Genomic DNA, 114,339 nt, shown 5'->3' on the forward strand with positions numbered 1-114,339 from the left:
GGAGGCCGTGTCGCCGGGAACCGGCAGTCGGTCGTAGACCACGACCTTGTCCATCGGAAGGTTGCCGACGTTGTCGACCCGGATCCGCCACGTCTCGCTCGCCCCGGGCGGGATGATCGGGGTGCATGGGTACGCATAGAAACCGGCTGCGTTCGGGGAGCAGTCCTCCGGGGTGACGCTGCCCGGCTGGTCAGGATCGACCATGATGCCGAGCGGGTACTCGTCGTTCGTCGCCTTGACGAACTTCGACTCGGAAAGCACACCGGACGGGATCGGCGTCACGTCCGCATCCGCCTCGCACGCCCCCGTGTCCCGGTCGAGCCGTCCGTCGATGACGCTGCCGTCGTCCCCGGACTGGGCCTGGCAGACGTCCCAGGGACGGTCGCCGGTAACGCCCGCCGTGTTGTTGACCACCGTGTTCGCGGCCAGAGTCGTCCGGAAGATCACCTGGACGGTGATGGTGTACGTCTGCCCCACCTCGAGCACGGTGCCCTCGGGGAAGGTGAAGGTCAGGCCTGCGATGTTGCCGTCCTGATCCACCGTCACGTCGGTCGGGTCGGTAGGCATCTGCGGACCGTTCGGCTGCCCGACCGGCGGCGTGCCGGGCTCGGTGAGCGCGTAGGAGAAGGGTTCGTCGACGTCGGCGAGCCGCAGTTGCGGCCCGTCCGGGTCGGTGGGCATCGGATCGTCGATGATCACCGGGTCGTAGATCGGCCGGTTCCCGACGTTCGTCACGGTGATGTTCATCGGGAACGGAGCGCCCGGGGGCTTGGTCCCCCCGGTGATGTCGGTGTCGAAGTCCTTGACGATCTGCACGCCGTTCTCGGTGTGCTCGTAGATGAGCATCCCGGAAGCCTCTGCGTCGCTGGACACCGGGATCGGGGTCTCCGGGTCGTCCGGGTTGAAGACCAGGTCCGCGCCCGTGACCGTGGCGGTCACGTCGTTGGTGGCGATGCCCGGCGCGTCCTCACCAGGGGCTGCGGCGTTCTGCTCCAGGTCGCTCGGCACCGGGGTGGTCGGGTCGGAGCGCAGTGTGTCCCGCACCTGCACCTCGAGGTTCACCGCCTGCGTCGGGTTGGCGGGGTTCTCCCAGATTGCGCCGTCGGCGCGGGTGAACGTGAACCTCAGGCCGACGACGTCGGCCGCGTCCACGCCCGCGGGGAGCGCGAACGCGCCGGCCGGTTCGCCGTCGGTCCACGTGCCACCGGTAAAGGTGTCGCTCGCCTCGTCGTAGGTGCCGCCCGTGTAGGCGTCCACCTGGACCTGGTCGATCGGCGCGGTGAGGGCCGAACCGTCGAACCCGATCAGGTCGTACTGGTTCCAGAAGCTGCCGTCCACGTCGGTGAGCGTCATCTCGACCGCGCGCGAAGGCCCGGTCGGCTGGCCGGTGATCGTCAGGATCGACGTCGGGTTCTCCTCGGCGTCCGTGCCGGGCTCGACGATCGTGGCCGGGCTGAACGACTTCGTCTCCTCCATCGTGATCTCGGCGTCCCGCAGCTCCATCTCCGCGGTGTCCCACGCCTGCGGCGTCTGGGCGGTCGTGCCGCCCGGGTCGGAGACCTCGGCGCCGGCGCTGTTCGGCACCGGGTTGGGGTCGTGATCCACGGTGATCCGCTCGCCGGTGTACCGGTCGAACTCCAGGAGCTTGAGCTGCATCTCCAGGACGCCCTCGTTGTTGCCGGACTCGGTCGACGCGATCCGTCCGTCGAACGTGACCTCCACGCCGACGACGTCGGCGAGGTCTGCTGCGGTGAGTGCCTCGGCGCCGGCCTCGTCGTAGTCCGTGGTGGTGCCGTCCTCGGTGGTCAACGTGACCGTGGTGGTCTCGGTCCCGTCCGGGGGCGCGACCTCGATGATGTCCGTCAGCATGAACGCGTCGAAAGGATTGGTCCCCGCCTCCGTCTCGGGTTCGACGACGAGGTCGTCGTTGGCGTACGACGGCTCGGCGAGGCGCAGCTGGTCCACCCGGGCCACGGAGTTGTTCGAGCCGGTGATGGTGGCGACCGTCGTCGGGAAGTCCTCGTACGGGGTGCCCTCCGGCGGGACCGACAGCGGGCCGCCGGTCCAGTCCTTGGTGATCCCGACGTTGATGGGCTGGTCGAGGATCAGCACGTCGTCGGCGTCGGTGTCCGTGCGGTCCGTCCCCTGGAACGTCGCGGTCCCTCGGGCGGTGTCGGTGACGAGGCCCGGGTCGTCGGGGTTGTTGTAGATCTCGCCCTGCTGCTCGCCCAGCGCCGGTCCGCCGCTGCGGCGGTCGTCGCGGAGCTGGAACGTGAAGTCGACGTGGCGCCCGTCAGCCTGCGTCGACCGGGCCACACCGGATCCTGCGGCCGGCACCGTCGGGTCGGTGGGGAACGCCGCCCGTCCCGGCGACTCGGTGTACGTCAGGCGAGCCGACGTCGCGCTCTCCTGCTCGCCGGCCGTCAGCGTGTAGCCCGGGAAGGTCCCGTCGCACGCCTCCGGGCACGGGTCGCCCGAGGCCTCCACCCAGGCGCCGTTGATGAACAGCTCGACGCTCTCGACCTGGTCGTACTGGAGCAGCGGGTCGTCGGCGGCGATCGCGACCAGGTTGAAGGCGTCGTAGAACGAGCCGGCGATGGCAGGGTCGTCCGCCGCCACGGGGTCCGCGATGTCGCTGATCACCATCGGGTCCACACCCTCGAACCCGTTGGTCGACCAGGTGATCTGCGCGGTGATCTCGTCCTGCGTGCGGGCGCGCAGCGTGTACGGCTCCCCGCTCTGCCCCTCCGGGGCGAGGAAGGTCTTGTCGATGAAGTCGAGGTCACCCGGGCCCACCGGCACGGGGAACGGGTCCACGGTGTCGCAGCCCTCGGCCGGGTCGGTCGGGGCGACGGCGTCGCTCGACGCGCTCGACGCACCGCAGTTGGCGATCGGGTCCTCGCGGTCCTCCGGACCGTCGTACGTGGCGACGAAGTTCGGGGCGAAGCTCTCGCCGGGCGGGATGCCCTCGCCCGTCGTGTCGTCGTAGACGAACTGCACGCCCTGGGCGCCGTCCGGCAGGTCGCAGTTCACCGTCGCGGCACCCTCGACCGGGCTGCCGCAGTCGGGCGCCTCGACCCACTCGGACCCGTTCCAGTAGTTGATCGTCAGCTCGGTCCCGGCAGGCACGTCGGTGGACCGCACCGACGACGCGGTGAAGTTGCCCCAGAATTCCCCCGGGGCGCCGGTGTCCGTCGGGTCTTGGATGACGACCTGGTCCGCGTTCGTGGTGGACCCGTCCTCGCCGAAGGGCAGGAGCTGGGTCGGGAGACCGACGACGACCGTCTGGCCCGGAAGCGCCGGGATCGTGGACGGCGAGATGGACTTGGTCGTCTCCGTGGCGAGCCGGTCGGTGAGCGTCTCGAGGGTCGCGTCCGCGGTGCCCGAGTCGTTCGGGATGGTGGCCGTGATCTCGTTCGGGTGCAGGACGTTGTCCTCGGCCTGGTCCGGGTCGGTGTCCGCGGTGAACGGGATGGTCGCCTCGGCACCGGTGACGATGTTCCCGGTGTACTCGATCGAGAACCCGACGACGACGCAGCCGGCCGGCGGGTCCGGCAGCGTGTCCTCGGCCTCCGCGGGGATCGGGTCAGTCGTCGTCCCGTCGGCGCACGTGAAAGTGACGCTCGCGGCGTCGGCGTCGTTCGGCCACACCACGCCGGCCCCGGCACCGTCGGTGCCCCAGCCGGTGAAGGTCAGCGGGTCGTCGCCCTCGAACGGGCTGTCCGTGCCCGGCGAGGGCTCGGTGATCGTCATCGACGTCGTCGGGTCGCCGTCGTTGGTCGCGCCGAGGGTGACGGTCGTCGGGGACCCGGCGCTGACCACGGCCGGGTCGAACGACTTGGTCGGTGTGACGGCGTTGTTCGGCGGCGTGATGACGTACGTGTCGCTCGCGTCCGTCGGCGTGGACTCGTTGTCGCCGTGGACCACGTTCGACGCCGTCGTGTTCGTCAGCGTGAGGGGGTCGGTGAGCTCGGTGACGGCGTCGGTGTGCTCGACGTCGAACGGGATCGACGCGGTCGCACCGATCGCGATGTCGCCGTCGAACTCGACGGTGAAGCCCTCGACCTCACAGCCGGCGGGCGGGTCGGGCAGGGTGTCGGCCGTGGTGGTGGTCTCCGTCGGGGTGGACCCGTCGGCGCAGGTGAACGTCACGTCCGCCGACGTCGCGCCCTCGGGCCAGCTGACGGCTCCCCAGCCCGTGAAGCCGAGGTAGGTGAACGGGTTCGGATCGGTGCCCGCCGTCGGCTCGACGATGACCAGGGAGTCCACCGGGTCGTTGGAGGTGTTCGTGCCGCCGATGGTCACCGTCGCCGGGGTGCCGGGACTCGCGATCGCGCCCTCCGGGTCGATCGACTTGGTGGTCTCGGAGTCGAGCACCAGCGGGACCTCGGGGACGATGTCGTCGCTCGCCGACGCGGGGTCGGCGTTGTCCGACTCCACCGTCGCGGTGTTGGTGATCGGCACGCCGTCCTGGCTGTACGGGATGTCGTCGGAGACGGTCGCCGTGATGAGGATCTGGGACTGCTCCCCGTTGTTCACGCTGTCGGCCGTGTAGGTCACCGTGTCGGTGTCGGTGTCGGCGTCGATCTGCGGGTTGACCGTCCCTGCGCCAGGACTCTGGATCGACGCACTGACGAGTTCGACGTACTCCGGCAGCGGGTCGGTCATGGTGGTCGGCGTGCACGGGTCCTGGTTGGGGTCCGAGCACGAGACCGTGACCACCCAGGTGATCGTCTGCCCGGGTTGGTACGGGCCGGCACTGGTCTCCACCTTGCTGATGGCCCAGTCCGCCGCCGACGCGGTCATCGCGGGCACCGCCACCATGGGCAGCGCCAGCGCGAACACGCCCAGTACCGACCACCCCCGGCGGCCCCTCGTGCGTCGCCGTCCCGCCCTCGTCCGCGTCGTCGTGCTGCGACCGTCACCCATCAAGGCCTCCACCCTGGAGCGAGCCGCAGGCCCGCCATGTGCGCACTGTCACAGCGACACTCCCAAAGTTTCACGACATCCGCGCGACCAGGTCGGGCATTCCGGACGCGGCCCCCAAAGCGGTCCGCGCACCATGCTCCGTCGCCCGCCGGTACGGAACGGCTCGCCCCCTTGCCGGGCCGGCGCGCACACGGCAGTCTGGTGTGACGCACCTCACGACGACGTGAGGTGGCGCGCCGAGGAGGTGCCCGATGACGTCCACCGAGCTTGCCGATCTCCGCCGTGCGATCGAGCAGCTGCGCCACACCGTCGTGGAGCTGCACCACGCCTTCGGCGACGTGCCCGCGGTGCGCCGGCTGCGGAACGACCTGGAACGGCTCGAGATCGATGCCGGCGAGCTGCTCTCGGCCCCGCCGAGCCGGGCCGACTCCCTCGCCGAGCACGTCGTCGTCCCCGACACGCCCCTGGACGAGTCGATGTGGAGCGGTGCCGACGACGAAGGGGTCGGCGGCTACCACGGCGACCGGCCGTGACGGCGACCGCACGAGGGGTCGACGCGCCCGGGCGCGCCAGGATCGATGCGCGGACGCTGCGCACCGACCGGTGGTGGCTTCCCCCGGCGGCCACCACCGTCGGTCTGCTCGCCTTCGTCGTGTACGGCGGCGTGCGGGCGTTCCAGCAGCAGTACTTCTTCGCCGACGAGCGATACCTGACGCCGTTCTACTCGCCCTGCGTGTCGCTGGGTTGCGCCGCGGAGCCCGGGGCGGCGCACTTCGGGATGTTCCTGCCGGACCACCCGCTCATCCCCTACGCCGCGCTGAGCCTGCCGTTCCTGCTGCTGTTCCGCCTGACCTGCTACTACTACCGCAAGGCGTACTACCGGTCGTTCTGGCTCTCCCCCGCCGCGTGCGCGGTCCCCGAACCCCACGCGCAGTACACGGGCGAGACCCGCTTCCCGCTCATCATGCAGAACGCCCACCGGTACTTCTTCTACCTCGCGGCCGTGATCGCGCTCATCAACACCTACGACGCGCTCCTCGCGTTCCGGCACCCCACGGACGGGTTCGTCGTCGGCGTGGGCAACGTGGTGCTGCTCGTGAACGTGGCGCTCCTGTGGGGCTACACGCTCTCGTGCCACTCGTGCCGGCACGTCATGGGTGGCCGGCTGACGCACTTCTCGAAGCACCCCGTGCGGTACCGCCTCTGGACCTGGGTGTCCCGCCTCAACACGCGGCACATGTTCTTCGCCTGGATCACGCTCGGCACGCTGGTGGCCACCGACCTGTACGTGATGCTCGTGGCGCGCGGGGCGATCACCGACCTGCGGATCGTCGGGTAGGAAGCACCCGGAGAGGAGACGTTCGTTGACCGAGACCGAGCGCCACGACTACGACGTCCTCGTCATCGGTGCCGGCGGCGCCGGCCTGCGCGCCGCGATCGAGGCGCGCGAACGCGGGATGCGTACCGCCGTCGTCTGCAAGTCCCTCTTCGGCAAGGCGCACACCGTGATGGCGGAGGGCGGGTGCGCCGCCGCGATGGGCAACGTCAACGCGAACGACTCGTGGCAGGTCCACTACCGCGACACGATGCGCGGCGGGAAGTTCCTCAACAGCTGGCGGATGGCGGAGCTGCACGCCAAGGAGGCACCCGACCGCGTCTGGGAGCTCGAGACCTACGGCGCCCTGTTCGACCGCACGGCGGACGGACGGATCCACCAGCGCAACTTCGGCGGCCACACCTACCCCCGGCTCGCGCACGTCGGCGACAGGACCGGCCTCGAGCTCATCCGCAGCCTCCAGCAGCGCATCGTCGCGCTGCAGCAGGAGGACCGCGCCGCCACCGGCGACTACGAGGCGCGTCTGCGCGTCTTCGCCGAGTGCACGGTCACCGAGCTCCTGACCGACGACGACGGGGCGATCGCCGGGGCGTTCGGGTACTGGCGGGAGTCGGGCCGGTTCGTCGAGATCGCGGCGCCCGCCGTCGTCCTCGCCACCGGCGGGATCGGCAAGTCGTTCCAGGTGACGTCGAACTCGTGGGAGTACACCGGCGACGGGCACGCGCTCGCGCTGCGTGCCGGGGCACGCCTCGTCGACATGGAGTTCGTCCAGTTCCACCCGACGGGCATGGTCTGGCCGCCCAGCGTCAAGGGCATCCTCGTGACCGAGGGGGTGCGGGGCGACGGCGGCGTGCTGAAGAACTCCGACGGCGAGCGGTTCATGTTCCGGTACGTCCCCGACGTGTTCACCGGGCAGTACGCCGAGACCGAGGAGGAGGCCGACCGCTGGTACGACGACCAGGAGAACAACCGCCGCACCCCAGACCTCCTGCCCCGCGACGAGGTCGCCCGCGCGATCAACACGGAGGTCAAGGAGGGGCGCGGCTCCCCGCACGGCGGCGTCTACCTCGACATCGCCAGCCGGATGCCGGCCGAGGAGATCAAGCGCCGGCTGCCCTCGATGTACCACCAGTTCAAGGAGCTGGCCGACGTCGACATCACCGCCGAACCCATGGAGGTGGGGCCGACCTGCCACTACGTGATGGGCGGCATCGAGGTGGACCCGGACACCGGCCGGTCCAGCGTCCCCGGGCTGTTCGCGGCCGGCGAGTGCGCCAGCGGGATGCACGGATCCAACCGGCTCGGCGGCAACTCGTTGTCCGACCTGCTGGTCTTCGGGCGCCGCGCCGGCCTCGGCGCGGCCGAGCACGTCGGGGGCCTCGAGCGCCGTCCGGTCGTGCGCGAGGAGGCCGTCCGGCGAGCCGCAGCGACGGCGGTCGCGCCGTTCGAGCCCTCGTCCGGCGGCACGAGCGAGAACCCGTACACGCTGCAGACGGACCTGCAGCAGATGATGAACGACCTCGTCGGCATCATCCGCACGCACGCCGAGATGATGGAGGCGCTCGACCGGCTCGACGCGCTGCGCGATCGCGTGCGCGACGTCGTCGTCGAGGGGCACCGCCAGTACAACCCGGGTTGGCACCTCGCCCTTGACTTGCGCAACATGCTCCTGGTCGGCGAGGCCGTGGCGACGTCGGCGCTGCTGCGCACCGAGAGCCGTGGCGGCCACACCCGCGACGACTACCCCGACCTCGACGCCACGTGGCGCCGCCGCGTGCTGGTGACCCACCTCCGCGACGACGACGACGGCGGAGCGAGCGATCACGTGGTCCCCCGCGTCGTCGTCGAACCCGCCGAGCGCGCGCCGATGCGCGACGACCTGCTGGCGCTCTTCGAGCTCGCGGAGCTGGAGAAGTACTACACGCCGGACGAGCTGGCGGCGCACCCCGGGCGCGACAGGGGCGCGGCATGAGCGCGAGGAGCACAGCATGACGTACACGGGCCGGTTCCGCGTCTGGCGCGGCGACGCCGACGGCGGCGCGCTCCACGACCACGAGGTCGAGGTCAACGAGGGCGAGGTCGTCCTCGACATCCTGCACCGCCTGCAGGCGACGCAGACGCCGGACCTCGCCGTGCGCTGGAACTGCAAGGCGGGCAAGTGCGGGTCGTGCTCCGCGGAGATCGACGGGCGGCCTCGGCTGCTCTGCATGACGCGGATGTCCGTGTTCGCACCGGACCATGTCGTGACGGTGACTCCCCTGCGGACCTTCCCCGTGGTCCGCGACCTCGTGACGGACGTGTCGTTCAACTACGCCAAGGCACGCGAGGTCACGGCGTTCACCCCACCGGCCGGGCTGGCGCCCGGCGAGTACCGCATGCAGCAGGTCGACGTCGAGCGCTCCCAGGAGTTCCGCAAGTGCATCGAGTGCTTCCTGTGCCAGGACACGTGCCACGTGGTCCGTGACCACGAGGAGAACAAGGAATCGTTCGCCGGGCCCCGGTACCTGCTGCGCGTCGCCGAGCTGGAGATGCACCCGCTCGACGTCGCGGACCGGGTGGACGCCGCCCAGGACGAGCACGGACTCGGCCGGTGCAACATCACCAAGTGCTGCACCGAGGTGTGCCCCGAGGGCATCAAGATCACCGACAACGCCCTGATCCCGATGAAGGAGCGCGTCGCGGACCGCCGGTACGACCCCCTCGTGTGGCTGGGGCGGACGATCTCGCGCCGTCGCTGAGGATTGCCCGCCCCGACCAGTGACCTCTTCGGTGTGATGGCGCGCTGGCCGGCGAGAACGCGCACTGATCCGCCTGGACGCACTGGGTGACGTCGTCGCCCGGTCGACCCGTGGTCAGGAGTGCCGAGCGAGGAACCGGCGCATCAGGGGCGCCACCTCATCGAGCGCGCTCTCGAGCAGGAAGTGTCCGCCGTCGAGCAGGTGGATCTCCGGGTCGTGGGCGTGTTGGCGGAACGCTTCGGCGCCCGCGGGACCGAAGATCTCGTCGTTCTTGCCCCAGACGGCGAGCACCGGCACACGGGAGTCCCGCAGGTACTCGTGGAGGTCCGGGTAGAGCCGGACGTTGGTGACGTAGTCTCGGAAGAGCGCGAGCTGGGCCTGGTCGTTGCCGGGCCGTGCGACGAGTGCGGCGTCGTGCCGCCAGGTGTCCGGGCTCACGACGGCCGGATCGGGAACGCCGTGGGTGTACTGCCACCGGATCGCATCCTCGCCGAGCGCCGGGCGCAGCGCGGCCTCGGTCTCTGCGTGGGGATCGGCGGCGTACGCCCACACGCTCGCCCAGAACTCGTCGACGAAGCCCTCTTCGTAGGCGTTGCCGTTCTGGCTGACGATGGCCCAGACCCGGTCGGGATCCTCGAGCGCGAGGCGCCACCCGATCGGTGCCCCGTAGTCCTGGACGTAGATCGCGTACCGGTCGACGCCGAGCGCCTCGAGGAACTTCGAGGTGTGCGCGGCCAGAGCGTCGAAGGTGTACCGGAACTCGTCCGCCGCCGGAGCGTCGGAGAGACCGAACCCGATGTGGTCCGGCGCGATCACGTGGAAGTCGTCGGCCAGCTCAGGGATGAGGTGGCGGAACATGAACGAGCTGGTGGGGTAGCCGTGCAGCAGCACGACGGTGGGAGCGTCGGGGTCGCCTGCCTCACGGTAGAAGACGTTCAGACCCTCGACCTCCACGAAGCGGTGGTAGGTGTTCACCACGCCGCCCTCCTGTCTAAAATGGTTTCGGTGGTTAGGTCAGTAGATCACGGAGCACCTAACCTGTCAACGAATACATGGGAGTTAGACACGATGGCAACCGACGACCACGGCGGCGCACTGCTCGCGCTGCTGAACTCCACGCCCGTCGAGGGTGGCGCCCCGACGGACCTCCTGTCCGACCCGGCGCACGCAGCAGACCTCGCGCGCCGCTTCGGCGGAGAGGGAACGACGAGCGAGGTGCGCGAGCTGGTCCGCGCCCGGGACGGTCTGCAGGACGCCGCGCGCCACGGCACGGTCGGTGCCGAGCTGGACCAGATCCTTCGAGACGTCGAACAGGAGCCGTTGCCCCTCACCCTTCACGGCTTGCGCTGGCAGCTCGCCGGCCCTGCTGCGAAGCTGCCTGCGGCGCGCGCGATCATCGCCTGGGCCGAGGTCGCCGCCGAGCAGCCCGGCAGGCTCCGCCCGTGCGAGAACCCCGACTGCCGGAAGTTCCTCATCGACCGCTCCAAGGGCAACACCGCACGGTGGTGCTCCATGGCCACCTGCGGCAACCGCATGAAGGCGCGACGTCACTACTCACGACAGCAGAGCCCGTCCGAGACCGGGCGCGCGTGACCGGGACTCCCCGCCCGCCCACGCTTCCTCGCTCTGCGAGAGCCAGGGGTTGAAGGGGTCGTCGCCCGTCGCCGTCGCGCTCAGTCACTCATCGACGGCCACGTCGACGACCGCCTTCCCGTGCAACGAGCCGGTGTGCAGCCGCTCGATCACCTCCGCAACACGGGTCCATGGCCCACGCCACGCGATCGACGGGCGAAGACGCCCCTCGACGAGGCGCGCACTGAGCCATCCGAGGTCGGGCGCGAGGGGCGAGCCGTCGAGCTGATGGAACGTGACGATGCTGCGGTTGTGTCGAGACGGATCGGCGATGAGCGTGCCCACCGGGAACACCTCCGGCTGCGACGTGACATGGCCGAGCGCGACGAGCACGCCGTCGCGTCCGAGCCGGTCGAACGCCTGCACCAGCAGGTCGCCGCCGACGCAGTCGATCACGCCGTGCACCTCGCCGCGATGCTGCCCCGGGGAGGCCACCACGTACGAGGCGCCGAGGCTCCGCAGCTCAGCCCCGTACCGGTCGGGTGAGGTGGTGACGGCAACCACGGTGGCGCCGCCGAGATGCGCGAGCTGCACGGCGTACCGCCCGACTCCTCCCGTCGCTCCCGTCACCATGACCGTGCGCCCGAGGATCGGGCCAATCCGCCGCAGCGCACGCAGGGCGCTGTTGGCGGCGACGGGAAGGGTGCTCATCTCGCCGAGATCAGCAGCGTCAGGAACCACGCCCAGCATGGCGGTGTCCACCGCGCGATACTCAGCCCAGCCTCCTGCCTCACCCAGGCTGATGACCGGAGTTCCGACACCGGGGCCGGAACCGTCCGCGGCGGCCTGGGCGACGTATCCGGCCGCCTCCCAGCCCGGCACTGCCCCGTCGGGCAACGACTGCGCGGTAGCGATGTCTCCGTAGTTGATCGTGAACGCCGCAACACGCACGACTGCCTCCGACGCACGCGGTTGCGATGGTGGGGCCTCTGCGAGACGGATCCCCACGGGGTGTGCAGAGTCGACGACGATCGCGCGCATGCTGTCTCCTTAAGTGCCTCTGGGTGCCACATGATACTCAGGAGCAGTCCGGTAGAGTCTGTCGCGTGCCGAGGTACGAGGTAGCCGACGATGCCGCGGCAGGACTGCGGGAGCGCAAGAAGCGCGCCACCCGACGCGCTCTCGTCGTCGCGGCGCTGGAGTCGTTCACGCGGGAGGAGCCCGACCGCGTCACGGTCGACGACCTGTGCGCCCAGACGGACGTGTCCAAACGCACGTTCTTCCGGTACTTCTCGAGCAAGGAAGACGTCGCGATGACGCCCCTGAAAGACATGTGGCGTGCGTTCGCGCGACGACTGGCCGAGGAGCCCATGCCGGGGGACGCAGACACCCCGCTTCTGCTGTCGCTGAGCGATGTCCTCGCCGCGGCCATCAGGGAACAGGAGCGGGCCGACGGCGAGTGGACACGGTTCACGCGGGCATCGCTGCTGCTCGACCGGACCCATTCCTCCTTCGCCGCACACAACCTGCAGTTCTGCGACCACACCGTCGCCGAGGTGTTGGCGATCCTGAGTCCTGCGCCCGGCGCGACCGCCGACGAGGAGAGGCTGGTGCTGCTGCTGGACATGCTGGTGGTCGCGTCACGCAGTGCACAGCGTGCCTGGCTGCCCCGCACCGGGCCGACAGCTGACGCGGACGGCCTCATCGACCTGGTGCGTGAGCGGGTGTCCGTTCTTCCTGACAGCCTTCGTCTGAAGACGAGTTCGGTGAGACCAGGCAGCGCCCGACGGGCTCCGGTCCGGAGGGATGCGCCGCCGTGACTCGCGCGACCGGTCATCGCCTGAGCGACGCGACGACGGCTCACCACGGACCGTCCACAGGACCTCGTCGAGTCGAGCCGTTCGCGCCCGGGCCCACGAGCCGCATCCACTCTTCGCGGCTCCTAACGGGTCAGCACTCCCTGCACCGCATCGACCACGGTATGGAAGACCGGGTCGGGGGCTACCTCGGCCGTGTGACGAACAGCCCCCCTCCACGCCGTCAGCAGGTCCTCCCCCGCTGTGGTCCTCCCCATCAGCTCGTCAGCGAAGGCGCGGATCGCGCGCCCCGTCGCCGTGTCATCACGTCCCGCTGCCGCACCCGCCGCCCAGACAGCCCGCACGACAAGATTCTGGTCCGCCTCGGCGTCGACGTCGCACGTCTCGCTGAATGCCCTCAGCCCAACCTTCCACGACGTGCTCTCGCCCTCGACGGCGTACGGGTACCAAGCGCGGGCAGCGGCGCGCAGCGCTAACGCCGCGCCAGCCCCGATCTCGTCGGCGACGCGAGCCGCGTCGGCGGCAGCCCTTGCGCCGGCTCGCAGCGAGACGAGCGTCGCGTCGTCCGGTGCATCGGCGCGCTCTCCTGCCGCAGCGATTGCTTCGTACGCAGCGCGCACACAGCCCGCCTCGAGCAGCAGGGGCCCCGGCATGTCTGCAGCCCGCGCCATGTCCGCTCCGAGGGCATCGCGACCGAGGGCGTCCGGATCGATTCCGCTTGCGAGCTGGTGGGCGAGCGCCCGCGCGCTACCTGGTTCCGTACTCATGTAGCCTCCTGTGCTCGGTGCCGCGACGCGCCCACGGTGCTGAGTCACCACCGCCACCGTGTGGACTGGAGTGGGGCTCGACGGCGCCCGTCTGCGCGACCTCCAGGCAAGGCCCTGTGCTCACCACACAGTCAAGGTCCCGCCATCTGCAAGCGCTGGTCTCGGTGCCATAGCCGCACGGTCGCCTCGGAACCGACGAACCCCACTGCGCCAGCCATCCGGCCAGGCGGGCGGACACCGGCCCGCTCCGAGGCGGCCTCCCACGCAAAGAAGCCGTCGACCTTCCCGCCTGCGGTCTGCTCGACATCGGTGGCCGACGGATCCGCGGCGGCCGTCCCCAGCACGCCATGAAGCTGTACGGAACACCAAACGTCAGGACGGCCAAGTGACAACTCCGGAACGCCCCCGACCGCTGCTGACAGCATCAACTGCCTCACCGGACCGATCGCGAGCTCCGCACCAGCCGAACGCGACTACAGGAACGTCGTCGAACGAGCAGCGTTCGCGCATTTCAGGCCCTGATTCCACCCTAGGGCACCGAGGGATGCCGGCCCTCGCCCCTCGCGACCCGTCACCCTGGAAGCCCGTCGAGCCCGACGGTGGACTCCTCAACCGGCCGCCGGCCGAGGCGCAGACCAGCAACGCTCTGCCCTACAAAGCGAAAGGCCCCTGGCCAGCATTTGTGCTGGTCAGGGGCCTCTCTCGGTGGGCGATACTGGGTTCGAACCAGTGACCTCTTCGGTGTGAAGGACTGTCGCGCAGTTGGAGACCTGGGGAGATGCGCGAGATTCCACGGCTCGCCGTCGGCGGCCGTCGGTCGCTGTCGGGCCCCTGGGGAAGCCGTAGATGCCCGCTTAGGTGCCCGGGCGGCCCCGGCGGCACTACTGATCGAGCGTCACCCATCCGTGCAGCAGACTCGAGAAACCCGAGCCGACAACTCGTACGCGCGATCGCGACAGGGAGTACGTTGCGCGCCCGTCAGCGGTCAGCTTCTAGTGGGTGAAGACGTCGCCGGCACCCCTGAGGTCAAGCGCCACCCTGGTTGGGAGATACGCAAACGAGGACTCGATGAGGTTGAGGCTCCTTGTCGAGCGGGCCTCCGCCAGTAGGTCAGATAGGAGTCGGTCTAGGTGGCGCACATCGTCGGCAGCATACGCAACCTGTTCATTGGTGAGTTCTCCAGACCAGTCCGACGTCTGTTGTGACTTGTCGATCTTCACGCCCAGTCGATCTCTGAGGAGGGGAGCAAGGCTGTATGCGCGCGGCGGGAGGCCGGGGAGAGCGATCTTGGCTGCGACCTTCGTGCATGCGATGTTCGACGGTAGTGCGTCGTAGGATCCGGCGAGAAACCGCAGGTCGAACGCCGCATGGTGGAAGACCTTCGTGATCCGCGGGTCTGACACGAGTCGCACGAGGTTCGCCGGCTCGGTGTCTTGGACCTGGACGAGAGCGACCTCTCCGCCAATGGCAACCTGAATGGTGCGAACCTCGGCCGTGCGCCAGTCAAGTCCCGTTGTTTCGATGTCGATCGCGACACGGGTTGTGACCAGGGCCTGCTCGCACCAGTCTCCGTCGAGGTCGCCTGCCATCCGAGCAACCGTTGCCGTCATGTCTTCCACGTTCCCTCCTCGTCTCAGGGCGCCGGCCTGCTCTGTTCCTCGATCGACTCAAGTTCCTGGTCGAGGAACTCTAGGAGCGTGCCAGCCGCTACAACGAAGCCTGGCACGGACCTCCGACGTTGCCCTGCGTGGTTGTAGGGCGCCATCACTGCGTGGCGCTCGAACCGATAGAAGGTGTGCATCGGTTGGCCTCTCCGCAGGAAGACCTCGATCCGCGCGTCGATGGATCGGTAGTCGGCGACCGCCGCAGTGATAGAGCGCTGGACCTCATCCATCGGCATGTTGAACCGTGCAGCCAGCATCTGGGTGGTCTGCTCGTCGTCGGGATCCGGAAGGAAGACTCGCATCCTCCCGCCGCGACGCATGAACTCCTCGACTCTGCTGCGCTCCGCCGTGCGCCAGGTCCGCCCCCAGCTGACAAACATGTCTAGCCTGGATCCGGATGCGAAGAGTCCACTCCAGTCGGGTCCCTTGTAGAAGTCGGTCTCCACACTCAAGACTCCGGAGCGGACGAGGTCCTCACTGAGTTTCGCCTTGGCGAGAATCTCGTCCGCGAGCGCCCGCCGACCGAGGAGGTCCCAGCCAACAGTAATAACACCGGCAGCGAAGAGAGCGCCGCCACATTGCGACAGCAGGGCTCCCCACTGCAAGTTGACGCCGGCCAGCCCCGAAGCCCACATGAGGGCAAGGCCGATGACAGTGATGCCGCCGCCAAGGATCCAGATGGAGCGGTTCGTCACTTTCGACGTCAAGCCGCTTGCCGGGTTCGAGGTCACGTCGGCACGCTAGCGCACCGCAGCTCTTATCTCGGTGTACACACCAAGCGGTCGCCAGCATGTCGTGGTCACGGGGTGGGCCGTATCCCCGCGAAGACGAACGCGTCGTCGCCGTGATCGATCCGGAGCGCCAGATCGTCGGCATCGGCTGAGGCGACAGGCCGCGGGTCTACCCCGTCGACGATGACCTTGAGTGGTCCTTCGCGGTCTCCAAGAGCATCAGCGCATTCAGCGGCTTCGAGCTCGACTGGTTCGACCCTGACAACGGCGAACACGACATCACCACCGCCGCCGAGCCCAGCCGACGGGTGACTTGTCGATGCAGGACTGGTGGTTCGCCGCGCTCCAGCCGCGGCCCCGCCAGCACGCACTTGCGTGAGAAGCCCATCGCCGCAGCGATGTGTGCCTGCTTCCAGCCCTGCTGGCGACGCTGGACGATCAACATCCTGCCGCGAACGGTCAGGCGGGCATTAGCGTGGGACACGAGGACCTCCGGGTTGTGAAGACTTCAGACATCTCCACTAAGCCCGGGGTCCTCCCTCACGCCAACCGGAACTGGCACCAACCTCCTGGCCGGGTACACCTAGTCGGCGAGGTCGGCGACTCTAGTGTCTCCGGCGACGACGAGGAAGTCGACGACGCGCTGCCAACACGCGACGTCCTCGTCCGCCGTGATGTCTGGGCGACGTTCGTGAAGCCACTCAGGGAGCGTGTAGGTCCACGCACAGTCTGGACCGGCCGAGCCGACAGCTTCTTCGATCCAAGGGAGGCCATGCTCAACCTGGCCACCAACATCGAGGTCGCGAACCGCGATGACGAGGTGGTCCAGACTCATACGCTGCGGCGAGGCAGTTCGAAGCCAGCGTTCGACCTGTGTCCTCCATGCCAGCAGGTCGCGCCAGTTGTAGGGGTCACCAGCTATCTCCCTGGTGAGGTAGCTCCACCCTGCGGTCGGGTTGGGGACCAAGTGGGCTTGGGCATAGGCACCCCAGGTGTGCTCGGTGAAGAGCTGAGGACGCGCGGCCACGGCGTCGAGGACGAGGTCCATGATCTGCGGCCAGAGCCGCCGCGCGTGCCGACCGGCGTCCGGTCGCTCCTCGGCGGCTGCGGCGACTGACTGCAGCCCCTCAGCCACAAGCCTCGAGTTCGAGAGGTAGCCGCGAATGTAATCAAGGATGGTCTCATCGTCGCCAGCGAGTGCCTGCCATAGCGCGGCGCGGGCCGCCACGAGGGAGTCACTCTCGCTGTGAAGGCCACCATGCTCGCTGGCGAGCATGCCCCGCTGGTGCGCACTGAGGCACGCGCGCAACGCGAGGCGCGCATCCTCGCGGCAACAAGCGGGCGAGGTTGCAGCGGAGCCGGCGGCGCGAAGTGCAGGGTTGAGCCCTCGGACGTAGATGTCGTCGTCGGAGATCGCATCGAGAGTCTCCGGACTGAGTGGGTCGAGACGGGCGAACGCGCGGCGCTGCAACTCTTGGTCCCACGGGCCGATGACCACCTCGGAGAGGGATTCGGTGACGAGGTCGAACACGACGAGATGGTGGCATCGGCCGTGGAGGTGGTCGGTGTCGCACGGCGCTGCCCAGATCGCGTCGAGCGATTGCGCGAAGGCGAGCCGGGTCTCGTGATCGCCTCGGACAGCGACACCTCGGGAGACCGCGACTAACTCGTCGACGTCGCCCGGTCCGTCGACTGACAGGGCCGTCCGGAGTTCACGGGCGGCCGGCGTCAGCAGGAACGGGAGCGCGCGACCCGCCGAACGGCCGGCACCCTGGCTGAAGATGTTGTCCTCGCTCGCATCTGGCGCACGGTCGACCAGCGTGCTCGCGACTTGCAGGAGCGAGGTCGCGCTCCAGACGAGGTCATCGAGCGAGACCGCTGCCCGCGACGTCAGGTGATGTTCTAGGGCCGTTGCTGCGACCGCGAACGGGCCATCCGTCGAGAACCCGAAGGACTGCGGTGGGTCATCGATGAGGGCACGTGCCAGCACGAGGTCGGCGGCGAGCGTGTCTGGGTCGACGTCGGGAGCACGTCCGCCAGTGTTCCGGACGTGCGCGTGCCGTACGACGAGTCCAGCGGCGTCGTTCGTGCGACGCAACTGGGCGTTCGTGTCCGCAAGAAGGAGCTCGGCATCCGGGTCAGGGGCCTGCTCGATGACGACATGCTCGCCTTCCTTGCGGAACTCATACGCGTCGCGGTTGAGACCTGCCGCCCAGTTACGCACTGCGGCGAGATGCTCGCGCGCACTCGGTGACGGGCCATCGCCAAGCTCCCGGCTCGCGTTCTCCAACAGTCGGTCTCCAACACCCTTGAGGTGCCCGATGCGGTCACCCTCGGCTCCGAGCGCAAGGGACATGCCGACCTCGCGGAGCGACCAGCCGCGGCGTTCGGGATGCGCGAGCTCCGGGACACGGGCGGCAAGACCGCTCGCTTGATCGTTGATTGCCCGCGAGAACTCCAGTTCCCAGACGGCAGGCTCGACAAGGTAAGGATCGAGCGCATCCCCGACGTCCTCCAGGTGTCGAACCAGGACAGCCAGCGCGAGGGCAGGCATCGCAAGGCTGTTCGCGTCAGCCATCATGACCCCGGTGAGCTCAGCCGGCGGGAGCCCCGCCTTGATGTACTCCTCGGTCACGAACTCGAGAGCCTGCAGGGCGCTCATGCACGGGTAGGGGCCGACCCCGGTGCCGCGGTACCAGAGCCAGACATGCCCGTCACCCGCATACTTGCGCGACTCACCCGTGATCGACAGCGTCTCGCTTACCTCGGTCTCGTCGTCTGCTCCCATCTCGAACCGGCGGGCCGCGGAGCGGCGCACGCGGAACCGGGCCGCATGGTCGAGCATCCGGTTGAGAAACGCGACGCCGCCAACATAGTCGGCACGAAACATCGCCAGAAACGGACCGTGCAGGTAAGACGCAAGCGGGACGCCACCTTCCCGGCGGTGGTCCCGAATACCGTCGTCGAGCAACCCGCCGGACGAACCCCAACCGTCGTCGTCATCATCCTCCTGCTCGATGTAATACGCCTCGGCGAGGTCGAGTAGAAGCTTCGGATCGTGCGCAGCTAGCGACTGCCCAGCCATGACGGGCTCGACCGCATGCACAACCTTGTACGGGTCGTCTTCCGCAATGCGGCGGAGGATCGCTTCGCCGTCGCCGCCGAGATCCGGACCGAGAAGTGCCAGCTGCTCGATCTGGGAGTCTTCGATCCACAGGTACGGGCGGCGCCGAGCATCCGACCAGCGGCGGCGGCGGCGCCGTCGGCCGGGCAGGACTTGGAGACCTGCGAACCGCCCGTCCCGCTCCTCGTCGGCGGCGATCTGCTCTGGGTTCCGGGCGGCGCGCTCGGCTTGTCGGGCGGCCTCCTCTTCGTCAAGCACGCGCTCCCTGTCCGCACAGTGCCGCAGGATTTTGTCGCGGACTTGGATGCGGGTAGTTTGCCCTGCTTCGGTTCTGCGGAGCACGAGCGCGCGGAGCCAGTCGCGCGTCAGCGAGTCAGCGTCCTCAGCCACGCGTCGCGGGAGCGCGGGTTCGAGGAGGTTGGAGACGACCGGCTCGGCAGGGGTGGGATCGAGGATGCCTCCCCTCTGGTACCGGGAGCGCAGAACGCGGAGGAGCCTCGCGACTCCGAGCCCGTCACCGCTAGCGAGGAATGCCCACGCATCGTTCAGCACGTCTCTCGCGTCTGGGAGGGCGAGAGCGGCCTCCACCGGCACATCAGACCATCGCTGGCCCGCTCCGCTCGCAGCGAGCACGTCGAATGCTTGCTGCAGCGCCGCGAGTCGACCCGAGCGCGGGTACGTCGGGTCGTCCGGTGCCGCGAGCAGGATCTCGCACGCAATCCGTGCTGCAGGCAGCGTCCATCGCGGCGTTGAACGCGTAGTGAGCGCCGCGGCCGGGTCGCGTCCCGCCAGCAGCAGCCGTGCGACGGCATACGCGCGGACGAGGTCGTGCTGGAACGCGGGCACCCGCTGCCACGGGAGCGGGCTCGCCGGTAGAAGGATGCCGCTGCGTCGCAGGCCGTGCACGGCGGCAGGATCAAGGCGCGAGAGAAGCAGGTCAACATCACCGGAACTGACTTCATGGTCGGCCAGGGCAAGCATGACCTCTTCGCGTGCGCTTGGTTCTCCATCATCGCGACGGTTCTGATTGCGCACCAGGTGATGCCAGATTTGCTCGAGCGCCTGCGCCTCGTTCAGTGGCAGCCCCGTCTCGCCCGAGCGCGCAAGGAGGTCTACGACGATTGGCCGACGGAGCAGCTCGCGGGCGCGAGGGTCGTCGACGAGTCGTTGCAGTGCCGGGAACGACTGGGCCGCCTCGCGGAGTTCCTCGTCGTCGAGCCCGGGGATAGTCAGTTCGCGCGGCATCTCGCCGCAACGCTTCATCAGTTCGGTGACCGTCGCTGACCCCTCGGTTGTGGTGATCACGACAACCTTGATGTTTGCGGCCCGCGCAGTGCCGACGAGGTGCACGAAGACGTCGCGATGACTCTCCGCCGCGGCCTCCGCGCCGTCGATGACAAGCACGCGCTTGGGGGCAGTCAGCTCCGTCAGGAGCTTTTCGACTGGACTCTTCAGAAGGTCCAGCAGGTCGACATGACTCGTGGGAAGGTTCCGCAGGTTGAGCGCCAGCGCCTGACCGCTATCGCCGAGCTTCTCGGGCTCGATTGCGTCCATGATCAAGGCGCTCTTGCCCACGCCGGACTCGCCCGTTACGACGAGGCTGCCCGCTTCAGCAACTGCCGCCTCTACCTGCTCGCGAATGTCTGCGCGCGGAAGGCTCATTGATGCCGACTCACGCCCGCTGACGGACCGGGCGACGGTGGACCGGGTGTGCCTGTCGATGTCCATCAGAAGGGCCCAGCCATCGGGCGGCAAGTGCGTGCCGGGAGCGATCTGTCCGTGCAGGCGTTGGCGCAGGGTGTTTGCGTCCACGTCGCCTGCGTTGGTGGCGAACTCACCGGCGAGTTGCTCGAGTCGGTCGCGCAGCGCCAGCGCTCCATCGACGGACGCGCCGACGGCGAACGGCTTGAGGTCGTCGACGATGTCCGTCCAGGTCAGCTCGTGGCCAGTCTCGAGCTGGGTCTGCATCATCCAGAGCCGGCGAAGCAGGCTCCAGCAACGGTGCTTGGCAGACTCAGGCCCCTCCGGGAGGGCGTCCTTGACCATGTCGCGAAGGTGTTCAAGCCGAGACCGCGAGGCGAATCTTCCCGGAGTGCCCACGAGCGTGAAGAAATCCTCAGCCGTGGCCTGAGCCCGAGCCACCGCCGCCAGTTCCGCGACCTGCTGTGCGTGCGTCTGGGGTCCCGAGACCGCGACAGCGAGACGTCGTTCCACCAGCACGTCCCCGTCGCTCTCAGCGGCGATGTCCTCGGCGACGAGTGCCGCCACCAGCTTCTTTGTTGGCCCGTGGCTCCGAACGAAGCTCGGCGTACGCCGGACGGCGATGTCTAGCCGGAGCGAGGACACGCCGTCGGCGGACAATGCTGTGACGATCAGGTCATCGATCCGTGACGCGGACGACTGCTGAAATGCCACCTTCGTCGGCGGCCGAGCGCCCAGCTCGGCGACCGGGCCGCCGGTCAGGAGCCGAGCCAGGAAAACCGCACCCAAACGATGCTCGAGGCGCGTCCCGCCGCCGCCCGTCGCGTACGGGCTGGCGGCATTCGTGGATTCTTCCGTATCGGCAGTCACGTTGGCTCCTCCTGCGGCCATAGTCTAGGGACGCGCCAACTGGATAGGGCGGCATTGGCACATCGTCGCAGCGGCTAAGTCAAATGGCGCGGACTCTCCGAGAGTCAGTCCCGCCAGTCGGGCCGCCCTTAGCTCGTCTGCCGCGCACGGAAGTTCGAGTTCCCCTCGTAGACTGCAGTCGCAGGCCGTAGATGCCCAGCACCGTTCCGTCGAACCCCCAGGCAAGCGAAAGGCCCCCTGCCCAGCGTTTCCGCTGGTCAGGGGGCCTCTCGGTTGGTGGGCGATACTGGGTTCGAACCAGTGACCTCTTCGGTGTGAACGAAGCGCGCTACCACTGCGCCAATCGCCCGAGTGCGAGGTCGATAGTAGTCACAGATCGGGCGCTGGTCCAAACCGGGACGGTGCGGCGTGGCCCACAGGTCGGGCGGCGTCGCCCCAGGTGAGGGATCGGGCGCGCGGTCAGGGGTCGATGCGCTCGCGGCAGAGCTTCTCGAACAGCACGCGCGCCTCCGCCGAGACCTCCCCCACCGCGACCTCGGCCCCGTCGAGCCAGGTCACCGGCTGGACGTTGCGCCCGGAGGACGTCAGCACGAGCTGCACGTCACCGGAGTCGACCTGGTCGAGGACCGCGAAGGGCAGCTCCCCCGCACGGGCCTCGCGCACGGGGAGCCCGGTCTCGGCGCTCCACTCGAGCAGCAGCTGCCGGGTGATGCCGGCCAGCGCTCCCGAATCGAGCAGCGGGGTCACGAGCTCACCGTCCCGCTCGACGAACACGTTCGAGCCCGTGCCCTCGCACAGGTCCCCCACGGTGTTGGGCAGGATGGTCTCGTCCGCGCCCTGCGCCTTCGCGTGGGCGAGGGCCACGACGTTCTCGGCGTACGACGTCGTCTTGAGGCCGGCGATCGCCGAGCGCTCGTTGCGCGGCCACGGGGACCGCACCGAACGCGACTCCGGTGCCATGACGGATTCCTGGGCGGCGACGACCACGGTCTGCGCGCCCTCCACACGGTGGGAGCCGAGCGGTCCCACACCGGCCGTCACGGTGATGCGCAGCCGGCCGTCGAACGCCCCGCCCGACCGCACCGCCTCCTGCAGGACGGCCGCGACGCCGTCGCGCACCTTCTGCTCGTCGGGCGCCTCGAGCCCCAGCCCTGCGGCGGACCGCGCGAGCCGCGCCAGGTGCCGCGTGAGCGCGAACGCCCTCCCGTCGAGCACCGTGCACGTCTCGAAGACGCCGTCGCCCACCGTGATGCCGTGGTCGACCGCGCTCATCGCGGCCTCCCCCGCACCGACCAACCGGCCTTCGGCCCAGATCACCAGACTCATGGGGTCAGTCTGCCCGACGCCGGCGGTAGACCAGGTGCGTCACCTCCGGCGTGTGCCGTGCGCTCACTGCCTCGAGCGCATGCCGGCCCACGCCGTCGAACAGGCGCACACCCCCGGGGATGTCCAACACGACCGGCGCGACGTGCAGGCGCAGCTCGTCGATGACGCCGGCCTGCAGGCAGGCGTTGACGACGGTGGCTCCGCCGGCGACGGACACGTCCCGCTCGCCGGCCGCCGCCCGCGCCCGCTCGAGGGCCTCGTCGAGGCCGCCCGTCACGAAGTGGAACGTCGTGCCGCCGTTCATCTCGAGCGCCGGGCGCTCGTGGTGCGTGAGCACGAACACGGGTGCGTGGTACGGCGGCTCCTCGCCCCACCACCCGCGCCAGTCGTGGTCCCACGGCCCCTGGTCCGGCGAGAACATGCCGCGACCCATGACGAAGGCGCCGGCGCGCAGGATCCCGGCGATCTCCTCGGCGTGCTCGGGCGCATGGTCGAACATCCACGAGTGCAGGATCTCGCCGGTCCCCACGACGTCCCCGAAGGGCCGCTCGCGACTGGGGTGCGGGCCGGCGCTGAAGCCGTCGAGCGACACGGACAGGTTGCAGGTCACCAGGGTCATGTCTCGGCTGACCGTGCCGGCGTGCCGAACTCATCGGCCGTCCGTGCCGACGCGAGACCGACGAGCCGCTCCGCCTTGAGCTCGGTCTCGTGCCACTCGGCCAGCGGGTCGGAGCCCCACGTGATCCCGGCTCCCGTGCCGAACCGCAGCACGCCGTCGTCGTGCGGCCCACGCTCCCACCAGAACGTGCGGATGCCGACGGCGAGCTCGGCGCGGTCGCCGTCCACCCAGCCCACCGCGCCGCAGTAGGGGCCCCGCGGAGCCGTCTCCAGCTCCTCGATGATCCGCAGCGCGGAGAACTTGGGCGCCCCGGAGACGGACCCGGGAGGGAACGTCGCGCGCAACACCCGGCTCCACCGGTCCGGCGCCTCGGCGACCTCGGGTGCCAGAGCACCACGGACACGCGAGACGAGATGCACGAGGCCGGGATGCTCCTCGACGCCCAGCAGGTCGGTGACGGTCACGGTCCCCGGCGCGCACACCCGTTGCAGGTCGTTGCGCACCAGGTCGGTGATCATCACGTTCTCGGCCCGGTCCTTGTCCGTGAGCCCGTCCGCCGTCCGCGCGGTGCCCTTGATGGGCCCGGAGGCGAGCGCCCCGGCGTCGAGGGACAGGTACAGCTCGGGCGAGGCCGAGACCACCCACACCGGGTCGACGCCGGAGCTCGCCGGCACGTGGACGGCCGCACCGTACGGTGCAGGGTTCCCGGCGGCGAGGCGGGCCGCGAGGGCCGCCGCGTCGGGCTCGAGCGACGTGGCGCCGTCGGGCACCACGGGAAGGGGCGCCCCCAGCACCCGGCAGACGTTGACCTGGTAGACGGTCCCGTCGCGGACGTGGTCCCGGACGCGCTGCACGGCCTCCTGGTAGGCGTCCCGGTCGAGCGAGCTGCGCCAGCTCGACGGTTCCGGGCCTCGCCACGGAGCGTCCCGCAGCGCGCCGGCGGCGGGCGCGACGTCGTCGGACACGTGGGCGAACCGCCAGGCCCGGGCCCGCCCACCGCGCCCGAAGGCCTCGAAGTCGACCACGACGAACCACGGGCCGGGCTCCGCGAGGCGCTGCGGGTCCTGCTGGAGGTCGACGCACTCGACGACGTCGGTGGCGCGACGGCCGGCGAAGGAGGCCCAGGAGGTCGGTGCGTGCACGCTGCGAACGCTATGCCAGGCGCGCCCCGCCGGGCGATTGGACGGATTCGGGCTGGGTCAACTAGTGTTTCCCTCGCGCCGGAACGCCGGGGAGAGATCCCCACTGACCGGTCGTGCGGATGTAGCTCAGTTGGTAGAGCACCACCTTGCCAAGGTGGATGTCGCGGGTCCGAGTCCCGTCATCCGCTCGGAGGCCCACTCCCTGCCTCCTCGGCGACGAGGTAGCGGGAGAGCACGCTTTCTCATGGTGGGTTGGCCGAGAGGCGAGGCAGCGGCCTGCAAAGCCGTATACACGGGTTCGAATCCCGTACCCACCTCGGGCGATTGGCGCAGCGGTAGCGCGCTTCCCTGACACGGAAGAGGTCACTGGTTCGATCCCAGTATCGCCCACCACCCACGAAGGCCCGGACCGAACGGTCCGGGCCTTCGTGCATCCCCGGCCCGGCCGGCGTAGCGTCACGAGCATGTGCCGGAACATCACCACGCTGCGCGGCCTCGAGCCGCCGGCCACGCCCGAGGAGATCGAGGCGGCGGCCGCCCAGTTCGTCCGCAAGGTGACGGGCGTGGCGTCGGACGCTGCCCCCGCCTCGCGAGAGCCCTGCGAGGCCGCCGCAGCCGAGATCGCCGAGATCGTCACCCGCCTGCTCGGCGAGCTGCCCGCGCGCCGGCAACCACCGCCGACCGTCCCGCCCCTGCGCCGTCCCGAGGTCCAGGCACGCATCGCGGCGCGCAGCTCCGCCTGACGCTGCCGAGGCGCAGGTCACACCGCCGGCGATTGGACCAGCACCCGGAAGTTCCAGTAATGTTCCTCAGGCGCCGGAACACCGGGGAGCGATCCCTGGAGCACGTGTCCGGCCGTGCGGATGTAGCTCAGTTGGTAGAGCACCACCTTGCCAAGGTGGATGTCGCGGGTCCGAGTCCCGTCATCCGCTCCACGGGCGATTGGCGCAGCGGGAGCGCGCTTCCCTGACACGGAAGAGGTCACTGGTTCGATCCCAGTATCGCCCACCAGCACGTCTCACCCACGCTCCAGCGGCTCGATCGCTGTGGCATCGCCCAGCTTCGACGCGGGCACGACGGACAGCGAACCGTCACTCTCCAGCACCACTGCCGCGAGGACGTCGTAGCCCCCGAACCCTGCCCGGCGGACGGACTGCGCCAGCTCTGCCTGCGTCAGACGCGCCCTGCGCAGGGCGTCGAGATCGGGCACCCCGTCCCGGAGCACCACCAGCGCGCCGGACGTCACGACACCGGCGACCTTCGGGCGCCGGCTGACGATCCACGAGACCACCAGCTGCAGTCCCGCGAGGAGGGCCAGCGCCGTGACACCCTCGGCCCACGAGACGTCCGCGTTGAGCAGCACCGTCGCCAGCGTCGAACCGAGCGCGATGGTCACCACGAAGTCGAAGGCGTTGAGCTTGGACAGCGTCCGCTTGCCCGTGACGCGCAGCAGCACGACGAGGGCCGCATAGGCGCCGGCGCCGACCGCGAGGACGCGCCAGATGGCATCGAGGTCGTCGAACCACATGCCTCCTGCCTAGCAGGGATGGACTCTCGTCGCCTCCGGCCGGCCTCCGGTCTGCCAGAATGCGGACGAACCTCACGAAGGAGTCGTCCGTGACCCGCTCGCCCTCGGACCGCCCGGCCCGCACCCGCCGTCGCTGGGTGCGGCTGGCGGTCGTCGCCGTCGTCCTCCTCGTCGCCGGGGGCCTCACCCTCGACGACCTCGCCAGGAGCAGCGCCGACCCGTTCTCCTCGCTCCTCGCCGGAGTCACCACCCGGGAGGCGACACCCGGCACCGCGCTCGCCGCCGTCGCCGACCTCGAGGTCAAGGGGCGAGCACCGAAGACCGGCTACGACCGCGACGAGTTCGGCCCGGCGTGGGCCGACGTCGACCGCAACGGGTGCGACACCCGCAACGACATCCTCGCGCGCGACCTGGTCGCGGTGACGTACGAGGCCGGCACGCACGAGTGCATCGTGCTCACCGGCGAGCTCGCGGACCCCTACACGGGCGGCTCGATCGACTTCCGGCGGGGACGGACGACGTCGACGGCCGTCCAGATCGACCACGTCGTCGCCCTCTCGGACGCCTGGCAGAAGGGCGCCCAGACCCTGGACGCGGAGATACGGCGCGAGCTGGCGAACGACCCGCTGAACCTGCTCGCCGTCGACGGCCCCACCAACGGCGCGAAGGGCGACGGTGACACGGCGACGTGGCTGCCCCCGGACTCGTCGTACCGCTGCGAGTACGTCGCGCGCCAGGTGGCCGTCAAGGCGCGCTACGAGCTGTGGGTCACCGCGGCGGAGCAGGAAGCCATGCAACGCGTGCTGGCGAGCTGCCCGGACGAGCCGCTGCCCGCCGCCGGGTAGGCTCGTCGCCGTGGAATCCGACCGCAGCGCCGAGAGCCCGTCGGCCGTCTCCGCCGTCATGCACCGCGCCAAGGTCCGCGCTCGCGCCTCCCACGTGACGGTCGGTCAGGCGCGCCACCACGACGACGGCACGGTGGAGATCGACTGCTCGTGCGGCATGGTGCTGTGCAACGGCCCGCAGTGGTCGTTGGACGAGCACATCCGCCTGCACCGGGCCGAGGCGCGCTACCTGGCCGTCAGCGAGGTGGCCCCGGCGGGCATGCCGCGACTGATCGACGTCGGCACGGACCGCCGACCGCGCTGAGGTCTCCTCAGAGCTCGTCGGGGTCGTCCCATGAGTGGCCGCTCGAGGCGTCCTCGTGCAGGTGTCGCTCCGCCTGCGAGAGCGAGTGCGGCGCCTTGGTCGCGTCGCCCCCCAGCCGCGGGTCGCCGTGCGGTTCCGTGAGCGACCGGCGTCGGGGCGCGATCCGTGCCTGCGACGCGATCGACTCGTCAAGGAGGTGCCGGGCCCGGTCCGGGCGGCCCTCCCCCTGGTCTGTGCTCATGCCTCTGGTCTACCAGCGCGCGGATCGATTCGCTTGTGCTTGGCACACTATTTCCAGCGTCGGTGCAGGCCCGTCACCACATCGACACAACGGCACCGGCTGGTACCGCGGGGTGCCGCGGACAGGGCTATGGTGTCGGGCGTGACCGCAGGCGATCCGACCGACCAGGCAGCGTTCGCCCCCGGCACCCGCGCACCGCAGCCACGGATGAAGGAGCGCTGGCCGGGGCCACGGCCGTTCGTCTGGGCGCCCCGTGCGCACACCGTCGAGGTGGTCCTCCCCCGTGCCGACGGACCCGCGGAGCGCCGCCCGATGCGCCTCGTGGGCGCGCACGAGCCCGGCTACTGGCGTGCCGACGACCAGCTGGCGCTCGGGTCCGACTACGCCTTCTCGATCGACGGCGGGCCGGCGTTGCCGGACCCGTGCAGCACCCTCCTGCCGCACGGGCTGCACGGCCCGAGCCGCGTGCTGGACGAGGACTTCGCGTGGCACGACGACGGCTGGCGCGGCGTCGACCTGCGGCGCGGGGTGCTGCTGCACCTCGACGTCGCGACCGTCACGGCCGAGGGGACGCTCGACGCCGCGGCGGAGCTGTTGCCCGCTGTCGCGGCCCTCGGCGTCGACGGCGTCGAGCTGTCGCCGGTCGCCGCCTTCGACCCCGAGGACGGCCCCGAGGCAGGGGTCCGGCTCTTCGCCGTGCACGAGCCCTACGGTGGCGCCGGCGCGCTCCAGCGGTTCGTCGACGCCGCGCACGGCGCCGGGCTGGCCGTGGTTCTCGACCTGCCGCACCGCTGGTCGGTCGCGGACACGCTCGACCTGCACGCCTTCGGCCCCTACGCGGCCGGTGCCCGGATCGGGCCCCGCGACGGCTCGTCGTCCGACCGCGACACACCCCGCCTCAACCTGGACGGCTCCGGGAGCCGGGGCGCACGCGACTTCCTGGTCGCCGACGCCCGGCGCTGGCTCGAGGTCTACCACGTCGACGGCCTGCTCCTGGACGTCGAGGCCCTCGTCGACCGCTCCGCCGTGCCCTTCCTCACCGAGCTCGCCGACGCCGTGCAGGCCGTCGGCGCGCGGTCCGGCCGACCACGCACGCTGCTCATGGACGGCCCCGGGCGCAGCGACCGCCTGACGACGATCATCCGGCGGATCTTGTCGGGCGAGCACGGGCCGGCGCCCGTGGCAGCGCTGCGCGACCTCGCCGACGCGACCTTTCCTCCGGGTCCCACGTCCGCCCGGGCGCCGTCGACCTTCCGCCGCGCCCACCGCGCTGCCGCACGGTCCGCCTCCGTGCTGGTCGGCGACCTCACCCGGCTGCCGGCCGCCGCACGAGCCGTGCCCTGGTCGGGCGTGCACGGCGCGGACCCCGGCGCAGGCTCCGGGACGACGGCCGCCACCGACGTCGCCGACCAGGCCGCGCTGCTCGCGTTCGCGACCCTCGCCGGCACCGGCGTCGTCCTCGACACCGAGCACGTGCCCGTGCAACGCCAGGAGCCCGCCGACCAGCAGCTCATCGACTGGGCCCGCCGACTGCTGGCGCTGCGATCCTCCTCGCTGGCCGACGTCGCCGAGCAGGTCCGGCCGAGCACCGCGCCGGGCGTTCTCGTCGTGCGACGGGGCCGCAGCGCACTCGTCCTCGTCACGGCGCACGCGCCCGTGGAGATCGTTCTCGATGAGCACCTCGCGGACGGCGGGCAGCCCTGGCGGGTCGCCGCGTCGTGGGACCCCGCCGGGACCCACCTGCTCGCCGGCATCCTGCAGGTCCCCGGCCGCACCGCCGTCGTCCTGCGGGCCGGCCCGGAGCCTGGCGGCACCGACCGGCGCGGCTGACGCGCCGGACGGGGCCGGGCCGGCTCACGAGTCGGTCAGGCTGCGGCCCTCCTGCGCCAGCGCGCCGAGGCGCGACAGGGCGCGGAAGTACTTCTTGCGGTAACCGCCCTGCAGCATCTCCGGCGTGAACAACGTGCGCTGCGCGGCCCCGTCGACGCCCGCCAGCAGCACCGGCACGTCCCGGTCGTACAGGCGGTCGACGAGCACCACGAGCCGCAGGGCGACCTCCTGACGGGTGACCGGCCGCACGCCGGTCAGCGCCACGAGCTCCACCCCGTCCAGCAGCGCGCCGTACCGGCTGGGGTGCACGGTGGCCAGGTGCGCGAGCAGGTCCTCGAAGTCGTCCAGCACCGCACCCGGCTGCGCCCGGACGGCGGCCCGCACCGCCGCGTCGGGCAGCGGCTCGGCATCGGTGACCACCGCGCGGTGCCGGTAGTCCTCGCCGTCGACCCGGAGCACCTCGAAGCGACCGGCGAGCGCCTGGATCTCCCGCAGGAAGTCCTCGGCGGCGAACCGGCCCTCCCCCAGGGCGTCGGGGAGGGTGTTGGACGTCGCGGCCAGCGCCACACCGCGGTCGGCGAGCTCACGCAGCAGGCGTGACATCAGCACGGTGTCACCCGGGTCGTCCAGCTCGAACTCGTCGATGCAGACGAGCCGGCGCGTGGCGAGCGCGTCGACGGTGGGCAGGAACCCGAGGGCCCCGACCAGGTTGGTGTACTCCACGAACGTGCCGTAGGCCGCGCTGCCCTCGTCCGCCGCCTCGGTGACGGCGTGCGCCAGGGACGTCAGCAGGTGGGTCTTGCCGACCCCGAAACCACCGTCCATGTACACGGCCGGCGCCGGCCGTCGTCGGCCCAGCAGAGCCCGCAGGCCGCTGGGCGGCGGGGCGGCGATCTCGGCGGCGACCTCCTCCAGCCGCGCGAGCGTGGCGGCCTGGCTGGGGTGCTCGGGGTTCGCCCGGTACGTCGCGAAACGCGCGTCGTCGAAGTGCCGCGGCGGGACCAGGTCCGCCAGGAGACGCTCCGGGGACACGGTGGGGCGCACCGACACCAGGGAGCCGTGCTCCGCACCGGTCGCCGGGGACGGGGCACGGGAAGCGGCTCGGGAGGCCGAGGACGGGACTGGAGTCACGATCCTCCAGCGTAGGTGCGCGACGTAGGCTGGCCGCTGTGAGTTCTGACACGCCGCCCCTGCGCCTGCTCGTGCCGGACGTGGAGGAGCTGCCGCCCGATCCCCGCGAGGAGCGGCTGGCAGCGCTGTACGCGCTGCCGGCGCACACGCACGTGCGGGTCAACATGGTCGCCAGCGTGGACGGCGGCGCCTGGGGCGACGACGGACGCTCGGGCTCCGTGAACGACGCCGCGGACTGGCGGGTGTTCCGCGTCCTGCGCGCGCTGGCCGACGTCGTCCTCGTGGGAGCCGGCACCGCACGGACCGAGTCCTACACGGCGCTCGAACGCCCCCGCGGGCTGGAGCACCACTCCGCCCGTCCGCTCGAGCTCGCCCTGGTCACGCGCAGCGGCCGCGTCCCCGCCCGCACGCTGGACGGACCGCGCCTGCCCTGGGTCGTCACCGGCACGGCGGGCGCCGCGACGGCGTCCGCCGCGGTCGGGGAGGACCGCCTCGTCGTCGTGCCGGAGGTCGGTGGCGCGATCGACCTGGAGGCCGGTGTCGTCGCGCTCGCCGCGCGCGGGCTGGGCCGGGTGCTGTGCGAGGGCGGCCCGCACCTGCTCGGGTCGATGCTCGAGGCCGGCCTGGTCGACGAGCTGTGCGTCACCACCACCCCGCGGCTCGTCGGGGCCGGTCCCGGCCGCATCGTCGGCGGGCCGGCCGACGAGCCCCGACCGGCCCGGCTCGCCCGGCTCCTCGCCGCGCCGTCGGGCACGCTGCTGGCGAGCTGGGACCTGCGGCATCGTGCGGAGGCACCGGTGCCGACGGTGCCGTAGGTTGCTGCCATGCCTGACGCACCCTGGACCGTCGTGGTCCTCACCGAAGACGCGCTGACCTCGGCCGACGTCCAGCACATCACCTCCCTGCACCCCGACGAGGAGGTCGCCTACCGCGTGCTCGTCCCCGCGGACACGGAGCACAACGTCGTGGCGTCCGTCCTGGACCACCTCGGCATGCTCGAGCTGCGCGCGGCCTGGGACGACGTGGTCGGGCGGGAGCCCGACCCCCGGGAGGCCACGTCGACGGCGTCGGAGCAGGTCGTCGAGTCCGTGGAGCTGCTGCGCTCGACCGGTGCGACGGCGCAGGGCGAGGTCACCGAGGACGACCCGCTGCCGAGCCTGCGGGCTGCGGTCGACGCCGGAGCGCAGGAGGTCGTCGTCGTGACCTACCCGCACGCCGTCGAGGACACGTTCCACACCGACTGGGCCTCGAAGGCCCGCGAGACCCTGCAGGTGCCGGTGCTCCACCTCTACGCGGGCACCTCCGAGCTGGGCTGACCGCCGCCGGGTCAGCGCACCTGGTGGGGTCAGCGAACCTGGTGGCCGGCGCGGGTGATCGTCGCCCGCACGAGCTCGTCCATGGAGTCCAGGAACGGCGGCTCGTCGAGCAGGCCGTGATCGACCGCCGCGACCGACAGCTCGGTACAGCCCAGGACGACGACGCCGGCACCGCGCGCGACCAGCCCGGCCGCGACGGCACGCAGCTCGTCCGGGTCGGCGGGGCGTCCCGCCTTCACCTGGTCGTAGATCACGGTGCTGACCCGCGCCTGGTCGTCCGCGTCCGGGGTGACGACCTCGATGCCGTGGGCGGCGAACGCGTCGTCGTAGACCCCGGAGGCCACCGTCCCGGCCGTGGCGAGCAGGCCGACCTTCGTCAGGCCGGGCGCACGCCGCCGCGCGGCCGCCACCGTGACGTCCACGATGGAGACGAACGGCACGGTGATCGCGTCGAGCACCTGCTGGGTGAAGTAGTGCGCGGTGTTGCACGGCATCACCAGGAAGCTCACGCCGAACCGCTCGAGGCGGCGGGCGTCGCGTGCCAGGACCGGTCCGGGGTCGAGCGTCGAACGCCCGACGACGAAGTCCGTACGGTCCGGCACCGTGGCATGGTTCAGGACCACCATGTCCACGTGCTCCTGGTCGCGCTCCGCCGCGGTGAGCTGGACCATGCGCTGCAGGAAGTACGCCGTGGCGAGCGGACCGACGCCGCCGATCACTCCGACCGGCGGCGCCTGGTCCACGTCGTCCGGGAGGTGCCCCTCCGTCACGCCGTGCCCTTCCACGCCAGGCGTCGTGCCTCGGCCAGCGGGTAGTGGCGGGCGTACTTGCGCCACTGGTTGAGCTGGGCGATGCACAGGTAGGCGATGCGGCGCGGGTCGGTCTCGGCCCGGTACCACAGCGGGTTGCTCGACCGGCCACGCCACGCGAGCCGCCGCGCCTCGGCCCGCACCTCGGGGTCGAGCACGTACCGCCGCAGCAGCGGCCCCGGCAGCACCGTGTAGAGGCTGCGCGCCTCGAGCTCGCCCGTGGCCGAGAGCGGCACGTCCGCCCCGAGCACGGCGCGCGGGTCGGGGTCGAGCCCGCGCAGGTGCTCGTGGACCGAGAACTTCACCGCGTGCGCCCCGGCGGCGGCGATGTAGAAGTTCGACCTGCCCAGGCGGGGGTTGAGCTCGAAGAGGACGTACCGCCCGTCGCGCGGGTCGTACTTCAGGTCGAAGTTGGCGAACCCCGTCCAGCCGACGTGCTCCAGCAGCCGCGTGGCCTGCTCGACGACCTCGGGCTGGACCTGGGTGATGATCCCGGCCGGGTTGCCGAGCGCCCCGGGGGTGTGCTCCTCGAGCAGCACGTGCCCGAACGCCGAGAAGCGCACCTTGCCGTTGGCGTCGGAGTAGCAGGTGAGGATCCGCATCCCCGAGTCGTCACCGGGGATGTAGTCCTGGATGACGAACGAGCCCACGTAGCCGGCCGTGCGCACGCGAGCGAGGAGGTCGACCAGCTCGGCGCGGGACTCGACGAGGAAGACCTTCTTCTTCCCCGCGAACTCGACGTCGTGGTACGCGGCCGTGCTGGCCGCCTTGGCGATGACCGGGAAGGTCAGACCCGACGTGTCGGGCTCGCCGCCGTCGGGAGCGTCCCGCCCCTCGATCTTGTGCACGACCGTGGTGGGGTGGGCGATGCCGAGCTCGGCGCACAGCTCGCCGAAGCCCTCCTTGTCGGTGAGCCGCAGCAGCAGCTCCTCCCCGACGTACGGGACCGTGTAGCGGTCCTCCAGGCGGTCGCGGTTCTCCACCAGGGTGCGCACGAGCCAGTCCGCGGAGCCCATCACGACCAGGTCGGCGTCGCGGTGCTCGTCGGCGATCGAGCGCAGACGCGCGACGATCGCGTCCGGGTCGTCGATACGCGGCTCGGCGACGTGGTGCAGGATCCGCGAGTGCCGCACCAGGCCCGTGGACATGCCCGAGACCACGACCGGCTTGACGCCGTAGGCCTCGTGGAAGGTCCGCGCGAGCGAGTACGCCCCGATGTCGCCACCCAGGACGACGGGCTGCAGCCGACGGTTCATCGGTTCCTCCGCCCGCCGGCGGGACGCGCGGCGGCCGCCTGCTGTGCGGCAGCATAGTTGGCCTTCAGCGCGCTCATCGGGTAGTACCGCCGGTACTTGCGCACGTGGTTGACCAGCGCCGTGAGGATGTACAGCCGACGCCGCGGGGTGGCGTCGGCCGCGTACCGCAGCGGGTGCACGGAGCGCCCCGTCCGCATCAGGCCCACCACGCGTGCGCGCAACCCGTCGTCCAGCACGTAGCGGCGCAGCATCCGGTGGGGCACGACGGCGTAGAGCACCTCGTGCTGAGCGGTCACGCGCTCGCGCTGCTGACGGCGGATCACGTCGTCCACCAGCACCTCGGTGGGGTTCTGCCCGCCCGCGGTGACGTAGTAGTTGTTCCGACCGATGCGCGGGTTCTGCTCGAAGAACTTGAAGACGCCGTCACGGGGGTCGAGCTTGACGTCGAAGTTCGCGAACCCGCGCCACCCGGTGTGCTCGCAGATCCGCTGCGCGGCGTCGAGGATCTCGTCGATCGGCTCGACGATCATCGCCGACGGGTTCCCGCGCGCCGCCGGAGTCCGCTCCTCCAGCAGCACCTGGGCGGAGCAGCGCAGCGTGACCCGCCCCGACGTGTCGGAGTAGGTGGTGACGGACCGCATCTGCGTGTCGTCCCCCGGGATCATCTCCTGGACCAGGAAGCGCCCGCGGAAACCCGCTCCGCGCAGCGCCGTCCAGAGCTCCTCGAGCTCACCGGGCGAGGCGATCTCGTAGATCTTCTTCTTCCCCGCGAACCGCGCGTCGTGGTAGTCGGCGCTGGAGGCGGGCTTGGCGATCACCGGGTAGTCGAAGTCGACGGGCGCGGGCCGCCACCCGTCGTCGGCGGCCGTGGCGAAGTCCTGGATCACGGTGGCGGGCGTCGGGATCCCGAGCTCGGCGCACACGGCCGAGAACTCCGCCTTGTCGCAGATCCGGTCGATGAGGTCGACGTCGGCGTAGGGCAGGACGTACCCGGCGGTCTCGAGCACCGCACGGTGGTGCGCGAGGATCCGCACCACCCAGTCCATGTTGGACTGCAGCAGCAGCGGCTCGCGGTGGCCGGCGGCGCGCCGGTCGGTCGCCACGCGCTCGAGCGTCGACACGATCTCGTCCGGCGCGGTGCCGGACAGCACCGTGTCGATGAGCTGCGAGTGCGCGATGGGGCCCGGCTCGGCGAACGCGACCACCGTGGTGCGCAGCCCGAACTGCTCGTGGAAGGAACGGGTCAGGCCGTACACGCCGATGTCCGACCCGACGATCACGGGATGGAACCCGGGGCCTGCGGCGGCCCCGGATTCCGCGAGGGAGCTGGTCACGAGGGTGTCAGGCCTCCTGCTCGGTGCGGTCGGCCGACCACTGCGTGTGGAACGTGCCGTACCGGTCGGTACGCCGGTAGGTGTGCGCGCCGAAGAAGTCGCGCTGCGCCTGGATGAGGGCCGCCGGCAGGCGCTCGGCCCGCACGCCGTCGTAGTACGCCAGCGAGGAGCTGAACGCGGGCGTCGGCACGCCGTTCTGCGCGGCGCCGGCGACGACGCGACGCCAGGCGGCGAGGCCGTTGCCGACCGCGTCCGTGAAGTACTCGTCGGCGAGCAGCAGCGGGAGGTTCGCGTCGCGCTCGTAGGCCTCGGTGATCCGGTTCAGGAACCGGGCGCGGATGATGCAGCCGCCGCGCCAGATGCGGGCCATGGCGCCACGGTCGATGTCCCAGCCGTTCTCCGCCGACGCCGCCGCGATCTGGTCGAACCCCTGGGAGTAGGCGACGACCTTGGAGGCGTAGAGGGCCAGGCGCACGTCCTCCACGAAGCGGGCGCGGGACGCGTCGTCCGTGCCGACCTCCCAGGCCTGGGTGTGGGCGGGCAGCGCGGCACGGCCGGCCTCGCGCTGCGGCACCGAGCCGGACAGGGCGCGGGCGAACGTCGCCTCGGCGATGCCCGTGATGGGCACACCCAGGTCCAGACCGTTCTGCACGGTCCAGCGGCCGGTGCCCTTCTGCTCGGCCTGGTCGAGGACGATGTCGACGAACGCCGAGCCGGTCTCGGCGTCGACGTGCTGCAGCACGTCGGCCGTGATCTCGATGAGGAACGACTCCAGGTCGCCGGTGTTCCACTCGGCGAAGATCTGGCCGATCTCGGCCGCCGAGGCGCCGAGGCCCTGCTTGAGCAGGTCGTAGGCCTCGGCGATGAGCTGCATGTCGGCGTACTCGATGCCGTTGTGCACCATCTTGACGAAGTGGCCGGCGCCGTTCGGCCCCACGTAGGTGCAGCACGGCGTGCCGTCGACCTTCGCGGAGATCGCCTCGAGGATCGGCCCGAGCGACTCGTAGGACTCACGGGTGCCGCCGGGCATGATGGACGGGCCGAGCAGCGCACCCTCCTCGCCGCCCGAGACGCCGGTGCCGACGAAGTGCAGGCCGCGGGCGCTGAGCGCCTCCTCGCGGCGGATGGTGTCCGGGAAGTGCGCGTTGCCGGCGTCGACGACGATGTCGCCCTCCTCCAGCAGCGGCAGCAGCTCGTCGATGACGGCGTCGGTCGCGGCACCCGCCTTGACCATGATGACGACCTTGCGCGGCCGCTCGAGCGAGGCGACGAAGTCGGCCATGGTCTCCGACGGCACGAAGTCGCCCTCGTGGCCCGCCTCCTCGACCAGGGACCGGGTCTTGCCGTAGCTGCGGTTGTGCACGGCCACGGTGTAGCCGTGGCGGGCGAAGTTGCGCGCGAGGTTGCGACCCATCACCGCGAGTCCGGTGACGCCGATCTGGGCACGTGCTGTCATCGATTCCTGCTTCCTCGGGAAGATCGTGTCCGGGCGTCTCGTGGTGCACGCCCGGGAGGCCGCGACCAGCCTAGTCGTCCCTGTGACGCGACACGCCCACGTGCCGGGATCCGGACACCGCCGCTCGTCGTACGGTGGTCGGGTGAGCGGAACCCGGCATGACGTGCCCGAACGCTTCGCTGCCGCCCTCGAGTCGTTGCGCGGGCGGCGGCTGCGGCCGGAGGTCCGGCTGGTCGAGGTCCCGGGCCCCCAGCGGGTGGCTCCGTACGCCCTGGCGCTGGAGGGCGAGGTGATCGTCGACGACGAGGAGATCGCCACCGGCCGGTTCGTCGGCCTGCACGACCCGGACGGCCAGGAGGCCTGGCGCGGCGACTTCCGTGTGGTGACGCTCGTGCGCACCCGTCTCGAGGCCGAGCTCGCCACCGAGGAGATGCTCGGCGACGTGGCCTGGACGTGGGTCACCGAGAACCTCCAGGACGCCGGCGTGGGCGCCGTCGCGGCGGGCGGCACCGTGACCCGGGTGCTGTCGCAGAGCTACGGCGCGCTCGCCGCCACCCCCGCCGCCGTGGATCTCGAGATCCGTGCGTCGTGGACGCCCACGGACACCGACCTCGGCGCGCACCTCGAGGTCTGGGCCGACCTGATGTCCACGGCCGGTGGGCTCCCTCCCCTGCCGGACGGCGTGACGGCCCTGGACGTCCGGCGCCGTACCGTAGGCCCATGAGCGCTGCCCTCCCCGCCGATGCCGCCGACGACGTCGAGATCGCCCCGCTGACCGAGCCGGCCGACGGCGTCGGGCGGGTCGTGGACACCCCGGCGGCGCTCGAGCGGGTGGTCGCGGCCTTCGCGGCGGGTTCCGGGCCGGTCGCCGCGGACGCGGAGCGGGCTTCGGGCTACCGGTACGGTCAGGCGACGTACCTGGTCCAGGTCCGGCGAGCAGGTGCCGGCACCGCGCTGATCGACCCGGTCCCGCTGCCGGACCTGTCCGCGCTGAACGGCGCGGTCGGGGGCACGGAGTGGGTGCTGCACGCCGCCTCTCAGGACCTGCCCGGTCTCGCCGAGCACGGCCTGCGACCGGCGCGGATCTTCGACACCGAGCTCGCCGCGCGCCTGCTCGGGATGCCGCGGGTCGGCCTCGCCGCGGTGGTGGCGGACACCCTCGGCCTGGGCCTGGCCAAGGAGCACTCGGCCGTGGACTGGTCGACACGGCCGCTGCCGGAGGACTGGCTGCGCTACGCCGCGCTGGACGTCGAGGTGCTCGTCGAGGTCCGCGACGTGCTCGCGGCCCGGCTGGAGGAGGCGGGCAAGGCCGGCTGGGCGGCCGAGGAGTTCGAGCACGTCCGCACCATGCCGCCCCCGGCGCCGCGCGTGGACCCCTGGCGCCGCACGTCGGGAACCCACACGCTCACGGGCCGTCGGCGCCTCGCCGTCGTCCGCAGCCTCTGGGAGGCGCGCGAGGCCAACGCCCGGCAGCGCGACGTCTCCCCCGGGCGCGTGCTGCCCGACCGCGCGATCATCGCGGCGGCCAAGGCCCTGCCCCGCACCGTGCCGCAGCTCGTCGCGTTGCCGGAGTTCGCGACCAAGGGTGCCCGACGGCGGGCACCGGCCTGGCAGCAGGCGATCGACGCCGCGCTGGCCCTCGACGAGGCGGACCTGCCCTCGACGCGCGGTCCGCGCACCGATGCGCCGCCCCCGCCGCGCGCCTGGGGCGACCGAGACCCGGTCGCAGCGCGCCGTCTCAGCGCGGCACGCGAGATCGTGTCGCAGCTCTCGGAGGAGCTGTCGGTCCCGGCGGAGAACCTCCTGCAGCCGGACGCGCTGCGCCGTGTCTGCTGGACGCCGCCGGAGCCGGCCGGTCCGAACGAGATCGCGGACTTCCTGCAAGACCGCCAGGCCCGCGAGTGGCAGATCGAGCTGCTGGCCGAGCGCCTGGCGCAGGCCTTCGCCTCCGTCTGACCCGGCTGCGCGCGACTTTCCGGCTCCCCCGGCTCTCGACGGCTCTCCACGGCTCTCCATAACGCTGTCCAGCACTGATACTGCGTATCAGATGGTCTATGCTGTTCCCGGTACTCGCGGTAGCGTGTACCCGAGCCCCGGGGCGACCCCCCGAGGTCCCGAGCGACGATGCTCCCGGCACCGTCGGAACCGACCACCGCAACGGACGGAGCTGCCATGACCGTGGCCCCCCAGGCCCCCGGCACCACCCGCGACCCCGCGCGACGCGCCCTGCGCGACGTCGTCTTCGTCGAGGGCGTGCGCACCCCCTTCGGCAAGGCCAGGGCCGACGGCCTCCTCGCGGAGACCCGAGCCGACGACCTCGTCGTCAAGGCGCTGCGCGAGCTGCTGCGCCGCCACCCCGAGCTCCCCGTCGAGCGCATCGACGAGGTGGCGATCGCGGCGACGACCCAGCAGGGCGACCAGGGCCTCACCCTCGGCCGGACGGTCGGCCTCCTCGCCGGCCTGCCGCACTCCGTGCCCGGCTACGCCATCGACCGCATGTGTGCCGGTGCCATGACCGCGGTGACCGCCACGGCGTCGAGCATCGCCGTCGGGGCGTCCGACGTCGTCGTCGCCGGCGGGGTCGAGCACATGGGCCGCCACCCCATGGGCCTCGACGCCGACCCCAACCCGCGGTTCCTCTCCGAGAAGCTGGTCGACCCGGAGGCCCTCAACATGGGCGTCACGGCAGAGAACCTGCACGACAAGTTCCCGCACCTGACCAAGGAGCGCGCGGACGCGTACGCGGTCGGCACCCAGGCCAAGTACGCCAAGGCGGTGGCGAACGGCGACATCGGGCCGGAGATCGTCCCGATCGCCGCACGGTCGGCCGAGCGCGGCTGGGGCCTGGCCACCGCCGACGAGCTCCCCCGCCCCGAGACCACGATGGAGGGCATCGCGGACCTCAAGACGCCGTTCCGCCCCGGTGGACGCGTCACACCGGCCACCTCCTCGCCGCTCACCGACGGCGCCACCGTGTCGCTGCTCGCCGCCGGCGAGACCGCCGACGAGCTCGGGCTGCCGGCCGCCATGCGCCTCGTCTCCTACGCGTTCGCGGGCGTCCCGGCCGAGATCATGGGCTACGGCCCGGTGCCGGCCACCGACAAGGCGCTCGCCCAGGCCGGTCTCACCATCGACGACATCGGCCTGTTCGAGATCAACGAGGCCTTCGCCGTGCAGGTGCTGAGCTTCCTGGACCACTACGGGATCGCCGACGACGACGAGCGCGTCAACCGCTACGGCGGCGCCATCGCCGTGGGCCACCCGCTGGCCAGCTCAGGCGTCCGGCTGATGACCCAGCTCGCCCGGCAGTTCGCCCAGCACCCGGAGGTCCGCTACGGCATCACCACGATGTGCGTCGGGCTCGGACAGGGCGGCACCGTCGTCTGGGAGAACCCGCACCACGCCGACTACTCGGGCCACGTCCCGGCCACCACGGAGGTCTGACCACGATGACCGAGAACACCACCGAGACCACGAGCCCGGCACCGCAGGGACGCACCGAGCGGGTCACCCACTCCCTCGTCCGTGACGTCGCGCTGCCCGGCGGCGCCGGCACGCTCGCGCTCGTCACCCTCGACAACGGCCTCGACCACACCAAGCCCAACACCCTCGGGCCCGACGGCCTCGCCGAGCTCACCGCGGCGCTGACGGCGCTGCAGCAGCGCGCCGCCGCCGGCGAGATCGTGGCCGTGGGCGTCACCGGCAAGCCGTACTTCCTCGCGGCGGGCGCCGACCTGCTCGGCGTGGGAGCCGTCACGTCGCGCGAGCAGGCGCTCGAGCTCGGCCGCTCCGGGCACGCCGCCTACGAGCTGCTCCACACGATGGGCGTGCCCACGTTCGCGTTCGTCAACGGGCTCGCGCTCGGCGGCGGCCTCGAGGTGGCCCTGAACTGCGACTACCGCACCGTGGCCTCCGACGCCGCCGCGCTCGGCCTGCCCGAGACCGGCCTCGGTCTCGTCCCCGGCTGGGGCGGCGCCTACCTCGTGCCGCGGCTCGTCGGTATCGAGAAGGCCGTCGACGTGCTGCTCTCCCGCCCGGCGGCGAACAAGCCGTTCAAGCCGGCCGAGGCGCTGAAGATCGGCCTCGTGGACGAGCTGTTCGACGCCGCGGACTTCCTCGAGCGCTCGATCGACTGGGCCGCCCGCGTGCTCCGCGGCGAGGTGACGCCCCCGCGGCGCGAGCTCGACCCGCAGCCCGTGTGGGACGCCGTCGTGCAGGGCACCCGCGAGCGCCTCGATGCGCTCGTCGCCGGGTCCCGGCCCGCGCCGTACCGCGCGCTCGAGCTGCTCGCCGGGGCCCGGAACGCGTCGCGCGCCGAGGCCTTCGAGGCCGAGGACGAGGCGCTGGCCGACCTGATCATGACCGACGAGATGCGGGCGAGCGTCTACGCGTTCCAGCTCACGTCCGCCGGCAAGAAGCCGGTCGGCGCGCCCGACAAGAAGCTCGCCCGACCGGTCACCCGCGTCGGCATCGTGGGCGCCGGGCTGATGGCCGCCCAGATCGCGCTGCTCGTCTCGCAGCGGCTCGGCGTGCCCGTCGTCATGCGCGACCTCGACGAGGAGCGTGTCGCCAAGGGCCTCGGGTTCGTCCGCAGCACCGTCGACAAGCTGGTCTCCCGTGGCCGGATGACGCCCGAGGTCGCCGACCGGATCGCGGCGAGCGTGACCGGCACCACCGACATCACCGACTTCGCGTCCTGCGACGTCGTCGTCGAGGCCGTCACCGAGGTCATGGGCCTGAAGAAGAAGGTGTTCGCCGAGCTCGAGGACGTCGTGGGCGAGGACACCGTCCTGGCCACGAACACCTCCGCGCTGTCGATCACCGAGATGGCCTCCGACCTGCGCCACCCGGAGCGCGTGGTCGGCATCCACTTCTTCAACCCGGTGGCCCAGATGCCCCTGGTCGAGGTCGTGAACGCCGAGCGGACCTCCGACGAGGCCCTCGCCACCGCGTTCGCCATCACCAAGAAGCTCCGCAAGACGGCGGTGCTGGTCAAGGACCGCCCCGGGTTCGTGGTGAACCGTCTGCTCGTGCTCGTCATGGGCAAGGTCGTCGAGGCGGTGGAGAACGGCACGTCGGTCGAAGCCGCCGATGCCGCGCTCGCCCCGCTCGGCTTCCCGATGCCGACGTTCGAGCTCTTCGACCTGGTGGGTCCCGCCGTCGGGCTGCACGTGCTCACCTCGCTCCGCGAGGACCTCGGCGAGCGGTTCCCGCGCTCGGCGGGCCTGGAGAAGCTCGTCGCGGACGGCACGCGGGTGGTGCTCGACGCCCCGGCGCCGGGGCTGCACAAGCCCGTCGACCCGGCGATCCAGGCGGTGTTCGGCGAGGCCCTCGAGGCGGGTGCGCCGGGCCGCTCGGGCACGCCCGTGCTGGACGCCGCCGGGGTCCTCGACTCCGTGCTGACGGCCCTGACGGTCGAGATCGGTCACATGCTCGACGAGCAGGTCGTGGCCGACCCGTCCCAGATCGACCTGTGCATGATCCTCGGGGCCGGGTGGGGCTTCCACACCGGCGGCATCACGCCGTACCTCGACCGCACGGGCTACAGCGAGCGGGTCCTCGGGCGGCGGATCCTGCCCGACGGCGTCGCGAACGTCGCCTGACACCTGACGTCCACACCTCCTCGCCCGGGGAGCACGCACGGTGGCCGGTCCCCACGTCGGGGCCGGCCACCGCTGTCTGCGCCGCCCGACGCCGTTGCCGCGGCTCGGACCGTCCCGCCTCTCTCGCGACCGGTGGGACTACGCTGGCCGGCGTGAGCAGCCACGGAGGAACTCCTGTCACGACCGTCGCCGAGCTCGAGCAGCTGGTGGGATCACCCCTGCCCCGCGTGCGAGACAAGGTGGACGATCGACTGCGGGAGGACCACCGGCGATGGCTCGCGGAGAGCCCGCTGTGCTTCGTCGCCACCGCCGGCGCCGACGGCCGTGCCGACGTCTCCCCCAAGGGTGACCCCGCCGGCTTCGTGCACGTGCTGGACGACGTCACCATCGCCGTCCCGGACCGGCCCGGCAACAAGCGCGTCGACGGGTTCCGCAACGTGCTCGTCAACCCGGAGGTCGCCCTGATCTTCGTGGTGCCCGGTCGCGGCGACACGTTGCGCGTCAACGGCACCGCCCGTCTCCTGCGCGACGTGCCCTACGCGGAGCAGATGCAGGTCAAGGGGAACGTGCCGTCACTGGTCCTGGAGGTGAGCGTCCGCGAGGTGTTCATGCACTGCGCCAAGGCGTTCCTGCGCTCGCGCACGTGGGACCCGGAGTCGTGGGCCCCGGACGCCGTCCCGCGCCGGGCCGTGCTGGCGCACCGGCTCGAGGCGCCCGACGTGCCGCTGTCCACGCTCGACGAGCACTACGGTCCGGCCTACGCCGAGCGTCTGTACGGCTGACAGTCCGGCGTTCTCAACGGCGGTGCGCCGGCGAGGCCGCGAGCGCCACGACGTCGCGCGTGGTCCCGGCGACCACGTCCGGACGCGCACCGCCGGACCACGCCCGGCCGTGGGACACCCACCCGGTGCGGGTGCCGGCGGCGCGGCCGACCGCGACGTCGGCGTGGGCGGCGTCGCCGATCATCCAGACGTCGCGCCGGTCGACGTCAGCCACCCCCAGCCGCTCGAGGGCGATCTCGACGAGCCGCGGGTCGGGCTTGGCCACGCCCTCCTCCTCCGAGACGACGATCGCGTCGACGTGCCGCTCGACGTCGCAGCGGGCGATCTTGCCGCGCTGCTGGGCGGAGTTGCCGTTGGTGACCACGCCGACGGCGTGCCCGGCGCCGCGCAGCACGTCGAGCGTGTCGAGGACGCCGGCGTACGCCTGGACATGATCGCGGATCCCGGCACGGAACAGCTCGATGGTCCCCGGCACGTCGTCGGGCAGACCGAGCCGGTCGATGACGACCCGGGCGAGGTCCGCCTTGCGGGAGAAACCGCCGTCGTCGGCAGCGATGATCGCGGCGAGGTCCGCGTCGGTGCCCCCGTGGCCGGCCACGGCCTCGCCGGCCCAGACGGCGAAGGCGGCGTCGCGGTTCACGAGCGTGTTGTCGAGGTCGAACAGCCAGATCACGCCCGTACGTTACCGGCCGAGGGCCTGACACGGTCCGGTGGCCCGGAGTATGGTCGAGGTGGGCGGCGCGTCCCGCCCCACCTCCGGACCGGCGCTCGCGCCGTCGGGACCACCGTGCGCGGCACGGTGGTGGAGGCAAAGGGGACCTCGAGTGCTCGACGCGTCGGCCAGGACATCCGTGTTCCGGTGCGACACCGCGAGCGCGAGCCGCAGGTGACGCACCCCGAGCACAGGAGTCCTCATGACCTCCCACGAGTCGTTCAAGCGCCAGGTCCGCGAGCGCATGGCCCGCACCGGAGAGCGCTACGCCGCCGCGCGCCGCTCCCTGCTGCCCCACACCCCGCCGTCGGGCGCCGCGCCCGGCTGGGTGAGCCGGCCGGAGACGTCCGACGCGACGATCAAGGAGAACACCGGCCACGGCTGGGACGAGTGGGTCTCGATCGTCGACGACGGTCCGGGCCGCTCCGCCGGGCACACCGAGATCGCGGCCTGGGTGGCCGCGCACCACGACGTCTCCGGCTGGTGGGCGCAGACCGTCACCGTCGGGTACGAGCGGATCACCGGTATCCGGTTGCCCGGCCAGATGCCCGACGGCACGTTCAGCGTCAGCCGGTCCAAGGTGCTGGGCCTGGACCATGACACGGCGCACGCCCTGCTGCTGGACGACGCGGACCGCGCCGCCCTCGTGCCGGGGCTGACCCTGTCGCCCCGCTCCCGGCCGGGCGTCAAGCGTCCCCGCTTCGCCGTCGCCGAGACCGGCGCGCTCGACCCGGCCGAGCACGGCGTGCTCATGGTGTCCACGGACCCGGTGGGCGGGCGCACCCGGATGACCCTCACCCACGAACGGCTGGCGTCTCCCGCGGCGGCGGAGCACTGGCGCGGGTTCTGGGGCGAGTGGCTCACCGCGCTGGCGGGCTCCGAGGTCACCGCCCGCTGAGGTCGGTACGCGCCCGGCCCTCCGGCCGCTCGTGGCCCGGGCCGGGCGGCGTGCCGTCCTCCTCGCCGAGCGCGCGGAGCACCGACGGTACGAGCGCCTTCGCGGTGCGCCGGTAGCCGAGCGCGCTCGGGTGGAAGCGATCGAGGCTGAACGCCTCGTCGGGGTGGTCGACGAAGAACGGCCCCACGACCTCCGCGAGCGAGACGGGATACGCACCCGCCGCCCGCGCCGCCACGGCCTGCGCGGCGGCGAGCTGTCGCGAGGCGCGTGCGCCGAGGGCACGCAGCGGCTGGGGCACCGGGCGCAGCGCACCCAGGTCGGGGCACGTGCCCACGACGACGACGCAGCCGAGGGCGTGCAACCTGTCGACCGCCTCGACGAGGTGGCTCACCGACACCGGCACCGGCACCCGGTGGGTGACGTCGTTGCCACCCACCACGACGACGGCGACGTCCGGCCGGTAGGCGGGGTCCAGGGCGTCGAGCTGGGCGGCCAGGGCGGACGACTCGGACCCGACGACGGCGCCGACCCGCAGCCGCACCGGGCGGTGCAGGCGCTTCGCCAGGCCACGGGCGATCCGCGCCCCGAGGGTGTCCTTCCGACGTTCGGCGCCGAGGCCGGCGGCGACCGAGTCCCCGAGGACCAGCAGGTCGAGCGGCGGGCCACCGTACTTCTTGCGCCAGACGCGGTCGGCGTCCAGCGCCTCCTCGCCGAGCGCCTTGCCGATGCGGCGCCGGGCCAGCGCCGCCTGCCTGCGGAGCAGCTCGGCGGCCGCGACGACCGCCACGGCCGCGCCGAGGGACGCGGCCAGGGCCGTGGCGAGCACCGGGACCATGATCGGAGGACGAGCCATACCTTCGTTCAAGCAGACCGGCCTGAACTGGTGGTGGCCGCGCGGTGACGTGTCGGCGTCGGTCCCGCGTCGCGGCGCGTCGGCGGGCGACGACGTCGCAGCCGCACCATGATGCCTCCATGACGGAGCCGCGCACGATGGGTGTCGAGGAAGAGTTCCTGCTGGTGGGACCGGACGGGTCGCCGGTGGCGAAGGCGCAGGAGGCGCTCGCCGCCTCCGGGAACGACAACCGCGAGGGCGGGACCGGCGCGCTGGAGCCGGAGTTCATGGAGGAGCAGCTCGAGACGGCCACGCACCCGCACGCGTCCTTGACGGCCCTGGCGGCGGAGATCCGTGCCGGCCGCGCGCGGGCGCAGGACGCGGCCGACCGAGTCGACGCCCGGGCCGTCGCGCTGGCCACCTCTCCCATCGCGTTCACCGGGACCACGGTGTCGAAGCTGCGGTACCAGCAGGCACGTCGGGTGTTCGGCATGACGGCGCGCGAACAGCTCACGAGCGGGTGCCACGTGCACGTCGCGGTCGCGGACGACGCCGAGGGTGTCGCCGTGATCGACCGGATCGGGCCGTGGTTGCCCACGGTGATGGCGCTGAGCACCAACTCCCCGTTCTGGCAGGGCGAGGACACCGACTACGCGAGCTTCCGCTCCCAGGTCTGGACCCGGTGGCCGACGGCGGGGCCCACCCGCCGTTTCGGCACACCGCAGGCCTACCACGCCGCGATCGAGGCACTCGTCGCCACGGACACCGTCCTGGACCAGAACATGGTCTTCTTCGACGCCCGTCTCTCACCGCGCTACCCGACGGTCGAGGTGCGCGTGATGGACGTCTGCCTCGACCCGGACACGGCGACCCTGATCGCGGCGCTCGTGCGAGGCCTGGTCGAGACGGCGGCGCGCGAGGCCGCCGACGGGCACGAGGCGCCGGACCACGGCGTCGAGCTGCTGCGGACCGCGGCCTGGCGCGCCGGCCGGTCGGGCCTGGCGGGCGACCTCGTCTCCCCGCTGACCTGGCGACCGGCGGCGGCGCACGACGTCGTCGGTCAGCTCGTGGCCCACGTGCGTGACGCACTGGTCGACACCGACGACCTGCGGGTGGTCACGGACCTGCTCGGCAGGCTGTGGTCCACGGGCGGCGGCGCCGCCCAGCAACGAGCGTGGTTCGCCCAGACCGGCGACCTGCACGGCATCGTCGAGCGGGCGCTGAAGGTCACCCACTCGTAGGCATCTCGAGTCCTCGCCACCCGCGTCGGACGCGCCGCGCTCCACGTGCGGCTGCCCACCGGTCGCAGGGCGTCCCCGCTCGATGCTCGGAGCCCGCCTCGGGAAGAGCGGCCACGGGGATCACGTCGCGGTCCAGGTTGCTCGTCTCGTCAGTCGCCACTCGAACTTCCTACACGACCCGCGGGCGGGAGCAGGTCCAGCTCGACAAAGCGGTCCTTGGGGCCCTGCAGGCGCACGTGCACCCGCACCGGGCCTCGGTGGTCGACGGGAGGCCGCCCCCCAGGGAAGCGCACCGGCAGACCGAACGCCTCGACCTTCTTCAGACGTCGCGGCGTCCAGCCGACGGGGCGCATCATCCACTCGTCGGCGCCCAGGACCGGCACAACGGTCACGTCGAAGAACTCGACATGACCCGTCACGGTCCGCGCCCTCATCGGGAAGGTCCGGTCGCGGAGAGCCCGCGTGATCCTGGCGTCCTCGAGAGCCGAGCCCCGCAGCGACGCTTCGGCGTCTGAACGGTCGCAGTAGACGTCGACGTCGAGGTACGGATGACGCACCCCGGCAGGGTTGCTCTGCCCCTTCCGCAACATCTTGCTGAGCACTGTGAGGTCGAGGTCGGCGTCGACCTCCCAGAGCACCTGCGCCGACACACCCTTGGCCCAGCCGACGCCTCGGCACACCACGAACCAGCGCCGGGGCTCGTCGACCGTGCCCCAGACCTCGGTTCCCTCGTCCGCCGTGCCGCGCACGACGGGGAGCACGCCAGACCCGGGAAGGACCATGTACTGGTGCTCCTGCAACGCAACGTCCGCAACCGTGCCGGTCGTGTGCGGTCTACGGCGACCCCACGGGCTCACGCCAGCCTCCTGCAGCGAGTCATCGAGGATCCCCCCTCGTCCTGCGGCGGGCAGAACTGCCCTCCTCCGGGCGGCGGACGCACGGACGAACGACCAGCCCCGACGCCGGCTCGTCCGGTCGTCCGGCCCGCTCAGTCCTGCGCGAGCGCCGCCAGCGCGTCGCGCACCACGTCCTCGGCGCGCAGCCGCTGCGCCGTGACGATCTGGTCCCGGCTGGCGTGGTCGAGGAACTCGACGGGCAGCCCGCGGTGCACGAACGGGGTGCGCACGCCCTGCTCGGCGGCGCGCTGGGCGAGCATCGCGCCGACACCGCCGTCGACCACGCCATCCTCGACGGTGACGACCAGGTCGTGCTCGCCGGCCATCTTGACCAGGCGCTCGGGGACCGGCAGGACCCAGGTCGGCGCGACGACGTCCACCTCGAGCCCGTGCGCGGCGAGCGACTCCCCCGCGGCGAGCGCCGAACCCACCATCGACCCCACCCCGACGACGAGCACCTTGCGCCCGGCCGGCGCCTCGCCGCCCGGGGTGTGGCGCGCGACGACGTCGACGCCCTCGAGCTCCTCGAGCGCCTCGATCGGCTCGCCGAGCGCACCCTTGGGGTACCGCACGACGGTCGGGGCGTCGTCGACGTCGACGGCGGTGCGCAGCGCCGTGCGCAGCGTCGCCTCGTCGCGAGGTGCGGCGAGGCGCAGCCCGGGCACGATCCGGAGCATCGCCATGTCCCACATGCCGTTGTGGCTCGCGCCGTCGTCACCGGTGATCCCGGCTCGGTCGAGGACGAACGTCACGCCCGCCTTGTGCAGCGCGGCGTCCATGAGCACCTGGTCGAAGGCGCGGTTGAGGAAGGTGGCGTAGACCGCGACGACGGGGTGCAGCCCGCCGAACGCCATGCCCGCGGCGGAGGTGACGGCGTGCTGCTCGGCGATACCGACGTCGAACGTCCGCTCGGGGAACTCCTCGGCGAAGGGGGCGAGGCCGACGGGGTGCAGCATCGCGGCCGTCAGGCACACGACGTCGGACCGGCGCCGGCCGATCGCGACGATCTCGTCGGCGAAGACCTGGGTCCATCCGAACCGGGACGGGGCGACCGGCAGGCCGGTCTCGGGGTGGATCTTGCCGACGGCGTGGAAGCGATCGGCGACGTCCTCCTCGGCCGGGGTGTAGCCACGACCCTTCTCGGTCATGACGTGCACGATCACCGGCCCGCCGAACGCCTTGGCCCGGCGCAGCGCGGCCTCCGTGGCCGCGGTGTCGTGCCCGTCGACGGGACCGATGTACTTCAGGCCCAGGTCCTCGAACATGCCCTGCGGCGCGACGACGTCCTTGAGGCCCTTCTTCAGGCCGTGCAGCCAGTCGTAGGCGAACCGGCCGGGCGCACCCGTGCGGTGCAGGGTGCGCTTGCCCCAGCCGAGGAACGCTTCGTACCCCCGGGTGACGCGCAACGTGTCCAGGTGGTTGGCGACGCCGCCGATGGTCGGCGAGTAGGAGCGGCCGTTGTCGTTGACGACGATGACGAGGCGGCGGTCGGCGTCCGCGGCGATGTTGTTGATCGCCTCCCACGCCATGCCACCCGTGAGCGCGCCGTCCCCGATGACGGCGACGACGTGGCGGTCGTCGCGCCGCGCCACCGTGTTGGCCTTCGCGATGCCGTCGGCCCACGACAGCGCGGTCGAGGCGTGCGAGTTCTCCACGACGTCGTGCTCGGACTCGGCGCGGCTCGGGTAGCCGGACAGCCCGTCGCGCTTGCGCAGCCCGGTGAAGTCCTGGCGGCCCGTGAGCAGCTTGTGCACGTAGGACTGGTGGCCGGTGTCGAAGACGAACGTGTCGCGCGGCGAGGCGAAGGCCCGGTGCATCGCGATCGTCAGCTCCACCACACCGAGGTTCGGGCCGAGGTGCCCGCCCGTGCGCGAGACGTTCTCGACCAGGAAGTCGCGGATCTCGACCGCGAGCCGCCGGGTCTGCGCCGGAGTCAGGCGGCGCACGTCCTCGGGTGACGTGATCGTGCTCAGCAGCCCCATGCGTTCCTCCCACTGGTCATCCGGACACTCTATCGCCGCGACGGTGAGGTTCTTGTGTGCGGTGCGGGCGGTAGATTCGCAGGGTGCGCTTCCTCGACGGCCAACGGCCCACCACCGACCTGACCTACGGCGACGTCTTCATGGTCCCGTCGCGCTCCGACGTGACGAGCCGGTTCGACGTCGACCTGTCCACCGACGACGGCACGGGGACCACCATCCCGATCGTGGTCGCCAACATGACGGCCGTGTCCGGGCGCCGCATGTCCGAGACCGTCGCCCGGCGCGGCGGGGTCGCGATCCTGCCGCAGGACGTGCCCGTCGAGGTGGTGGCGGACGTCGTGGCGGACACCAAGTCCAAGGACCCGGTGATCGAGACGCCGGTCACCGTGTCCCCCACCGAGACCGTGGCGGCGGTCCTGAGCCTGCTCGGCAAGCGGTCGCACGGTGCCGCCGTGGTGGTCGACGACGGCCGCCCGGTGGGCGTCGTCACCGAGGCCGACTGCCTCGCCGTCGACCGGTTCGCCCAGGTGGGCGCGGTCGCGTCCGACGGCCTGGTGACGCTCGACGCCGCCCAGGTGGAGGCCGAAGGACTCGAGGCGACGTTCGAGCGCCTGCACGCCGCGAAGGTGCGTCTCGCGCCGGTCGTGCGGGACGGCGTCCTGGTGGGCGTGCTGACCCGCAAGGGGGCGGTCCGCTCCACGGTCTACTCCCCCGCGCTCGACGCGCAAGGACGCCTGCGGGTCGGTGCCGCCGTCGGCATCAACGGCGACGTCGCGGCCAAGACGCGTGAGGTGCTCGCCGCAGGCGTCGACGTGCTCGTCGTGGACACGGCGCACGGCCACCAGGACAAGATGCTGGCCGCGCTGCGCGAGGTCGCCGCGGTGCGGTCGGACTTCCCGCACGTCCCGGTGGTGGCCGGCAACGTCGTCACGGCCGACGGCGTGCGCGACCTCGTCGAGGCCGGCGCCGACATCCTCAAGGTCGGTGTGGGCCCCGGCGCGATGTGCACCACGCGCATGCAGACCGCCGTCGGGCGCCCGCAGTTCTCCGCGGTCCTGGAGTGCGCCACCGAAGCGAGCGAGCTCGGCAAGCACGTGTGGGCCGACGGCGGGGTGCGGCACCCGCGTGACGTCGCCCTGGCGCTGGCCGCCGGCGCGTCGCAGGTGATGATCGGTTCCTGGTTCGCCGGGACGTACGAGTCGCCCGGCGACCTCCACGAGGACGGCTCCGGGCGGCAGTACAAGGAATCGTTCGGGATGGCCTCGGCGCGCGCCGTCGCCGCCCGCACCGCGGGTGCGGGCACGGCGTTCGGGCGGGCCCGCAAGGCCCTGTACGAGGAGGGCATCTCGACCGGCAAGATGTATCTCGACCCGGCCCGCCCCGGCGTGGAGGACCTGCTCGACGAGATCACGTCGGGGCTGCGCTCGAGCTGCACGTACGCCGGCGCCCGCACGCTGGCCGAGTTCGCCGAGCGTGCCGTGGTGGGCGTGCAGTCGGCCGCCGGCTACGCCGAGGGCATGCCCCTGGCCACCTCCTGGTGACCTCGTGAGCGCACCCGCAGCGCGCGACCAGCTCGCGGCGCTGGCCGACGCCGGCACCTTCGCGGGCCCCTGGCGCCATGCCCGCGGGGAGATCGACCTGTCGGCCGCCCGGCCCGCTGCGGTGCTGGTGCTGTTCGGCGTGCTCGACGCCCTCGCGGCGGAGCACGACGCGCAGGCTCTCGCCGTGCACCGGGACCTCGACGTGCTCCTGCTGGCACGCGCGGCCACGCTGCGCTCCCACGCCGGGCAGGTCGCGTTCCCGGGCGGCCGGGTCGAGCCCGACGAGGGCGTCGTCGAGGCGGCCCTGCGCGAGGCCACCGAGGAGACCGGGGTGGACACCGCCGGCGTCGAGGTGCTCGGCACCCTGGAGTCCCTCCCGATGCCCGTCAGCAACCACGTGGTCACCCCGGTGCTCGCGTGGTGGGCGCGCCAGTCCGCCGTCGGCGTCGTCGACCCGGCCGAATCGGCGCACGTCTTCCGCGCCCCGGTGGCCGACCTGCTGGACGCCTCGAACCGGGTGACCACCGTGCTGCGCCGCGGAGGACGGGAGTGGCGCGGACCGGGATTCCTGGTGGACGACGGCGACGCGGAGCACCTCGTCTGGGGGTTCACCGCCGGCATCCTGGACGCCCTGTTCGACCACCTCGGCTGGACCGAGGACTGGGACCGTGCCCGCGAGCTGGACCTCGACGCGTGAGCGACCAGCGATGAAGGCAGACCTGGACGTCACCGTCGACCTGGTGCGCGGCCTGCTCGCCGAGCAGCACCCCGACCTCGCGGACCGGACGCTGCGCGTCGTGGCCAACGGCTGGGACAACGTCATGCTGCGGCTCGGGGACGACCTGGCCGTCCGCGTGCCCTGCCGCGAGGTCGCCGCGCACCTCGTGGAGCACGAGCAGCAGTGGCTGCCGGTGCTGGCTCCGCGGCTGCCGGTCGTGGTGCCCGTCGCCGTCCGGGTCGGCCGCCCGAGCCCCGCCCTGGACTACCCCTGGTCGTGGTCCGTGGTGCCGTGGACCGCCGGCGTGCGCGCAGCGGACGTCCCGGTCGGACGGCGTCGCCGGATCGCCCGACCGCTCGCCGCCTTCCACCGCGCGCTCCATGTCCCCGCGCCGTCGGACGCGCCGGTCAACCCCTTCCGCAACGCTCCGCTGCCCACCCGCGGAACGGCCCTGCGTGGCCGCGTCGAGCGCGGCGTGGTGCCCGACGGCGAGAAGGTCCTCGCGCTGTGGGCCCGCCTGGTCGACGCACCGCCCTGGGGCGACCCGCCGGTGTGGATCCACGGCGACCCGCACCCGGGCAACCTCGTGCTGACCGACGCCGGCACGGGCGGCGAGCGGGACGCGCTGGCCGCCGTCGTCGACTTCGGCGACATGACCTCCGGCGACCCCGCCACGGACCTGGCCGCCGGATGGCTCGTGCTCGACGCCGAGGGCCGCGCGGCCTACCGCGACGCGCTGGCGGACCGCTACCCGCAGGACGACCCCGTGTGGCTCCGTGCCCGCGGCTGGGCGCTGAACATGTCGACGTCGATGCTCGAGTCCGGTCCGGAGAACGCGTGGGTGCGCCGCATGGGCGAGGAGTCGCTGGCCCGGGTGCTCGACGACACCTGACCGGCCAGACTGGTCCCATGACCGGACCAGAGGTACCGCAGGACGTCCGCGAGCTCGTCGACGCCGTCGAGCACCCGGTCCGGCGCCGAGACGCCGAGACGCTGCTGGGCCTCATGTCCCGGGCGACCGGGGAGGCTCCGTACCGGGAGGGCAGCATCGTCGGGTTCGGGCGCTACCGCTACGAGTACGCCTCGGGCCGGTCCGGCGACGCCGCGGCCGCGGGTTTCGCCCCGCGCAAGGCACGCACGGTGATCTACCTCATGGACGGCATCGAGGCGCACAGCGAGGAGCTCGGGCGCCTGGGTCCGCACCAGCACGGCGTGGGGTGCCTCTACCTCAAGGACCTCGAGCAGGTCGACCTGGCGGTGCTGGAGCGCATCGTGGCGACCTGCTACCGCACCCTGACGGCCGGCACGTACGGCCTGCGCGCCCGGGAGGGCGGAGCCTGACGCGTCGCCGCTTGCCATCCCTAGATCTGCGAGGGTTTAATACCTAGCAGATCGAGGGATGGAGCCCCATGCACATCGACAAGGACCTCGTCGCGGCCTCCGCGACACCGCTCGTGCTCGGCATCCTCGCCGAGGGCGAGTCCTACGGGTACGCGATCGCCAAGCGCGTCGCCGACCTCTCCGGCGGCCACATGGAGTGGACGGACGGGATGCTCTACCCCCTGCTGCACCGCCTGGAGCGCAACGGTCTGATCGAGGCGAGCTGGGGCCGCTCCCCCGCGGGACGCCGGCGCAAGCACTACGCCATCACCCTGGCAGGCCGCGAGGCGCTGGCCGAACGACGAGCACAGTGGGAGGTCGTCAGCGCCGCGCTGACCCAGGCGTGGGAGGCGGTGGCCCGCCCGGTGCCGAGCGGCCCCGCCGCGGCCGGAGGGCTCGCCTGATGGACACCGCCACCAGCCTCGAGACCCAGATCGCCCGCTGGCGCGACTACGTCCACCGGCACCGCGCCATCGCCCCGGCCGACGTGGACGAGATGGAGGACCACCTGCGCGAGCGGGTCGCCGACCTCACGGCCACCGGCCTCGACGACGACGAGGCGTTCCTGGTCGCCGTCAAGCGCCTGGGCCGCCTGGACTCCGTCTCCCGCGAGTTCGCCCGCGAGCACTCCGAGCGGCTGTGGAAGCAGCTCGTGCTCGTGCCCGACGGCCCCGACGGCGACGGCTCGCCGGCCGCACGCCGCGAGCTCGCCGTCGTGCTGGCGCTGGCCGTCGGCGCCGGGGTGGCCGTCAAGCTCGGCGCGACCTTCTGGGACGAGACGGTCCTGCTGCGCAACGTCGGTCTCCTCGTGGCACCGTTCCTGGCCGGCTACCTCGCCTGGAAGCGGCGCCTCACCGGACGCACGCTCGGCGCGCTGGGCGCGGCGTTCGTCGCGCTCGGCGTCGTGCTGAACGCCTACCCGTTCGACCCGGCCGGCTCGACGGCCGCTCTGGCGGCTGTCCACGCACCGGTCGTGCTCTGGGCGCTGGTCGGGTTGGCGTACACGGGCGGCCGGTGGCGGTCCGCCGACCGCCGCATGGACTTCGTCCGCTTCACCGGCGAGCTCGCCGTCTACCTGGTGCTCATCGCGCTGGGCAGCGCGGTGCTCGTCGGCCTGACCTTCGGCCTCCTGGGCCTGGTCGGCGTGGACCTCGAACCCGTGCTGGAGCGATGGCTGATGCCGTTCGGCGTGCCCGGCGCGCTGCTGGTCGCGGCCTGGCTGGTCGAGGCCAAGCAGGAGGTCGTCGAGAACATCGCGCCCGTGCTGACCCGCGTGTTCACCCCGCTCACCACCGTGATGCTGGTGGTGTCGTTCGGGGTCCTCGTCTCGGCCGGCGGACTGACCACCGTCGACCGCGAGCTGCTCATCCTGCTCGACGCGGTGCTCGTCCTCGTGCTCGCGCTGCTCCTGTACTCCATCTCGGCGCGCGACCCGCTGGCGCGACCCGGCCTGTTCGACGGGCTGCAGCTCGCCATGGTGGTGGCAGCCCTCGCCGTGGACGCCGTGGCCCTGACCGCCATGCTCACCCGGATCGCGGAGTTCGGCGCGAGCCCGAACAAGGTCGCCGCCCTGGGCCTCAACCTGCTCCTGGCGGTGCACCTCGTGCGCTCGGGCTGGCTCACCCTGGGGTTCTGCCGTCGACGGCGCGGGTTCGCCGCGCTGGAACGCTGGCAGACGAGCTACCTGCCGGTCTACGCGGTCTGGGCCGCCGTCGTCGTGGTGCTGTTCCCGCCCGTCTTCGGCTTCAGCTGAGCACGGCGGGGTCAGCCCCGCGCGCGACGAGGGCCGCGCGGATCGCCCGGTGCGCCCGGAGGTACACGCCGTCGTCGCCCAGGAGCAGCGACCGGTCGTTCGCCGCACCGAGCAGGGCGTCGATCTCGAAGGCCACCTGCTCGGGGTCGGCGTCCGGGACGAGCTGGCCGGCGTCCACGGCGCGCTCGACCTGATGGCTCAGGTAGCCGTCCCACTGCGCCTGCACGGCCACCACGGCGTCGCGCACGGGACCGGCCTCCCGCCCGTCGAGCTCCACCTCGGCGGCGCGGAAGAAGCAGCCACCGGTGAAGACCCGCGACCGCGAGTAGGCCGTCCAGGCTCCCACGAGCGCCCACAGCCGGGCGACACCCGCCTCGGCCGCTCGCGCGGGAGTGATCACCTCCTCGACGAACGTCGTGCGGGCATGGTCGACGACTGCGAGCTGCAGCCCTTCCTTGGAGCCGAACAGCCCGGCGATACCGCTCTTGTTGACCGGCGCGGCGGTCGCCAAGGAGCCGAAGGTCAGGCCGCCCAGGCCTTCGACGGAGGCGACCTGCACGGCATGGTCGAGAACGGCACGCCGGGAGCGGTCGCCCCGCGCCCGGCGCCCGTCGGTCGGCGGGGCCTCAACGTTCGACGTCATGGAACTGATGGTACGACCGTTCGTTCAGTGTTACTGTGCGAACGGTCGTACTTTTACTTGCCGCGCCACCTGGAGGCACCCGTGCCGATCGTCCCGCCCCCCGTCCGCACCGGCTTCCGGCTGCTCGGCACGGTGGCCCCACCGCTCGCCACCGCGCTCGGTGTGCGCGCCATGCGCCGCGTCGGGCCACCGGCGCGCGTCCGCCCGGTGGACGCCGAGGTCCACGACGCCGCCCGGCGCGGAAGCCTGGACATCGACGGCGAACGTGTCGCCACCTACGCCTGGGGAGACGCGGCCGCTCCCCCGGTCCTGCTGGTCCACGGATGGCAGCTGCGCGCCTCCCGGCTCGCCCGACTGGTCGAGGCCTTCCTCGCGGCCGGGCTCCGACCCGTGGCGTTCGACGGCGTCGCGCACGGCGACTCCACGGGACGCCGCACCCAGGCGGTCCAGCACGCCCGGGTGCTGCGCGCCGTCCAGGAGCAGGCCGGGCCCGCCCTCGCCGTCGTCGGCCACTCGCTCGGCGCGATGGCCGCCGGACTGGCGCTGCGCGACGGCCTGGCCGCCGACCGGCTCGTCGCCATCGCCGCGCCGACCGGGTTCGAGTCCGTCATCGGCTCGTTCGTGCGCCAGTCCGGGATCCCACCACGCCTCCACGACCGGCTCGCCGAGCGGGCGGCGCGCGTGATGTTCCCCGACGTCGGCGCACCGCGCACCGAGCTCGACCTGACCCGCCACCCGGTCCCGCCCGGCGTCCCCACCCTGTTCGTGCAGAGCACCACCGACTCGATGAACGACCCGGACAACGCCCGACGACTCCACGCAGCACACCCCGGCAGCGAGATGCTCGTCGCGCCAGGGCTGGGCCACAACCGCGTCCTGGACGACCCGGAGGTCCTCCGCGCCGTCGTCGACCACGTCACCGCGACCCGTCCGACGGGCGCCGCGCCCGTGGCGTCACCTGCCTGGACACGCTCCCGCACACCCTAAAGATGTGATCGCCTACGCATCTTTTGGTTGACACCTGGCAGAAGTGCTCTTAGTGTCGCAGGCGTGCTGTGGCGCGCGTCACCGCCGCCCGCACCGCACCGCCAACGCCGGCGGTACGTCGCACGCGCGAAAGGGAAGACGACGATGTCGAAGAACCCCCCTGCCCGACGCAGGCTCCGCACGGCCGCCGCCACGGCCACCGGGCTTGCGCTCGCCCTCTCAGCAGCGGGCAGCGCTGCCGCGGCCCCGCCGGAGGACGCGGGACGCACGGTGCCGGCCAGCAAGATCTCCATCCAGATGTTCAGCCTGATCCCGTGGGTCGCCGAGGACGGGCTCGACTCGGTGCTCGGCGAGCTGGCCGACATGGGCTACCGGAACATCGAGCCGTTCGGCGGCAACTTCTCCGGGTACACCGCCGAGGAGTTCCGCGCGCTGGTCAAGAAGCACGGCCTGAAGGTCTCGGCGGCGCACAACAGCACCAACGAGGCCACGTGGGACCAGACCCTGGCCTACTCCAAGGCCATCGGCCAGCACTACGTCGGCTCGGGCGGCTTCGCCTCCCCGGGCATCGGCAGCTACGAGGACACCCTCGCCACCGCCGCGACGCTGAACCGGCTCGGCGAGGCCGCGTCGAAGCAGGGGCTGCACAAGATCTTCGGCCACAACCACCAGCAGGAGTTCACCACCGTCTACACCGACCCCGCCACGGGCGAGGAGAAGTCGGCGTGGGAGATCATCGCCGACAACACGGACCCGCGGTACGTCACCTTCGAGGTCGACGTCCTGTGGGCGTACGACGCCGGCGTCGACGTCGTCGAGCTCCTCGAGGAGTACGGCGACCGCATCGAGCTCCTGCACGTCAAGGACGGGTTCCTCAACGGCGACGCCCGAGCCACCTTCGCGGACGTCGGTGAGGGCGAGATCGACTGGGAGCCGATCCTCGAGGCAGCCCACGGCCACGTGAAGTACTACACGGTCGAGTACGACCTCGCGCCGGACGGGCGGGAGTTCGCCCAGGACAGCTTCGAGTACCTCGACAACCTCACCTACTGACCTCTCGACGGGCCGCGGCGTCGCCGCGGCCCGTCGGCGTCGTCGAACGGACACGCGATGTGCGGCGACCGATGACTTCCGGCCCGCCGCGACGTCTCCCCTCCACGGAAGCCCGACGAGGAGGAGACCATGACCACCACCGATCAGAGCGAGCCCGTGCAGGCCGGGTACGCCGTGCCGCCCGTCGTCGACCACGGCACCTGGCAGGCCGCCCGCGCCGAGCTGCTCGACCGCGAGAAGGCCCACACCCGCGAGGGCGACGCGATCGCCGCCGCCCGCCGTCGGCTCCCCATGACGGAGGTGGACGCCACGGCACCTCTGACGGGACCGGACGGACCCACCACGCTCGTGGAGCTGTTCGGAGACCGCGAGGAGCTCGTCGTCTACAAGCACATGTGGCACGCGGGGCAGGGCATCGCGGGGCAGTGCGCGGGGTGCACGCTGACCTACTGGGCGACGCAGGAGCCCGCCTACCTGACCGCCCGCGGCGTGTCGTTCGCGGTCTTCGCCCAGGCTCCCTACGACGAGCTCGAGCCGTTCGTCGAGTTCATGGGCTACCCCCGCCACTGGTACTCGGTGGCCGACGTCGACGACGAGATCGTCGCCGGCGACGAGTTCGGCCAGTGGACGTCCTGGCTCCGCCAGGGCGACCGCGTCTTCCTCACCGGCACGCTCACCGGCCGGGGAGCGGAGACGACCATGCCCACGCTCGCGCTGCTCGACCTGACCGTGCGAGGACGGAGGGAGACGTGGCAGGACTCCCCCGCCGGCTGGCCGGAGGGCGGGCAGCCCGGCTGGTTCTGGATGTCGGACGAGCACTACCGCGGCACCAGCTGGACCGGCGGCAGGCCCACCGTCCAGTGGACCCGCCCCGGCGCCCTCCCGGGAACCGGCACCCACGCGCACGCGCACTGATATCGACCACGGCGCCCCGGCGCTCCCTCGAGGGAGCGCCGGGGCGCCGTGGTCGGTGCGGTGCGCCGTCGGCTCAGCCGTTGACGAGGTCGCGCAGGACGTACTGCAGGATCCCGCCGTTGCGGTAGTAGTCCGCCTCGCCCGGGGTGTCGATGCGCACGACGGCGTCGAACTCGACGGTCGAGCCGTCGCTCTTCGTCGCGGTCACGGCGACGGTCTCCGGCGTCGTGCCCTCGTTGAGCGCCGTGACGCCCGCGATGTCGAACGTCTCGGTGCCGTCCAGGCCGAGCGACTGCACGGACTCCCCGGCGGGGAACTGCAGGGGCAGGACTCCCATGCCGATGAGGTTCGACCGGTGGATCCGCTCGAAGGACTCGGTGATGACCGCCTTGACGCCGAGCAGCGCGGTGCCCTTGGCCGCCCAGTCCCGCGAGGAACCGGAGCCGTACTCCTTGCCGCCCAGCACCACCAGCGGGGTGCCCTGCGCGGCGTAGTCCTGGGCCGCGTCGTAGATGGTGTCCTGCTCACCCTTGACGAAGTTGTAGGTGAAGCCGCCCTCCACGCCGTCGAGGAGCTGGTTCTTCAGCCGGATGTTCGCGAACGTGCCGCGGATCATCACCTCGTGGTTGCCACGGCGCGAGCCGTAGGAGTTGAAGTCACGGCGTCCCACCCCGTGCTCGGCGAGGTACTTGCCCGCCGGGCTGTCGGCCTTGATCGCGCCGGCCGGCGAGATGTGGTCGGTGGTGACGGAGTCGCCCAGCTTGGCGAGGACGCGGGCACCGGCGATGTCCTCGACCGGCTCCGGCGTGGCACCCATGCCCTCGAAGTACGGGGGCTTGCGCACGTACGTCGACTCGGTGTCCCACGAGAACGTGTCGCCCTCGGGGGTGTCCAGCGCACGCCAGCGGTCGTCGCCGGCGAACACGTCGGCGTAGTCCTTCGTGAACATGTCACGGGAGATCGACGAGGCGATGGTCTCCTCGACCTCCGCCGCCGTCGGCCAGATGTCGCGCAGGAAGATCGGCTTGCCGTCCTCGTCGCGGCCCAGCGGGTCGGCGTCGAAGTCGAACTCCATGGTGCCGGCCAGGGCGTAGGCGATGACCAGGGGCGGCGAGGCCAGGTAGTTCATCTTGACGTCCGGGTTGATCCGGCCCTCGAAGTTGCGGTTGCCGGACAGCACGGAGACGACGGCGAGGTCGTGCTCCTGGACCGCCTCGGAGATCTTCTCGTCGAGCGGGCCGGAGTTGCCGATGCAGGTGGCGCAGCCGTACCCGACCAGGTGGAAGCCGAGCTTCTCCAGGTACGGCCACATGCCGGCCTTCTCGTAGTAGTTGGTCACGACCTGCGAGCCCGGGGCCATCGACGTCTTGACCCACGGCTTGGCCTCGAGGCCGGCCTCGACGGCCTTCTTGGCCAGCAGCGCCGCGGCGAGCATGACCGAGGGGTTCGACGTGTTGGTGCAGCTCGTGATCGAGGCGATGGCGACCGCCCCGTGGAACAGGTCGAACTGCTTGCCCTCGGAGTCGGTGACGGGGACCGTGCGACGCACCTGGTCGTGGGTCGACGGGGAGTCGGAGGCCGGGAAGGACTCCTTCTCGGCCTCGTCCACCGAGTCGATGACGTCCGCCGCGTAGTTCGGCAGGTCACGGGCGAACGCGGACTTCGCGTTCGACAGCTCGATGCGGTCCTGCGGGCGCTTCGGGCCGGCGATCGAGGGGACCACCGTGGACAGGTCCAGCTCCATGTACTCGGAGAACGTGGGCTCGACGTAGTCGGACGACGTCGGGTCGAGCCACAGGCCCTGCTCCTTGGCGTACGCCTCGACGAGCGCGAGCTGCTCCTCGGACCGGCCGGTGAGGCGCAGGTAGTCGACGGTGACCTCGTCGATCGGGAAGATCGCGGCGGTCGAGCCGAACTCGGGCGACATGTTGCCGATGGTGGCGCGGTTCGCGAGCGGCACCTGACCGACGCCGGAGCCGTAGAACTCGACGAACTTGCCGACCACACCGTGCTGGCGCAGCATCTGCGTGATCGTCAGCACGACGTCGGTGGCGGTGACGCCGGCCGGGATCTCGCCGGTCAGCTTGAAGCCGACCACGCGCGGGATGAGCATCGACACGGGCTGGCCCAGCATCGCGGCCTCGGCCTCGATGCCGCCGACGCCCCAGCCGAGCACGCCCAGACCGTTCACCATCGTGGTGTGCGAGTCGGTGCCGACGCAGGTGTCGGGGTAGGCGCGGAGCACCGGCGCCCCCCCGTTCACGGAGACCTCGCGCGTCATGACCGTGCGCGCCAGGTACTCGATGTTGACCTGGTGGACGATGCCCGTGCCGGGCGGGACGACCTTGAAGTCGTCGAACGCCGTCTGGCCCCAGCGCAGGAACTGGTAGCGCTCGTGGTTGCGCTCGTACTCGAACTCGACGTTGCGCTCGAACGCGTCGGCGCGGCCCGCGACGTCGATCTGCACCGAGTGGTCGATGACCATCTCGGCGGGCGCCAGCGGGTTGATGCGGGTGGGGTCTCCGCCGAGCTCCGCGACGGCCTCGCGCATGGTGGCGAGGTCGACGACGCAGGGCACGCCGGTGAAGTCCTGCATGATCACGCGCGCCGGCGTGAACTGGATCTCCGTGCTCGGCTGCGCGTCCGGGTCCCATCCGGCGAGCGCGCGCACGTGATCGGCGGTGATGTTGGCGCCGTCCTCGGTCCGCAGGAGATTCTCGGCGAGGATCTTCAGCGCGTACGGGAGGCGCTCGAGCCCCTCGACGGCCGACAGCCGGAAGATCTCGTACGAGCTCCCTGCGACGTCCAGGGTTCCCTTCGATCCGAATGTGTCCACGCTGCTCACTGCGGCTCCTTCTAGGGGCTGTCCGGCGCGGGCACCGAGCTGGCACGTGACAGCGGTTCCGACGCCGAGGTTTCCGGGGGCTCCACCCAGCGTACGCAGAGGTCGCCGGGCTGGACCCAGCATAACCCATATATCTTGACGTCAAGATACTTAGGGAGGCCTCACCCCCGACCGTCGCCGGGAACACCGGCGCCACCACGGACGTTGAACCTCGGCCCCCACCTGGAAGGACGCCCCGTGCCCGCTCCCCTCCCCGCACTGACCACCCAGGCCGACCGCCTCGCCGCCCTCGGTCTCCTGCCCGACGACGGCCCTCTCGACGCCGCGGCGCTGCGGTCGGCAGCAGCCCACCTCGCCACCCACGCCCCCGACGGCTCGCTGCTCGTGGTCCACCCGCGCCACCTGCGCCCCTCGACCCTCGCCCCGCACCTGACCCGGAGCGTCCGGACCCGCTCCGGCACGGTCGACCGCGAGGGGTTCGTGGTGGTCGACATGGCGGACGCCGACGAGTTCGCCCCCACCGGGCTGGAGGAGCCCCTGGCCGACGTGTACGCCGTCGTCGGCCCCGACCGCGGCGACGACCTGGCGAACTGGTCACCGGCCGAGGCCGCGCCGGAGCTCGAGCGGCGCGGGCGCAGCCCGCTCACGCTCGCCGAAGGCCTGCACTGGGTGCTGCAGGCGCCCGACGCGCTGGAGCGCAACCGCTGCTTCATGACCATCGGGTCCAGGCTGCGGAAGGCCGACGGGACGTTCGACACCCGGACCCCGGCGGTGTGGATCTCCAACGGCACCGGACGCGACGGGTCGCAGCGCCGGGGCGCCGCGAAGGTGGGCTGGTGCTGGTGGGGGAACCGCCACACGTGGCTCGGCTTCGCCTCGGCGGTGTCGCGGGTGGCCTGAGGCCACCGGTCAGCCCCGGCCGGCCAGCTCCAGCTCCACCTCGAGCGCGCCGGGGTCGACACCCGCCGGAAGTGCCACGACGTGCGTGGTGTACACCAGGTCCGCGGTGCAGGGCCCCTCGTCGTCCGTCTCGAGGCGGACCGTCACCCGGTCGCCCTCAGCCGTGACCGAGGTGGGCGTCCACGGGCACGACGAACTGCCGGCCGCGTAGACGGCGAGCCGGCCGTCCTCGCCCAGGACCCAGCCGGGCGCGGAGTCCCCCGCGGGCTCCGCACCGGCCGGTCCGCCCTGATAGCTGTGCAGCACGAGGTCCTCCGTCCGGGGGTCGTCGTGCTGGCGCACGAGCAGCGCCGTCAGCACCGCCGCGCCCACCACGATCGCGACGACAGCCAGCCGCAGCGGCAGCCAGCGGCGCACCGGACCTCGTTCCTGCATGGTTCGACGGTACCCAGGTCCGCTCAGCGGTCCAGGACGGCGACCGCCTCCACGTGGTGCGTGTGCGGGAAGAGGTCGAACGCCCGCAGGCCGGTCAGCGTGTACCCGCGCTCGCCCAGGAGGCCGATGTCGCGGGCGAGCGCGGCCGGGTCGCAGGCCACGTAGACGATCCGGCGCGGCTCACGGTCGGCCATGGCGTCCACGACGGCGCGGCCGGCGCCGGCGCGCGGCGGGTCCAGCACCACGACGTCGGCCGCCGGCACGGGGGCGGCGTCGGCGCCGGCACGACCCGTGAGCACCCGGTCCACGGCGCCGAGGCGCAGGTCCACCCGATCGAGCCCGTGGACGTTGCGCCGGGCGTCCTTGACCGCCTGCTCGTCACCCTCGACGGCCACCACGTGCCCGCCGTCGCCGACGGCGGCGGCGAGCGGCAGCGTGAACAGCCCGGCGCCGGAGTACAGGTCGAGCACCGTGGCGCCGGAGACGTCGCCGACGGCGTCCAGGACGGCTCCGCCCAGCACGGCGGGAGCCTCCCGGTGCACCTGCCAGAACCCGTCGGCGGCCACCCGGTACCGGTGCTCGGCTCCGCTCACCTCCACCGTCTCGGTGACGGCACGGCGAGCGTTGGGGCGGAAGTCGGGCCGCCCGCGACGCCACGGCGTGCCGTCCACGAGCAGGAGGGCGTCGGTGCCACCCGCCGGGGCGACGAGCTCGAGGCGCTGCCCCGGCCGCCACCGCCGGGTGAACACCCCCTCGGACGTCGCCAGCGCCAGCACCTCCGGCGTCGCGAGCGGCATGACGTCCAGCGGGACGACGTCGTGCGACCGGAACCGGCGCATACCGGCCCGCCCGGCGGCGTCCGTCACGAGCTCGACGCGCGTGCGGTAGCCGAGCCCCCCGCGCTCGTCGTCTCCGGGAGCCGCCTCGACCGTCACGTCGGTCTCGAGCCCGGCGAGCCGCTGGAGCTGCTCGGCGACGACCGCCTCCTTCCAGCGTCGCTGCGCGGGCAGTGCGACGTGGGACAGCTCGGCGCCACCCACACCGCCCGGGCCGGCCGCCGGCCAGGCCGGCTCGACGCGGTCGGACGAGGGTTCGCGGACCTCGACGGCGTCGGCACGCCAGAACTTCTTGCCGCCCTCGGTCACACGGGCGCGGACCGTCTCACCGGGCAGGGCGTGACGCACGAAGACGACACGACCTTCGTGGCGGGCGACGCAGTGGCCGCCGTGGGCGACGGGACCGATCTCGAGCTCGAGCTCGAGGCCGACCTCCGGGTCGGCGGGGCGGGAGCGGGTGGCAGAGCGGCGGGGACGGGTCACGGCCCCATTGTCCCCCGCTCAGAGCGGACGACGACCCTCGACTTCGTCACCCTCGAGCCCGGTGTACCCCGCCGAGGACGACAGCTGCCACGGCACGGAGGCGACGACCACGCCCGGGGTGAACAGCAGGCGCCCCTTGAGCCGCAGCGCGGACTGGTTGTGCAGCAGGTGCTCCCACCAGTGCCCGACGACGTACTCGGGGATGTAGACGACCACCAGGTCGCGCGGGGACTCGCTGCGCAACGAGCGGACGTAGTGCAGCACCGGGCGGGTGATCTCGCGGTACGGGGAGTCGAGCACCCGCAGCGGGACCGGCAGGTCGAGCGCCTCCCACTGACGGCGCAGATCGGTGATCTCGTCCTGGTCGACGCCCACCGTGACGGCCTCGAGCATCGACGGCCGCGAGGCGCGGGCGTACGCCAGGGCGCGCATGGTCGGCTTGTGCACCCGGGAGACGAGGACGACGGCGTGGACCCGGCTCGGCAGCGCACGCGCACCGGAGATGTCGTCGAGCGCGAGCTCCGACCGGACTCGCATGTAGTGCCGGTGGATGCCCCGCATGATGAGGAACAGCACGCCCATGGCCACGACGGTGATCCACGCCCCGTGCGTGAACTTCGTGACCAGGACGATGACGAGCACGGCCGACGTCAGGACGAACCCGGTACCGTTCAGCACCCGCGACCACTTCATGCGGCCCCGGACCTTCGGGTTCGGCTCCTTGCGCAGCTCGCGCGTCCAGTGCCGCAGCATGCCCAGCTGGGCCAGGGTGAACGACACGAAGACGCCGACGATGTAGAGCTGGATGAGGGCCGTCACCTCGGCGTCGAACGCCACGACCAGCACGCCCGCGGCCACGGCGAGCGTGACGATGCCGTTCGAGAAGGCCATGCGGTCGCCGCGGGTGTGGAGCTGGCGCGGCAGGTAGCCGTCCTTGGCCAGCAACGAGCCGAGCACGGGAAACCCGTGGAAGGCCGTGTTGGCGGCCAGCAGCAGCACGAGCGCGGTGACGCCGATGACGACGGCCGCCACGGCCGAGAACCCGCCGAACACCGTCTCGGCGAGCTGAGCCAGGACGGGGTGCTGCTCGTACTCGTCGCCGACGGGAGCGCCGTCGCGCGTGAGCTGGGTGGCCGGGTCCTCCACGAACTTGACCCCCGTCGCCTGGGCGAGGAAGAGGATCGTCATGAGCATGACGGCGGAGATGGCGCCGAGCAGCGCGAGCGTCGTCGCGGCGTTGCGCCGCTTGGGCCGCTGGAAGGCCGGGACGTCGCTGGTGATCGACTCGACCCCGGTGAGCGCGACGGCACCCGAGGCGAACGCCCGCGCCACCAGGAAGGCACCGGCCACGCCCAGCAGGCCCTGCTCGAACCCGGCGGCGGGCACCAGCTCGAGGTCGGCGCTGGCCGCCTGCGGCATCTCGCCGGAGAAGAACGCCACGGCCCCGACGACCGCGAGGATGCCGAGCGCCGCCATGAAGCAGTAGATCACCACGACGAACACCCAGGCCGACTCGCGCACGCCGCGCAGGTTCACCACGGTCAGCGCCGCCACGAGCACCACCGCCACGAGCGGCTCGTAGCCGCGGGCCGCCGGCAGGAGCACCACGAGGTACTGCGACGCCGCGGACAGCGACACCGCGACCGTGAGGACGTAGTCCAGCATGAGCGCCGAGGCCACGCCGATCCCCGCCGTCGGCCCGAGGTTGGTGGTCGCGACCTCGTAGTCACCGCCACCGGAGGGATACGCGCGCACGATCTGGCGGTAGGAGGCGACCACCACGAGGAGCACGACCACGACGACGGCACCCACCCACGGCGCGAACGCCGTGGCCGCGATGCCGGCGACCGCGAGCATCAGCAGGATCTCGTCCGGGGCGTACGCCATGGACGACAGGGCGTCCGAGGCGAAGACCGGCAGGGCGACCCGTTTGGGCAGCAAGGAGCGCTTCGAGCTCTCGCTGCGCAGGGGTCGCCCTACGAGCAGCCGCTTGGCGGCATCTGCGATGTCCGACACGGTGACTCATGCTATGCCTGTCGGCGCGTCCCGGCGCAGGTCGGCGCACAGGCGCTCGGAGGTATAGCGTTCCGTGGTGTGCACTTCGTGATCATGGGATGCGGCCGCGTGGGCTCCTCGCTCGCGCAGGCGATCGAGTCGCGCGGCCACTCGGTGGCCGTCATCGACCAGAACCCCGAGGCCTTCCGACGCCTCGGCTCCGACTTCTCCGGGCACAAGGTGACGGGCGTCGGGTTCGACCGCGAGACCCTGTCCCAGGCGGGGATCGAGGACACCTACGGGTTCGCCGCCGTCTCCGACGGCGACAACTCGAACGTGCTGGCTGCACGGGTCGCTCGCGAGACCTACGGCGTCGAGCACGTCGTCGCCCGGATCTACGACCCGCACCGGGCCGAGATCTACCAGCGGCTCGGGATCCCCACGGTAGCCACGGTGCGGTGGACCGCCGACCAGGTGATGCGCCGCATGCTCCCGCTCGGCGCCACCGACGAGTACCGCGACCCGTCCGGCACCGTCCGCCTGGTGCAGGTGGACTACCACCCCGGTTGGCTCGGGCTGTCCGTGCGCCGCATCGAGGCGACCACCGGCGCGCGGGTCGCCTTCCTCACCCGGTACGCCGAGGGCCAGATCGTGGCGGCCGACACGCTGCTGCAGGAGAACGACGTGCTGCACGTGCTGATGCGCGCCGACGACGCGCCCCGCGTCGAACGGCTGCTCACCCACACCCCGGGGCCCGAGGAGGAGCAGGACTGATGCGGGTCGTCATCGCCGGAGCAGGTTCCGTGGGCCGGTCCATCGCCTCCGAGCTCCTCGCCAACGACCACGAGGTCGTGCTCATCGACAAGAACCCGTCGGCCATGCGGGTGTCCCAGGTCCCCGACGCGGACTGGCTGCTCGCCGACGCGTGCGAGACGTCGTCCCTGGACGGCGCCGACGTGTCGTCCGCCGACGTCGTCGTGGGGGCGACGGGCGACGACAAGGTCAACCTCGTCTTCTCGCTGCTGAGCAAGACCGAGTTCGCGGTGCCCCGCACCGTCGCGCGCGTCAACAACCCCCGCAACGAGTGGATGTTCGACGAGTCCTGGGGCGTCGACGTGGCGGTGTCCACGCCGCGCATCATGACCGCCATGGTCGAGGAGGCCGTGTCGGTGGGCGACCTGGTGCGGATCTTCACGTTCCACCAGTCAGGTGCCGACATCTTCGAGGTCACGCTGCCCCCGGAGTCACCCCTGGTCGGCCTTCGTGTCAGCGACGTCACCTGGCCCGCCGACACGGTCCTGGCCTGCATCGTCCGCGGCACCCAGCCGTTCAGCCCCACGGCCGACGACGCGCTCGAGCCCGGGGACGAGCTCATGTTCGTCACGGGGCAGGAGGCTGAGCCGGCCGTGCTGCAGCAGCTCGTCGTCGACGGCCCCGAGCTCGGCTGACCAGCCCGGCTCAGTCGACGGTCTGGCCGGCCTTCGCGTGGGCACCCCGCACGACGACCCAGGTCAACCAGAGCACGAGCCCCCACAGAGGAACGCCCAGGACCAGGTGCATCGTGCCGAGCCAGCCGACGTCGCCGGTCAGGTACAGCGGCACCTTGACCGCCAGGCGGATCGCGAAGAGCCCCACCCAGAACCAGCTCGCGATCGTGTAGCGACGCACCAGGTCCGGGTCCGAGCGCCAGTCCGCCAGCGCGGCGAACGGGCTCCGCTCGGGCTGGTCGTCCGCCGACGCCGAGTCCTCCGCGGAGGACTCGGCCCGGCGCGCCGGGTCGGAGAAGCCCGCCCGGATCGCCTCGACGAACAGGCCCACCAACGGCCACCGCACCACGATCGACACGACGAAGGCCAGCAGGTAGGCGGCGTTGGTCCACAGTCCCCAGACGTAGAAGTCCTGGGCCTCGCCGGAACGCCAGGCCCAGAACACGCCGACGGCGATCCCGAGGATGCCGCCGAGCGCCTGGGTCACCGGCGTGCGCTGCACGAGCCTCGCGACGACGGCCACCAGCGCGGCCGCGGCCGACGCCACCAGCGACGGGGTCAGGTCCTCGGTGATGACGAAGACCACCACGAACACGAGACCCGGGAGCACCGCCTCGACGACGCCGCGCACCCCGCCGACCGCCTCGCCGAACGAGAAGGTGTCAGCCGTCAGGGAGCGCATCCCGCGGGCCGGTGGCGTCTGCTGCGGGCTGTGGTCGTCCACGTGCTCCTCGTCCGTCGAGCTCATTCGCCGGCCCGCGCACGCAGCTCGTACCGGGGGTTGTACATCGTCCGGCGGCCCTCGCGGACCGTCACCATGCCGTCGACCCGCAGCCGCCGCCCGGGCTGGATGCCGGCGATCTCGCGCCGCCCCAGCCACACGAGGTGCAGGGTGCCCGAGCCGTCGTACAGCTCGGCCTCCACGGTGGGCACCTTCTCCCGCGGACGCAGCACCACCGAGCGCAGGACGCCGGCCGCGGAGGAGCGCTCGCGGGGCGTCAGGTCGTCGAGCGGCCGGCACCCCGTGACGAGCGCGGCGGCGGTGCGCTCCTCGTCGGCCGCGACGTCGTCGGCCGAGGCGAAGGCGGACCGGACCTTGCTGCGCAGGGACATGTGGGGGCCCTCAGCGGATCTCGGTGATCTCCGGCCCGCGCGTCAGCGGGTCGAAGGAGGGGGTCTCAGGGGTCGCGTCCGCCGGGGCGTCCGCGCCCTCGGCACCGGCGGCGTCCTTGCGAGCCTGCTGGGGCAGGGTCAGCGTCAGCAGGTCGCGGGGCGGGCGCGGGCTGGCGTCGCGGACGACGACGATGTTCGCGAACACGGACTCCAGCGGCTTGGCGGCCTCCGGGTCGACGGCGGCGCGGCCGGAGAGGACGCCCCGCAGGAACCACCGCGGACCGTCGTGGCCGATGAACCGCGCGGGCCGGACGGCCTGCTTGCCCTCGGGCGTCTTGGCGGGGATGCGCGCCATGAGCTCACGGCCGAACGTGCCGGGGACGTCGTCGACCGTGCCGCCCTGCTTCGTGAGGGAAGCGCCGATCTCCTCGCGCACCTCGTCCCAGATGCCACCCGTCTTGGGTGCGGCGAACGCCTGGACCTGGAGCACCGAGCCCTGCAGGGTGGCCGCTACTCCGGTGACCTTCTGGGACTTCTTGTCGACCTCCATGCGCAGCTGCAGACCGGGCAGGACGGGCAGCCACACGGCGCCGAGATCGACGCGCGGCCCCATGGCGGTGACCTGCGACGAGTCGTAGGGGCCCCGCCCGGACGGACCCGTGGGCTCGTCGCCCGCGGGCGCTCGGTCCGGGGCAGGGGTCGCCTCGTCCGCGGCCGCGGACTCCGTCGCCTTCGTCGACGCCTTGCGCCGGAACAGACCCACCAGGGATCTCCTTGTCTCGTCGATTCCGACGGCGCACCGCCGTCCTGTACTCCAGGTTAGACCGCCGGTGGCACCGGTCGGGAACGCGCTGGTCAGGCCGTCGACACCCCGCCGCTCGAGCCGAAACCGCCGGAGCCGCGGTGCGAGCCGGGCAGGTGGTCGGCCACCAGGAACCGGGCGTGCTCCACCCGCTGGATCACGAGCTGGGCGATCCTGTCGCCCCGGCTCAGGCGGAACGTCCGGTGCGGATCGGTGTTGGCCAGCACGACCTTGATCTCGCCCCGGTAGCCGGCGTCCACCGTGCCGGGCGCGTTGACCACCGTGATGCCGTGCTTGGCAGCCAGTCCCGACCGAGGATGGACGAAAGCGGCGAAGCCCTCGGGCAGCGCGATCGCCAGCCCGGTCGGCACGACCTCACGCTGCAGCGGGCCGAGCTCGACGTCCTTGATCGTGACCAGGTCCGCGCCCGCGTCGCCCGGGTGGGCGTACGCCGGTACGGGGACGGCGTCGTCCAGGAGGGTGACGAGCACGTCGAGCGTGCTCGGGTCGGTCACCGTGGGGCTCGCGTTCTCAGGCACCCGGGCAGCCTAGCCGACACCTGGGGCCTGCGATGATGGGGCCATGGACGACACGACCGCCCGAGCCTCCGACACCTCGGGACCGGCCCAGGAACCCGCGTTCCACGAGCGGCTGCTGCCCGGTCCGGGAGCGTGGGTCGCGGCCCTCGGGCTCGGCGTCATCGTGGCCGTCGTGGTCCTGCCGCTCGCCCCGCTCGTGGCGCCGGGCGCCGGCGTCGTCGTCGCGGCAGGGGTCGTCGCGACGCTCGTCGCCACCGCCCCGGTGGTCGAGGTCTCCGGCGGCGAACTCAGGGCCGGCAGCGCGCACGTGCCCGTGGCCCTCCTCGGTACCGTCACCCCCGTCTTCAGCGCCGAGGAGATGCGGGTGCAGCTGGGGCCCGAGCTCGACGCCCGCGCCTACGTGTGCCTGCGGAGCTGGGCGCGCACCGGACTGCGCGTCGAGCTCGACGACCCCCGGGACCCGACGCCCTACTGGCTCGTCTCCAGCCGCCGTCCGGACGACCTCGCGGCCGCGCTGACCGAGGCGAGGGGCACCGACTGAGCCCGAGGACGACGAAGGCCGTCATGTCGAGGACATGACGGCCTGGGTGTCGGGGACCCCGCCCGCGGTCTGGTGACCGTCAGGCGGCGCACTCCGTGCAGATCATCTGGCCCTTCTTCTCGTAGGCCAGCTGGCTGCGGTGGTGCACGAGGAAGCAGCTCGAGCACGTGAACTCGTCGGCCTGACGGGGCAGGACGCGCACCGCGAGCTCTTCACCGGACAGATCGGCGCCCGGAAGTTCGAACCCTTCCGCAGCCTCCGTCTCGTCCTCGTCGACGACACCCGACGACTTGTCGGAACGACGGGCCTGGAGCTCCTGGATGGAGTCCTGCTCGTTGTCCTCTTCGTTCTTGCGGGGTGCGTCGTAGTCGGTTGCCATCTGTGTTGTCACACTCCGTGGTTCGGTGGCGGTACGCGCTGATAATGCGTGGCGGACGGGTTTTGTTCCCGCTCGGCCCCCGGATTCTGCACCATCCTCAGCGGCCACGCGACATGTCGGGCTGTCGCGCCGGTCACATCGGGCCTGACCAGCGCAAACATTAGGCGTTCCGGCAGAGGAACACCACCCGATCTCGCCACCTCGCTCCCTGTCGGCCGAGGCAACGAACGGCGGGTGCCTACCGTGCCTTCGCGGACTCGCTCCGCGCTCCGCCCTCGGCCTGGTCGGCGCCGGCGGACTCGAGCAGCGCCACCAGCTCGGCGTGCCGCGGTGGCGCGCCGGCGACGGTCATCAGCTGCGTCGCCGGCGCGCCGCGCAGCCCGGTCAGGGCGGCGCCCGCCTCCGTGGCGACCAGTCCGCCGGCGGCGACGTCCCACGGGTTGAGTCCTCGTTCGTAGTACAGGTCGATCGCCCCCTCGGCCAGGAGGCACAGGTCGATGGCCGCCGAGCCCAGCCTGCGGATGTCGCGCACCCGCGGCAGGACGTGCGTCAGGACCCGGGCCTGGACCGCCCTCCGCTCGGCGGCGTACCCGAACCCGGTGCCGACCAACGACGTCGCCAGGGAGTCGGCCTCGCGCACGTGGAGCTCCCGCCCGTCCCGGTCGGCGCCCTGGCCGTGCCCGGCCGTCCACGTCACCCCGTCCACCACCGAGTGCACGGCACCGGCCAGGACGGTCCACCGCTCGGGGTCCGGCTCACCGGCCACCACGGCCACCGACACCGCGTACGAGGCCACGCCGTAGAGATAGTTGACGGTGCCGTCGATCGGGTCGATGACCCAGGTGAGTCCGCTGGTGCCGGGGACGTCGTCGCCCTCCTCCCCGAGGATGCCGTCGTCCGGGCGGCGGACGGCGAGGCGGCGCCGGAGCAGGTCCTCGGAGGCGCGGTCCATGTCCGTGACCGGGTCGACGTCGCTCGACTTGGTCGCGGCGACCTCGACGAGGGCGGGGCGGCCACCGCGCACCATCGCCCCGGCCTCGAGCGAGAGCGATCGGGCGAGGGAGCGCAGCTCGGCGATCTCGGCGGCGGACGGAAGGCCAGGAAGTGCGGTCACGCGTCCATCTTGCCCGACTCCCTGCCCCAGCGGCCGGTCCATCCACCACCGACGTGCGGCACCACCCAGCCGAGCGCCAGGGAGAGCAGCCGGAAGCCGAGGACGAGCACCACGACGCACAGCGCGGACCACCACGTCCACCAACCGGTCTCCCACAGGACGACGACGGTCGCGGCACCCAGGATCGCGGGCACCGCGTAGAGCTGGCGATCGGCGAAGATCAGGGGCACCTCCCCGACGAGCATGTCGCGCAGCACGCCACCGCCGACACCGGTGAGCACCCCCACCACGAGCGACGCGAGCAGCCCGGCGTCCAGGTCGAGCGCCTTCGAGGTGCCCTGCACGACGAAGAGCGACAGGGCCGCCGCGTCGAGGACGATCACCGAGCGCCGCAGCCGCGTGAGGCCGGGGTGCAGCACGAACGTGGCGAGGCCCGCGGCCAGAGCGGCGACGACCAGCTTCCAGCTCGAGATGCCGACCGGTGGGGTGTCGCCGATCAGCACGTCGCGCAGGATCCCGCCGCCGAGCCCGCAGACCCACGCCAGCACCAGGACGCCGAACAGGTCGAACCGTTTGCGGACCGCCGCGAGGCCGCCGGAGACGGCCGAGACGAACACCGCCACGACCTCCAGGACGTTGACTCCGGCCACCAGGTTCTCCACGCCCGTCATCCTCCCAGCGTCCCGGCCACGGGCAACCGAGATTCGGCGGCACACCGACGCGCCTGCGCGGGACGGGCACTCCCGGGTGGCACTCTCGAACGAGCAGGCCCGCCAAGCCGGGCGGGCGTGAGGAGGAACCATGGCCGAGCTCGAGCTCGTGACGCTGCACGAGGACGCCGAGCGCCTGGTCCTGCGCGGCCCGGACGGCGTCGAGCACACCTTGACGATCACCGAGACGCTGCGGGCCGCCGTGCGGCGCGACCGGCCGCGCACGGAGGCGCTCCAGGCCGAGTCCGCGGCGACGCTGCGCCCGCGGGAGGTGCAGGCACGACTGCGCGCCGGCGCGACCGCGGAGGAGCTCGCGGCCGCCTCCGGGCTGCCGCTGGAGCACGTCCGGCGCTACGAGTGGCCCGTCATCACGGAGCGGGACCACGTGATCACCCAGGTGCGCAACCACCACGTCGACCCCGAGGGCAAGATCGACCTCGGTGACCTCGCGGACGCCCGGCTCGCGGCGCGTGGCGTGCCGGTGGAGGACGCGGTGTGGACCGCCCGGCGCGAGGGCAACGCCCCGTGGCGGGTCGAGGTGCGCTTCACGGCGGGCGAGCGCGAGCGCACCGCCCGCTGGTCCTTCGACCCGAAGGGTCGCGTGGTCGTCGCCCTCGACGACGAGGCGCGCTGGCTCGGTCAGCCGGACGACCCGGTCTCCCCGGAGGTGCTGAGCGTGCCGGGCGTCGTCGACCGACGGCGTCCCGCTCCCCCGTCGGACGCCGCTGCGGACGCCACCGCGCTGCTGCTCGACGACCTCGCGGGTCGCCGGGGCCAGCGCCCGCCGCAAAGGCCGCGACGCCCCGAGCCCGGCCCGCAGGACCAGGAGCTCCCCCTGGACCTGGGCGCGACGGACCGTCCGGACGACGGCGCGAGCATCGTCGACCTCGGCGCCCGCCGGGACGCTCAGCGCGCGTCCCAGACCGACGACCCCGAGCCGGCCACCGGCGAGGGGCGCGAGGCCGGGACCCGCGCACCGGATGCGCACGACGCCGAGGAGGCGGACGCACCGTCGACCCGGCCGACCGGCCCCGCCGCCTCGCCCGAGCCGGAACCGGTGGCCGCGAGCCCCTCCGAGCGCCCGCCGTCGGGCACGGACGAGACGCCGCCCGTACCGCCTGGTGCGCCCGGGCCGTCTGGACCGGGGTCGGAACACGCCCCCGTGCCGCAGCCGGCAGCCCCTCAGCCGGCGGCACCCTCGGCCGTGGTCGGCGAGGTGGCGGCACCGGCCAAGGCCAAGCCCGGGCGTCGGCCCGTGCGCAAGGGTCGCGCGCAGGTGCCGAGCTGGGACGAGATCGTGTTCGGGGGCGCGCGCCCGTCGTCCTGACGCGACGCGTCAGCGGACGTCGAGGAGCGCGCCCTCGGACGGAGCGAGCCGGCGCGCGGTGCCGGCCGTCATCCGCCGCATGTGGTGACGGCGGCACAGCACCTCGTACGCGACCTCGCCGCCGGCGTCGACGTCACCCACCACGACCTGGTCGCCCTCGACGACCATGACGCCGTCCACGGTGCGCGCGTTGTGCGTGGCACGGGCCCCGCACCAGCACAGCGACTGCACCTGCAGCACCTCCACCCGGTCGGCGAGCTCGACCAGGCGCGCGGACCCGGGGAACAGCCGCGTACGGAAGTCGGCGGTGATGCCGAACGCGAAGACGTCCATCTCGACCTCGTCGACCAGGCGGGCGAGCTGCTCGACCTGCTCCGGGGAGTAGAACTGCGCCTCGTCGCACACCAGGTAGTCGACCACGTGGCCGTGCTGGCGCTCCGTGGCGATCACCTGCCAGAAGTCGGTGTCCTCGGTGACCTCACGGGCGTCCACCTCGAGCCCCAGGCGGGAGGACAGACGGGCGACCCCGGCGCGGTCGTTGCGCGTGAAGATGAACCCGCGACGACCACGGGCGCGGTGGTTGTGGTCCGTCTGCAGGGCCAGCGTCGACTTGCCGCTGTCCATGGTCCCGGAGAAGAAGACGAGCTCGGCCATGTCCAGATCCTGTCCGTGGGCGTGGGCGTGGGTCAGTAGGAGACGAGCAGCGGGACGGTCATCTCGGCGGGCGTCAGCGAGCCGTGGACGCCGGGCATCCGGCGCGCGCCCTCGGGGTGCAGCCGGGAGTCGACGATCGTGGCGTTCCCGCGGGCGGCGACGACGACGTCCCCGAGGGCGGGCAGCACGTGGTCGGCGACCGGGCCGAACCAGCCCGCGTCGATCGCCGTGTCCCGCAGCACCACGAGAGCGTCGTCGCCCAGCACGCCGGCCCATCGCTCGGCCACGGCGGCCGGCTCGGCGCCGGGCGTGACGTAGACGTGGGTCGCCCGCGGCTCGCCGCCGAGGAGTGCGACGTCCCGGTCGAGGGCGGGCTCCGCCGCGACGTCGTGCTGGCGCGCCATGTCGGTCGCGACCTGTCCGTGGTCGGCCGTGACCAGCACGAGCGTGCCCGCGGGGACGCTCGCCACGAGGCGGCGGAGCTCGGCGTCGGTGGATTCCAGCGCGTCCCCCCACTGCCACGAGTCGGGGCCGTGCTTGTGGCCGACGGAGTCGACCTCGGCCTGGTACAGGTACACCAGACCGTCGTCGCGCAGCGCGCGGAGAGTGGCGTCGACGCGGTCGGAGAACTTCTCGGCGACGACGTAGCGCGGTCCGCGCAGCGCGGCCCGCGTCATCCCGGACGCCTGGAACTTGGCCGGGCCGGGCGCCACGACGCTCACGCCGGCGCCCAGCGCCTCGAAGACGGTGGGCTCACGCTGGAGGTCGGCCGGGTCGGTGCCCAGGGGCGCGGAGGTCTTGGTGCCCGGCCGGTAGGGGTCGGACTGCTCCGTCCACGACACCATCGTCGCCAGTCCCCCGGTGGCCGGGTTGCGCTGGGTGTAGCCGACCAGGCCGGTGCGGCCGGGCGACGTCCCGGTGCCGAGCGTCGCGAGGGCGGCCGCCGTCGTCGAGGGAAAGCTCGTCAGCAGCGCACGCGCGTCGGGCAGGAGCCGGCGCAGGAACGGCGCATGGCCGCCGCGCTCGGCGAGGTTGTGCATGCCGAGGCCGTCGACGACCACGACGACGACGCGGCGCGCTCCGGGCAGGCCGAACGCGGCGGCGCAGTCGGTCGACCGCAGGCCGGTGCTGGTGGTCAGGTCGACGCCGAGCGCGCCTGCCGCGGCGGGCAGCACGGCGGCCAGGGAGTCGCTGCCGTACGACGGCGCGACGAGCTCGTCGGGCAGCGTGACCGGCGTCATCGGGCGGCGCGTCCGCCCACCCCGGTGGCGGCCGAGAGCTCGCGGGCGAACGCCGCGGCACGCCGGACGGCGTCCCGGCCCTCGGCGGCGTCGGAGACGCGCACGACGATGTCGTCGGGCGTGATCTGCCCGGTGTACCCGTGGTCGGCGTCGCAGCTGGGGTCCGGGCACTGCGCCGGTTCGAGGTCGAGGCGGGAGACGGCACCCCAGCCGACGGCGAGCGTCAGCTCGGCGGCGCTGTCGCCGGGGCGGTGGTCCGCGGGCTCGGCGACCACGTGGGTCAGCGCGACGGACCGCACCTCACCGAGCGGCACCGCCTCGGTGGTGGCGGCGGCGGACGACGGGTTGGCGGCGTCGCCCTCGTGGTCGTCCACGTGCGCGGCGACCAGGCGCGTCGGCGTCAGCACGAGCACGGTCAGGTGGCGGCGCACCTGGCTGTCGAAGGTCGTCTCGGCCTGGACGAGGTGCGCGAGGACCGGCTCGTCGGCGATCGCGACGTCGATGACGTCGTTGACCAGGTCCGGGTAGTACCCGGCCCGGAACACGTGGGCGGTCAGGTCGTCACGAAGGTTCTTGCGAGTGGTCGCGGAAGGCACCCGCCCATCTTCCCACTTCCGAGCACCCGGCGGCACCGGCCTGTGGACGGCGCCGCCTCGGGCCCGCCGCGTACCGCTCAGCCCGGTAGGGCGCGCCGCAGGGCGTCGGCCCGGCGGCCGGCGGGCCGCAGCCGCACGGTCGCGTGGAGCACGGACGCGCCCTGCTCGGCCACCACCACCGGGTACAGCTCCAGGGCGGCGAGCTCGGGCAGGTCGTCCGCCATGACGGAGACGCGGGCGAGCACGTCCTCGAGCGCGTCGACGTCGGCCGGCGGCGCTCCCCCGTAGCCGTAGAGCCGGGGCGCGGCGCGCACCGTGCTGACCAGTGCCGAGACGTCCACATCCGTCAGCGGCGGGATCCCGTGCGCGACGTCGTCGAGCAGGTCGACGGCGTCGCCCGCCAGGCCGAAGGACACCATCGGCCCGAACAGCGGGTCCTCGGCCGAGCGGACCACGCAGGCGACGCCGGGCGGGGCCATGGACTGCACCTCGAGCTCCGGGGCCTCGTCGCCCAGGACCGCCTGCGCGACGGCCTGCAGGCGAGCGACGTCCGCACGCAGGTCGTCGGCGTCGCCGATGTCGAGACGCACTCCCCCGAGGTCGTTGCGGTGCCGCAGCGCCGGTGCGGCGCTCTTGAGCGCGACCGGCCAGCCGAGCTCGTCCGCCGCGGCGACCGCCTCGTCGGCCGTGCGGACGGGCACCGAGCGCCACAGGCGGATCCCGTAGCAGCCCAGCAGCTCGGCCGCCTCGGTCGCGTCCAGGTCACGGGCGTCGGACTCCGCGGCCCAGCGCTCGACGAGCCGACGTGCCCGGCGGGCGTCCACGCCGTCGGGCACCACGTAGTGCCCGCGCTCCTCGACGCGCGCGGCCGTGTGCTCGACGACCTTGCCGAGCGCGACGACGGCGTCCTCCGGGGTGGAGAAGGCCGGGATGCGCACGGTGCGGCCGTCGGGTGCCTCCGCGGTGAGCTCGTCCGGCATGCCGTGCAGCCCCAGCATGGAGGCCACCGTGGTGCGACCCGTGCGCGCGGCCGCCTCGGCCACGGCCCGGGCGATCGCGCCGGTGCGGGGCTGGACCACGGGCACGTCCACGACGACGACGGCGTCGCACGCGCCCGGCGCGTAGAGCGCGTCGACCGTCTGGGCGATCTGCTCCTCGCGGGCGTGCGGCCGCAGGAAGTCGCTGGAGGCGGCGACGGTGAGCCCCGCCGACGCCGCGGCCTCCGCGACGAGGGCCGCGAGCGCCGCCGACGACGCGAGGATCCCCACGCGGCTCCCGGCGGGCAGCGGCTGGTGGGCCAGCACCTGGGCGATGTCCATGAGCTGGTGGGTGTTGGCGGCCTGGATGACGCCGGACTGGCGCAGCAGCTCGTCGAGCAGCCGGCGCGGTGCGTGCGTCGCGCGCACGGCGTGCCCGGGCGGGACCACCTGGCCGGACCGGCCCGCCGTCGCGACCACGACCGGCTTGACGGCGGACAGTCGCCGCGCGATCCGCGAGAACTTGCGCGGGTTGCCGATGGACTCCAGGTACAGGCACACGACCTCGGTGGCGTCGTCGTCCTGCCAGTACTGCATGAGGTCGTTGCCGGAGACGTCGGCTCGGTGCCCCGCCGAGACCAGGGAGGACACGCCGAGGCCGCGCCGCTCGAGGGTGGCGGTCAAGGTGACGGCGGCCGCCGCGGACTGGCAGAACAACCCGACGACGCCGGGGCGGGGCGGGTGCAGCGCGAGGCTGGCGCGCAGGGCGGCACCGGGCGTGGTGGTGAGCACCCCGTAGGAGACGGGGCCGACGACGCGCATGCCGGCGGCGTGGGCGACGCGCAGCAGCTCACGGCGGCGTTCCATGCCGTCGGTTCCCACCTCGGCGTAGCCGCCGGACAGGACGACGACGCCGCGCGCGCCGGTCGCTGCGAGCCGCCGCACCGTCTCGACGGCCTCGTCGGGGCCGACGGCCAGCAGCGCGAGGTCGACCTGCCCGACGGCGTCCCACCCGGTCGCGTGCACGACGCCCTCGGGCACGTCGCCGGGCGGGTCGAGGACGACGAGCTCGGAGTCACCGGGGTCGTTCTGGTGCGCGTCCAGGATCCGGCGGGCGAGCAGCGCCTCCGGGGTGCCGTCGTCGTGCCCCTGCTCCCCGCGGCCCGGCCCGACGAGCAGCAGGCGCCGAGCGGAGAGCAGCCCGGCCATGGAGCGCGCCTCGGCGCGGTGCTCCCGGTCGGCCATGACGGCGCGCGAGCGTTCGGTGGGGTCCAGGTCGATGCCCACCGTGACGATGCCGTCGTCGAGGTGCTGGCTGATCTCGTAGCCGGCGTCGCGGAAGACGCCCAGCATGGAGGCGTTCTGCGGCAGGACCTCCGCGGTGAAGCGCCGCACGCCGCGCTCGCGTGCGGCGGCGGCGACGTGCTCCAGCAGCACCGAGGCCAGGCCCTTGCCCTGCACGGAGTCGGCGATGTTGAACGCGACCTCCGCCTCGCCGTCGGTGATGACGTCGAACCGGGCGACACCGAGGACGTCCTCGCGCTCGACGCCGTCCTCGTCCGTGCCGGGCCGGACCGCCACCAGGGCGACCCGGTCCTGGTGGTCGAGAGTGACCAGGCGAGCCAGCTCGCGGTCCGTCAGCCGCTTGATCGGCGCGAAGAAGCGGAAGTACGCGGACCGCTCCGACTGCCCCTCCTGGAAGCGCTGGATCGCGTCGGCGTCGTCGGCGCGGATGGGTCGCACGTGCATCGTGGTCCCGTCGCGGAGCACGACGTCGGCCTCCCACTCGACCGGGTAGGGGGCTGGGCGCTGATCGTCCATCCGAGCAGGCTATCCGGTGGGTGAGCGGGGCACCGGACAAACCCGCACGTCACGGCTGTGCCGGGAAACTCACAGGTGGACGGCAGCCACGGTCCAGGCGGGTGCAGCACGGTGGGCTCAGCGGCGCGGCACCGGGCCGGGCCGGGAGGGAGAAGCACCATGCGCAGGTGGATCGTGCGGGCGGTGGCCGTGGCGGGAGCGTTCGGGCTGGTGTCGTTCGGGGCCGGGGCGGCGGCAGCCGCGGTGACGCTGCCCGAGTACGGGCGAGCCGTCGTGGCCGACGAGGATCGGGAGGTCACGCTGGCCGACCTGGTGCGGCTCGACGCGTTCGACGCGCCGGCCGTGGGTGGTTCCGGGGGGCTCGCAGACGGCGAGGTCCCCGGCGAGATCATCGACCTGGCGGCGGCTGCTCGCGTCATCGGCGTCTCTCGGGCGCAGCTCGACGTCGCGCTGGCGCGCGAGGGAGCGACGCTCGCCGGCGTGGCCGCGCGGCACGGGGTGGCGTCCGAGAACCTGGTGGACGCTCTCGTCGCGGACGCGGCCCGGCGGCTGGACCAGGCCGTGCTGGCCGGCGGGGTCACCGTGGTCGAAGTGGCGGAGCGGCGGAGCGCCCTGGCGGACGTCGTGCGCGACGCCGTCGAGGCGGACCGGTCAGTGGGTCCGGTGTAGCCGTGGCCGTGGAACGTGGCGAAGGGCGTCAGTCGCCCGGAGCCTGTTCCGAAGTGTCGCCGCCGGCCCCCCGTCTGCCTGCAGCTTGCGACGGCCCGACGTGCGTCGCGACGCAGGGCGCGCACCATCGAGCCCACCAATTCTCCGAACAGTATTGTTGTACCTTTGCACGGCGGGAGCGACACGGGTGGTGCTCCCTGCCGCAGCCTTGAACCAATACGTCCAACTCCTCCCATCGCTAAGCCAGCGACAGCCGACGCTGCGGAAGTTGCTGAACTCTTGCCGCCTCTCGCAGCGAGGCGGGCCCCACTCGCCAAAGCTCCGGTCGTAAGCGAAATAGCGCCGCATACAACATAGGCCCATCCGCACACTGGCCCAGATTACGCGCGTCGGCGAGTGATCTTCAAACCTGCCACGGCCTCCAGGGGTAAGAAAACCGCGAACATCGCAAGGGCATATATCCCCCCGAAATTCGTTGCGATGACTACGGTCATTGCCGAAGCCACCAAGAAAGCTGCGATCAGCCCGTAGGGATGGAACATCGCCAACCACGCGTGCGACACAAACCCGCCCCACTTCTCAAACACTATCCGGGAAGCGCCGATTCCGCCTGGAATGCTAGCGATCGCTAATCCGGCGACCCCTAGGGCGAAGTCCGTGAATGAGTACACGAGTGCAAAGGCAAGGCATATCAACAAACTACCGAACCAGCGGATCGCCCTGGATCTCGCGTCCAACTTATCGATTTGCTCTTGATTCGAGAACTGCTGATGTCGCATCATTCCTTATTCGTCGGACGAACACCGGGTCGCCGCCGGCCGAGTCCCATTGGTAGGCGGGTAACACCTGTAGTACGGGAACTTCGGTGTCCCCGCCCTCGGGCACGATCCTGACGCCGGACTCGTCGGTCTTGGGCTCGACGAGCTCCAAGCCTTGCCCCGCCGAGATCTCAAAACTCAGGCCGGAACTTTCGGTCGCCGCCAGCACTGCTTCAGCAGCCTCCGCCGAGTCCAGCACAAGCACCGGGGTCAGACCGGTCGCATCGGGAGCGACCCGCACCACCAGCTGGGCGCCCGCGATTCTTGCGCCACCCTCGTCCAGTACCGGATAGGTCGCGCGGTTCTCCTCTACCGACGGATCGCCCAACCCGACCGATACAGAGAGCCCGACCTCACCGTCGTCGGTCGTCAACGATGCGAGCACACCACCGGGTTCCATCGAACCGGCCAGCTCCATCTCCACCACCGGCGACGCCACCCGGAAGGCGCCACCACTTTCCACCTCGAGGCGCGGGTCCACCGGACTCCACTCTCCGTCGATATTCGTCCGCTCCGCAACGACCGTCGTCTCCCGCACCAGCCTTCCCTGCGGCGTGGCGTACACCGTGTCCCAGGGCGACAGCTCGTCGAGTATCAGCACATCGCGGCCGCAACTGGCTGCCATCCAGAAGGCGTCCGCGGCCGTGGCCGCCTCGTTTGCACACTCCGGCGGCTCCGGGGACTCGTCCCACTCCTCAGCGTCCGCATCGACGCCGGGTGCGTCCCTGTTGTCCTCTGCGACGTCAGGCACGACCTCAAGTGCTTGATCAGCGGCATCCGTGAGCGATTCTCCGACCGTCGCAGCGGACTCGGCCCACGGCTTGTCCGTCGCCTCGGCCGTAGGCTCGACCGCACCTGCGTCCGTCCCGACGAACATGAGCGCGACAACAAGCGCCACGCTCGATTGCCAACGTCGACGTGAAAACTGAACCGACCTGCCGTGAACCTGCCATGACGTGCTGCACTGCACACTCCGGTCATCATCGATAAATCGGACAACGTATTAGTAGGCGAAGGTAACGAGACGACAACACCACGTCAAGCCTGCGTTCAGGATCTGTGTCGCTTCCGACCAGGGCTGCTACACCTCCAGGTTTGGCATCACGCATCCGGCCCGCCTGCACCGCCCGCCCGCGCACTGGCGCTACGCTTCCCTCGAACGTCCGTACGGGGCCGGTGTGCCGCCGTCGGGCGTACCAGGAGCCGAGCAGCACGAGCAGTCACCAGGGAGCCGCACCGCATGGCGCGCAAGAAGGCCGCACCCGTCGCCGACGAACCGTTCGACGAGAAGATCGTCGACATCGACGTCGCCGCAGAGATGGAGACGTCGTTCCTCGAGTACGCGTACTCCGTGATCTACTCGCGTGCGCTCCCGGACGCTCGCGACGGCCTCAAGCCAGTGCAGCGCCGCATCCTCTACATGATGTCGGACATGGGGCTGCGCCCCGACCGCCCCTACGTCAAGTCCTCGCGCGTGGTCGGCGAGGTCATGGGCAAGCTCCACCCGCACGGCGACGCCGCGATCTACGACGCGCTCGTGCGCCTGGCGCAGAGCTTCTCGCTGCGGCTGCCGCTCGTGGACGGCCACGGCAACTTCGGGTCGCTCGACGACGGCCCCGCCGCCCCCCGGTACACCGAGGCCCGGCTCGCCGCGCCGTCGATGGCGATGACCGCCGGGCTGGACGAGGACGTCGTCGACTTCATCCCGAACTACGACAACAAGCTCACCCAGCCCGAGGTGCTCCCCTCGGCCGTGCCGAACCTCCTGGTCAACGGGGCGTCCGGGATCGCGGTGGGCATGGCCACCAACATGCCGCCGCACAACCTCGTCGAGGTCGTCGCGGCCGGCCAGCACCTCCTGGCGAACCCCGAGGCCACGCTCGAGGACGTCATGCGGTACATCCCCGGGCCGGACCTGCCCACGGGCGGCAAGATCGTCGGGCTCGAGGGCGTCCGGGACGCCTACCGCACCGGCCGCGGCTCGTTCCGCACCCGCTCGACGGCGCGCATCGAGAACGTCACGCCGCGCCGCAAGGGCATCGTCGTCACCGAGCTGCCGTACACGGTGGGCCCCGAGAAGGTGATCGAGAAGATCGCCGACGGCGTCAAGAACAAGAAGATCCAGGGCGTCACCAACGTCCAGGACCTCACGGACCGCTCCCACGGCATGCGGCTCGTCATCGAGGTCAAGACCGGGTTCGATCCCGAGGCCGTGCTCGAGCAGCTCTACCGGACGACGCCGCTGGAGGATTCGTTCGGGATCAACAACGTCTCGCTCGTCGACGGTCAGCCCCGCACCCTCGGCCTGCTCGACCTGCTGCGCGTGTGGGTCGAGCACCGCATCGACGTGGTGCGCCGCCGCTCCACGTTCCGCCTTGGCAAGCGCAAGGACCGCCTGCACCTGGTGGAGGGACTGCTGGTCGCGATCCTCGACATCGACGAGGTCATCCAGGTCATCCGGACCTCCGACGACGCCGCCACCGCCCGCGAACGCCTGCAGTCCGTGTTCGACCTGTCCGAGCCGCAGGCCTCGTACATCCTCGACCTGCAGCTGCGCCGCCTGACCAAGTTCTCGCGGATCGAGCTGGAGTCCGAGAAGTCCGAGCTCGAGAAGGAGATCGCCGCGCTCGAGGAGATCCTCGGCGACGAGGCCAAGCTGCGTCGCGTCGTCTCGGACGAGATGGGCGACGTCGCCTCCACCTACGGCACCCCCCGCCGGACCGTGCTGCTCGACTCCGCCGGGGGGACGGCGGCGTCGGCCGCTGCCACGCCGGCCGCGCGTGGGCGCAAGGCGCCCGCGATCGACCTGGAGATCAAGGACTCCCCCACACGCGTGCTGCTGTCCGCGACCGGCCTGCTGGCCCGGACCTCGGGCGAGGGCGCGGAGGCCCCGGTCGAGCGTGCCGGACGGCGCCACGCGCACGACGCGCTGCTCGGTGACGTCGAGGCGTCGACCCGCGCCGAGATCGGGCTGGTGACCAGCGCTGGCCGGCTGCACAAGATCTCGGTGCTGGAGCTGCCCGCACTGCCTGCCACCGACGGTCCTCCGTCGTTGTCCGGTGGGGTCCCCGTGCGCGAGATGGTCACGCTGGACCCGGGCGAGGAGGCGCTGGCCGTCGTGTCGCTGACCGACGACGCCCCGACGCTCGCCCTGGGCACCCGTCAGGGCGTCGTCAAGCGGGTCGCCGGCGGCGATGCGCCGCGCAACGGCGACGTCTGGGACGTCATCTCCCTCAAGGACGGCGACGCCGTGATCGGCGCCGCGCCCGCGGCGGACGACGACGAGCTCGTGTTCGTCGCCTCCGACGCGAGCCTGCTGCACTTCGACGCCTCGGCCGTCCGGCCGCAGGGGCGTTCCGCCGCGGGCATGGCCGGCATCCGGCTCGCCGCCGGCCAGCGCGTCGTGTTCTTCGGGGTCGCCCGGGCCGCCACCCGCGACCTGCACACAGTCGTGACCGTCGCCGGCGCCGCCGACGCCCTGCCGGGCACCGGAGCCGCCTCGGCCAAGGTCACCCCGTACGAGCTCTACCCCGGCAAGGGCCGTGCGACGGGCGGGGTGCGGGCGCACCGCTTCCTCAAGGGCGAGGACTCCCTCGTCATGGCCTGGGTCGGCGAGGGACCGGCGCGGGCCGTCGGCTCGGGCGGTCAGCCCGCCGAGCTGCCCGAGGAGACCGTGCGCCGTGACGGATCCGGCACGCCGTTGTCAGGTCCGGTTGCCGCGATCGGCTGACCTTCGATCAGCGATGGTCGGCCTGCACCGGTCCATGTCCACCCTCCAGGTTCGCGACGTCCCGGACGACGTCCCGAAGGTCCTCAAGGAGCGTGCCGCGGCGACGGTGGTCAGCGCGAGACGGCCGCGGCGATGGCCTCCCCCAGCTCGACCGGACGCGTGAACATCGGCCAGTGGCCGGTGGGCAGGTCGACGATCTCGTAGTCGTGCATCGCCGCCAGCTCGGCGGTGTAGGGCGACCCTGCACCCATGAAGTGCCGGTACATCGAGCTGGGGCTGTCGAAGCCTTCGAACGCCTCGCTGGCGATGACGGTCGTCGGCACCTCGTAGCGCCGCTCGTCGCTCAGGACGACGGGATCGGACGCCACCCGGGCCGGCGTCGGGATCGCGACGGCCCGGAACTGCTCCCGCAGGTCATCGTCGAGTCCCACCAGGTCCGGTTCGTCGAACACCGACCAGTCGGGCAGCGGGATCTCGCCGTCCACCACGGGCAGCTCGTCGTTGGTGACGCTCCCGTGCCCCATCGGCACGGCGTCCACGTAGACGTTGCGGGCGATGCGTCCGGGGCGGCGGTCAGCGACCGCGTGGACAACTGCTGCCCCGCCGGAGTGGCCCACCAGCACCACCGCGGCGTCGGCGGGCAACGCGTCGACCGCCGCGACGACGGCCCCGACGTGGTCCTCCAGGGTGATGCCGGACCGGTCCTCGTCGACCGAGCCCATACCGGGCAGCGTGACCGGGTGGACGGTGTGCCCCGCGGCCACGATCGGCGGGGTGACGGCGTCCCAGGCGGACGCGTTCAGCCAGAATCCGGGTACCAGGATGATGTCCATGCCCCTGAGCGTAGGTGTGGCCTCCGACACAGGCACCGCTATCGTGAGCGCATGCGCGTCGGCACGCTGGATCAGCTCCTCGCCCTGCTCGACGGAGTCGTCGCCGATCACGAACGCGGCGACCGCACCTCCCGCTCGGCGGAGCCGTTCTGGCAACGGATGCTGACCACACCCGGCCATCCGCTGGCCACGACCCTGCCGGACGAGCCGCTCGTCGACTGGCACGGACGTGGCCTGCTCGGGGACCTCCGCGGCGCCCGCGTCCTCGACGTCGGCTGCGGCAACGGACGCAACGCCGCGTGGCTCGCCGCCCAGGGCGCGCACGTCGTCGGCATCGACATCGCGACCGGCCTCCTGGACGCCTCGCGGCCCGGCATGCCGGACGGCGTCACGCTGGCGTCCGTCGACGTGCTCCGCGAAGAGCTGCCCGCCGGGCCCTTCGATCTCGTCTACGACTCCGGGTGCTTCCACCACCTCGCGCCGCACCGTCGGCTGACCTACCTGCAGCGGGTGCTGCCGCTCCTCGCCGAGGGCGGCCGCTACGGCATCGTCACCTTCGCCCAGGAGCGCCAGCCGAGCATCGGCGACACGGAGATCCTCACCACCGGCGACACGGCGGGCGGCACCTCGTTCACCCTGGAGGATCTCGCGTCGATCTTCGGTGACGACCTGCATCTGCTGGAGTCGCGAGCCGTGCGGGAGGACCGCGCCGACGCCTTCGGCGCCGGATTCCTCAACGCGGCACTCTTCCGACGCGAGCACTGACGGGAGCCTGCCTCGTGCCACATCGTGAGCGTGACGCGACCTGTTGGCATGCGGATGCTTGGATCGCTCCGTGTCCGACGACGAGTTCTCCGCCGACCCGGCCCGCCTCGACCGCGCCCGTGTGCACGAGCTGCTGAGCGAGCACGCCTACTGGGCGACCGGCCGCACCCGGGAGGCGCAGGACGCCGCGATCGCGGCGTCGCGCAACTACGGGATCTACACGCCGGCGGGCGAGCAGATCGCCTACGCCCGCGCAGTGACCGACGGCGTGACCTTCGCCTGGCTCGCGGACGTGATCGTCGACCCCGCCCACCGCGGTCGCGGGCTCGGCACGCGGATCGTCGACGGCGCCCTGGCGGACCTCGACACGCTCGGCCTCAAGCGCGTCCTGCTCAAGGCATCCCCCGAGGCCCGTGCCGTCTACCTCCGCGCGGGGTTCACCGAGCTCGACGAGCCGGACACGTGGCTCCAGCGGCGGTCGCAGCCGCGCTGAACGCGGAGGCCGCCGTGAGGCGCGCACGCAAGCCCTACACCACGGCCCGTGCGCTCGTCTGCCGCGCCACGACACCGGCGACGAGCAGCACCTGGCCCAGCACATAGGTCGCCATGATCCAGAAGCCGGAGAGCGACGGCACGGCGTCCGAGAACTCGCCCAGCGCGATCATCGCGTCGGAGAAAAGGAACAGCAGCCCGCCGAGCCAGGCCAGGCGGTGCACGCCGGTGGCCAGGACGGCCATCGTGGTCAGGCAGAGCGCGTAGACGACGACGGCGACCGCCAGCACGCCGGGGGCGCCCGGCAGGCACAGGGTCAGCAGGGTGACGGCCAGGAACACGTACACGGCGGCCGCCGCAGGATGCAGCGCCAGCACGGACTCACGCCACGACGGCCAGAAGGCGGCCACGTAGACGACCTGGGCGCAGAGGAACGCGCCGACCATCGCCAGGTACGCCGCGTCGCCGGTGAACCCGTCCGGCAGGGTGTCACCCACCCAGGAGAAGCCGAGTGCCACGAGGGTCAGGCGGACCATGCGCGTCCGGGGTGTCGCCGTCGTGCACCAGAGCGTGGCCGCGAGCGCCGGCATGAGGAACCACTGCGTGGTCTCGGCCACCACGCCGGCGTCGAGGAGCTGTGCCACCAGGTGGGCAGCGGTGAGCGTGGCGAGGAGACCGGCCGCGACGCGCGCGGAGCGCGTGGCCAGCAGCGGGCGGTCGGCCCGGTCGGCAGTGGTCATCAGCCGGATCGTAGCGGCTACAGCTCGATGGAGAGCATGCGCGATCCGTGCGTGAACTCGTACCCGAGGCCGGCGTACATCCCGTGGGCGCCGGACGGGTTGGCGGTGTCGACGTCCAGGCACGCGAACTCCATGCCGTCCGTGGCCATGGCGCGCATCCCGGCCGCGAGCGCCGCCACGGCGGCCTTGCGTCCTCGGTAGGCACGCCGGGTGCCGAGCAGCGCGGTGTACCCGAAGGAGTAGCCGCGCACGGCGAAGTCCTCGTCGAACCGGTCCGCCATCTGGTAGCCGACGACGAGCGGCTCACCGGCTCGCAGCGATGCCGCGGTCTCGGCGTCGGTGTCGGCGTCCGCGAGCAGGGCGTCGACGTCGGGTGCGTCGTCGAGCACGAGGAAGGACCAGGCCGGCACGAACGCCGAGCGCGACGAGGTCCACTGCTCCGCCGTCTGCGGTTCGCTGCCCCAGTGGTCCCGGAACGCGTCGTTGTGGGCCAGCCGTGCGGCGTCGTCGAGCTCCGGGGCGAACGGCACGAGCCGCAGCGATCCGTCGAGCGTGACCTCGGGCAGCGGCGCGGCGACGAGGTCGCGCAGGTCGCGGCGCAGGTCGGAGTAGAAGCGGCGCGGCGTGAAGCCGGCGCGTTCGTAGAGCCGCGTCTTCGACGCCGGGCCGTCGTCCTCGGCCATCACGGCCAGGCGCGCCGGCAGGTCCTTGCCCGACGCCGCGAGCACCTGCCGGCCCCGGGCGACCTGCCAGGCGAAGAGCTCGCGCCCGACGCCCTGGCCACGCACCTGCGGATGCACCCCGCCGAAGAGGAAGGCACGCACGGTGCGGGTGTCGCCGGGCATCGACTCGACCGTCCCGTAGGCCCGGAGCCGGCCCTCGCCGTCGACGCCGACGAGGGAGTCGGTGTCGAACCGCCGCCAGGGCGCTTCGAACAGCTCGGTGATCTCCTCGATCGACTCCCGGTAGGGCTCGTCGTCCGTCTCCGCGATGGTGTTGCGCAGCGCCAGCAGGGCCGGGGCGTCGTCCGGCACGGCCGGCCGCCAGGTGAGCGAACCAGCAGTGATGGACGGCAGCGACGCCGGTGCGGCGGCGCGTTCCGCGATCGGTGCGGGGCCAGTGCTCGAGTCGACGGTCGTCATGGCCCGAGCGTAGGTCTCACCAGGCGTCCGCCGCACCGTGATTTCTGCCGTCCCGGCTACGCTGAGCCGGTGACCTCGACGCTCGACCTCTCCGCCGCCGACACCCGCTCCGACGCCCTGCGGGAGGCGCTGCGCACCCGCGTGGTGGTGGCCGACGGCGCCATGGGCACCATGATCCAGGCGGCCGACCCGTCCATGGAGGACTACCAGCAGCACGAGGGCTGCAACGAGATCCTCAACGTGACGCGCCCGGACATCATCAACGCGGTGCACGACGCCTACCTGGAGGTGGGCGTCGACGCGATCGAGACGAACACGTTCGGTGCGAACTGGTCGAACCTGTCGGACTACGGCATCGACGACCGGATCCGCGAGCTCGCCCGTGCCGGGGCCGCCCTGGCCCGCGAGCGCGCCGACGCCTTCGCCACGCCGGACCACCCGCGCTGGGTGCTGGGGTCCATGGGGCCGGGCACCAAGCTGCCGTCGCTGGGTCACACCACGTACGACCACCTGCGCACCACGTTCGCCGAGCAGGCCGCCGGGCTCCTCGAGGGCGGTGCGGACGCCCTGCTGGTCGAGACCAGCCAGGACCTGCTGCAGACCAAGGCCGCGGTGACAGCGTGCCACGACGCGATGCGTCCGGTCGCCGAGGGCGGCGTCGGGCGCAGTGTGCCCGTGATCGCCTCAGTGACGGTGGAGACCACCGGCACGATGCTCATGGGCTCCGAGATCGGGGCGGCGCTGACCGCGCTGCAGGCCATCGGCGTCGACGCGATCGGCCTGAACTGCGCCACCGGTCCCGAGCAGATGAGCGAGCACCTGCGCCACCTCGCCCGGCACGCCGACGTGCCCGTGACGTGCATGCCGAATGCCGGGCTGCCGGAGCTCGGTCCCGACGGCGCCGTCTACCCACTCTCGCCCGAGGAACTGGCGGCAGCACACACGCAGTTCGTCGACGAGTTCTCCCTCGGCCTGGTCGGGGGCTGCTGCGGCACGACGCCGGAGCACCTGCGCCAGGTGGTCGAGGCGGTGCGCGGTCGCGCCCTGCGACCGCGCGAGGTGGAGCGCGAGAACGGCGTCGCCTCCCTGTACTCGCACACCGACCTGTCCCAGGACGCCTCGTACCTGGCGATCGGCGAGCGGACCAACGCGAACGGTTCCAAGGCGTTCCGCGAGGCGATGCTGGAGTCCCGGTGGGACGACGTCGTCGACATCGCCCGCGCCCAGACCCGCGACGGCGCGCACCTGCTGGACGTCTGCGTCGACTACGTGGGGCGCGACGGCGTCGCGGACGTGCGCGAGGTCGTCTCCCGGTTGGCCTCGGCCTCCACCCTGCCGCTGGTGATCGACTCCACCGAGCCGGAGGTGATCCGCGCCGGGCTGGAGCTCGTGGGCGGGCGCGCCGTGGTGAACTCGGTGAACTTCGAGGACGGCGACGGGCCGGGGTCACGGTTCCAGCGCGTCATGCCGGCCGTCATGGAGCACGGGGCCGCCGTCATCGCCCTGACCATCGACGAGGAGGGTCAGGCGCGCACCGCGGACAAGAAGGTCGCCATCGCGTCCCGGCTCATCGACACGCTCGTGGACGACTGGGGCATGCGGGTGGACGACATCATCGTCGACACCCTCACCTTCCCCATCGCGACCGGCCAGGAGGAGACCCGCCGCGACGCCATCGAGACGATCGAGGCGATCCGCGAGCTCACCCGCCGCTACCCCACCGTGCACACCACGCTGGGCGTGTCGAACGTGTCGTTCGGCCTCAACCCGGCCGCCCGCACGGTGCTCAACTCGGTGTTCCTGCACGAGGCCGTGCAGGCCGGGCTGGACTCCGCCATCGTGCACGCCGCGAAGATCCTGCCGCGCACCGCGATCCCGGACGAGCAGTGGGAGGCCGCCGAGAACCTCGTGTGGGACCGGCGGGTCTACGACGACGAGGGCAACCTCACGCACGACCCGCTGTCCCACCTGCTGGAGACGTTCTCCGGGGTGGACTCGGCGGCGCTGCGCGACCAGCGGGCCGCCGAGCTCGAGGCGCTGCCGGTGGGTGAGCGCCTCGAGCGCCGGATCATCGACGGCGCCCGCAAGGGCCTGGAGGGTGACCTCGAGACGGCCCTGGCCGACGGCATGAAGGCCCTCGACATCGTCAACACCCACCTGCTGGGCGGGATGAAGGTGGTCGGCGAGCTGTTCGGCTCCGGGCAGATGCAGCTGCCGTTCGTGCTGCAGTCCGCCGAGGTGATGAAGGCCGCCGTGGCGCTGCTCGAGCCGCACATGGAGAAGGTCGAGGGCGCCGACGAGCAGACCAAGGGCACGATCGTGCTGGCCACCGTCCGCGGCGACGTGCACGACATCGGCAAGAACCTCGTGGACATCATCCTCACCAACAACGGGTTCACGGTGGTCAACATCGGCATCAAGCAGCCGATCTCCGCGATGATCGAGGCCGCCGAGGAGCACGACGCCGACGTCATCGGCATGTCCGGGCTGCTCGTGAAGTCCACCGTGGTGATGAAGGAGAACCTCGCCGAGCTCGAGTCGCGCGGGCTCGCGAAGAAGTGGCCGATCCTCCTCGGCGGTGCGGCCCTGACCCGCACGTTCGTCGAGGACGACCTCGCCTCGCAGTTCCCCGGCGTCGTGCGCTACGCCCGCGACGCGTTCGAGGGGCTGCGCCTCATGGAGCCGCTCGTCGCCGTCGCGCGCGGGGCCTCGCCCGACGACGTCGGGCTGCCCGCGCTGCGCAAGCGCCGGCACAACGTCGTCAAGGTCACCGAGACGGCACCCGAGGACCTGCCGGCGCGCTCCGACGTCGCCGACGACAACCCCGTCCCCGCTCCCCCGTTCTGGGGCACCCGCGTGGTCAAGGGCATCCAGCTCGCCGACTACGCCGCGTACCTCGACGAGCGTGCGACGTTCATGGGCCAGTGGGGGCTGAAGCCAGGACGAGGGGACAGTGCTGGTCCAGGTGGCGCCTCGTACGAGGAGCTCGTCGAGACCGAGGGGCGTCCGCGCCTGGCCGAGTGGCTCTCGACCATCCGCCGCGACCAGGTCATGGACCCCACCGTGGTGTACGGGTACTTCCCCGTGTGGTCCGAGGGCGACGACATCGTGGTGGCGCACCACGGGCCCGGCATGACCGTGCCGTCCGGGGAGATCGGGGCGCCCGACGGCGGCTCTGGCGGTCCGGTGGGGACCGAGCGGCTGCGCTTCACCTTCCCCCGCCAGAAGCGCGACCGGCACCTGTGCCTGGCCGACTTCATCCGGCCGAAGTCGTGGGTCGAGGAGACGGGGCAGTTCGACGTGCTGCCGATCCAGCTCGCGACCGTCGGTGAGCCGGTGTCCGCGTACACGGCGAAGCTGTTCGAGGCGAACAAGTACCGCGAGTACATGGAGCTGCACGGGCTGTCCGTCCAGCTCACCGAGGCGCTGGCCGAGTTCTGGCACGCCCGCGTGCGCTCCGAGCTCGGCTTCGCCGACGAGGACCCGGAGAGCGTCGAGGGCATGTTCAAGCTGGAGTACCGGGGGTCCAGGATGTCGCTCGGGTACCCGGCGTGCCCCGACATGGAGGACCGGCGCAAGGTCGTCGAACTTCTGCGGCCCGAGCGGGTGGGGGTCACGCTGAGCGACGAGCTTCAGCTGCACCCGGAGCAGTCGACGGACGCGTTCGTGCTGCATCATCCCGAAGCCAAATACTTCAGCGTGTGATCACGGCAGCCTTCGTCAGGTGGCTCATAGCGGACCACACACGTGGCTCCTCCCGTCCACGAGTAGCGATCTCCCCGTTGGCGCAGACACTTCACAACTTCGAACACCACACCATGAGGCCGCCAGTACCCATCGCGGGGTACGTCAACGTCTGAGGTATCGGGCACAATGGGTGAAATCGCTAGCCGATCATGGACGTAGCGGCAGTAGCACTCGACACCCACGTCACATCACGCTAGACAAGGATGAACGACGACTACCGGACAACGAAGGGTGGCTCATGCCGCACCTGCCAGACGAAGCCTGGACCGCCCTGTTGGAGGGAATCGTACGACGGAAGTACCAGCTTCTACTCGGCGCAGGCTTCTCGCGGGCAGTGGACGACAGGCTCAACCGACCCCTACCGACGGGCAGCGGCCTACGAGACGAGATCGTCAATGAGTTCGCGATTGAGCTTGAGACCAATGAATCAATCGACCTATCTCGAGCGTTCGAGGCAGCAGGTCGGAGAACAAGCCTCAATGGCCAGACTCGCAACGAATGGATCACCTACAGATTCACACAAACGCGACCCCCCGAATGGTTCGCGATTCTTGAGACTCTGCCGCTTCAGACCATCTGGACCCTAAACATCGACGATTCCTTGGAGCAGAGTTCCTCGCGCTTCTCGCCCAAGACGTTCGCGGACAAACACGAAACGCTCGGGCAGGAAAGGATCCCGGTCATTCACCTGCACGGCTATGCTAGGCGCCCCGAATCTGGCTTGATATTCACCGTGGACGACTACCGCAACCATGTCACGCACGCTCGGTCCTATGCGCTTCAATTTCAGGAGGCACTCTCTGATGGCCCCGTGATAGTCATTGGCGCCGCACTCCATCATGAGTTTGACCTTGCGAAATCCCTTCGGTCACGAGCACAAAACCCCGAGTCAAAATGGCCGTCTGTGGTCATCACCCCCGAACCCTCGAAATTCGAAAGAGAAGAGTTCGCCGAGTGGGGTCTTCAAGTCGTCGATGCTACCGCCGAGAAGTTTCTTGAGAGTGTCCGCCAGTCGATGCCTGAGGCGCAAATCAGACTGGCGCCCATACTTGCTTCAGAAGAGGCGATAACCCCCGCTACAATGCGGTTCCATCAACAGTGGGACCGCATCACGCCCGACCGGGGATCGAAATTCAAGTATCGCGACTTTCTCAGTGGCGCCGAACCCGTGCCAGCAGACATTCGTGACCGCAAGACAATTAGCAGAAACCTCGAACGTGAAGTCACACGATCTATTGTCGAAATAGGTGGTCCCACTCTCATCCACGGTGGGCCCTTCAGCGGTAAAAGCACGGCAGCTTACAGCATTGCGGTGAATCTTCATCGTTCGGGATGGAACGTCTACGAGCTTAACGCCGACGAGAAGTTTAACGTCGATGCCGTTCTTCACCAGGCTGTTGTGGAACCTCATACACTTCTAGTTGTCGACGACGCGGCGCAGTTCGCCGCTCCACTCCACGACCTGATCGAGCGCGCGAAGTCCAACGGTACGGCCCTTCGTCTGCTCTGCGTCGAACGCACAGGGCCGGCCTCGCGCCTGCTGCGCTGGGAGGTGTTCAGCGAGTACGCAATGCCACGTGGCCTCTCGTCGGACGAGTTGACGCGATTTGTTGCACATTTGGTACAGAATGATCGCATAGGCGAAAAGTGGCGCCATCTCTCCACTAGGGTCCTCGTCCGCGAACTCCAGAAGCGGAATCTCCATGATTTTGCGGGGATTATATGCGAGCTTGTGATTGGTGAGCAGTTTGAGGAGCGCGTGCGCCGCGATTATCGCTCACTTGATAGCAGTTTGGCCCAAGGCGCCTACGTTCTAGGGTGCCTTTTGGCGCGGGTTACGAAAGGCGCGCCAGTCGGTCTGGTGGCTGAAGCATTTGGCACCACCGGGCGCAACGTCGAGCAGTTGATCTTGAATCTGAGTTCGCTTGACTCGGTGTGCACGCTTGCCAGCAATAGAATTCGCCCTCGTCATCGCCATCATGCAGAGCTCCTGCTAAAGTCAGTTGTTTCTCCCGAGGAGGTTTACGACCCCTTGTTGGGCCTGGCGCATGCGGTGGCACCGAGCCTCGACGTTGACGCAATAAGGCATGAAACGGTCGCCTATCGCATATCGGCGGAACTGCTGGACGAGGACAAACTGTCTGAATTAATTGGCGGTCGGCGCCTTGAAGAGTTCTATGCGCGCATTGAAAGCGCCTACGCATGGAACTCTCGATACTGGGAGCAGCGAGCGCTTGCCGCTAGCAAGAATCACCATTTTGACGCAGCACTTAACTACAGCAACAAGGCGATCGGTGCACACGAGGATGCGTTCTCCCTGAACACGGCAGCCACAGTTCGATTCAGAGCTCTGTGGGCGAGCAATCCCACGCCCGAATCCGCGCGCAAAGGACACGGTGACGCGGTACGGCTTCTGCGGAGAGCGCGCGAAATGTCGAGGCCGGATTCCGAGCATCCGTTCGTCACCTACTTCAACGCGACTTTGCGCTTGACGAATCTTCTGCTGCAAGCTGGAAGCGCGATCGACCAGAGTTTGCGTCACGAGTGGAATGAATGGTTCGATCTCGCAGAACGTTCACTTGCATTCGGAGATCGAAACGGACGCCGAACCTTGGACGACTTCAAGCGGCGTTGGTTGCGAACTGCAACCCATTCTTTCAGCACTTTCCTCAACTAATTGGCGGAACGCCCCGATGTCGCCCTTTTAGCCAGTCTTGGTTCCTGCAATGCGCCAGCTATGAGCCACCCTCTTCGCGTCACCAGACTTTATGGCAAGGGCAGCTTTCTTGGCGCAGATCGGCAGCAGGAATGAGCGCCCCTGGCTAAGACCACGCCGCAATGGAGGCACTCGTCGTCAGCCCCCTGACGATTCCCCGGCCGAGCTGACCGAGCTTTTCTCATTCCCCTGCGGCCTCGCGAGGCAGGGCGTGAACACTGCCGACTCCCTAGGAGCGGTCTTGGCACGTCGGCCGCTCGGCTGTGCTGAGTCGCGTCCAGCGCGAGCGGATCATCGCGTCGACGAGTCACGGCCTCGGTGACCTCGCTGACGACGTCGGTGTGGGCCGCGCGACCGTCGTGCGCGCCGCGCAGACCCTCGGCTACGAGGGCTACCCGCAGCTGCGCGTTGCCGCGGCCCGCGAGCTCGCACTGCGCACGACGGCGGACGCCCCGGCCGACGGGACCATGCTCGGTGTGCTGCGCGAGTCCGTCGCGCGGTTCGCCGCCCGCCTCGGTCACACGGTCTCGGGCCTCACGGAGGAGGTGCTGCAGGAGTTCGTCGCCGCGCTCGACGACGCCGGGCGCGTGCTCGTCGTCGCGAACGGGCTGTCCTCGCCGCTCGGACTCGACCTCGTGCTGCGCCTGACGTCGGCGGGCCGGCCCGCCGAGCTGCTCCAGGACGCGCTCGCGCAACGGATCGCCGCCCGCCAGCTCGGCCCCGACGCCGTCTGCCTCGTCGTCTCCGGTTCCGGCACCAACGACGCGACGCTCGCCGTCATGCGCGCGGCCCACGACGGCGGCACCCCGGTCCTGGCGATCACCTCGTTCGCACAGTCCCCCGTCGCCCAGCTCGCCGACACGGTGCTCGTCGTCCCGCCGGTCAACGACTCGTTCCGCGACGAGCTCGTGCGCACGTCCCGCGCCGCGCTGATGCTGGTGACCGAGGCGCTCGTCGAGGCGCTCGTCGCCCGGCGTGGCGACCGTGGCCGCGAGACGCCCGGGCCGTCGCGCTGGACGAGCTCGGCTCGACGATCCAGGAGTAGTCGGCGGGGTCCGCGAGGTGGCTGCAGGACATGGGTGGATCGAGCGTCGGCGCCCTGCTACTCGGCGGGATCGACGACGGTCAGCCCCAGGCCCACGGCGACCTCCTTCATGCGGAGGTCGTGCGTCACCACGGTGATGCCGTCGGAGGCGAGCAACGTGGCCGTCCCCAGATGGATGGCGTCCAGCGAGCGAAGGTGCTGCCCGGTGCTGATCGTCGAGGCGGCTCGCACGACGTCGTCGTCGATGTCGATCAGCCACAGCGTCGACAGCACCGGCACGCTCAGCGCCAGGGAGAGCCGTTCGCGTTGGAGGACGCGCGACATCTCTACCTGCAGGAGCTTGGACGAGTAGATCTCCTCGCCCGCGTTCCGTGCGGCCGTCCACCAGGCGCGCACGGCCGCGCTGCCCGGGTCGTCCAGGATCATGCGGAGCGCGATCGACGAGTCGATGTACGCCGCCACGTCAGTGGTCGCCCTTCGACTCGTCGATGAGCTGGTCCAGCGAGAGACCGGATCGGGCCGCGACAAGTTCGGGAAGTGGCGTATCAGGGGCCGACGGCGGCGTGATCCGACCTTCGGCCTTCTTGCGCTCGAGCCACGTCGCCTGGTCCGTGGCGGGCACGAGGCGTGCCACCACACGTCCGTGCATCGAGATCTCCAGCTGCTCACCCTCCTGCACCTCGCGGAGCACCCGGGAGGTCTGCTGGTTGAGCTCCGTGATGCTGATCGCTCGCATGAGTCCAGCGTCGCACAGAGTAGAAGATCCTTCTACTAGTCGTTCCACGCTACCGATCGCACGGTTCCTGCACTACCGATCTCCCATCAGCCTGACGCCGTGACCTGGACCGGATTCACCGATGCAACCCCCACGGCGCATCAGCGCCCTCCTACCCTCGTTGCACCCCGGCGAGCGCCGCGACGCCCGGGCGGCCGTGCTGCCGTGCTGCACGAACTCGGCTCGACGATCCAGGAGTAGCGCCACATACATGGATGTATGATACGTCCATGACTGCTCGCCCTCGGGCTCCCTTCTACGGCCGCTCCGACGTCGTCGGCGCCTTGACGAAGCATCTCGATGCTGTGCGAAACCACGGGCAAGGGCGCATCGTCGCGGTCCGCGGCCGGCGTCAGGTGGGGAAGTCCACGGCGATCGAGACCTTCGTGCGCGGTACCGACGTGCCCTACGTCTTCGCGGCAGGGACGCTCGGCGCACCGACGCGCACGCAGGTCGCCGAAGCGACCGAGGCGCTCACGTCGTCGACCCGGCCGCTCTCCGGCGTCGAGATGGTCCAGGGCCTCTCCCTGAACACGTGGCGCGACTGGTTCCGCGCCGTCGAGGTCGCAGCGCGTCAGGGACCCGTCGTCGTCGTGCTCGACGAGTTCCCCTGGGCCGTCGCCGCCGATCCGGCCCTCGAAGGCACTCTCCAGAACCTTTGGGACCAGACGCTCGAGGCGCTGCCGGTCCTGCTCGTCCTCGTCGGCTCCGACGTCGCGATGATGGACCGGCTCGCCGAGTACGGCCGAGCGCTGTTCGGGCGCCTGCGGCCTCTCGTCGTCGACCCCCTCAACCCGGCCGAGATCGCCCAGGCGCTCCCCCACGCCACCCCGGCCGAGGTCTTCGACGCCACGCTGGTCACGGGCGGCTATCCGCGCCTCGTGACCGACCTCGCACGATCCGGAGGCAACGTGTCGCGCTACGTCGCCGACTCCTTCGCCGACCTCTACAGCCCGCTCGTCTCGACCGCCCGGTTCACGTTGGACGCAGAGTTTCCGGACTCCCCCGCTGCTGCGCGGGTCCTGGCGGCGATCGGCGCCGACGAGACCACCACGCCGCGGTTCAACGACCTGATACCCGCCGGCCTCCAGGACTCCGAGGTCACGCGCTACCAGACCAGCACCACCCGGGCCCTCCGTGTCCTGGCCGACGAGAAGCGTCTGGTCGTCAAGGAGACGCCGGCCTGGTCATCCTCGACCGGGCGCCTGCGTCGCTACCGCGTCACCGACCCCTACCTGCGGTTCTGGTTCCGCTACGTCGAACGCAGCCTCGAGCTCATCTCCCGCGGACGGGCCGACCACGCCTTCGCGCGGTTCGAGCGCGACTGGTCCTCCTGGCGTGGCCGCAGCGTCGAACCCCTCGTCCGCGAGTCGGTCGCGCGTCTCGCCCCGGACGACGCCACGCTGGAGAGCATCGAGGACGTCCGGGCCTGGTGGACCCGCGACGGGCAGACGGAGGTCGACCTCGTCGGCGTGGCCCGCGAGCGCACCGTACTGCTCGGGACCATCAAGTGGCGCCCCGGCGGTGAGATCTCCCGACGCGAGATCACGCACCTGCGCGGCGTGATCGGCACGGTGCCGCGCAGCGGCGACGCCCTGATCGCCGCCATCAGCCCCGAAGGGCTGCCGGTCGACGGCGCCGACCTCACCTTCAGCGCGGCAGACCTGCTCAGTGCGTGGCGTGCCTGACGACGACAATCCGCGTGACCCGCCACCCGATCCGGCGGCACCATGGAGCCATGCCCTCACCGACCCGCTCCGGACTCGCCGTCAGTTCGTCGTTGACGATCCCGCGGGCCGAGCTGACCGAGCGGTTCTCGCGGTCGTCCGGCCCGGGCGGGCAGGGTGTCAACACGACCGACTCGCGGGTGGAGCTGTCCTGGGACGTCGGGCGCTCGGCGGTGCTGAGCGACGTCCAGCGCGAGCGGATCCTCGCCCGGACGGGTCACCGACTGGTCGACGGCGTCCTGACGGTGACAGCGTCCGAGCACCGCGAGCAACGGCGCAACCGGGAGGCCGCGGCGCACCGCCTGGCGGCACTGGTCGCCGACGCCGTCGCCCCGCCCGGCCCCCGGCGTCGCGCCACCCGGCGCACCCGCGGGTCCCAGGAACGACGCCTGACCGCCAAGAAGCAGCGCTCCACGACGAAGCGCCTCCGCTCGTCCCGGCCGCCGCGCGACGACTGACCACATCGTCGGTTACAGGTCAACGACGCGACGTAGCCCGGCATCGACGGCCCGGATCAGGTTGTCGGGCAGCACCGCACCCGTCGGATCGACGACGCTCCGGTCGACCGTCGTCGGCTGCGAGACGTTCACCACCGAGTCCTTCGGCAGCCCCGCGGCGACTGCTGGCACGAACACGTTGCCGGGATGGCGCGCCAACGCCGTGTTCGATGTCATCGGGAGCACGACGACCGTCGCGATCAGCGACGCGTTGTACTGGTCGGACTGAACGACGACGGCAGGTCTCCTCTTGGCCGGAGCACTTCCCTGCGGCTCACCGAAGTCGATCCAGCACACTTCGCCGCGCCGGATCACCAATCGTCCGTGCCCTCGACCAGTCGGACGTTGGCCGCCTGCCGCCACGCAGCGGCTTCATCACCAGGCTGCCCGACATCGTCGATCGCGGCATCGATCTGCCTCGTCAGATCGGCTTCGCTCAACTCGTCCGCGTAGCGCTCCGCGGCACGTCGGTAGAACTCCGACCGTGTCATGCCGTGTCGACGCGCAACATCGTCGAAGCGTCCCGCTGCGTGGTCCGGGAGACTGATCGCCGTCTTCATGACACCAGGGTATAACTTCTTCTACTCCGCAGCGATACTCCCAGAGCCATCAGCGAGCGCCGTCGTCGTCCTCAGGCGTGGGGTGCCCGGATTCCGGGACCGCGCACACGCCCGTCGCCGGATCGCACGCCGCGGCGTCGTCGGCCGCGACGAACGTCAGCGGCTGCACGTCCGGCTCAGACATCGACGTGCTCCCACGCCTGGGCGATCGCCTGGCCGTAGGCCTCCGTGGGCACGGCCCCGGGGATGCCGATGCGGCGCCCGAGCACGGTGAACGGCACGCCGCGAGCGCCCAGGGCGAGCGCCTCCTCGTGCTCGGCACGCACGGCGTCGGTGTAGCGGTCGGTGGCGAGGACGTCGCGGATCTCGGCCTCGGCGATCCCGAGGCCGGTGCCGAGCCGGACCAGGGCCTCCGGCTCGAACGCCCCGTCCGCCCCGCCGAAGAGCGCGGCCTGCATCGCCGTCATGTACTGCCAGCCGACACCGTGCTCGTTGCCGAGGTGCACCAGCCGCAGCAGGTCCAGGGTGTTCTGGACGGGATGGTTCGGTGCGTAGGGCAGGCCCTCGGCGCGAGCGAGATCGGCGACCTGCGCCTCCATCTGCTCGGCCTGCTCGACGGGCAGGCCCTTCTTGGCGGACAGGTAGTCGACGACGGGCGTCGGCTCCGCCGGGAAGTCGGGGTCGAGCTGGAAGGTGCGGATCCGCACGTCGATGCGCTCGGCGTGCGGCGAGTCCTTGATCGCGGCCTCGAGGCGCGCGTCGCCGATGTAGCACCAGGGGCACAGGACGTCGGACCAGACCTCGATCTGGAGACGGGTGTCAGGAGAAGTCACGGTCCGTACAACTCGCGTGCCGGCGGATCATTCCGGGCGATGAGTTCCGCGGCCCGTCCCGGTCTGCCCACCACGACCGACCGCACACTCGTCAGCACATCTGGAGGAACCATGGGCCTCGTCCACGTCGAGCTCTTCACCACCCTGGACCTCGTCGGGCAGGCGCCCGGAGGGCCGGACGAGGACCCGGAGGGCGGCTTCCCGTTCGGCGGCTGGCAGGCGCCCCTGCTCGACGGCGTCATGGGCCGGCAGGTCACGACGGCTTACGAGGGCACGGACGCGCTGCTGCTCGGCCGCAAGACCTACGACATCTTCGCGGCCTACTGGCCGCATCAGGAGGGCGGCCAGGACGACGACATCGCCACGCTCTTCAACCGCATCCCCAAGTACGTCGCCTCGCGCGGCGAACCGGACCTGTCGTGGGCGGGATCGACGCAGCTCGGCCCCGACCTCGCGGCCGCCGTGCGCGAGGTCCGCAGCCGGCACGAGCACGTCGCCGTGGTGGGCAGCCTCGACCTGGTGCAGTCGCTCCTGCACGAGAAGCTCGTCGACCGGCTCGATCTGTGGGTCTACCCGATCGTGCTCGGCGTGGGCAAGAAGGTGTTCGACGGCGGCGCGGTGCCGACGAACTTCACCCTCCTCGCACCACCCGAGGCCGGGCCGAAGGGTGCCGTGCACCTGCGCTACGGGCTCGCCGAGGGCGTGCCCGGCACGGGCGACATGGCCGCACCGGACCGCAACGGCTGACCGGCCCCACGGACCGGTGGCCGGGAGCCGTCAGGCGCGGCCCGCCACCGTCCCGAGCGAGTGCACCCGCTCGAGGCGCTCGACCAGTGCGACGACGGCCGCCGCGACCGGCAGCAGCACCAGGTTGCCCAGCAGCATCGGGCGCAGGAACGGCAGCCCGGCCACGTAGCTGGCCACCAGCCCGTCGAGCCCGGCGGGGTAGAAGGTGCCACGACCCTGCAGCCAGACACCGAAGTTGGTCCACAGGTAGAAGCCGATCGAGCTCCCGGCACCGAACGCCACGGCCGCGAGGAACCGGCGTCCGCCCGTGGCGCGACGCGTCCACCAGGCGGCGACGCCGATGGCGGCCCACGCCGACCAGGTGAAGACCAGGATCGCCGAGTTGCTGAGGACGACGTCGCTGACGGCCACGACGACCAGCGGCGCCAGCATCGCGAGGCGATGACGCAGCAGCCCTGCGGCGGCGAACGCCGCGAAGGTCGACAGCTCGAGGTTCGGCGGGGCGCCGAGGTCGTCCTTGACGAGCCGCCACACGATCGCCGCGACGACGAGCAGCGTGGCGACGGCGGGACGCCACCAGCGCTCGGCGAGGTCGCGCCGGCTCAGGTCGGGCATCGCCTCGGGTGCGGGGCTCACTCGATCTCCTCGAGCTTCCACTGGAGCTGCTGACCGTCCTCGGTCTCGAGCGAACCGGCACCGACCTGTGCCATCTCGCCGTCGACGTACAGGGCCCAGAACTCGGTGTCCGACTCCGCGGCGTGACCACGGATCGCGGTGACGTAGGCCATCTCGCCCTCGCCGCTCACCACGGCCTCGGGGTCCGCCGCGACGAGGAGCTCGAGCGCGGTCTTGCCGTCCTCACCCGCGTACGAGAGCTCGGTGACCTCTTCCGCGGCGGCGTCGTCGGCAGGCTCGGCCTCGCTCGAGGCGGCTGCGCTCGCCTCCGGCGTCGCCTCGTCGTCTCCGGAGCACCCGGCGACCAGGCCGACGGAGAGCACTCCGGCGGCGGTCGCGGCGAGCAGGCGGGACGACGTCTTGCGCATCAGGGTCTTCACGCGCAAAGCCTATCCGCCACGACCGGCCCGGCGCGGCACCGGCCGCGATCCGGACACCGGCCGGGCCGGACTCCTCAGGCGTCGATCTGGGAGCGATCGAGTGCGTGCGCGCCGGCGACGATGAACTCCTTGCGAGGCGCGACGTCGGATCCCATGAGCAGCTCGAAGACGCGCTCGGCGGCCTCGGCGTGCTCGACGGTCACCCGGCGCAGCGTCCGGTGGCGCGGGTCCATCGTGGTCTCGGCGAGCTGGTCGGCGTCCATCTCGCCCAGACCCTTGTACCGCTGGATGTCGTCCTTGTAGCGGCGGCCGGCCTTGTCGAGCTTGCGCAGGGTCGCGTTGAGCTCGGCCTCGGAGTACGTGTACAGGTACTCGTTCTTGCGGCGGCCCGAGCCGAGCACCTCGATCCGGTGCAGCGGCGGGACGGCGGCGAACACGCGTCCCTCGGCGAGCAGCGGCCGCATGTAGCGGTAGAAGAGGGTGAGGAGCAGCGTGCGGATGTGGGCGCCGTCGACGTCCGCGTCCGTCATGAGCACGATCTTGCCGTAGCGCGCCGCCTCCAGGTCGAAGGACCGCCCGGAGCCCGCGCCGATCACCTGGATGATCGCGGCGCACTCGACGTTGCGCAGCATGTCGGAGATCGACGCCTTCTGGACGTTGAGGATCTTGCCGCGGATGGGCAGCAGCGCCTGGAAGTCGCTGGACCGTGCCAGCTTGGCCGTGCCCAGCGCGCTGTCGCCCTCGACGATGAAGAGCTCGGAACGCTCGACGTCGTCGCTGCGGCAGTCGGCCAGCTTGGCGGGCAGCGACGAGGACTCCAGCGCGTTCTTGCGCCGGGAGATCTCCTTCTGCTTGCGGGCCGTGACCCGCGCCCGCATCTCCGCGACGACCTTCTCCATCAGCAACGACGCCTGGGCCTTCTCGTCGCGCTTCGTGGAGGTCATGAGCGCCTTGAGCTCGTTCTCGACGACCCGGGAGACGATCTGGCGCACCGGTGCCGTGCCGAGGACCTCCTTGGTCTGGCCCTCGAACTGCGGTTCGGCGAGCCGCACCGTCACCACCGCCGTCAGGCCGGCCAGCACGTCGTCCTTCTCGATCCGCTCCGAGGAACCGTCCCTCGTCGAGACCTTGAGCCGGCGCGCGTTCGCCTCGACCTGCTTGCGGACCGTCTTGAGCAGCCCCTGCTCGAAGCCGGTGCGGTGCGAGCCGCCCTTCGGCGTGGCGATGATGTTGACGAAGGTGCGCAGCTCCGTCTCGTAGCCCGCACCCCACCGCAGCGCGACGTCGACCTCGCAGTCGCGCTTGACCTCCTGCGGCGACATGTGGCCCCGGTCGTCCAGCACGGGGACCGTCTCGGTGAACGACCCCGAGCCCTTCAGCTGCCACGTCGACGTGACCGGGGTGTCCGGCGCGAGGAACTCGACGAAGTCCACGGCACCGCCGGAGTGCTGGAAGACCTCCTCGTGCGGGCCGTCCTCACCCGGCGTACCAGGCAGGCCGCGCTCGTCACGGACCAGGATCTCCAGGCCCGGCACGAGGAACGTGGTCTGCCGCGCCCGCGTCACGAGCTCGTCATAGGCGAAGACCGCGGACTTGGGGAAGATCTGCCGGTCCGCCCAGTAGCGCACCCGGGTGCCGGTGGCCTTGCGCGGCGCCTTGCCGACCACGGGCAGCTCGCTGTGGTCGACGAACGGCTCGAACGGGGCGTCCGGCGTCGGGCCCGTGGTCGGGTCGTCGAACAGCCCGGGCTCGCCCCGGTGGAAGGTCATCCGGTAGGTCTTGCCGGACCGGTCCACCTCGACGTCGAGCCGGGAGGAGAGGGCGTTGACGACCGAGGCGCCGACCCCGTGGAGACCGCCCGACGCCGTGTACGAGCCGCCGCCGAACTTGCCGCCCGCGTGCAGCTTGGTGAAGACCACCTCGACGCCCGACAGTCCCGTCTTGCTCTCCCGGTCCACCGGGATGCCGCGGCCGTCGTCCTCCACCGTCACCGAGGTGTCGGCGTGCAGCACGATGCGGATCTTCGTGGCATGACCCCCGAGCGCCTCGTCCACGGAGTTGTCGATGATCTCCCACAGGCAGTGCATCAGGCCGCGGGAGTCGGTCGACCCGATGTACATACCGGGGCGCTTGCGGACCGCCTCGAGGCCCTCGAGGACGGAGAGGTGTCGTGCGGTGTACCCGGACTCGGAGGTGGCTGTCACGCGCACGAGAGTAGTCCAGGATGCCGACACGCCCGCGCAGGCTCTCCGCTGTCGTCCCCCGCGTGTGACCCACGCCGTGATCGCCGGGAGCGAACCAGGGCCCCCGCACGGGAACAACGCGGGTCCCAGATGGTTTGATGGTGTCGTGAGCACAACGACCGAAGAGACGACCGAGCCGCTGACCGCCGCCGACCGCTGCGACCGCTGCGGCGCCCAGGCCTACGTGCGTGTCGTGCTGCCCGTCGGAGAGCTCCTCTTCTGCGGACACCACGCGCGCGCGCACGCCGACGCCTACCAGTCCGTCGCCGAGCACATCCAGGACGAGACCGACCGCCTGCACGCCGAGCACGGCTCCGGCGCCCGAAGCGCCGGCTGACGCCCACCGGCACCGCCGACGAGCCCCGCACCACCACCGTGGTGCGGGGCTCGCGTGCGTGCGGGGCTCGTACGGGCGGGACTCGTACGGGCGGGACTCGTACGGGCGGGACTCATGCGGGCGCGGGACCGGATGTCACGAACCGTGCCGGCGCGCCTCCCTCCATCCATGACCGTCGAACCCGCCTTGCCCGTCGCGTCCCCGACCCGCACCGTGGTCGGGCCGGCACCTGCCGGTGCCGTCTCCCGGCTCGCGACCGCGCTCGCCATGACGCTCGACGGCGAGGTCCGCACGCCCGGCCGGGCCGGATACGCCGAGACGCTCCCCGGGTTCGACCTCGCCGTGGCCCAACGGCCCGCCCTCGTGGTGCAGGCCGCGACGGCTGACGACGTCGCCCGCACCGTGCGAGGTGCAGCCGCCCACCAGCTGGGCGTCGGGGTGCGGGCCACGGGGCACGGAGCGCCCGCCACCGGCCCACGGGACGTCCTGCTCGACACGTCGCGCCTGGACCGCCTCGAGATCGACCCGCAGGCCCGGACCGCCACCGTGGGCGCCGGCGTCACCTGGCAGGCGGTGCTCGACGCCGGTGCCCCCCACGGCCTCGGGGGCCTCTGCGGCTCGTCCCCGCACGTCGGCGTCGTCGGCTACACGCTGGGAGGCGGGCTCGGCCCGCTGGCGCGGACCTTCGGCTTCGCCGCCGACCACGTCCGGTCGCTCGACGTCGTGACGCCCGCGGGCGAGGCCCTCACCGTGACACCGACGCGCCACCCCGAGCTCTTCTGGGCGCTGCGCGGCGGGGGCGGCGCGTTCGGCGTCGTCACCGCGATGACCTTCAGCCTGTTCCCGCTGCGCACGGTCCGGGCCGGCGCCCTCTGGTTCGACGTGACGGACGCCGCGGCGGTGCTGCACCGCTGGCGCGAGCTGACGACCGACCTGCCGGACGAGGTCTCGACGTCCGTGGCCCGGCTCAACCTGCCACCGTTGCCCGATCTGCCCGCACCGCTCCGGGGACGGGCGGTCCTCACCGTGCGCTACGCCCGCCACGGCGCGGGGCCCGACACGCTCGTCGACGAGCTGCGCACCGTCGCCGCTCCCCTGCTCGACACCGTGGGCGACCTTCCCTACGCACGGCTCGGCGAGATCCACGCGGACCCGCAGGACCCGCTGCCCGTCGTCGAGCGGGGCCGGACGCTCACCACGCTCCCGGCCGCAGCGGTCGATGCCCTGCTGGACGCGGTGCCGGCGGGCTCCCCCGTGCTCATGGCCGAGGTCCGCCTCCTCGGCGGCGCCGTCGCCAGACCTCCGGCGGTCCCGAACGCCGTCGGCGGGCGCGACGCGGCCTACTCGCTCTTCGTCGTCGCGCTCGGTGGCCCCGACCGGCCGGCCGAAGCAGAGCGCGGCGTCCGCCAGGTCGACGCCGCGCTGGCCCCGTGGTCCACGGGCGGCAGCCTGCTCAACTTCGCCGGCAAGCGGGAGCCGGCCTCCTCCGCCCGGGTGCGCACGGCGTACGGCGCGCAGACGTACGACCGGCTCCTGCGGCTGCGGCGGCGGAGCGATCCCCGCGGGGTGCTCGACCCGTCGGCCCGCTGGTCGGCGGCCGGTCGCCGGTCCGCGGGCTGAGGTCTCCGGGAACGGCAGAGCCCCGGTGCCGGACATCCGGCACCGGGGCTCTCGCGACCAGCGTTCGCTGCGGACCTGTCAGTCGAGGTAGTCGCGCAGGACCTGCGAGCGCGACGGGTGACGCAGCTTCGACATCGTCTTGGACTCGATCTGCCGGATGCGCTCGCGCGTCACGCCGTAGACCTTGCCGATCTCGTCGAGCGTCTTCGGCTGGCCGTCCTGCAGGCCGAACCGCATGGACACGACCCCGGCCTCGCGCTCCGAGAGCGTGTCGAGGACCTGGTGCAGCTGCTCCTGCAGGAGCGTGAACGACACCGCGTCGGACGGCACCACGGCCTCGGAGTCCTCGATGAGGTCGCCGAACTCGCTGTCGCCGTCCTCACCCAGCGGGGTGTGCAGCGAGATGGGCTCACGGCCGTACTTCTGGACCTCGACGACCTTCTCGGGGGTCATGTCGAGCTCCTTGGCGAGCTCCTCCGGGAGCGGCTCGCGCCCGAGGTCCTGGAGCATCTGACGCTGCACGCGGGCCAGCTTGTTGATGACCTCGACCATGTGCACCGGGATACGGATGGTGCGGGCCTGGTCGGCCATCGCGCGGGTGATCGCCTGACGGATCCACCAGGTGGCGTACGTGGAGAACTTGTAGCCCTTGGTGTAGTCGAACTTCTCGACCGCGCGGATCAGGCCGAGGTTGCCCTCCTGGATGAGGTCCAGGAACAGCATGCCGCGCCCCGTGTAGCGCTTGGCCAGCGACACGACGAGACGCAGGTTGGCCTCGAGCAGGTGGTTCTTGGCACGGCGGCCGTCGTGGGCGATCCACTTCAGGTCGCGCCACATGCGGCGCTCGTCGGCGTCGGCCTTCGCGCGGTCGAAGTCCGCGAAGTCGTTGTTCAGGCGCTCCTCGGCGAACAGGCCGGCCTCGATCCGCTTGGCGAGATCGACCTCCTGCTCGGCGTTCAGCAGGGCGACCTTGCCGATCTGCTTGAGGTAGTCCTTCACCGGGTCGGCCGTGGCGCCCGCGGTGACGACCTGCTGCGCCGGCTGGTCGTCGTCGTCGGTGTCCGAGACGACGAACCCTCCGCGCTCGTCCTCCTTCTTGCGGCCGTTGCGGGGCAGCGCCGTGATCCGCTCGGGTGCCTGCTCCGGCTCGTCGTCGTCCTCGACCGGGACGCCGTCGGGCTCGGGCGCGGGCTTGTGCGCCTTGGCCGCGGCCTTGCGGCTGGTCTTCGGCGCCGGAGCCTTCTTGGCGGCGGTCTTCCTCGCGGGGCTCTTCGCCGCGGCGGACTCGTCGTCCGTGCCCTCCGGCTCGGGGGCCGACGCCGCAGCCGACTCGGCGGACCCCGCGGAGGCGGACCGCGTCGCGGTGGTCTTCCTGCTCTTCGACGCGGGGGCCTTGGCCCGGGCCTCGGTCTTCGTCGCGGAGCTGCTGGTGGAGGCAGCGGCCACCTTGGTGGCGGCGGGCACGCCGATCTCGACGCCGGCGGTCGCGAAGGCACGCAGCACCGCCTTCAGGCGCTTGGGGTCACCCACAGCGGCGGTCTCGCAGGCGGTGCGGAAGCTCTCCGCATCGACGCGACCGTTCGCGGTCCCGTGAGCGAGCAGCTCCTGGAGGGCAGAGTTTTCAAACTCTCGGGGCAGCGGGAGGTTCTGCGCAGTGGACGCCACAAACCGACCTTTCGGCATTCGAGGGGACGGTGGACCGCTGTGTCAGCCGGGGACGAGGGCCTCGCGGCTCGAGCGGATACCTATATTGTACCGGCGACACCTGGTCCTCCGCGGAGAATGCGGTGCTCACGCCGTGTCCCGGGTCACCGTTTCGTGCCCGGACGAGGGAAGATGTCAGGTGAACACCGGATGACCGACCGCCTATTCCCTCGTCCGACGAGGGAGCGCGCGGCCCGTCAGGGCTTCACGGCGAGGACGGGGCAGGGTGCCTCGAGGAGGATCCGCTGGGCACCGGACCCGAGGATGAGCTTGCCCACGGGACTGCGCCGTCGCAGGCCGATGACGATGAGATCGCCGTCCTCCTCGGCCGCGGTGCGCACCAGGTCCTCGGCGAGGTCGCCGGTGCCGGCCACGATCCGGTGCTCGATGCCGGCGTTCGACAGCCGCGTACCGAGCGCCTCGAGCTCCTCGGCCGCCCCGGCCGCCCCGGAGGTCACGACCAGGAGACCCACCTCACGTTGCCGCGCCTCCGAGACCGCGGTGACGAGCGCTTCCTTGCCCTCGGGCGTTCCCAGATGTCCCACGACGATCGCCATGGTGGCACGCTACCGGACACGGTGGGCCACACACCTCCCGCGCGGATTCACCCGCCGGACGCGGCACGGACCCAACCGGGCGGGAGGGCCGCCGCGACGACGCAGTGCAAGAGCTGTGCCAGGCGGTACGAGGGGTCGGCCTCGAGCGCCTCGGTGACCCGGTAGGAGGCCCGCGGACCGTCGCCCGCCCACCAGGCGAGAAACGCCAGGAGCGTCAGGGCCGGGGCACGCAGTCGTCGGGGCACCTGGGCGTCGACCTGTTCCAGCACCGCCCGCGCCCGAGCGACGAGGTCCGGGTCGGGCGCCACCGCGTCCGACAGGTCGACGACCCGGCCGAGGACCTTGCCCGTCGCGTCGTCGATCTGGACGGGGTCGGTGGCCCGGGTGGTCTCGCGCGCCGCCTCCTCTCCCCCGGGGACCAGCGTGAGCAGGGCGACGTCACGCACGACCCGGTCCGCGAGCGCCGCGCCCACCCGCCCGACGAGCGCGGCCGGCAACGGCGCCGGCACCTCGTCCGCGGCGGCGTCGGCACCCACCTCGACCCGCCGCAGGGCCTCCCGCCAGGCGTCCAGCGCGTCGTCGCGCCAGCGCCTCGTGGCCGCGCCCTCCTGCGCTCGCCCGCGGGCGGTCTCGCTGCGTCGGGCGGCACGGCCGGCGAGGTTGCGCGTCTCCTCCGCGGCGCGTGGGATCCGGTACGCCGCGTCGGCGGACTCCGCCACGACATGTCCCGCCAGGACGTAGGCCGCCCCGATCTCACCGCTCTCGAGGGCGGCGAGCGGATGGCCGGGCTCCGGGCAGCACGTGGGGTCCTCGCACCCCAGGCCCCGGTACCCGTCGGGGGTCACGAGCCAGCCGTCGGTCTCGACGACCGGGTCGAGGGCTCGGCGGACGTCCTCCACGACGTCGGCCGCGGCGGCGGCCCCCCCGGCCGTGTAGAGCACGAGGGCGCAGTACGTCGGCCGTGTCCCGGCGACGGCACGCGCGAGGGCCGCGAGGCCGTCGGCCGCCCCGGCGCCACGCAGCTCGTCGATCCCGACCCGGGCGACGAGCCCGGGCCGGCCGCGCTCAGCCGTGCACGCGATCACGATGCTCTCCGCGGGCCGGAACCCGAGCCGGTACGGGACGGCCGCCAGCACGTCGTGGGGCGAGCGCAGCGGGATGGTCGAGGGTTCGGGGAGGTCGAGGCTCGTCGTCATGCCGTCGATGAGAACGCAGCCCGGGCTCACGGAGAGGCCCCGGGGGCGGCGCCGGGGACCGGACGGGCTGGGGGTGGGCACCCGCTACCGTGATCCCGTGCCCACGACCCGCCACCACCGCGTCCCGCGCCGCACGGCCTGTGCCGTGCTGGCGCTCTGCGTGATCACGGTGAGCGGCTGCGACTCCGGTTCCGCCGGGAAGGCCGCACCGACCGGTGCCACCGCGGCGACGACCGGCACGGGACCGGAGGGCGCTCCCACAGCGCTGCCGTCCTTCGACCCGGGGACCGCCGTCGGCGGGTACGCTCCCGGCTTCCCGACCGACCTGCTCGGTGCTCCCGAGGGCTCCACGGTGCTCGCCAGCTCCGCGACGCCCACGGAGGGCGACCTCGTGGACGTCTCGCTCAACCTCTCCACCGAGCTCAGCACGCAGGAGGTCGTCGACCGCTACGCCGAGCGGCTGGGCGAGGCCGGCTTCGACGAGTCCGAGGACGTCGACGTCTCCGCCCTCACCGTGCAGACCGCCTACACGCGGACCAAGGGCAAGAAGAAGCCGCGCGTCGAGACCGTCCTCATCGGCGTCCTCGACGAGTCGGACCGGCGCCTGGTCTCGCTGTCGGGCAGCGTCCGCGCGCAGGACGCCTGACCCGTCACCCGCCGCCGCACGCATAGGCTGGGCGCCATGCCTGCCGCTTCCGCACTGGTCGACCTCGAGAACCTCCGCCACGACGTCGACGACGCCCTGGACCGCCACCTGACGAGGCTGCGCGACGAGGTCGCCGCCACCGGACCCGGCACGACGGCGCTGACCGACCAGGTCTCCACGCTCCTGGCCGGCGGCAAGCGGCTCCGAGCAGCCTTCTGCTACTGGTCGTTCCGAGCGCACGGCGGAGCGTCCAGCGGCGCCGCGCGGGACGCCGTCGTCCGCATCGGTGCCGCCCTCGAGCTCTTCCAGGCCGCGGCGCTGCTCCACGACGACGTCATGGACGCCTCCGACACCCGACGCGGCCGCCCGACGGCGCACCGGGTGTTCGAGGCCCGCCACCGCGAGCGGCAGTGGTCAGGCGACGCGGACCGCTTCGGGACCGCCGCCGCGATCCTGCTCGGCGACCTCTGCCTGGTGGCCTGCCACCGCGAGGCCGGAGCCGCGCTCGACGCGCTGCCCACCGACGTCGGCCGGGCGGCACGCGACATGCTCGACGCGATGACCAGCGAGGTCGTGGTGGGCCAGTACCTGGACGTGCTCGTGCAGGCCGAGGCCTGGGGGCTGGACCCGACGGCCGACGAGGACCGCGCCCGGCTCGTGCTGCGGGCCAAGTCCGCCCGCTACTCGGTCGAGCGCCCGCTCACGCTCGGCGCGGTCCTCGCCGGCGCGTCGCCCGACCGGGTCGCGGCGATCAGCGCCGCGGGGCTGCCGCTCGGGGAGGCGTTCCAGCTGCGCGACGACCTGCTCGGCGTGTTCGGCGACCCGGAGGTCACGGGCAAGCCGGCCGGCGACGACCTGCGCGAGGGCAAGCGCACGGTGCTCGTCGCCCGCACGCTGGCTGCCGGCGACGACGACGCCCGCCTCCTGGTGACCAAGCACCTGGGTGACGCGCGGCTCACGGACGACGACGTCGCGGCGCTGCGGGCCGCGATCACCGGCTCGGGGGCCGTGGTCGGCGTCGAGGCGCTCATCGACGAGCTGGCGGCCCAGGGGCTGTCGGCGCTCGCCACGGCGGACCTCGACGCGCACGGCCGGGAGGTGCTCACCGGACTGGCGCACGCCGCCGTCGACCGCGCCGCCTGAGCGCCGCCGTCAGGCCAGCGCCTGCGCCAGGCGCCTGACCTGGGCGCGGCGCCCGGAGCGGAGCGCCTCGACAGGTGAGGCGCCGAGGGTGTCCTCCGCGGTGAAGAGCCAGCGCAGCGCCTCGGCGTCGGAGAACCCGGCGTCGGAGAGCAGGATGACGGTGCCGCGCAACGTCTCGAGCACCTCCGGCTCGCCGTCGGCACCGGTGACGACGAAGGCCGCCGGCACCTGGAACGTCGTGCGCTCACCGCGCTTGACCCCGATGACGTGCCGGGAGGCCACCAGCCCGCGGGCGCGGCTCGGCTCGACGCCGAGCGCCTCCGCCAGATCGGGCAGCGTCAGCCAGTCGCCGACGAGGTCGTCCAGGGGCAGGTCCTGCGGTGCATCGCTCACGGCGTCAGCGTAGCCCGGCCGCGCCTGCGCGCCGAGCGGCGTCGGCCCAAATACACTCTCTGGCGTGGCCAGCACGACGACCGATCCCCTCCTCGGCCGCCTGGTCGACGGGCGGTACGAGATCGTCGCGCGCGTCGCCCGCGGTGGCATGGCCACCGTCTACCGGGCACGGGACCGCCGTCTCGGGCGCGAGGTCGCGCTCAAGGTCATGCACGCCCACCTCGCCGAGGGGGTCGACGGCGCCAGTTTCGTCTCGCGGTTCCGCCGGGAGGCGCGGGCGTCCGCGCGCCTGTCCCACCCCGGCGTCGTCGCCGTGTTCGACCAGGGCGTCGACGGCGACACCAGCTACCTGACCATGGAGTACGTGCCGGGCACGAACCTGCGCGGCGAGCTGCAGGCGGGTCCGCTCACGGTCGGCCGTGCCCTGGACGTCGCGGAGCAGGTGCTCGCCGCCCTGTCGTCGGCCCACCGCGTCGGGCTGGTGCACCGGGACGTCAAGCCGGAGAACGTCCTCATCGGCGACGACGGCGCGGTCAAGGTCGCCGACTTCGGCCTCGCCCGTGCCGTGACCGAGGTCACCTCGACGGCCACCGGCACCATCCTGGGCACGGTCGCCTACCTGGCGCCCGAGGTGATCACGTCCGGCGGGTGCACGCCCTCGACGGACGTCTACGCCGTCGGTGTGCTGCTGCACGAGATGCTGACCGGCGCACTCCCCTACCCCGGCGAGCCGCCGATCCAGGTGGCCTTCCACCACGTCCACGAGGACTTCCCGCCGCCGTCCGACCGGGTCGACTGGCTCCCGGCCGAGATCGACGAGCTGGTGGCGGCCTTCACCGCGCGGGACGCGGGCCGGCGTCCGACCCATGCCGGTGCGGCGCTCGCCGCCGTGCTCGGGCTGCGTGCCGTGCTCGACGACGACGTCCTCCAGCGGTCCGCGGACCGGCCGTCCGTGCCCCTCGGACCCGACGGTCCGGACGGGCCGGACGGGTCGGGACCTGTCCGGCCCGAGCTCGACGACATCCCCGACGGCTCCCCGTCGGACGGCGTCGACGAGATCCCGACCGGGTTCTTCGCGGAGGTCTCCGCGCCGGGCCACGACACCGAGCACGTCGTCACGTCTCCCACCACGGCCCTGACGGGCGGGACCTCGCCGGACGACGGCGGTACCGCCCGGCCGCGCCGCCGTCGTCGGGCCCTGCTCGCCGGGGTGCTCGCGCTCGTCCTCCTGCTGGGCGGCGGCTCCTTCGGGACGTGGTGGTGGTTTGCCGACGGCCCCGGCGCCTGGACGACCGTGCCGGCCGACGTGGCGGGCCTCCCCGAGGAGGACGCCCTGGCCCTGCTGGCCGCCGACGGCCTCGACGCGAGCACCACCGAGGCCCACGACGACGCCGTGCCCGCCGGGGACGTCGTGTCCACCGAACCCGCCCCCGGCGAGCGCGTGCGCAAGGACGGCACGGTCGCGCTGACCGTGTCGCTCGGCGTGCTCATGCTGGCGGTGCCCGACGACCTCGTGGGCGCCCCGCAGGCCGAGGCCACCTCCGCGCTGCGCGAGGCCGGGTTCGACGTCGGCCCGGCCCGCCCGGAGCACGACGACGCCGCGCCCGAGGGTGAGGTGCTCGGCGTCTCGGTCCCCGAGGGCTCCGAGCAGCCGCACGACACCACCGTGCGCCTGACCGTCTCGGACGGCCCGGCGCCCGTGCGCGTGCCGCAGGTGGTGGGCCGCAGCAAGGACGGCGCGGAGTCGGACCTCGACGCCGCCGGGCTCGAGGTCGAGTACGCCGACCCCGAGCCGTCGACCGACGTCGAGGAGGGCCGGGTCCTGAGCCAGGACCCGGAGCAGGGCACGACGGCGCGGCGCACCGACACGGTGACGCTGACGCTGTCCTCGGGGCCTCCGGACGCCGAGGTGCCCGACGTCGTGGGCATGTCGAGCGACGAGGCCACCGCCGCGCTGGAGGAGGCGGGGTTCGAGGTGGACGTCAACCGCTACCTGGGCGGGCTGCTCGACACCGTCAGGTTCCAGGACGTCGACGGCACCGCCCCGGTGGGAACCACCGTGACGCTCACCGTCTGGTGAGCATCTCCGCGACCTGGAAGGCCGTCTCCAGCGACTGCTGGTGGTTGAGCCGGGGGTCGACGAGCGTCTCGTAGCGCTCGGCCAGCCCGGCGTCGGAGATCTCCTCGCTCCCGCCGAGCACCTCGGTGACGTCGTCGCCGGTGAGCTCCATGTGCAGGCCCCCCGGCACGGTCCCGAGGCTGCGGTGCACCTCGAAGAACCCGGTGACCTCGTCCAGGACGTCCGTGAACCGGCGCGTCTTGTAGCCCGACTCCGAGGTGATCGTGTTGCCGTGCATCGGGTCGGTGACCCAGGTGACCGCGACGCCTGCGGCGGTCACCTTCTCCACGACGTCCGGCAGCACGTCGCGGACCTTGCCCGCACCCATCCGGGTGATGAAGGTCAGGCGCCCCTCGGTGTTCTCCGGGTTGAG

The 114,339-nt window shown here is 71.8% G+C and carries 103 protein-coding genes, 6 tRNA genes and 1 pseudogene (2 of these 110 only partly in view); 53 read left to right on the forward strand and 57 right to left on the reverse strand.

The window, feature by feature from the left end; all coding sequences use genetic code 11:
• Positions 1-4,845 carry the 5' portion of a DUF5979 domain-containing protein gene (locus MWU57_RS00860; protein ID WP_246906731.1) on the reverse strand. The gene continues 4,401 nt to the left of window position 1, outside the view, so 4,845 of the gene's 9,246 nt are visible here — the first part of the coding sequence; its start codon is at positions 4,843-4,845; the stop codon falls past the left edge of the window.
• 335 nt (positions 4,846-5,180) lie between these two features.
• On the opposite strand from MWU57_RS00860, the gene MWU57_RS00865 reads away from it, so the two are divergent.
• From MWU57_RS00865 to MWU57_RS00880, 4 genes are read left to right on the forward strand one after another with little or no spacing between them, the layout of a single operon-like run.
• Positions 5,181-5,462, forward strand: a complete 282-nt coding sequence (locus MWU57_RS00865; RefSeq protein WP_106269109.1) for a hypothetical protein — start codon at positions 5,181-5,183, stop codon at positions 5,460-5,462.
• Positions 5,459-6,268 (forward strand): hypothetical protein, encoded by an 810-nt coding sequence (locus tag MWU57_RS00870; RefSeq protein ID WP_246906732.1) that lies wholly within the window; start codon positions 5,459-5,461, stop codon positions 6,266-6,268. The genes MWU57_RS00865 and MWU57_RS00870 overlap by 4 nt, the downstream gene beginning before the upstream one ends.
• Positions 6,269-6,293: 25 nt before the next feature.
• Positions 6,294-8,237 carry a fumarate reductase/succinate dehydrogenase flavoprotein subunit gene (locus MWU57_RS00875; protein WP_246906733.1) on the forward strand — a complete coding sequence of 648 codons (1,944 nt, stop codon included), beginning with the start codon at positions 6,294-6,296 and terminating at the stop codon, positions 8,235-8,237.
• A 16-nt stretch (positions 8,238-8,253) separates the two neighbouring features.
• A complete protein-coding gene (locus MWU57_RS00880) occupies positions 8,254-9,003 on the forward strand; it encodes a succinate dehydrogenase/fumarate reductase iron-sulfur subunit (RefSeq protein ID WP_246906734.1) in 750 nt (249 codons plus the stop codon).
• A 114-nt stretch (positions 9,004-9,117) separates the two neighbouring features.
• Here the strand turns inward: MWU57_RS00880 and MWU57_RS00885 are convergent, their stop codons facing one another.
• The gene (locus tag MWU57_RS00885) at positions 9,118-9,981 is read right to left on the reverse strand and encodes an alpha/beta fold hydrolase (protein WP_246906735.1); all 864 of its coding nucleotides are present in this window, start codon (positions 9,979-9,981) and stop codon (positions 9,118-9,120) included.
• 90 nt (positions 9,982-10,071) lie between these two features.
• Between MWU57_RS00885 and MWU57_RS00890 the strand changes: the two genes are divergently transcribed.
• The gene (locus tag MWU57_RS00890; RefSeq protein WP_246906736.1) at positions 10,072-10,596 is read left to right on the forward strand and encodes a CGNR zinc finger domain-containing protein; all 525 of its coding nucleotides are present in this window, start codon (positions 10,072-10,074) and stop codon (positions 10,594-10,596) included.
• An 84-nt stretch (positions 10,597-10,680) separates the two neighbouring features.
• Here the strand turns inward: MWU57_RS00890 and MWU57_RS00895 are convergent, their stop codons facing one another.
• A complete protein-coding gene (locus tag MWU57_RS00895; protein WP_246906737.1) occupies positions 10,681-11,616 on the reverse strand; it encodes a zinc-binding dehydrogenase in 936 nt (311 codons plus the stop codon).
• Between the two features lie 65 nt (positions 11,617-11,681).
• On the opposite strand from MWU57_RS00895, the gene MWU57_RS00900 reads away from it, so the two are divergent.
• Complete coding sequence (locus MWU57_RS00900) at positions 11,682-12,395, forward strand: TetR/AcrR family transcriptional regulator (protein WP_246906739.1); 714 nt, start codon at positions 11,682-11,684, stop codon at positions 12,393-12,395.
• Between the two features lie 122 nt (positions 12,396-12,517).
• On the opposite strand, the gene MWU57_RS00905 is transcribed toward MWU57_RS00900, so the two are convergent.
• From MWU57_RS00905 to MWU57_RS00950, 9 genes are all read right to left on the reverse strand, one after another.
• Positions 12,518-13,159 carry a hypothetical protein gene (locus tag MWU57_RS00905; protein ID WP_246906741.1) on the reverse strand — a complete coding sequence of 214 codons (642 nt, stop codon included), beginning with the start codon at positions 13,157-13,159 and terminating at the stop codon, positions 12,518-12,520.
• A gap of 992 nt (positions 13,160-14,151) precedes the next feature.
• Complete coding sequence (locus tag MWU57_RS00910; RefSeq protein ID WP_246906846.1) at positions 14,152-14,769, reverse strand: ribonuclease D; 618 nt, start codon at positions 14,767-14,769, stop codon at positions 14,152-14,154.
• A gap of 23 nt (positions 14,770-14,792) precedes the next feature.
• The gene (locus MWU57_RS00915) at positions 14,793-15,554 is read right to left on the reverse strand and encodes a hypothetical protein (protein WP_246906743.1); all 762 of its coding nucleotides are present in this window, start codon (positions 15,552-15,554) and stop codon (positions 14,793-14,795) included.
• A 68-nt stretch (positions 15,555-15,622) separates the two neighbouring features.
• Positions 15,623-15,829, reverse strand: a complete 207-nt coding sequence (locus MWU57_RS00920) for a hypothetical protein (RefSeq protein WP_246906851.1) — start codon at positions 15,827-15,829, stop codon at positions 15,623-15,625.
• A gap of 308 nt (positions 15,830-16,137) precedes the next feature.
• Positions 16,138-21,249 (reverse strand): hypothetical protein, encoded by a 5,112-nt coding sequence (locus tag MWU57_RS00930; RefSeq protein WP_246906744.1) that lies wholly within the window; start codon positions 21,247-21,249, stop codon positions 16,138-16,140.
• A gap of 274 nt (positions 21,250-21,523) precedes the next feature.
• Positions 21,524-21,598: transfer RNA gene (locus MWU57_RS00935), tRNA-Val, on the reverse strand.
• A gap of 110 nt (positions 21,599-21,708) precedes the next feature.
• Positions 21,709-22,575, reverse strand: coding sequence for an aminotransferase class IV (locus MWU57_RS00940; RefSeq protein WP_246906745.1), 867 nt, complete (start codon positions 22,573-22,575; stop codon positions 21,709-21,711).
• A 4-nt stretch (positions 22,576-22,579) separates the two neighbouring features.
• Positions 22,580-23,194 (reverse strand): dihydrofolate reductase family protein, encoded by a 615-nt coding sequence (locus tag MWU57_RS00945; protein WP_246906746.1) that lies wholly within the window; start codon positions 23,192-23,194, stop codon positions 22,580-22,582.
• Positions 23,191-24,336, reverse strand: coding sequence for a chorismate-binding protein (locus MWU57_RS00950; RefSeq protein WP_246906747.1), 1,146 nt, complete (start codon positions 24,334-24,336; stop codon positions 23,191-23,193). The genes MWU57_RS00945 and MWU57_RS00950 overlap by 4 nt, the downstream gene beginning before the upstream one ends.
• Before the next feature lie 115 nt (positions 24,337-24,451).
• On the opposite strand from MWU57_RS00950, the gene MWU57_RS00955 reads away from it, so the two are divergent.
• The 6 genes from MWU57_RS00955 to MWU57_RS00980 all read left to right on the forward strand — a co-directional run bounded on the left by MWU57_RS00955 (position 24,452) and on the right by MWU57_RS00980 (position 25,347).
• Positions 24,452-24,524: transfer RNA gene (locus tag MWU57_RS00955), tRNA-Gly, on the forward strand.
• Positions 24,525-24,582: 58 nt separating this feature from the next.
• Positions 24,583-24,653: transfer RNA gene (locus MWU57_RS00960), tRNA-Cys, on the forward strand.
• Position 24,654: 1 nt separating this feature from the next.
• Positions 24,655-24,729, forward strand: a tRNA-Val gene (locus MWU57_RS00965).
• 71 nt (positions 24,730-24,800) lie between these two features.
• Entirely contained in the window at positions 24,801-25,079 is a 279-nt protein-coding gene (locus MWU57_RS00970) for a DUF2277 domain-containing protein (protein WP_106269417.1), read from the forward strand.
• A 116-nt stretch (positions 25,080-25,195) separates the two neighbouring features.
• Positions 25,196-25,271 (forward strand) — tRNA-Gly (locus MWU57_RS00975).
• 1 nt (position 25,272) lies between these two features.
• Positions 25,273-25,347 (forward strand) — tRNA-Val (locus MWU57_RS00980).
• 7 nt (positions 25,348-25,354) lie between these two features.
• Here the strand turns inward: MWU57_RS00980 and MWU57_RS00985 are convergent.
• Positions 25,355-25,864 (reverse strand): DUF421 domain-containing protein, encoded by a 510-nt coding sequence (locus MWU57_RS00985; RefSeq protein ID WP_246906748.1) that lies wholly within the window; start codon positions 25,862-25,864, stop codon positions 25,355-25,357.
• 89 nt (positions 25,865-25,953) lie between these two features.
• Between MWU57_RS00985 and MWU57_RS00990 the strand changes: the two genes are divergently transcribed.
• The gene (locus MWU57_RS00990; protein WP_246906749.1) at positions 25,954-26,709 is read left to right on the forward strand and encodes an HNH endonuclease family protein; all 756 of its coding nucleotides are present in this window, start codon (positions 25,954-25,956) and stop codon (positions 26,707-26,709) included.
• A 10-nt stretch (positions 26,710-26,719) separates the two neighbouring features.
• Positions 26,720-27,013 carry a hypothetical protein gene (locus tag MWU57_RS00995; protein ID WP_308221123.1) on the forward strand — a complete coding sequence of 98 codons (294 nt, stop codon included), beginning with the start codon at positions 26,720-26,722 and terminating at the stop codon, positions 27,011-27,013.
• A 7-nt stretch (positions 27,014-27,020) separates the two neighbouring features.
• On the opposite strand, the gene MWU57_RS01000 is transcribed toward MWU57_RS00995, so the two are convergent.
• On the reverse strand, positions 27,021-27,254 hold the full coding sequence (locus MWU57_RS01000; RefSeq protein WP_106269414.1) for a hypothetical protein: 234 nt from the start codon (positions 27,252-27,254) through the stop codon (positions 27,021-27,023).
• Between the two features lie 141 nt (positions 27,255-27,395).
• Here MWU57_RS01000 and MWU57_RS01005 point away from each other — a divergent pair, with 141 nt between their 5' ends.
• Positions 27,396-29,084, forward strand: coding sequence for a hypothetical protein (locus MWU57_RS01005; protein WP_246906751.1), 1,689 nt, complete (start codon positions 27,396-27,398; stop codon positions 29,082-29,084).
• Between the two features lie 24 nt (positions 29,085-29,108).
• Here the strand turns inward: MWU57_RS01005 and zapE are convergent, their stop codons facing one another.
• Positions 29,109-30,215, reverse strand: coding sequence for a cell division protein ZapE (zapE, locus tag MWU57_RS01010; protein ID WP_374108508.1), 1,107 nt, complete (start codon positions 30,213-30,215; stop codon positions 29,109-29,111).
• A gap of 38 nt (positions 30,216-30,253) precedes the next feature.
• Here zapE and MWU57_RS01015 point away from each other — a divergent pair, with 38 nt between their 5' ends.
• Positions 30,254-31,030, forward strand: coding sequence for a dihydrofolate reductase family protein (locus MWU57_RS01015; RefSeq protein WP_106269412.1), 777 nt, complete (start codon positions 30,254-30,256; stop codon positions 31,028-31,030).
• 9 nt (positions 31,031-31,039) lie between these two features.
• Complete coding sequence (locus MWU57_RS01020) at positions 31,040-31,531, forward strand: hypothetical protein (RefSeq protein WP_246906752.1); 492 nt, start codon at positions 31,040-31,042, stop codon at positions 31,529-31,531.
• Positions 31,532-31,560: 29 nt separating this feature from the next.
• Here the strand turns inward: MWU57_RS01020 and MWU57_RS01025 are convergent, their stop codons facing one another.
• Genes MWU57_RS01025 through gndA form a run of 4 tightly spaced genes read right to left on the reverse strand, consistent with a single transcriptional unit; the run spans position 31,561 to position 36,386 of the window.
• Positions 31,561-32,301 carry an aspartate/glutamate racemase family protein gene (locus tag MWU57_RS01025; RefSeq protein ID WP_246906753.1) on the reverse strand — a complete coding sequence of 247 codons (741 nt, stop codon included), beginning with the start codon at positions 32,299-32,301 and terminating at the stop codon, positions 31,561-31,563.
• Positions 32,298-33,596 carry a carboxylate--amine ligase gene (locus MWU57_RS01030; protein WP_246906754.1) on the reverse strand — a complete coding sequence of 433 codons (1,299 nt, stop codon included), beginning with the start codon at positions 33,594-33,596 and terminating at the stop codon, positions 32,298-32,300. Before MWU57_RS01030 ends, MWU57_RS01025 begins: the two co-directional genes overlap by 4 nt.
• Positions 33,593-34,930, reverse strand: a complete 1,338-nt coding sequence (locus MWU57_RS01035; RefSeq protein WP_246906755.1) for a hypothetical protein — start codon at positions 34,928-34,930, stop codon at positions 33,593-33,595. Before MWU57_RS01035 ends, MWU57_RS01030 begins: the two co-directional genes overlap by 4 nt.
• A gap of 7 nt (positions 34,931-34,937) precedes the next feature.
• Positions 34,938-36,386 (reverse strand): NADP-dependent phosphogluconate dehydrogenase, encoded by a 1,449-nt coding sequence (gndA, locus tag MWU57_RS01040; protein ID WP_246906756.1) that lies wholly within the window; start codon positions 36,384-36,386, stop codon positions 34,938-34,940.
• 142 nt (positions 36,387-36,528) lie between these two features.
• Here gndA and MWU57_RS01045 point away from each other — a divergent pair, with 142 nt between their 5' ends.
• From MWU57_RS01045 to MWU57_RS01065, 5 genes are all read left to right on the forward strand, one after another.
• Positions 36,529-37,110, forward strand: a complete 582-nt coding sequence (locus tag MWU57_RS01045; protein ID WP_246906757.1) for a DUF3000 domain-containing protein — start codon at positions 36,529-36,531, stop codon at positions 37,108-37,110.
• On the forward strand, positions 37,107-38,342 hold the full coding sequence (locus tag MWU57_RS01050; RefSeq protein ID WP_246906758.1) for a ribonuclease D: 1,236 nt from the start codon (positions 37,107-37,109) through the stop codon (positions 38,340-38,342). The genes MWU57_RS01045 and MWU57_RS01050 overlap by 4 nt, the downstream gene beginning before the upstream one ends.
• A 216-nt stretch (positions 38,343-38,558) precedes the next feature.
• On the forward strand, positions 38,559-39,830 hold the full coding sequence (locus tag MWU57_RS01055; RefSeq protein ID WP_106269405.1) for a thiolase family protein: 1,272 nt from the start codon (positions 38,559-38,561) through the stop codon (positions 39,828-39,830).
• A 5-nt stretch (positions 39,831-39,835) separates the two neighbouring features.
• On the forward strand, positions 39,836-41,989 hold the full coding sequence (locus MWU57_RS01060) for a 3-hydroxyacyl-CoA dehydrogenase NAD-binding domain-containing protein (protein WP_246906760.1): 2,154 nt from the start codon (positions 39,836-39,838) through the stop codon (positions 41,987-41,989).
• 152 nt (positions 41,990-42,141) lie between these two features.
• On the forward strand, positions 42,142-42,771 hold the full coding sequence (locus MWU57_RS01065) for an MSMEG_1061 family FMN-dependent PPOX-type flavoprotein (protein WP_106269403.1): 630 nt from the start codon (positions 42,142-42,144) through the stop codon (positions 42,769-42,771).
• 13 nt (positions 42,772-42,784) lie between these two features.
• On the opposite strand, the gene MWU57_RS01070 is transcribed toward MWU57_RS01065, so the two are convergent.
• Positions 42,785-43,444 (reverse strand): HAD family hydrolase, encoded by a 660-nt coding sequence (locus MWU57_RS01070; RefSeq protein ID WP_246906762.1) that lies wholly within the window; start codon positions 43,442-43,444, stop codon positions 42,785-42,787.
• A gap of 241 nt (positions 43,445-43,685) precedes the next feature.
• Here MWU57_RS01070 and MWU57_RS01075 point away from each other — a divergent pair, with 241 nt between their 5' ends.
• Positions 43,686-44,381: a DUF4287 domain-containing protein gene (locus MWU57_RS01075; protein ID WP_246906764.1), complete on the forward strand. Its 696-nt coding sequence runs from the start codon at positions 43,686-43,688 to the stop codon at positions 44,379-44,381.
• On the opposite strand, the gene MWU57_RS01080 is transcribed toward MWU57_RS01075, so the two are convergent.
• A complete protein-coding gene (locus tag MWU57_RS01080; RefSeq protein WP_246906766.1) occupies positions 44,368-45,234 on the reverse strand; it encodes an SGNH/GDSL hydrolase family protein in 867 nt (288 codons plus the stop codon). The genes MWU57_RS01075 and MWU57_RS01080 overlap by 14 nt on opposite strands.
• Positions 45,235-45,353: 119 nt before the next feature.
• Between MWU57_RS01080 and MWU57_RS01085 the strand changes: the two genes are divergently transcribed.
• The gene (locus tag MWU57_RS01085; protein WP_246906768.1) at positions 45,354-46,454 is read left to right on the forward strand and encodes a glutamate--cysteine ligase; all 1,101 of its coding nucleotides are present in this window, start codon (positions 45,354-45,356) and stop codon (positions 46,452-46,454) included.
• A 149-nt stretch (positions 46,455-46,603) separates the two neighbouring features.
• Here the strand turns inward: MWU57_RS01085 and MWU57_RS01090 are convergent, their stop codons facing one another.
• Both MWU57_RS01090 and dxs read right to left on the reverse strand, forming a co-directional pair.
• Positions 46,604-47,236: a hypothetical protein gene (locus MWU57_RS01090; protein WP_246906769.1), complete on the reverse strand. Its 633-nt coding sequence runs from the start codon at positions 47,234-47,236 to the stop codon at positions 46,604-46,606.
• Positions 47,237-47,442: 206 nt separating this feature from the next.
• The gene (gene dxs / locus MWU57_RS01095) at positions 47,443-49,332 is read right to left on the reverse strand and encodes a 1-deoxy-D-xylulose-5-phosphate synthase (protein WP_246906771.1); all 1,890 of its coding nucleotides are present in this window, start codon (positions 49,330-49,332) and stop codon (positions 47,443-47,445) included.
• 83 nt (positions 49,333-49,415) lie between these two features.
• On the opposite strand from dxs, the gene MWU57_RS01100 reads away from it, so the two are divergent.
• From MWU57_RS01100 to MWU57_RS01125, 6 genes are all read left to right on the forward strand, one after another.
• Positions 49,416-50,873, forward strand: coding sequence for a GuaB1 family IMP dehydrogenase-related protein (locus tag MWU57_RS01100; RefSeq protein ID WP_246906772.1), 1,458 nt, complete (start codon positions 49,416-49,418; stop codon positions 50,871-50,873).
• 4 nt (positions 50,874-50,877) lie between these two features.
• Positions 50,878-51,570, forward strand: a complete 693-nt coding sequence (locus MWU57_RS01105) for a CoA pyrophosphatase (protein ID WP_246906773.1) — start codon at positions 50,878-50,880, stop codon at positions 51,568-51,570.
• A 10-nt stretch (positions 51,571-51,580) separates the two neighbouring features.
• Positions 51,581-52,483, forward strand: coding sequence for an aminoglycoside phosphotransferase family protein (locus MWU57_RS01110; RefSeq protein WP_106269431.1), 903 nt, complete (start codon positions 51,581-51,583; stop codon positions 52,481-52,483).
• Positions 52,484-52,500: 17 nt separating this feature from the next.
• Positions 52,501-52,932 (forward strand): DUF1801 domain-containing protein, encoded by a 432-nt coding sequence (locus MWU57_RS01115; RefSeq protein WP_106269390.1) that lies wholly within the window; start codon positions 52,501-52,503, stop codon positions 52,930-52,932.
• A gap of 68 nt (positions 52,933-53,000) precedes the next feature.
• Complete coding sequence (locus MWU57_RS01120) at positions 53,001-53,375, forward strand: PadR family transcriptional regulator (protein ID WP_106269389.1); 375 nt, start codon at positions 53,001-53,003, stop codon at positions 53,373-53,375.
• Complete coding sequence (locus tag MWU57_RS01125; protein ID WP_246906774.1) at positions 53,375-54,724, forward strand: permease prefix domain 1-containing protein; 1,350 nt, start codon at positions 53,375-53,377, stop codon at positions 54,722-54,724. The genes MWU57_RS01120 and MWU57_RS01125 overlap by 1 nt, the downstream gene beginning before the upstream one ends.
• Here the strand turns inward: MWU57_RS01125 and MWU57_RS01130 are convergent.
• Positions 54,717-55,367 (reverse strand): TetR/AcrR family transcriptional regulator, encoded by a 651-nt coding sequence (locus MWU57_RS01130; protein WP_246906775.1) that lies wholly within the window; start codon positions 55,365-55,367, stop codon positions 54,717-54,719. The genes MWU57_RS01125 and MWU57_RS01130 overlap by 8 nt on opposite strands.
• A gap of 81 nt (positions 55,368-55,448) precedes the next feature.
• Between MWU57_RS01130 and MWU57_RS01135 the strand changes: the two genes are divergently transcribed.
• The 3 genes from MWU57_RS01135 to MWU57_RS01145 all read left to right on the forward strand — a co-directional run bounded on the left by MWU57_RS01135 (position 55,449) and on the right by MWU57_RS01145 (position 58,322).
• Complete coding sequence (locus tag MWU57_RS01135; protein WP_246906776.1) at positions 55,449-56,354, forward strand: alpha/beta fold hydrolase; 906 nt, start codon at positions 55,449-55,451, stop codon at positions 56,352-56,354.
• Positions 56,355-56,498: 144 nt separating this feature from the next.
• Entirely contained in the window at positions 56,499-57,407 is a 909-nt protein-coding gene (locus tag MWU57_RS01140; RefSeq protein ID WP_246906777.1) for a sugar phosphate isomerase/epimerase, read from the forward strand.
• A gap of 129 nt (positions 57,408-57,536) precedes the next feature.
• Positions 57,537-58,322 (forward strand): DUF899 family protein, encoded by a 786-nt coding sequence (locus MWU57_RS01145; RefSeq protein WP_246906779.1) that lies wholly within the window; start codon positions 57,537-57,539, stop codon positions 58,320-58,322.
• 73 nt (positions 58,323-58,395) lie between these two features.
• Here the strand turns inward: MWU57_RS01145 and acnA are convergent, their stop codons facing one another.
• Positions 58,396-61,167, reverse strand: coding sequence for an aconitate hydratase AcnA (gene acnA, locus MWU57_RS01150; protein WP_246906781.1), 2,772 nt, complete (start codon positions 61,165-61,167; stop codon positions 58,396-58,398).
• A 237-nt stretch (positions 61,168-61,404) separates the two neighbouring features.
• Between acnA and MWU57_RS01155 the strand changes: the two genes are divergently transcribed.
• Complete coding sequence (locus MWU57_RS01155) at positions 61,405-62,067, forward strand: DUF5701 family protein (RefSeq protein ID WP_246906783.1); 663 nt, start codon at positions 61,405-61,407, stop codon at positions 62,065-62,067.
• A gap of 9 nt (positions 62,068-62,076) precedes the next feature.
• On the opposite strand, the gene MWU57_RS01160 is transcribed toward MWU57_RS01155, so the two are convergent.
• The 3 genes from MWU57_RS01160 to MWU57_RS01170 are packed head-to-tail and all read right to left on the reverse strand — an operon-like array spanning position 62,077 to position 65,837.
• Entirely contained in the window at positions 62,077-62,502 is a 426-nt protein-coding gene (locus MWU57_RS01160; protein WP_246906784.1) for a hypothetical protein, read from the reverse strand.
• A gap of 23 nt (positions 62,503-62,525) precedes the next feature.
• Positions 62,526-63,821, reverse strand: a complete 1,296-nt coding sequence (locus MWU57_RS01165; protein ID WP_246906785.1) for a class I SAM-dependent RNA methyltransferase — start codon at positions 63,819-63,821, stop codon at positions 62,526-62,528.
• Between the two features lie 18 nt (positions 63,822-63,839).
• A complete protein-coding gene (locus tag MWU57_RS01170; RefSeq protein WP_106269380.1) occupies positions 63,840-65,837 on the reverse strand; it encodes an APC family permease in 1,998 nt (665 codons plus the stop codon).
• A 93-nt stretch (positions 65,838-65,930) separates the two neighbouring features.
• On the opposite strand from MWU57_RS01170, the gene MWU57_RS01175 reads away from it, so the two are divergent.
• Both MWU57_RS01175 and MWU57_RS01180 read left to right on the forward strand, forming a co-directional pair.
• Entirely contained in the window at positions 65,931-66,590 is a 660-nt protein-coding gene (locus MWU57_RS01175) for a TrkA family potassium uptake protein (protein ID WP_106269429.1), read from the forward strand.
• Positions 66,590-67,264, forward strand: coding sequence for a TrkA family potassium uptake protein (locus MWU57_RS01180; protein WP_106269379.1), 675 nt, complete (start codon positions 66,590-66,592; stop codon positions 67,262-67,264). Before MWU57_RS01175 ends, MWU57_RS01180 begins: the two co-directional genes overlap by 1 nt.
• A 10-nt stretch (positions 67,265-67,274) precedes the next feature.
• Here MWU57_RS01180 and MWU57_RS01185 read toward each other — a convergent pair whose 3' ends face one another.
• From MWU57_RS01185 to dut, 4 genes are all read right to left on the reverse strand, one after another.
• Positions 67,275-68,051, reverse strand: a complete 777-nt coding sequence (locus MWU57_RS01185; protein WP_246906786.1) for a DUF3159 domain-containing protein — start codon at positions 68,049-68,051, stop codon at positions 67,275-67,277.
• Positions 68,048-68,416 carry an OB-fold nucleic acid binding domain-containing protein gene (locus tag MWU57_RS01190; protein WP_106269378.1) on the reverse strand — a complete coding sequence of 123 codons (369 nt, stop codon included), beginning with the start codon at positions 68,414-68,416 and terminating at the stop codon, positions 68,048-68,050. Before MWU57_RS01190 ends, MWU57_RS01185 begins: the two co-directional genes overlap by 4 nt.
• A gap of 10 nt (positions 68,417-68,426) precedes the next feature.
• Positions 68,427-69,179, reverse strand: a complete 753-nt coding sequence (locus tag MWU57_RS01195; RefSeq protein ID WP_246906787.1) for a DUF3710 domain-containing protein — start codon at positions 69,177-69,179, stop codon at positions 68,427-68,429.
• 92 nt (positions 69,180-69,271) lie between these two features.
• Positions 69,272-69,757, reverse strand: coding sequence for a dUTP diphosphatase (dut, locus tag MWU57_RS01200; protein WP_246906789.1), 486 nt, complete (start codon positions 69,755-69,757; stop codon positions 69,272-69,274).
• 43 nt (positions 69,758-69,800) lie between these two features.
• On the opposite strand from dut, the gene MWU57_RS01205 reads away from it, so the two are divergent.
• On the forward strand, positions 69,801-70,298 hold the full coding sequence (locus MWU57_RS01205) for a DUF3093 domain-containing protein (protein WP_106269375.1): 498 nt from the start codon (positions 69,801-69,803) through the stop codon (positions 70,296-70,298).
• Between the two features lie 79 nt (positions 70,299-70,377).
• On the opposite strand, the gene MWU57_RS01210 is transcribed toward MWU57_RS01205, so the two are convergent.
• From MWU57_RS01210 to MWU57_RS01220, 3 genes are all read right to left on the reverse strand, one after another.
• Positions 70,378-70,677: a DUF4193 domain-containing protein gene (locus MWU57_RS01210; RefSeq protein ID WP_171784121.1), complete on the reverse strand. Its 300-nt coding sequence runs from the start codon at positions 70,675-70,677 to the stop codon at positions 70,378-70,380.
• A 238-nt stretch (positions 70,678-70,915) separates the two neighbouring features.
• The gene (locus MWU57_RS01215) at positions 70,916-71,833 is read right to left on the reverse strand and encodes an inositol monophosphatase family protein (protein ID WP_374108509.1); all 918 of its coding nucleotides are present in this window, start codon (positions 71,831-71,833) and stop codon (positions 70,916-70,918) included.
• Positions 71,788-72,462 (reverse strand): trimeric intracellular cation channel family protein, encoded by a 675-nt coding sequence (locus MWU57_RS01220; RefSeq protein WP_106269372.1) that lies wholly within the window; start codon positions 72,460-72,462, stop codon positions 71,788-71,790. Before MWU57_RS01220 ends, MWU57_RS01215 begins: the two co-directional genes overlap by 46 nt.
• 130 nt (positions 72,463-72,592) lie before the next feature.
• Here MWU57_RS01220 and sepH point away from each other — a divergent pair, with 130 nt between their 5' ends.
• Complete coding sequence (gene sepH / locus MWU57_RS01225) at positions 72,593-73,828, forward strand: septation protein SepH (protein WP_246906791.1); 1,236 nt, start codon at positions 72,593-72,595, stop codon at positions 73,826-73,828.
• A 9-nt stretch (positions 73,829-73,837) separates the two neighbouring features.
• On the opposite strand, the gene MWU57_RS01230 is transcribed toward sepH, so the two are convergent.
• The 4 genes from MWU57_RS01230 to MWU57_RS01245 all read right to left on the reverse strand — a co-directional run bounded on the left by MWU57_RS01230 (position 73,838) and on the right by MWU57_RS01245 (position 79,117).
• Complete coding sequence (locus MWU57_RS01230; protein WP_106269369.1) at positions 73,838-74,482, reverse strand: thymidine kinase; 645 nt, start codon at positions 74,480-74,482, stop codon at positions 73,838-73,840.
• Positions 74,483-74,514: 32 nt separating this feature from the next.
• Positions 74,515-75,723 (reverse strand): alkaline phosphatase family protein, encoded by a 1,209-nt coding sequence (locus MWU57_RS01235; RefSeq protein ID WP_246906792.1) that lies wholly within the window; start codon positions 75,721-75,723, stop codon positions 74,515-74,517.
• Positions 75,720-76,319, reverse strand: coding sequence for a DUF5998 family protein (locus tag MWU57_RS01240; protein ID WP_106269366.1), 600 nt, complete (start codon positions 76,317-76,319; stop codon positions 75,720-75,722). The genes MWU57_RS01235 and MWU57_RS01240 overlap by 4 nt, the downstream gene beginning before the upstream one ends.
• A 77-nt stretch (positions 76,320-76,396) precedes the next feature.
• Positions 76,397-79,117 carry a GNAT family N-acetyltransferase gene (locus MWU57_RS01245; protein WP_246906793.1) on the reverse strand — a complete coding sequence of 907 codons (2,721 nt, stop codon included), beginning with the start codon at positions 79,115-79,117 and terminating at the stop codon, positions 76,397-76,399.
• A gap of 159 nt (positions 79,118-79,276) precedes the next feature.
• On the opposite strand from MWU57_RS01245, the gene MWU57_RS01250 reads away from it, so the two are divergent.
• Positions 79,277-79,786, forward strand: a complete 510-nt coding sequence (locus MWU57_RS01250) for a hypothetical protein (RefSeq protein WP_246906794.1) — start codon at positions 79,277-79,279, stop codon at positions 79,784-79,786.
• Positions 79,787-80,524: 738 nt separating this feature from the next.
• On the opposite strand, the gene MWU57_RS01255 is transcribed toward MWU57_RS01250, so the two are convergent.
• Entirely contained in the window at positions 80,525-81,502 is a 978-nt protein-coding gene (locus tag MWU57_RS01255) for a hypothetical protein (protein WP_246906795.1), read from the reverse strand.
• 342 nt (positions 81,503-81,844) lie between these two features.
• On the opposite strand from MWU57_RS01255, the gene MWU57_RS01260 reads away from it, so the two are divergent.
• Complete coding sequence (locus tag MWU57_RS01260; protein WP_246906796.1) at positions 81,845-84,334, forward strand: DNA topoisomerase (ATP-hydrolyzing) subunit A; 2,490 nt, start codon at positions 81,845-81,847, stop codon at positions 84,332-84,334.
• A 110-nt stretch (positions 84,335-84,444) separates the two neighbouring features.
• Here the strand turns inward: MWU57_RS01260 and MWU57_RS01265 are convergent, their stop codons facing one another.
• Positions 84,445-85,167 (reverse strand): alpha/beta fold hydrolase, encoded by a 723-nt coding sequence (locus tag MWU57_RS01265; protein WP_246906797.1) that lies wholly within the window; start codon positions 85,165-85,167, stop codon positions 84,445-84,447.
• A gap of 51 nt (positions 85,168-85,218) precedes the next feature.
• Between MWU57_RS01265 and MWU57_RS01270 the strand changes: the two genes are divergently transcribed.
• Together MWU57_RS01270 and MWU57_RS01275 are read left to right on the forward strand one after the other, a co-directional pair.
• On the forward strand, positions 85,219-85,932 hold the full coding sequence (locus MWU57_RS01270; protein ID WP_246906798.1) for a cyclopropane-fatty-acyl-phospholipid synthase family protein: 714 nt from the start codon (positions 85,219-85,221) through the stop codon (positions 85,930-85,932).
• Positions 85,933-86,002: 70 nt separating this feature from the next.
• Positions 86,003-86,425 (forward strand): GNAT family N-acetyltransferase, encoded by a 423-nt coding sequence (locus MWU57_RS01275; RefSeq protein ID WP_246906799.1) that lies wholly within the window; start codon positions 86,003-86,005, stop codon positions 86,423-86,425.
• Positions 86,426-86,459: 34 nt separating this feature from the next.
• Here MWU57_RS01275 and MWU57_RS01280 read toward each other — a convergent pair whose 3' ends face one another.
• Positions 86,460-87,164, reverse strand: a complete 705-nt coding sequence (locus MWU57_RS01280; protein WP_246906800.1) for a lysoplasmalogenase family protein — start codon at positions 87,162-87,164, stop codon at positions 86,460-86,462.
• Positions 87,165-87,181: 17 nt separating this feature from the next.
• Positions 87,182-88,306 carry a GNAT family N-acetyltransferase gene (locus MWU57_RS01285; protein WP_246906801.1) on the reverse strand — a complete coding sequence of 375 codons (1,125 nt, stop codon included), beginning with the start codon at positions 88,304-88,306 and terminating at the stop codon, positions 87,182-87,184.
• A 69-nt stretch (positions 88,307-88,375) separates the two neighbouring features.
• Between MWU57_RS01285 and metH the strand changes: the two genes are divergently transcribed.
• From metH to MWU57_RS18525, 3 genes and pseudogenes are all read left to right on the forward strand, one after another.
• The gene (gene metH / locus MWU57_RS01290) at positions 88,376-92,011 is read left to right on the forward strand and encodes a methionine synthase (RefSeq protein ID WP_246906803.1); all 3,636 of its coding nucleotides are present in this window, start codon (positions 88,376-88,378) and stop codon (positions 92,009-92,011) included.
• Between the two features lie 280 nt (positions 92,012-92,291).
• Positions 92,292-94,730, forward strand: a complete 2,439-nt coding sequence (locus MWU57_RS01295; protein ID WP_246906805.1) for an SIR2 family protein — start codon at positions 92,292-92,294, stop codon at positions 94,728-94,730.
• A 302-nt stretch (positions 94,731-95,032) separates the two neighbouring features.
• Positions 95,033-95,671, forward strand: a pseudogene (locus MWU57_RS18525) (MurR/RpiR family transcriptional regulator); the annotation flags it as partial.
• A gap of 200 nt (positions 95,672-95,871) precedes the next feature.
• Here MWU57_RS18525 and MWU57_RS18530 read toward each other — a convergent pair.
• Positions 95,872-96,240 carry a type II toxin-antitoxin system VapC family toxin gene (locus tag MWU57_RS18530; RefSeq protein WP_374108510.1) on the reverse strand — a complete coding sequence of 123 codons (369 nt, stop codon included), beginning with the start codon at positions 96,238-96,240 and terminating at the stop codon, positions 95,872-95,874.
• 37 nt (positions 96,241-96,277) lie between these two features.
• Positions 96,278-96,550, reverse strand: coding sequence for a type II toxin-antitoxin system Phd/YefM family antitoxin (locus MWU57_RS01305; RefSeq protein WP_246906808.1), 273 nt, complete (start codon positions 96,548-96,550; stop codon positions 96,278-96,280).
• A gap of 269 nt (positions 96,551-96,819) precedes the next feature.
• Here MWU57_RS01305 and MWU57_RS01310 point away from each other — a divergent pair, with 269 nt between their 5' ends.
• Positions 96,820-98,277 carry an ATP-binding protein gene (locus tag MWU57_RS01310; protein WP_246906809.1) on the forward strand — a complete coding sequence of 486 codons (1,458 nt, stop codon included), beginning with the start codon at positions 96,820-96,822 and terminating at the stop codon, positions 98,275-98,277.
• 50 nt (positions 98,278-98,327) lie between these two features.
• Positions 98,328-98,774 carry an alternative ribosome rescue aminoacyl-tRNA hydrolase ArfB gene (arfB, locus tag MWU57_RS01315; protein WP_106269426.1) on the forward strand — a complete coding sequence of 149 codons (447 nt, stop codon included), beginning with the start codon at positions 98,328-98,330 and terminating at the stop codon, positions 98,772-98,774.
• Between the two features lie 12 nt (positions 98,775-98,786).
• Here arfB and MWU57_RS01320 read toward each other — a convergent pair whose 3' ends face one another.
• From MWU57_RS01320 to MWU57_RS01330, 4 genes are read right to left on the reverse strand one after another with little or no spacing between them, the layout of a single operon-like run.
• Positions 98,787-99,128 carry a type II toxin-antitoxin system PemK/MazF family toxin gene (locus tag MWU57_RS01320; RefSeq protein WP_308221125.1) on the reverse strand — a complete coding sequence of 114 codons (342 nt, stop codon included), beginning with the start codon at positions 99,126-99,128 and terminating at the stop codon, positions 98,787-98,789.
• The gene (locus tag MWU57_RS01325) at positions 99,125-99,373 is read right to left on the reverse strand and encodes a ribbon-helix-helix protein, CopG family (RefSeq protein WP_246906811.1); all 249 of its coding nucleotides are present in this window, start codon (positions 99,371-99,373) and stop codon (positions 99,125-99,127) included. Before MWU57_RS01325 ends, MWU57_RS01320 begins: the two co-directional genes overlap by 4 nt.
• Positions 99,374-99,422: 49 nt before the next feature.
• Complete coding sequence (locus MWU57_RS17950; RefSeq protein ID WP_281495087.1) at positions 99,423-99,557, reverse strand: hypothetical protein; 135 nt, start codon at positions 99,555-99,557, stop codon at positions 99,423-99,425.
• Positions 99,550-100,206 carry a DsbA family protein gene (locus MWU57_RS01330; protein WP_246906812.1) on the reverse strand — a complete coding sequence of 219 codons (657 nt, stop codon included), beginning with the start codon at positions 100,204-100,206 and terminating at the stop codon, positions 99,550-99,552. Before MWU57_RS01330 ends, MWU57_RS17950 begins: the two co-directional genes overlap by 8 nt.
• Before the next feature lie 111 nt (positions 100,207-100,317).
• Here MWU57_RS01330 and MWU57_RS01335 point away from each other — a divergent pair, with 111 nt between their 5' ends.
• On the forward strand, positions 100,318-100,953 hold the full coding sequence (locus MWU57_RS01335) for a dihydrofolate reductase family protein (protein WP_246906813.1): 636 nt from the start codon (positions 100,318-100,320) through the stop codon (positions 100,951-100,953).
• A 30-nt stretch (positions 100,954-100,983) separates the two neighbouring features.
• Here MWU57_RS01335 and MWU57_RS01340 read toward each other — a convergent pair whose 3' ends face one another.
• The 3 genes from MWU57_RS01340 to MWU57_RS01350 all read right to left on the reverse strand — a co-directional run bounded on the left by MWU57_RS01340 (position 100,984) and on the right by MWU57_RS01350 (position 104,212).
• Positions 100,984-101,589 (reverse strand): DUF6580 family putative transport protein, encoded by a 606-nt coding sequence (locus tag MWU57_RS01340; RefSeq protein WP_243401106.1) that lies wholly within the window; start codon positions 101,587-101,589, stop codon positions 100,984-100,986.
• Positions 101,586-102,008 carry a DUF4430 domain-containing protein gene (locus MWU57_RS01345; RefSeq protein WP_246906814.1) on the reverse strand — a complete coding sequence of 141 codons (423 nt, stop codon included), beginning with the start codon at positions 102,006-102,008 and terminating at the stop codon, positions 101,586-101,588. Before MWU57_RS01345 ends, MWU57_RS01340 begins: the two co-directional genes overlap by 4 nt.
• A gap of 74 nt (positions 102,009-102,082) precedes the next feature.
• Complete coding sequence (locus tag MWU57_RS01350; RefSeq protein WP_246906816.1) at positions 102,083-104,212, reverse strand: type IIA DNA topoisomerase subunit B; 2,130 nt, start codon at positions 104,210-104,212, stop codon at positions 102,083-102,085.
• Between the two features lie 145 nt (positions 104,213-104,357).
• On the opposite strand from MWU57_RS01350, the gene MWU57_RS01355 reads away from it, so the two are divergent.
• Together MWU57_RS01355 and MWU57_RS01360 are read left to right on the forward strand one after the other, a co-directional pair.
• Positions 104,358-104,588: a hypothetical protein gene (locus MWU57_RS01355; protein WP_246906818.1), complete on the forward strand. Its 231-nt coding sequence runs from the start codon at positions 104,358-104,360 to the stop codon at positions 104,586-104,588.
• 168 nt (positions 104,589-104,756) lie between these two features.
• The gene (locus MWU57_RS01360) at positions 104,757-106,208 is read left to right on the forward strand and encodes an FAD-binding oxidoreductase (RefSeq protein ID WP_246906820.1); all 1,452 of its coding nucleotides are present in this window, start codon (positions 104,757-104,759) and stop codon (positions 106,206-106,208) included.
• 78 nt (positions 106,209-106,286) lie between these two features.
• Here the strand turns inward: MWU57_RS01360 and MWU57_RS01365 are convergent, their stop codons facing one another.
• The 3 genes from MWU57_RS01365 to MWU57_RS01375 all read right to left on the reverse strand — a co-directional run bounded on the left by MWU57_RS01365 (position 106,287) and on the right by MWU57_RS01375 (position 109,665).
• Positions 106,287-107,891, reverse strand: coding sequence for an RNA polymerase sigma factor (locus MWU57_RS01365; RefSeq protein ID WP_106269328.1), 1,605 nt, complete (start codon positions 107,889-107,891; stop codon positions 106,287-106,289).
• Between the two features lie 218 nt (positions 107,892-108,109).
• Positions 108,110-108,469, reverse strand: a complete 360-nt coding sequence (locus MWU57_RS01370) for a universal stress protein (RefSeq protein ID WP_106269326.1) — start codon at positions 108,467-108,469, stop codon at positions 108,110-108,112.
• Positions 108,470-108,516: 47 nt separating this feature from the next.
• Positions 108,517-109,665 carry a DUF4192 domain-containing protein gene (locus tag MWU57_RS01375; protein ID WP_246906821.1) on the reverse strand — a complete coding sequence of 383 codons (1,149 nt, stop codon included), beginning with the start codon at positions 109,663-109,665 and terminating at the stop codon, positions 108,517-108,519.
• Between the two features lie 97 nt (positions 109,666-109,762).
• On the opposite strand from MWU57_RS01375, the gene MWU57_RS01380 reads away from it, so the two are divergent.
• Positions 109,763-110,311 (forward strand): hypothetical protein, encoded by a 549-nt coding sequence (locus MWU57_RS01380; protein ID WP_246906822.1) that lies wholly within the window; start codon positions 109,763-109,765, stop codon positions 110,309-110,311.
• 36 nt (positions 110,312-110,347) lie between these two features.
• Positions 110,348-111,454 (forward strand): polyprenyl synthetase family protein, encoded by a 1,107-nt coding sequence (locus MWU57_RS01385; protein ID WP_246906823.1) that lies wholly within the window; start codon positions 110,348-110,350, stop codon positions 111,452-111,454.
• A gap of 9 nt (positions 111,455-111,463) precedes the next feature.
• On the opposite strand, the gene MWU57_RS01390 is transcribed toward MWU57_RS01385, so the two are convergent.
• Positions 111,464-111,847 carry an Rv2175c family DNA-binding protein gene (locus MWU57_RS01390; RefSeq protein ID WP_246906824.1) on the reverse strand — a complete coding sequence of 128 codons (384 nt, stop codon included), beginning with the start codon at positions 111,845-111,847 and terminating at the stop codon, positions 111,464-111,466.
• Between the two features lie 64 nt (positions 111,848-111,911).
• Here MWU57_RS01390 and pknB point away from each other — a divergent pair, with 64 nt between their 5' ends.
• Positions 111,912-113,927, forward strand: coding sequence for a Stk1 family PASTA domain-containing Ser/Thr kinase (gene pknB, locus MWU57_RS01395; protein WP_246906825.1), 2,016 nt, complete (start codon positions 111,912-111,914; stop codon positions 113,925-113,927).
• On the opposite strand, the gene MWU57_RS01400 is transcribed toward pknB, so the two are convergent.
• Positions 113,914-114,339, reverse strand: partial view of a class II 3-deoxy-7-phosphoheptulonate synthase gene (locus MWU57_RS01400; RefSeq protein ID WP_246906826.1) — the final stretch only. Its footprint extends 939 nt past the window's final position; only the last 426 of its 1,365 coding nucleotides appear in the window; its start codon lies beyond the right edge, outside the window — the gene reads right to left on this strand; the stop codon is at positions 113,914-113,916. The two genes, pknB and MWU57_RS01400, sit on opposite strands and share 14 nt — an antisense overlap.

The sequence above is a fragment of the Isoptericola sp. S6320L genome, from assembly GCF_023015685.1.
Lineage (GTDB): Bacteria > Actinomycetota > Actinomycetes > Actinomycetales > Cellulomonadaceae > Isoptericola > Isoptericola halotolerans_A.

Coding starts and splice junctions, on each gene's coding strand:
- MWU57_RS01215 (WP_374108509.1), bottom strand. CDS start 71,833: ATGGACCGGCCGCTGGGGCAGGGAGTCGGGCAAGATGGACGCGTGACC.
- MWU57_RS01085 (WP_246906768.1), top strand. CDS start 45,354: ATGACGGAGCCGCGCACGATGGGTGTCGAGGAAGAGTTCCTGCTGGTG.
- MWU57_RS01370 (WP_106269326.1), bottom strand. CDS start 108,469: ATGGCGATCGTCGTGGGACATCTGGGAACGCCCGAGGGCAAGGAAGCG.
- MWU57_RS01030 (WP_246906754.1), bottom strand. CDS start 33,596: ATGAACCGTCGGCTGCAGCCCGTCGTCCTGGGTGGCGACATCGGGGCG.
- MWU57_RS01185 (WP_246906786.1), bottom strand. CDS start 68,051: ATGAGCTCGACGGACGAGGAGCACGTGGACGACCACAGCCCGCAGCAG.
- MWU57_RS01235 (WP_246906792.1), bottom strand. CDS start 75,723: ATGACGCCGGTCACGCTGCCCGACGAGCTCGTCGCGCCGTCGTACGGC.
- MWU57_RS01160 (WP_246906784.1), bottom strand. CDS start 62,502: ATGCAGGAACGAGGTCCGGTGCGCCGCTGGCTGCCGCTGCGGCTGGCT.
- MWU57_RS00905 (WP_246906741.1), bottom strand. CDS start 13,159: ATGAGTACGGAACCAGGTAGCGCGCGGGCGCTCGCCCACCAGCTCGCA.
- MWU57_RS01130 (WP_246906775.1), bottom strand. CDS start 55,367: ATGACGTCGAACGTTGAGGCCCCGCCGACCGACGGGCGCCGGGCGCGG.
- MWU57_RS00970 (WP_106269417.1), top strand. CDS start 24,801: ATGTGCCGGAACATCACCACGCTGCGCGGCCTCGAGCCGCCGGCCACG.
- MWU57_RS18530 (WP_374108510.1), bottom strand. CDS start 96,240: ATGATCCTGGACGACCCGGGCAGCGCGGCCGTGCGCGCCTGGTGGACG.
- MWU57_RS01090 (WP_246906769.1), bottom strand. CDS start 47,236: ATGGTCCTTCCCGGGTCTGGCGTGCTCCCCGTCGTGCGCGGCACGGCG.
- MWU57_RS00890 (WP_246906736.1), top strand. CDS start 10,072: ATGGCAACCGACGACCACGGCGGCGCACTGCTCGCGCTGCTGAACTCC.
- MWU57_RS01260 (WP_246906796.1), top strand. CDS start 81,845: ATGGCGCGCAAGAAGGCCGCACCCGTCGCCGACGAACCGTTCGACGAG.
- MWU57_RS01140 (WP_246906777.1), top strand. CDS start 56,499: ATGTCGAAGAACCCCCCTGCCCGACGCAGGCTCCGCACGGCCGCCGCC.
- MWU57_RS01180 (WP_106269379.1), top strand. CDS start 66,590: ATGCGGGTCGTCATCGCCGGAGCAGGTTCCGTGGGCCGGTCCATCGCC.
- MWU57_RS01365 (WP_106269328.1), bottom strand. CDS start 107,891: ATGCCGAAAGGTCGGTTTGTGGCGTCCACTGCGCAGAACCTCCCGCTG.
- MWU57_RS01265 (WP_246906797.1), bottom strand. CDS start 85,167: ATGGACATCATCCTGGTACCCGGATTCTGGCTGAACGCGTCCGCCTGG.
- MWU57_RS00865 (WP_106269109.1), top strand. CDS start 5,181: ATGACGTCCACCGAGCTTGCCGATCTCCGCCGTGCGATCGAGCAGCTG.
- MWU57_RS01385 (WP_246906823.1), top strand. CDS start 110,348: ATGCCTGCCGCTTCCGCACTGGTCGACCTCGAGAACCTCCGCCACGAC.
- MWU57_RS01220 (WP_106269372.1), bottom strand. CDS start 72,462: ATGACGGGCGTGGAGAACCTGGTGGCCGGAGTCAACGTCCTGGAGGTC.
- MWU57_RS01310 (WP_246906809.1), top strand. CDS start 96,820: ATGACTGCTCGCCCTCGGGCTCCCTTCTACGGCCGCTCCGACGTCGTC.
- MWU57_RS17950 (WP_281495087.1), bottom strand. CDS start 99,557: ATGTCTGAGCCGGACGTGCAGCCGCTGACGTTCGTCGCGGCCGACGAC.
- MWU57_RS00945 (WP_246906746.1), bottom strand. CDS start 23,194: ATGACCCTGGTGACCTGCAACCTGTCCGTGTCGCTCGACGGCTTCAGC.
- MWU57_RS01280 (WP_246906800.1), bottom strand. CDS start 87,164: ATGACCACTGCCGACCGGGCCGACCGCCCGCTGCTGGCCACGCGCTCC.
- MWU57_RS01080 (WP_246906766.1), bottom strand. CDS start 45,234: ATGGCTCGTCCTCCGATCATGGTCCCGGTGCTCGCCACGGCCCTGGCC.
- MWU57_RS01285 (WP_246906801.1), bottom strand. CDS start 88,306: ATGACGACCGTCGACTCGAGCACTGGCCCCGCACCGATCGCGGAACGC.
- MWU57_RS01115 (WP_106269390.1), top strand. CDS start 52,501: ATGACCGGACCAGAGGTACCGCAGGACGTCCGCGAGCTCGTCGACGCC.
- MWU57_RS01190 (WP_106269378.1), bottom strand. CDS start 68,416: ATGTCCCTGCGCAGCAAGGTCCGGTCCGCCTTCGCCTCGGCCGACGAC.
- MWU57_RS01360 (WP_246906820.1), top strand. CDS start 104,757: ATGACCGTCGAACCCGCCTTGCCCGTCGCGTCCCCGACCCGCACCGTG.
- MWU57_RS01055 (WP_106269405.1), top strand. CDS start 38,559: ATGACCGTGGCCCCCCAGGCCCCCGGCACCACCCGCGACCCCGCGCGA.
- sepH (WP_246906791.1), top strand. CDS start 72,593: ATGGCCGAGCTCGAGCTCGTGACGCTGCACGAGGACGCCGAGCGCCTG.
- dxs (WP_246906771.1), bottom strand. CDS start 49,332: ATGGGGCTGCTGAGCACGATCACGTCACCCGAGGACGTGCGCCGCCTG.
- MWU57_RS01125 (WP_246906774.1), top strand. CDS start 53,375: ATGGACACCGCCACCAGCCTCGAGACCCAGATCGCCCGCTGGCGCGAC.
- MWU57_RS01270 (WP_246906798.1), top strand. CDS start 85,219: ATGCGCGTCGGCACGCTGGATCAGCTCCTCGCCCTGCTCGACGGAGTC.
- MWU57_RS01060 (WP_246906760.1), top strand. CDS start 39,836: ATGACCGAGAACACCACCGAGACCACGAGCCCGGCACCGCAGGGACGC.
- MWU57_RS01120 (WP_106269389.1), top strand. CDS start 53,001: ATGCACATCGACAAGGACCTCGTCGCGGCCTCCGCGACACCGCTCGTG.
- arfB (WP_106269426.1), top strand. CDS start 98,328: ATGCCCTCACCGACCCGCTCCGGACTCGCCGTCAGTTCGTCGTTGACG.
- MWU57_RS01020 (WP_246906752.1), top strand. CDS start 31,040: ATGCCTGACGCACCCTGGACCGTCGTGGTCCTCACCGAAGACGCGCTG.
- MWU57_RS01295 (WP_246906805.1), top strand. CDS start 92,292: ATGCCGCACCTGCCAGACGAAGCCTGGACCGCCCTGTTGGAGGGAATC.
- MWU57_RS01375 (WP_246906821.1), bottom strand. CDS start 109,665: ATGACGACGAGCCTCGACCTCCCCGAACCCTCGACCATCCCGCTGCGC.
- MWU57_RS01250 (WP_246906794.1), top strand. CDS start 79,277: ATGCGCAGGTGGATCGTGCGGGCGGTGGCCGTGGCGGGAGCGTTCGGG.
- MWU57_RS00985 (WP_246906748.1), bottom strand. CDS start 25,864: ATGTGGTTCGACGACCTCGATGCCATCTGGCGCGTCCTCGCGGTCGGC.
- gndA (WP_246906756.1), bottom strand. CDS start 36,386: ATGACAGCACGTGCCCAGATCGGCGTCACCGGACTCGCGGTGATGGGT.
- MWU57_RS01000 (WP_106269414.1), bottom strand. CDS start 27,254: ATGAGCACAGACCAGGGGGAGGGCCGCCCGGACCGGGCCCGGCACCTC.
- MWU57_RS00940 (WP_246906745.1), bottom strand. CDS start 22,575: ATGAGTCTGGTGATCTGGGCCGAAGGCCGGTTGGTCGGTGCGGGGGAG.
- MWU57_RS01210 (WP_171784121.1), bottom strand. CDS start 70,677: ATGGCAACCGACTACGACGCACCCCGCAAGAACGAAGAGGACAACGAG.
- MWU57_RS01145 (WP_246906779.1), top strand. CDS start 57,537: ATGACCACCACCGATCAGAGCGAGCCCGTGCAGGCCGGGTACGCCGTG.
- MWU57_RS01305 (WP_246906808.1), bottom strand. CDS start 96,550: ATGCGAGCGATCAGCATCACGGAGCTCAACCAGCAGACCTCCCGGGTG.
- MWU57_RS01335 (WP_246906813.1), top strand. CDS start 100,318: ATGGGCCTCGTCCACGTCGAGCTCTTCACCACCCTGGACCTCGTCGGG.
- MWU57_RS00895 (WP_246906737.1), bottom strand. CDS start 11,616: ATGCGCGCGATCGTCGTCGACTCTGCACACCCCGTGGGGATCCGTCTC.
- MWU57_RS01205 (WP_106269375.1), top strand. CDS start 69,801: ATGGACGACACGACCGCCCGAGCCTCCGACACCTCGGGACCGGCCCAG.
- MWU57_RS01175 (WP_106269429.1), top strand. CDS start 65,931: ATGGGATGCGGCCGCGTGGGCTCCTCGCTCGCGCAGGCGATCGAGTCG.
- MWU57_RS01075 (WP_246906764.1), top strand. CDS start 43,686: ATGACCTCCCACGAGTCGTTCAAGCGCCAGGTCCGCGAGCGCATGGCC.
- MWU57_RS01050 (WP_246906758.1), top strand. CDS start 37,107: ATGAGCGCTGCCCTCCCCGCCGATGCCGCCGACGACGTCGAGATCGCC.
- MWU57_RS01245 (WP_246906793.1), bottom strand. CDS start 79,117: ATGGACGATCAGCGCCCAGCCCCCTACCCGGTCGAGTGGGAGGCCGAC.
- MWU57_RS01230 (WP_106269369.1), bottom strand. CDS start 74,482: ATGGCCGAGCTCGTCTTCTTCTCCGGGACCATGGACAGCGGCAAGTCG.
- MWU57_RS01110 (WP_106269431.1), top strand. CDS start 51,581: ATGAAGGCAGACCTGGACGTCACCGTCGACCTGGTGCGCGGCCTGCTC.
- MWU57_RS00880 (WP_246906734.1), top strand. CDS start 8,254: ATGACGTACACGGGCCGGTTCCGCGTCTGGCGCGGCGACGCCGACGGC.
- MWU57_RS01325 (WP_246906811.1), bottom strand. CDS start 99,373: ATGAAGACGGCGATCAGTCTCCCGGACCACGCAGCGGGACGCTTCGAC.
- MWU57_RS00910 (WP_246906846.1), bottom strand. CDS start 14,769: ATGACGGCAACGGTTGCTCGGATGGCAGGCGACCTCGACGGAGACTGG.